Source organism: Nocardioides panacisoli (genome assembly GCF_019448235.1).
GTDB classification, from domain to species: domain Bacteria; phylum Actinomycetota; class Actinomycetes; order Propionibacteriales; family Nocardioidaceae; genus Nocardioides; species Nocardioides panacisoli_A.
This window is the reverse complement of record NZ_CP080409.1, coordinates 3383785-3496291: the sequence shown is the minus strand read 5'-3', so window position 1 is coordinate 3496291 and position 112507 is coordinate 3383785. Positions and strand designations below refer to the sequence as shown.

Annotated in this window: 113 protein-coding genes, 1 tRNA gene and 1 pseudogene (2 of these 115 running past the window's edge); 52 read left to right on the top strand and 63 right to left on the bottom strand. The window is 72.2% G+C overall.

Annotated elements, in window-relative coordinates; genetic code table 11:
• Positions 1-1134 carry the 3' portion of a pyridoxal phosphate-dependent decarboxylase family protein gene (locus KUV85_RS17095; RefSeq protein ID WP_219961089.1) on the top strand. Its footprint begins 309 nt before the window's first position, so 1134 of the gene's 1443 nt are visible here — the last part of the coding sequence; the start codon falls outside the window, past its left edge; it ends in the stop codon at positions 1132-1134.
• Positions 1135-1303: 169 nt separating this feature from the next.
• On the opposite strand, the gene KUV85_RS17090 is transcribed toward KUV85_RS17095, so the two are convergent.
• Together KUV85_RS17090 and KUV85_RS17085 are read right to left on the bottom strand one after the other, a co-directional pair.
• Entirely contained in the window at positions 1304-1585 is a 282-nt protein-coding gene (locus KUV85_RS17090; protein ID WP_219961088.1) for a GNAT family N-acetyltransferase, read from the bottom strand.
• 45 nt (positions 1586-1630) lie between these two features.
• Entirely contained in the window at positions 1631-2044 is a 414-nt protein-coding gene (locus KUV85_RS17085; protein ID WP_219961087.1) for a hypothetical protein, read from the bottom strand.
• A gap of 38 nt (positions 2045-2082) precedes the next feature.
• On the opposite strand from KUV85_RS17085, the gene KUV85_RS17080 reads away from it, so the two are divergent.
• Together KUV85_RS17080 and KUV85_RS17075 are read left to right on the top strand one after the other, a co-directional pair.
• Positions 2083-2784 (top strand): uracil-DNA glycosylase, encoded by a 702-nt coding sequence (locus KUV85_RS17080; RefSeq protein WP_237690167.1) that lies wholly within the window; start codon positions 2083-2085, stop codon positions 2782-2784.
• A 46-nt stretch (positions 2785-2830) separates the two neighbouring features.
• On the top strand, positions 2831-3619 hold the full coding sequence (locus KUV85_RS17075; RefSeq protein WP_219961086.1) for a dioxygenase family protein: 789 nt from the start codon (positions 2831-2833) through the stop codon (positions 3617-3619).
• Positions 3620-3749: 130 nt separating this feature from the next.
• Here KUV85_RS17075 and KUV85_RS17070 read toward each other — a convergent pair whose 3' ends face one another.
• Positions 3750-4385 carry a hypothetical protein gene (locus tag KUV85_RS17070; protein ID WP_219961085.1) on the bottom strand — a complete coding sequence of 212 codons (636 nt, stop codon included), beginning with the start codon at positions 4383-4385 and terminating at the stop codon, positions 3750-3752.
• A gap of 48 nt (positions 4386-4433) precedes the next feature.
• Positions 4434-4703 (bottom strand): MerR family transcriptional regulator, encoded by a 270-nt coding sequence (locus KUV85_RS17065; RefSeq protein WP_219961084.1) that lies wholly within the window; start codon positions 4701-4703, stop codon positions 4434-4436.
• Between the two features lie 129 nt (positions 4704-4832).
• Between KUV85_RS17065 and KUV85_RS17060 the strand changes: the two genes are divergently transcribed.
• The gene (locus KUV85_RS17060) at positions 4833-5261 is read left to right on the top strand and encodes an Hsp20/alpha crystallin family protein (RefSeq protein ID WP_219961083.1); all 429 of its coding nucleotides are present in this window, start codon (positions 4833-4835) and stop codon (positions 5259-5261) included.
• A 119-nt stretch (positions 5262-5380) separates the two neighbouring features.
• Here KUV85_RS17060 and KUV85_RS17055 read toward each other — a convergent pair whose 3' ends face one another.
• Positions 5381-6943, bottom strand: a complete 1563-nt coding sequence (locus tag KUV85_RS17055) for a succinic semialdehyde dehydrogenase (protein WP_219961082.1) — start codon at positions 6941-6943, stop codon at positions 5381-5383.
• An 11-nt stretch (positions 6944-6954) separates the two neighbouring features.
• A complete protein-coding gene (locus tag KUV85_RS17050) occupies positions 6955-8613 on the bottom strand; it encodes a GMC family oxidoreductase (protein WP_219961081.1) in 1659 nt (552 codons plus the stop codon).
• A gap of 150 nt (positions 8614-8763) precedes the next feature.
• On the opposite strand from KUV85_RS17050, the gene pdxY reads away from it, so the two are divergent.
• From pdxY to KUV85_RS17030, 4 genes are all read left to right on the top strand, one after another.
• Positions 8764-9627: a pyridoxal kinase PdxY gene (gene pdxY / locus KUV85_RS17045; RefSeq protein ID WP_219961080.1), complete on the top strand. Its 864-nt coding sequence runs from the start codon at positions 8764-8766 to the stop codon at positions 9625-9627.
• A 32-nt stretch (positions 9628-9659) separates the two neighbouring features.
• Positions 9660-9735 (top strand) — tRNA-Thr (locus KUV85_RS17040).
• A 28-nt stretch (positions 9736-9763) separates the two neighbouring features.
• The gene (locus tag KUV85_RS17035) at positions 9764-10867 is read left to right on the top strand and encodes an ATP-dependent DNA ligase (protein ID WP_219961079.1); all 1104 of its coding nucleotides are present in this window, start codon (positions 9764-9766) and stop codon (positions 10865-10867) included.
• A 9-nt stretch (positions 10868-10876) separates the two neighbouring features.
• Positions 10877-11389 (top strand): hypothetical protein, encoded by a 513-nt coding sequence (locus KUV85_RS17030; protein WP_219961078.1) that lies wholly within the window; start codon positions 10877-10879, stop codon positions 11387-11389.
• A gap of 5 nt (positions 11390-11394) precedes the next feature.
• On the opposite strand, the gene KUV85_RS17025 is transcribed toward KUV85_RS17030, so the two are convergent.
• The 8 genes from KUV85_RS17025 to KUV85_RS16990 form a co-directional block, all read right to left on the bottom strand.
• The gene (locus tag KUV85_RS17025; protein ID WP_219961077.1) at positions 11395-11955 is read right to left on the bottom strand and encodes a DUF664 domain-containing protein; all 561 of its coding nucleotides are present in this window, start codon (positions 11953-11955) and stop codon (positions 11395-11397) included.
• Positions 11952-12446 carry a GNAT family N-acetyltransferase gene (locus tag KUV85_RS17020; RefSeq protein ID WP_219961076.1) on the bottom strand — a complete coding sequence of 165 codons (495 nt, stop codon included), beginning with the start codon at positions 12444-12446 and terminating at the stop codon, positions 11952-11954. The genes KUV85_RS17025 and KUV85_RS17020 overlap by 4 nt, the downstream gene beginning before the upstream one ends.
• 10 nt (positions 12447-12456) lie before the next feature.
• On the bottom strand, positions 12457-13536 hold the full coding sequence (locus tag KUV85_RS17015; RefSeq protein ID WP_219961075.1) for a DNA polymerase domain-containing protein: 1080 nt from the start codon (positions 13534-13536) through the stop codon (positions 12457-12459).
• Positions 13537-13558: 22 nt separating this feature from the next.
• On the bottom strand, positions 13559-13960 hold the full coding sequence (msrB, locus tag KUV85_RS17010) for a peptide-methionine (R)-S-oxide reductase MsrB (protein ID WP_219961074.1): 402 nt from the start codon (positions 13958-13960) through the stop codon (positions 13559-13561).
• 23 nt (positions 13961-13983) lie between these two features.
• On the bottom strand, positions 13984-14637 hold the full coding sequence (locus KUV85_RS17005) for a hypothetical protein (RefSeq protein ID WP_219961073.1): 654 nt from the start codon (positions 14635-14637) through the stop codon (positions 13984-13986).
• A gap of 88 nt (positions 14638-14725) precedes the next feature.
• The gene (locus KUV85_RS17000) at positions 14726-15487 is read right to left on the bottom strand and encodes a hypothetical protein (RefSeq protein ID WP_219961072.1); all 762 of its coding nucleotides are present in this window, start codon (positions 15485-15487) and stop codon (positions 14726-14728) included.
• Positions 15488-15521: 34 nt separating this feature from the next.
• Positions 15522-16265, bottom strand: coding sequence for a hydrogen peroxide-dependent heme synthase (gene hemQ / locus KUV85_RS16995; protein ID WP_219961071.1), 744 nt, complete (start codon positions 16263-16265; stop codon positions 15522-15524).
• Positions 16262-17617, bottom strand: coding sequence for a protoporphyrinogen/coproporphyrinogen oxidase (locus KUV85_RS16990; protein ID WP_219961070.1), 1356 nt, complete (start codon positions 17615-17617; stop codon positions 16262-16264). Before KUV85_RS16990 ends, hemQ begins: the two co-directional genes overlap by 4 nt.
• A gap of 15 nt (positions 17618-17632) precedes the next feature.
• Between KUV85_RS16990 and KUV85_RS16985 the strand changes: the two genes are divergently transcribed.
• Positions 17633-18616, top strand: a complete 984-nt coding sequence (locus tag KUV85_RS16985) for a DUF4349 domain-containing protein (RefSeq protein ID WP_219961069.1) — start codon at positions 17633-17635, stop codon at positions 18614-18616.
• 10 nt (positions 18617-18626) lie between these two features.
• Here the strand turns inward: KUV85_RS16985 and KUV85_RS16980 are convergent, their stop codons facing one another.
• On the bottom strand, positions 18627-19928 hold the full coding sequence (locus tag KUV85_RS16980) for an ABC transporter substrate-binding protein (protein ID WP_219961068.1): 1302 nt from the start codon (positions 19926-19928) through the stop codon (positions 18627-18629).
• 55 nt (positions 19929-19983) lie between these two features.
• On the opposite strand from KUV85_RS16980, the gene KUV85_RS16975 reads away from it, so the two are divergent.
• A complete protein-coding gene (locus KUV85_RS16975; RefSeq protein ID WP_219961067.1) occupies positions 19984-20790 on the top strand; it encodes an NYN domain-containing protein in 807 nt (268 codons plus the stop codon).
• A 117-nt stretch (positions 20791-20907) separates the two neighbouring features.
• On the opposite strand, the gene hemE is transcribed toward KUV85_RS16975, so the two are convergent.
• Positions 20908-21948 carry a uroporphyrinogen decarboxylase gene (gene hemE, locus KUV85_RS16970; RefSeq protein ID WP_425299372.1) on the bottom strand — a complete coding sequence of 347 codons (1041 nt, stop codon included), beginning with the start codon at positions 21946-21948 and terminating at the stop codon, positions 20908-20910.
• A 62-nt stretch (positions 21949-22010) separates the two neighbouring features.
• Here hemE and KUV85_RS16965 point away from each other — a divergent pair, with 62 nt between their 5' ends.
• Both KUV85_RS16965 and KUV85_RS16960 read left to right on the top strand, forming a co-directional pair.
• On the top strand, positions 22011-22625 hold the full coding sequence (locus tag KUV85_RS16965; RefSeq protein ID WP_219961065.1) for a DUF3000 domain-containing protein: 615 nt from the start codon (positions 22011-22013) through the stop codon (positions 22623-22625).
• Positions 22618-23955, top strand: a complete 1338-nt coding sequence (locus KUV85_RS16960; RefSeq protein ID WP_219961064.1) for a ribonuclease D — start codon at positions 22618-22620, stop codon at positions 23953-23955. The genes KUV85_RS16965 and KUV85_RS16960 overlap by 8 nt, the downstream gene beginning before the upstream one ends.
• Here the strand turns inward: KUV85_RS16960 and KUV85_RS16955 are convergent.
• From KUV85_RS16955 to hrpA, 3 genes are all read right to left on the bottom strand, one after another.
• Entirely contained in the window at positions 23874-25313 is a 1440-nt protein-coding gene (locus KUV85_RS16955; RefSeq protein WP_219961063.1) for an extracellular solute-binding protein, read from the bottom strand. The genes KUV85_RS16960 and KUV85_RS16955 overlap by 82 nt on opposite strands.
• Positions 25314-25620: 307 nt before the next feature.
• Positions 25621-26214 (bottom strand): hypothetical protein, encoded by a 594-nt coding sequence (locus KUV85_RS16950; RefSeq protein ID WP_219961062.1) that lies wholly within the window; start codon positions 26212-26214, stop codon positions 25621-25623.
• A 27-nt stretch (positions 26215-26241) separates the two neighbouring features.
• A complete protein-coding gene (gene hrpA, locus KUV85_RS16945; RefSeq protein WP_219961061.1) occupies positions 26242-30129 on the bottom strand; it encodes an ATP-dependent RNA helicase HrpA in 3888 nt (1295 codons plus the stop codon).
• A gap of 131 nt (positions 30130-30260) precedes the next feature.
• On the opposite strand from hrpA, the gene rocD reads away from it, so the two are divergent.
• Entirely contained in the window at positions 30261-31457 is a 1197-nt protein-coding gene (rocD, locus tag KUV85_RS16940) for an ornithine--oxo-acid transaminase (protein ID WP_219961060.1), read from the top strand.
• Here the strand turns inward: rocD and KUV85_RS16935 are convergent.
• Positions 31447-32037: a TetR/AcrR family transcriptional regulator gene (locus tag KUV85_RS16935; RefSeq protein ID WP_219961059.1), complete on the bottom strand. Its 591-nt coding sequence runs from the start codon at positions 32035-32037 to the stop codon at positions 31447-31449. The genes rocD and KUV85_RS16935 overlap by 11 nt on opposite strands.
• A 49-nt stretch (positions 32038-32086) precedes the next feature.
• Between KUV85_RS16935 and KUV85_RS16930 the strand changes: the two genes are divergently transcribed.
• Together KUV85_RS16930 and KUV85_RS16925 are read left to right on the top strand one after the other, a co-directional pair.
• On the top strand, positions 32087-33610 hold the full coding sequence (locus KUV85_RS16930) for a flavin-containing monooxygenase (protein ID WP_219961058.1): 1524 nt from the start codon (positions 32087-32089) through the stop codon (positions 33608-33610).
• A complete protein-coding gene (locus KUV85_RS16925; RefSeq protein WP_219961057.1) occupies positions 33607-34446 on the top strand; it encodes an SDR family NAD(P)-dependent oxidoreductase in 840 nt (279 codons plus the stop codon). Before KUV85_RS16930 ends, KUV85_RS16925 begins: the two co-directional genes overlap by 4 nt.
• 197 nt (positions 34447-34643) lie before the next feature.
• On the opposite strand, the gene KUV85_RS16920 is transcribed toward KUV85_RS16925, so the two are convergent.
• Together KUV85_RS16920 and KUV85_RS16915 are read right to left on the bottom strand one after the other, a co-directional pair.
• Positions 34644-36002, bottom strand: coding sequence for a threonine/serine ThrE exporter family protein (locus KUV85_RS16920; protein WP_237690312.1), 1359 nt, complete (start codon positions 36000-36002; stop codon positions 34644-34646).
• A gap of 46 nt (positions 36003-36048) precedes the next feature.
• Positions 36049-37143, bottom strand: coding sequence for an FUSC family protein (locus tag KUV85_RS16915; RefSeq protein WP_219961055.1), 1095 nt, complete (start codon positions 37141-37143; stop codon positions 36049-36051).
• Between the two features lie 139 nt (positions 37144-37282).
• On the opposite strand from KUV85_RS16915, the gene KUV85_RS16910 reads away from it, so the two are divergent.
• The 3 genes from KUV85_RS16910 (at position 37283) to KUV85_RS16900 (ending at position 39918) form a co-directional block, all read left to right on the top strand.
• Complete coding sequence (locus KUV85_RS16910) at positions 37283-38689, top strand: WS/DGAT/MGAT family O-acyltransferase (RefSeq protein WP_219961054.1); 1407 nt, start codon at positions 37283-37285, stop codon at positions 38687-38689.
• A gap of 58 nt (positions 38690-38747) precedes the next feature.
• A complete protein-coding gene (locus KUV85_RS16905; RefSeq protein ID WP_219961053.1) occupies positions 38748-39335 on the top strand; it encodes a mismatch-specific DNA-glycosylase in 588 nt (195 codons plus the stop codon).
• A gap of 145 nt (positions 39336-39480) precedes the next feature.
• On the top strand, positions 39481-39918 hold the full coding sequence (locus tag KUV85_RS16900) for a hypothetical protein (RefSeq protein ID WP_219961052.1): 438 nt from the start codon (positions 39481-39483) through the stop codon (positions 39916-39918).
• Here the strand turns inward: KUV85_RS16900 and KUV85_RS16895 are convergent.
• The 9 genes from KUV85_RS16895 to KUV85_RS16855 form a co-directional block, all read right to left on the bottom strand.
• On the bottom strand, positions 39895-40578 hold the full coding sequence (locus KUV85_RS16895; RefSeq protein WP_219961051.1) for a YitT family protein: 684 nt from the start codon (positions 40576-40578) through the stop codon (positions 39895-39897). The two genes, KUV85_RS16900 and KUV85_RS16895, sit on opposite strands and share 24 nt — an antisense overlap.
• A 145-nt stretch (positions 40579-40723) precedes the next feature.
• A complete protein-coding gene (locus KUV85_RS16890) occupies positions 40724-41668 on the bottom strand; it encodes a type IV toxin-antitoxin system AbiEi family antitoxin domain-containing protein (protein WP_219961050.1) in 945 nt (314 codons plus the stop codon).
• A gap of 212 nt (positions 41669-41880) precedes the next feature.
• Positions 41881-42714, bottom strand: a complete 834-nt coding sequence (locus KUV85_RS16885) for an enoyl-CoA hydratase-related protein (protein WP_219961049.1) — start codon at positions 42712-42714, stop codon at positions 41881-41883.
• 2 nt (positions 42715-42716) lie between these two features.
• Positions 42717-43325, bottom strand: coding sequence for a rhomboid family intramembrane serine protease (locus tag KUV85_RS16880; protein ID WP_219961048.1), 609 nt, complete (start codon positions 43323-43325; stop codon positions 42717-42719).
• Positions 43326-43422: 97 nt separating this feature from the next.
• Positions 43423-44427 carry a UDP-glucose 4-epimerase GalE gene (gene galE / locus KUV85_RS16875; RefSeq protein WP_219961047.1) on the bottom strand — a complete coding sequence of 335 codons (1005 nt, stop codon included), beginning with the start codon at positions 44425-44427 and terminating at the stop codon, positions 43423-43425.
• Positions 44428-44458: 31 nt separating this feature from the next.
• Positions 44459-44821 (bottom strand): phosphomannose isomerase type II C-terminal cupin domain, encoded by a 363-nt coding sequence (locus tag KUV85_RS16870; RefSeq protein ID WP_219961046.1) that lies wholly within the window; start codon positions 44819-44821, stop codon positions 44459-44461.
• Positions 44822-44946: 125 nt separating this feature from the next.
• Entirely contained in the window at positions 44947-45228 is a 282-nt protein-coding gene (locus KUV85_RS16865; protein ID WP_219961045.1) for a DUF2516 family protein, read from the bottom strand.
• A gap of 83 nt (positions 45229-45311) precedes the next feature.
• Positions 45312-45929: a hypothetical protein gene (locus tag KUV85_RS16860; RefSeq protein ID WP_219961044.1), complete on the bottom strand. Its 618-nt coding sequence runs from the start codon at positions 45927-45929 to the stop codon at positions 45312-45314.
• Between the two features lie 5 nt (positions 45930-45934).
• Positions 45935-46417, bottom strand: a complete 483-nt coding sequence (locus tag KUV85_RS16855; RefSeq protein ID WP_219961043.1) for a helix-turn-helix domain-containing protein — start codon at positions 46415-46417, stop codon at positions 45935-45937.
• A 303-nt stretch (positions 46418-46720) separates the two neighbouring features.
• Between KUV85_RS16855 and cysC the strand changes: the two genes are divergently transcribed.
• Positions 46721-48604 (top strand): adenylyl-sulfate kinase, encoded by a 1884-nt coding sequence (gene cysC / locus KUV85_RS16850; protein ID WP_219961042.1) that lies wholly within the window; start codon positions 46721-46723, stop codon positions 48602-48604.
• Positions 48604-49656 carry a sulfite exporter TauE/SafE family protein gene (locus KUV85_RS16845; RefSeq protein ID WP_219961041.1) on the top strand — a complete coding sequence of 351 codons (1053 nt, stop codon included), beginning with the start codon at positions 48604-48606 and terminating at the stop codon, positions 49654-49656. The genes cysC and KUV85_RS16845 overlap by 1 nt, the downstream gene beginning before the upstream one ends.
• Before the next feature lie 23 nt (positions 49657-49679).
• Here KUV85_RS16845 and KUV85_RS16840 read toward each other — a convergent pair whose 3' ends face one another.
• From KUV85_RS16840 to KUV85_RS16830, 3 genes are all read right to left on the bottom strand, one after another.
• On the bottom strand, positions 49680-50252 hold the full coding sequence (locus KUV85_RS16840; RefSeq protein WP_219961040.1) for a hypothetical protein: 573 nt from the start codon (positions 50250-50252) through the stop codon (positions 49680-49682).
• Positions 50253-50296: 44 nt separating this feature from the next.
• Positions 50297-51463 (bottom strand): nucleotide sugar dehydrogenase, encoded by a 1167-nt coding sequence (locus KUV85_RS16835; RefSeq protein ID WP_219961039.1) that lies wholly within the window; start codon positions 51461-51463, stop codon positions 50297-50299.
• Positions 51464-51526: 63 nt separating this feature from the next.
• A complete protein-coding gene (locus tag KUV85_RS16830) occupies positions 51527-52327 on the bottom strand; it encodes a DUF4143 domain-containing protein (RefSeq protein ID WP_219961038.1) in 801 nt (266 codons plus the stop codon).
• 142 nt (positions 52328-52469) lie between these two features.
• On the opposite strand from KUV85_RS16830, the gene cysD reads away from it, so the two are divergent.
• The gene (cysD, locus tag KUV85_RS16825) at positions 52470-53384 is read left to right on the top strand and encodes a sulfate adenylyltransferase subunit CysD (RefSeq protein WP_219961037.1); all 915 of its coding nucleotides are present in this window, start codon (positions 52470-52472) and stop codon (positions 53382-53384) included.
• A complete protein-coding gene (locus tag KUV85_RS16820) occupies positions 53384-54646 on the top strand; it encodes a sulfate adenylyltransferase subunit 1 (protein ID WP_219961036.1) in 1263 nt (420 codons plus the stop codon). The genes cysD and KUV85_RS16820 overlap by 1 nt, the downstream gene beginning before the upstream one ends.
• Before the next feature lie 86 nt (positions 54647-54732).
• On the opposite strand, the gene rfbB is transcribed toward KUV85_RS16820, so the two are convergent.
• A complete protein-coding gene (rfbB, locus tag KUV85_RS16815) occupies positions 54733-55731 on the bottom strand; it encodes a dTDP-glucose 4,6-dehydratase (RefSeq protein ID WP_219961035.1) in 999 nt (332 codons plus the stop codon).
• Between the two features lie 149 nt (positions 55732-55880).
• Here rfbB and KUV85_RS16810 point away from each other — a divergent pair, with 149 nt between their 5' ends.
• Positions 55881-56936, top strand: coding sequence for an LCP family protein (locus KUV85_RS16810; protein ID WP_219961034.1), 1056 nt, complete (start codon positions 55881-55883; stop codon positions 56934-56936).
• A gap of 9 nt (positions 56937-56945) precedes the next feature.
• On the opposite strand, the gene KUV85_RS16805 is transcribed toward KUV85_RS16810, so the two are convergent.
• From KUV85_RS16805 to KUV85_RS16795, 3 genes are read right to left on the bottom strand one after another with little or no spacing between them, the layout of a single operon-like run.
• A complete protein-coding gene (locus tag KUV85_RS16805; protein WP_219961033.1) occupies positions 56946-58013 on the bottom strand; it encodes a YgfZ/GcvT domain-containing protein in 1068 nt (355 codons plus the stop codon).
• On the bottom strand, positions 58010-58426 hold the full coding sequence (locus KUV85_RS16800) for a Fur family transcriptional regulator (protein WP_219961032.1): 417 nt from the start codon (positions 58424-58426) through the stop codon (positions 58010-58012). Before KUV85_RS16800 ends, KUV85_RS16805 begins: the two co-directional genes overlap by 4 nt.
• Entirely contained in the window at positions 58419-58913 is a 495-nt protein-coding gene (locus KUV85_RS16795; protein ID WP_219961031.1) for an FABP family protein, read from the bottom strand. The genes KUV85_RS16800 and KUV85_RS16795 overlap by 8 nt, the downstream gene beginning before the upstream one ends.
• 25 nt (positions 58914-58938) lie before the next feature.
• On the opposite strand from KUV85_RS16795, the gene KUV85_RS16790 reads away from it, so the two are divergent.
• The 3 genes from KUV85_RS16790 to KUV85_RS16780 all read left to right on the top strand — a co-directional run bounded on the left by KUV85_RS16790 (position 58939) and on the right by KUV85_RS16780 (position 60665).
• Positions 58939-59298 carry a DsrE family protein gene (locus KUV85_RS16790; RefSeq protein ID WP_219961030.1) on the top strand — a complete coding sequence of 120 codons (360 nt, stop codon included), beginning with the start codon at positions 58939-58941 and terminating at the stop codon, positions 59296-59298.
• 126 nt (positions 59299-59424) lie between these two features.
• A complete protein-coding gene (locus KUV85_RS16785) occupies positions 59425-59856 on the top strand; it encodes a DUF6069 family protein (RefSeq protein ID WP_219961029.1) in 432 nt (143 codons plus the stop codon).
• A gap of 86 nt (positions 59857-59942) precedes the next feature.
• Positions 59943-60665 (top strand): CPBP family intramembrane glutamic endopeptidase, encoded by a 723-nt coding sequence (locus KUV85_RS16780; RefSeq protein WP_219961028.1) that lies wholly within the window; start codon positions 59943-59945, stop codon positions 60663-60665.
• 219 nt (positions 60666-60884) lie between these two features.
• On the opposite strand, the gene KUV85_RS16775 is transcribed toward KUV85_RS16780, so the two are convergent.
• On the bottom strand, positions 60885-61799 hold the full coding sequence (locus KUV85_RS16775; protein WP_219961027.1) for an NAD(P)H-binding protein: 915 nt from the start codon (positions 61797-61799) through the stop codon (positions 60885-60887).
• A 47-nt stretch (positions 61800-61846) separates the two neighbouring features.
• Here KUV85_RS16775 and dtd point away from each other — a divergent pair, with 47 nt between their 5' ends.
• Positions 61847-62272 carry a D-aminoacyl-tRNA deacylase gene (gene dtd, locus KUV85_RS16770; RefSeq protein ID WP_219961026.1) on the top strand — a complete coding sequence of 142 codons (426 nt, stop codon included), beginning with the start codon at positions 61847-61849 and terminating at the stop codon, positions 62270-62272.
• A gap of 4 nt (positions 62273-62276) precedes the next feature.
• A complete protein-coding gene (locus KUV85_RS16765; protein WP_219961025.1) occupies positions 62277-63200 on the top strand; it encodes an SGNH/GDSL hydrolase family protein in 924 nt (307 codons plus the stop codon).
• 12 nt (positions 63201-63212) lie between these two features.
• Here KUV85_RS16765 and KUV85_RS16760 read toward each other — a convergent pair whose 3' ends face one another.
• The 6 genes from KUV85_RS16760 to KUV85_RS16740 all read right to left on the bottom strand — a co-directional run bounded on the left by KUV85_RS16760 (position 63213) and on the right by KUV85_RS16740 (position 67556).
• Complete coding sequence (locus KUV85_RS16760) at positions 63213-63647, bottom strand: DUF4395 domain-containing protein (RefSeq protein WP_219961024.1); 435 nt, start codon at positions 63645-63647, stop codon at positions 63213-63215.
• A 27-nt stretch (positions 63648-63674) separates the two neighbouring features.
• Positions 63675-64130 (bottom strand): TlpA family protein disulfide reductase, encoded by a 456-nt coding sequence (locus KUV85_RS16755; RefSeq protein WP_219961023.1) that lies wholly within the window; start codon positions 64128-64130, stop codon positions 63675-63677.
• A 142-nt stretch (positions 64131-64272) separates the two neighbouring features.
• Positions 64273-64569, bottom strand: coding sequence for a DUF1416 domain-containing protein (locus KUV85_RS16750; RefSeq protein WP_219961022.1), 297 nt, complete (start codon positions 64567-64569; stop codon positions 64273-64275).
• On the bottom strand, positions 64569-65417 hold the full coding sequence (locus KUV85_RS16745; protein WP_219961021.1) for a sulfurtransferase: 849 nt from the start codon (positions 65415-65417) through the stop codon (positions 64569-64571). The genes KUV85_RS16750 and KUV85_RS16745 overlap by 1 nt, the downstream gene beginning before the upstream one ends.
• 168 nt (positions 65418-65585) lie before the next feature.
• Positions 65586-65648 (bottom strand): putative leader peptide, encoded by a 63-nt coding sequence (locus KUV85_RS17705; RefSeq protein WP_425299408.1) that lies wholly within the window; start codon positions 65646-65648, stop codon positions 65586-65588.
• A 90-nt stretch (positions 65649-65738) separates the two neighbouring features.
• Positions 65739-67556: a DUF4012 domain-containing protein gene (locus tag KUV85_RS16740; protein WP_219961020.1), complete on the bottom strand. Its 1818-nt coding sequence runs from the start codon at positions 67554-67556 to the stop codon at positions 65739-65741.
• A 130-nt stretch (positions 67557-67686) separates the two neighbouring features.
• Between KUV85_RS16740 and KUV85_RS16735 the strand changes: the two genes are divergently transcribed.
• Entirely contained in the window at positions 67687-69150 is a 1464-nt protein-coding gene (locus KUV85_RS16735) for a polysaccharide biosynthesis tyrosine autokinase (protein WP_219961019.1), read from the top strand.
• Here the strand turns inward: KUV85_RS16735 and KUV85_RS16730 are convergent.
• Genes KUV85_RS16730 through KUV85_RS16715 form a run of 4 tightly spaced genes read right to left on the bottom strand, consistent with a single transcriptional unit; the run spans position 69142 to position 73214 of the window.
• The gene (locus KUV85_RS16730; RefSeq protein WP_219961018.1) at positions 69142-69900 is read right to left on the bottom strand and encodes a class I SAM-dependent methyltransferase; all 759 of its coding nucleotides are present in this window, start codon (positions 69898-69900) and stop codon (positions 69142-69144) included. The genes KUV85_RS16735 and KUV85_RS16730 overlap by 9 nt on opposite strands.
• A 41-nt stretch (positions 69901-69941) precedes the next feature.
• Positions 69942-71147, bottom strand: a complete 1206-nt coding sequence (locus KUV85_RS16725) for a glycosyltransferase family 61 protein (protein ID WP_219961017.1) — start codon at positions 71145-71147, stop codon at positions 69942-69944.
• Entirely contained in the window at positions 71144-72184 is a 1041-nt protein-coding gene (locus tag KUV85_RS16720) for a hypothetical protein (RefSeq protein ID WP_219961016.1), read from the bottom strand. Before KUV85_RS16720 ends, KUV85_RS16725 begins: the two co-directional genes overlap by 4 nt.
• On the bottom strand, positions 72177-73214 hold the full coding sequence (locus KUV85_RS16715; protein ID WP_219961015.1) for a glycosyltransferase family 2 protein: 1038 nt from the start codon (positions 73212-73214) through the stop codon (positions 72177-72179). The genes KUV85_RS16720 and KUV85_RS16715 overlap by 8 nt, the downstream gene beginning before the upstream one ends.
• A 109-nt stretch (positions 73215-73323) precedes the next feature.
• Here KUV85_RS16715 and KUV85_RS16710 point away from each other — a divergent pair, with 109 nt between their 5' ends.
• From KUV85_RS16710 to KUV85_RS16700, 3 genes are all read left to right on the top strand, one after another.
• Positions 73324-74400, top strand: a complete 1077-nt coding sequence (locus KUV85_RS16710) for a putative sugar O-methyltransferase (RefSeq protein WP_219961014.1) — start codon at positions 73324-73326, stop codon at positions 74398-74400.
• Complete coding sequence (locus tag KUV85_RS16705; RefSeq protein ID WP_219961013.1) at positions 74397-75251, top strand: sulfotransferase domain-containing protein; 855 nt, start codon at positions 74397-74399, stop codon at positions 75249-75251. Before KUV85_RS16710 ends, KUV85_RS16705 begins: the two co-directional genes overlap by 4 nt.
• 231 nt (positions 75252-75482) lie before the next feature.
• Positions 75483-77435: a sensor domain-containing diguanylate cyclase gene (locus KUV85_RS16700; RefSeq protein ID WP_219961012.1), complete on the top strand. Its 1953-nt coding sequence runs from the start codon at positions 75483-75485 to the stop codon at positions 77433-77435.
• Position 77436: 1 nt separating this feature from the next.
• Here KUV85_RS16700 and KUV85_RS17655 read toward each other — a convergent pair whose 3' ends face one another.
• Together KUV85_RS17655 and KUV85_RS16690 are read right to left on the bottom strand one after the other, a co-directional pair.
• On the bottom strand, positions 77437-78066 hold the full coding sequence (locus tag KUV85_RS17655; protein ID WP_273543993.1) for a DapH/DapD/GlmU-related protein: 630 nt from the start codon (positions 78064-78066) through the stop codon (positions 77437-77439).
• A 4-nt stretch (positions 78067-78070) separates the two neighbouring features.
• The gene (locus KUV85_RS16690) at positions 78071-79366 is read right to left on the bottom strand and encodes a hypothetical protein (protein ID WP_219961011.1); all 1296 of its coding nucleotides are present in this window, start codon (positions 79364-79366) and stop codon (positions 78071-78073) included.
• Positions 79367-79461: 95 nt separating this feature from the next.
• Between KUV85_RS16690 and KUV85_RS16685 the strand changes: the two genes are divergently transcribed.
• The 7 genes from KUV85_RS16685 to KUV85_RS16655 are packed head-to-tail and all read left to right on the top strand — an operon-like array spanning position 79462 to position 85586.
• Positions 79462-80436: a hypothetical protein gene (locus KUV85_RS16685; protein WP_219961010.1), complete on the top strand. Its 975-nt coding sequence runs from the start codon at positions 79462-79464 to the stop codon at positions 80434-80436.
• On the top strand, positions 80433-81209 hold the full coding sequence (locus KUV85_RS16680) for a hypothetical protein (RefSeq protein ID WP_219961009.1): 777 nt from the start codon (positions 80433-80435) through the stop codon (positions 81207-81209). The genes KUV85_RS16685 and KUV85_RS16680 overlap by 4 nt, the downstream gene beginning before the upstream one ends.
• A 26-nt stretch (positions 81210-81235) precedes the next feature.
• On the top strand, positions 81236-81898 hold the full coding sequence (locus KUV85_RS16675; protein ID WP_219961008.1) for an acyltransferase: 663 nt from the start codon (positions 81236-81238) through the stop codon (positions 81896-81898).
• Positions 81899-81957: 59 nt separating this feature from the next.
• Positions 81958-82224, top strand: coding sequence for a phosphopantetheine-binding protein (locus tag KUV85_RS16670; protein ID WP_219961007.1), 267 nt, complete (start codon positions 81958-81960; stop codon positions 82222-82224).
• Positions 82221-82964 carry an SDR family NAD(P)-dependent oxidoreductase gene (locus tag KUV85_RS16665; RefSeq protein WP_219961006.1) on the top strand — a complete coding sequence of 248 codons (744 nt, stop codon included), beginning with the start codon at positions 82221-82223 and terminating at the stop codon, positions 82962-82964. The genes KUV85_RS16670 and KUV85_RS16665 overlap by 4 nt, the downstream gene beginning before the upstream one ends.
• 7 nt (positions 82965-82971) lie before the next feature.
• On the top strand, positions 82972-84237 hold the full coding sequence (locus KUV85_RS16660; protein ID WP_219961005.1) for a phthiocerol/phthiodiolone dimycocerosyl transferase family protein: 1266 nt from the start codon (positions 82972-82974) through the stop codon (positions 84235-84237).
• Positions 84234-85586, top strand: a complete 1353-nt coding sequence (locus tag KUV85_RS16655) for a class I adenylate-forming enzyme family protein (protein ID WP_219961004.1) — start codon at positions 84234-84236, stop codon at positions 85584-85586. The genes KUV85_RS16660 and KUV85_RS16655 overlap by 4 nt, the downstream gene beginning before the upstream one ends.
• Before the next feature lie 233 nt (positions 85587-85819).
• Here KUV85_RS16655 and KUV85_RS16650 read toward each other — a convergent pair whose 3' ends face one another.
• Positions 85820-86587, bottom strand: a complete 768-nt coding sequence (locus tag KUV85_RS16650) for an alpha/beta fold hydrolase (RefSeq protein ID WP_219961003.1) — start codon at positions 86585-86587, stop codon at positions 85820-85822.
• 111 nt (positions 86588-86698) lie between these two features.
• Here KUV85_RS16650 and KUV85_RS17700 point away from each other — a divergent pair.
• Positions 86699-86911, top strand: a pseudogene (locus KUV85_RS17700) (putative quinol monooxygenase); the annotation flags it as partial.
• Positions 86912-87113: 202 nt separating this feature from the next.
• On the opposite strand, the gene KUV85_RS17610 reads toward KUV85_RS17700, so the two are convergent.
• The 3 genes from KUV85_RS17610 to gmd are packed head-to-tail and all read right to left on the bottom strand — an operon-like array spanning position 87114 to position 90112.
• Positions 87114-88013: a hypothetical protein gene (locus KUV85_RS17610; protein WP_237690165.1), complete on the bottom strand. Its 900-nt coding sequence runs from the start codon at positions 88011-88013 to the stop codon at positions 87114-87116.
• Positions 88014-88058: 45 nt separating this feature from the next.
• Positions 88059-89132 carry a sulfotransferase family protein gene (locus tag KUV85_RS16640; RefSeq protein ID WP_219961002.1) on the bottom strand — a complete coding sequence of 358 codons (1074 nt, stop codon included), beginning with the start codon at positions 89130-89132 and terminating at the stop codon, positions 88059-88061.
• The gene (gene gmd, locus KUV85_RS16635) at positions 89129-90112 is read right to left on the bottom strand and encodes a GDP-mannose 4,6-dehydratase (RefSeq protein ID WP_219961001.1); all 984 of its coding nucleotides are present in this window, start codon (positions 90110-90112) and stop codon (positions 89129-89131) included. The genes KUV85_RS16640 and gmd overlap by 4 nt, the downstream gene beginning before the upstream one ends.
• 116 nt (positions 90113-90228) lie before the next feature.
• Here gmd and KUV85_RS16630 point away from each other — a divergent pair, with 116 nt between their 5' ends.
• Complete coding sequence (locus KUV85_RS16630; RefSeq protein ID WP_219961000.1) at positions 90229-91296, top strand: glycosyltransferase family 4 protein; 1068 nt, start codon at positions 90229-90231, stop codon at positions 91294-91296.
• A 28-nt stretch (positions 91297-91324) separates the two neighbouring features.
• Complete coding sequence (locus KUV85_RS16625; RefSeq protein ID WP_219960999.1) at positions 91325-92245, top strand: class I SAM-dependent methyltransferase; 921 nt, start codon at positions 91325-91327, stop codon at positions 92243-92245.
• Here the strand turns inward: KUV85_RS16625 and KUV85_RS16620 are convergent.
• Positions 92218-93204, bottom strand: coding sequence for a GDP-mannose 4,6-dehydratase (locus tag KUV85_RS16620; protein ID WP_219960998.1), 987 nt, complete (start codon positions 93202-93204; stop codon positions 92218-92220). The two genes, KUV85_RS16625 and KUV85_RS16620, sit on opposite strands and share 28 nt — an antisense overlap.
• Before the next feature lie 195 nt (positions 93205-93399).
• On the opposite strand from KUV85_RS16620, the gene KUV85_RS16615 reads away from it, so the two are divergent.
• The 3 genes from KUV85_RS16615 to KUV85_RS16605 all read left to right on the top strand — a co-directional run bounded on the left by KUV85_RS16615 (position 93400) and on the right by KUV85_RS16605 (position 96421).
• Positions 93400-94377: an NAD-dependent epimerase/dehydratase family protein gene (locus KUV85_RS16615; protein ID WP_219960997.1), complete on the top strand. Its 978-nt coding sequence runs from the start codon at positions 93400-93402 to the stop codon at positions 94375-94377.
• A 5-nt stretch (positions 94378-94382) separates the two neighbouring features.
• Positions 94383-95630 carry a glycosyltransferase family 4 protein gene (locus tag KUV85_RS16610; RefSeq protein ID WP_219960996.1) on the top strand — a complete coding sequence of 416 codons (1248 nt, stop codon included), beginning with the start codon at positions 94383-94385 and terminating at the stop codon, positions 95628-95630.
• 80 nt (positions 95631-95710) lie between these two features.
• Positions 95711-96421: a sugar transferase gene (locus KUV85_RS16605; protein ID WP_219960995.1), complete on the top strand. Its 711-nt coding sequence runs from the start codon at positions 95711-95713 to the stop codon at positions 96419-96421.
• A gap of 4 nt (positions 96422-96425) precedes the next feature.
• Here the strand turns inward: KUV85_RS16605 and KUV85_RS16600 are convergent, their stop codons facing one another.
• Together KUV85_RS16600 and KUV85_RS16595 are read right to left on the bottom strand one after the other, a co-directional pair.
• Positions 96426-97748, bottom strand: a complete 1323-nt coding sequence (locus KUV85_RS16600) for an O-antigen ligase family protein (RefSeq protein WP_219960994.1) — start codon at positions 97746-97748, stop codon at positions 96426-96428.
• Between the two features lie 53 nt (positions 97749-97801).
• Positions 97802-98068: a MoaD/ThiS family protein gene (locus KUV85_RS16595; protein WP_219960993.1), complete on the bottom strand. Its 267-nt coding sequence runs from the start codon at positions 98066-98068 to the stop codon at positions 97802-97804.
• A gap of 133 nt (positions 98069-98201) precedes the next feature.
• Between KUV85_RS16595 and KUV85_RS16590 the strand changes: the two genes are divergently transcribed.
• From KUV85_RS16590 to KUV85_RS16560, 7 genes are all read left to right on the top strand, one after another.
• Positions 98202-98954: a response regulator transcription factor gene (locus tag KUV85_RS16590; RefSeq protein WP_219960992.1), complete on the top strand. Its 753-nt coding sequence runs from the start codon at positions 98202-98204 to the stop codon at positions 98952-98954.
• 35 nt (positions 98955-98989) lie between these two features.
• Positions 98990-99841: a mycothiol synthase gene (mshD, locus tag KUV85_RS16585; protein ID WP_219960991.1), complete on the top strand. Its 852-nt coding sequence runs from the start codon at positions 98990-98992 to the stop codon at positions 99839-99841.
• 56 nt (positions 99842-99897) lie between these two features.
• Positions 99898-103083 (top strand): hypothetical protein, encoded by a 3186-nt coding sequence (locus tag KUV85_RS16580; RefSeq protein WP_219960990.1) that lies wholly within the window; start codon positions 99898-99900, stop codon positions 103081-103083.
• Complete coding sequence (locus KUV85_RS16575; RefSeq protein WP_219960989.1) at positions 103065-103700, top strand: hypothetical protein; 636 nt, start codon at positions 103065-103067, stop codon at positions 103698-103700. The genes KUV85_RS16580 and KUV85_RS16575 overlap by 19 nt, the downstream gene beginning before the upstream one ends.
• Positions 103701-103785: 85 nt before the next feature.
• Positions 103786-105930 carry an RNA degradosome polyphosphate kinase gene (locus KUV85_RS16570; protein WP_219960988.1) on the top strand — a complete coding sequence of 715 codons (2145 nt, stop codon included), beginning with the start codon at positions 103786-103788 and terminating at the stop codon, positions 105928-105930.
• A 102-nt stretch (positions 105931-106032) separates the two neighbouring features.
• Entirely contained in the window at positions 106033-106650 is a 618-nt protein-coding gene (locus KUV85_RS16565; protein ID WP_219960987.1) for a DUF47 domain-containing protein, read from the top strand.
• A gap of 9 nt (positions 106651-106659) precedes the next feature.
• Entirely contained in the window at positions 106660-107664 is a 1005-nt protein-coding gene (locus tag KUV85_RS16560) for an inorganic phosphate transporter (RefSeq protein WP_237690311.1), read from the top strand.
• Positions 107665-107806: 142 nt separating this feature from the next.
• Here the strand turns inward: KUV85_RS16560 and KUV85_RS16555 are convergent, their stop codons facing one another.
• The 5 genes from KUV85_RS16555 to KUV85_RS16535 form a co-directional block, all read right to left on the bottom strand.
• Positions 107807-108553, bottom strand: a complete 747-nt coding sequence (locus KUV85_RS16555; protein WP_219960985.1) for a response regulator transcription factor — start codon at positions 108551-108553, stop codon at positions 107807-107809.
• 59 nt (positions 108554-108612) lie between these two features.
• A complete protein-coding gene (pstB, locus tag KUV85_RS16550) occupies positions 108613-109392 on the bottom strand; it encodes a phosphate ABC transporter ATP-binding protein PstB (protein WP_219960984.1) in 780 nt (259 codons plus the stop codon).
• 36 nt (positions 109393-109428) lie between these two features.
• Positions 109429-110550: a phosphate ABC transporter permease PstA gene (pstA, locus tag KUV85_RS16545; RefSeq protein ID WP_219960983.1), complete on the bottom strand. Its 1122-nt coding sequence runs from the start codon at positions 110548-110550 to the stop codon at positions 109429-109431.
• Between the two features lie 4 nt (positions 110551-110554).
• Positions 110555-111499: a phosphate ABC transporter permease subunit PstC gene (gene pstC / locus KUV85_RS16540; protein WP_219960982.1), complete on the bottom strand. Its 945-nt coding sequence runs from the start codon at positions 111497-111499 to the stop codon at positions 110555-110557.
• An 89-nt stretch (positions 111500-111588) separates the two neighbouring features.
• Positions 111589-112507, bottom strand: the 3' portion of a protein-coding gene (locus tag KUV85_RS16535) for a phosphate ABC transporter substrate-binding protein PstS (protein ID WP_219960981.1). 179 nt of this gene lie beyond the right edge of the window; the window shows 919 of its 1098 coding nt (coding positions 180-1098); the start codon falls outside the window, past its right edge; it ends in the stop codon at positions 111589-111591.

Genomic DNA, 112507 nt, shown 5'->3' with positions numbered 1-112507 from the left:
CAGGCGGCGCGCGACGCGCGGCCCGACGTCGCCCGCCCCTCCCTGGTGGTGCCCGACACCGTGCACGCTGCCTTCCACAAGGCCGCCCACTACTTCGGGCTGCGCATCGTGGTGGTGCCCACCGGCGCCGACCACCGCGCCGACGTCGCGGCCACGGCGGCCGCGATCGACGACAGCACCGTGCTCGTGGTCGGCTCCGCACCGTCGTACGCGCACGGCGTGGTCGACCCGGTCACCGAGCTCGCGGGGCTCGCGGCCGAACGCGGCATCCGGTGCCACGTCGACGCCTGCATCGGCGGCTGGGTGCTCCCCTACGCCGCGCGGCTCGGCCGCCCGGTGCCGCCGTGGACCTTCGCCGTCGACGGCGTCACCTCGATCTCGCTGGACCTGCACAAGTACGGCTATGCCCCCAAGGGCACCTCGGTGCTGCTGCACCGCACGGCGGCGCTGCGGCGTCCGCAGTTCTTCGCCCACGCCGACTGGCCCGGCTACACGATGCTGAACTCGACGATGCAGTCGACGCGCTCGGGCGGACCGGTCGCCGGTGCGTGGGCGACGGTGCGGGCGCTCGGCGACGACGGGTACGCCGACCTGGCGGCCGCGGCGTTCTCGGTCACCGACGCGATCGCGGCGGGCGTGGCCGACGTGCCCGGCGTCGAGCTGGCGGCGAGGCCGGACTCGACGCTGGTCGCGCTGCACACCGATGCCACGTGCGACGCGTTCACGGTGTGTGACGAGATGGCTGCGCGGGGGTGGTACGTCCAGCCGCAGCTCTCCTACGGCGACCAGCCGCCGACGATCCACCTGTCGGTCAGCGCGGCGACTCCGGCCGCGGAGTTCCTCGCCGCCCTGTCGGAGTCGGTCGCGGCGGCGGTCACCGCCGGCCCGGTGGGCGTGGACCCGGACGTGGCCGACCTCATCCGCTCCCTGGATCCTGCCGGCCTGTCCGAGGAGGAGTTCGACGGCCTGCTGGCCGCGGCCGGCCTCGTCGGCGGCGGGGGCGGGCTCGACCTGCCCGACCGCATGGCCCCGGTCAACGTGCTGCTCGACGTCGCCGCCCCGGCGGTGCGCGAGGCGGTGCTGGTGGCGTTCCTGGACCGCCTGATGCGGCCGGTCCGCGGTGCCGCGGACTAGTCCGAACGGGTCACCGAGCTCGCGCCGATTTCCCGATGGCAGGCGGCGCCGCAGCGCCTAGGTTCGGGTGCAGCGCAGCTGGTGCGGCGCCCCTGGGAGGGAGAGGGGCGCCGCCGCTGCTTTTTCGCCAGGCGCTCGGGCCGACACGTGCCTCAGGCCGACACGTGCCTCAGGCCAGCAGGTCTTGGTGGTCGGGGTGCTTCTCGATCCAGGCCCGGACGAACGGGCAGGTCGGCCGGACCCGGAGCCCGTCGGCGCGGGTGTGGTCCAGCGCCTCCCGGATCAGCGTGCTGCCGACCCCCTGCCCCTCGAAGGCGTCGTCGACCTCGGTGTGGACGAAGTCGCGGACCCCGTCGCGGTCGACGTAGTCGGCGAGCCCGGCCCGGCGACCCTCGACGTGGACCTCGAATCGGCTCTGCTCCGCGTGCTGGCTCACCCGTGCATCAGTCATGTCCCCAACCTACGGCCACCGTCGTCGTGCCGGTCGCCGTCGTCGCTACTCGGCCAACCCGTGCTCGGCGAGCCACCTGGCCCGCGCGCGCTTGCCTGCGCGGGCCAGCCAGGCGTCGTACACGACCTCGGCGAGCTCGTCGCGGTCGAGCTCACCGACCCGGGAGCCGCGGAGCAGGACCGAGCAGTGGCCGTCGAAGTGGGCCGTGGTGAAGAACGGGGTCGTGGGGTCCTCGACCAACGCGTGCTTGTCCTCCTCGGTCTCGACCCAGAACACGATGACGTCGTCGTAGCGCTCCCCCGTGTCGGGGTCCACCGCATCGGGGCGGGGCGTGCGGAAGAAGACGAAGCTGCGGCGACTGACCTGGTAGATCGCGTTCTCGCTGTCGGGCCACCGGGTCGCACCGGGCATCCCGGCGGCGATCTCGTGGACGTCCTCGACGGTGGCGCGACGAGCCATGCCGAGAGCCTAGTGGCGAGGCGGCACAATCGGGCGCCATGAGCGTGTTGCAGGGAATGGTCGACAAGGGCCTGATGGCAGCGGACTGGGCCGAGGCGATGGCGCCGGTCGAGGACCGGATCGCGGCGATGGGTGAGTTCCTCCGCGCGGAGGTCGCGGCCGGGCGGTCCTACCTCCCGGGCGGCGACCACGTCTTCCGCGCGTTCCGTGCGCCGCTCGCCCAGGTGAAGGTGCTCGTCGTCGGTCAGGACCCCTACCCGACACCGGGGCACCCCATCGGCCTCTCCTTCGCCGTCGAGCGCGACGTGTGGCCACTGCCCAAGAGCCTGATCAACATCTACACCGAGTACCGCGACGACCTCGGCGTCGTGCCGCCGCGGCACGGCGACCTGCGGGCCTGGAACGACCAGGGCGTCATGCTGCTCAACCGGTCACTCACGGTGCGGCCCGGCACCCCCGCCTCCCACCGCGGCAAGGGCTGGGAGGAGGTCACCGGCCATGCGATCGACGTGCTCGTCGAGCGGGCGCGCGGCGGGGCGGCGTACGCCGCGGTGCTGTGGGGGCGCGATGCGCAGGGGTTGGCGCCGCGGCTCGACCCGATCCCCGTGCTGACCGCGCCCCACCCCTCGCCGCTGTCGGCCTACCGGGGCTTCTTCGGGTCGCGGCCCTTCTCGCGGGTCAACCAACTGCTCGCCGACCAGGGCCGGGAGCCGGTGGACTGGAGCCTGCCGGAGGGATGATCGCGGAGCCGGGAACAAAGTTGAACACTCAATCAGTTCCCTCACCATGGACACCTCCACGGCCGAGCGCATGCCCGCGCTCTACATCGGCCACGGCGCACCGCCCCTGCTCGACGACCCGCGGTGGTCCGCCCAGCTCGCGGCGTGGGCCCGCGACCTCCCCCGACCGCGCGCGATCCTGATCGTCAGCGCCCACTGGGAGTCCGCGCCGATCGCGCTCTCGGCCAGCGGCGTGGAGCTGGTCTACGACTTCGGCGGCTTCGACCCGAAGTACTACCTCGAGCGCTACGACACCCCCGACGCCTCCGACCTCGCCGCACGGGTGGCCGCCCTGATGCCCGCGACCGAGCCGGTGCACCAGCACTCCTCACGCGGCCTGGACCACGGGGCGTGGGTGCCACTGAAGCTGATGTACCCCGAGGCCGACATCCCCGTGCTGCAGATGTCGCTGCCCAACCACGACCCCGAGCGGCTGCTCGCCATCGGACGGCGGCTGCAGGCACTGCGCGACGAAGGAGTGCTCATCGTGGGGTCGGGGTTCCTCACCCACGGCCTGCCGTTCCTGCGGGACTTCCGCATCGACGCACCGCCGCCGGGCTGGTCCACCGACTTCGACGCCTGGGCCGCCGAGGCGCTGTCCCGCGGCGACGTGGACGAGCTCGCGGCGTACCGCGACCGCGCGCCGGGCATGCCCTATGCCCACCCGAGCGTGGAGCACTACAGCCCCCTGTTCGTCACCCTCGGCGCCGCGACCGACCCCGGCCGGCCGGGCACCCAAGTCATCGCCGACGAGTTCTGGATGGGCCTGTCCAAGCGGAGCCTCCAGGTCTCCTGACCGCGAGTCGGCGCCAACTCGGCTCGGAGAGGTGCCGAGTCGGCGCCAACTCGGCTGACAGCACGCTCGCGCCGGCCCGCATTCGCCGAGTTCGCGCCGACTCGGCAGCGGCGTACGCCGTCCGGCAGCGTCAGCCACCCGGGCATTCGGTCGCGCAGGGGTCGACGGGCGCGCCGTCGCCGGTCGAGGGCAGGTCGCCGCGCTCGACGGGGGTCGACGGGGCCGGCACGGGCTGGTTGCCAGCCCGGTCGCGCGCGCCGACCAGGGCCGAGCGCATGGTCGCGCGATCGATCGCCCCGGTCGGCGCACTGAGGCGCAGGTGGTGGCCGCGCGCCTCGAGGACGTACTCGTGCCGGTCGCCGCCGACGCGGTACCACCCGTCGTCGCCGTCGGGTCGGCACTCGGCGACGTCGAGCGGGGCGGTCGACGGGGTGACCAGCGGCTGCGTCCGGCAGCGTTGTCCGCCGAACCCTCCTGCCGCGACCTCGAACCAGACCGGATCGGTGGGCGGCTCAGCTGCGTAGAAGGCGCCGTAGTCGGCATCGCCGACGACGCCCGCCGAGTGCTCCACGAGGGTGAAGCCGGGGAGGTCGATCGTGTGGACGAGCGCCGGGTCCACGCCCTGGGCGAGCACGCGCTCGACCGTGGCGTCGGAGAGTGGCGCCGGACCGTCCTCGGTGCTCGCGGCGCTCGGTCGCTCACCGCACGAGGTCAGCACGAACAGGCAGAGGGCCGCGACGGCAGTGGCGGATCGGAGTCGGAGCACGACACGAACCTAGGCCCGTCGCCCCCAGCGACGCATGAGCACGCGGGCTCATGTCCTCCGCGCACGTCGCAGGCGCCGGTTGTCCTCCTGCAGCCGCGCCACCTCGGCCTCCAGTCGGAGGACCCGGCCGATCCCTGCGAGGTTGAGCCCCTCGGCGAGGAGCTCGCCGATGCGCACCAGTCGGTCGACGTCGGCGGCGCTGTAGAGGCGCGAGCCGCCGGCCGTGCGGTCGGGCTCGATCAGGCCCCGCCGCTCGTAGACCCGCAGGTTCTGCACCTGCATCGCGGCCATGTCGGCGGCGACGGAGATGGCATACACGCCCCGGTGTCGTGACGGCTCCACGGTGCCTCCCGGAGACGTTGACAGGTTTATTGCCTTCTCCGGAACATATCACCTATATTGTCTGTTACAGATTACGTAGTACCCGAGATCCACTGAGGAGGAACCATGTTGATCCGCACCACCGACCCCTTCCGCGACTTCGACCGCCTGGCCAACCAGCTCCTCGGCGGAGCGACCGGGACCACCAACCGTCCGAGCGTGATGCCGATGGACGCTTGGCGCGAGGGCGAGGACTTCGTGCTCGAGTTCGACCTCCCCGGCGTCAGCGCCGAGAGCATCGACATCGACGTCGAGCGCAACGTGCTGACGGTCCGCGCCGAGCGCGTGGCCGGCAACGGCGACTGGGAGCGACTCGCCTCCGAGCGGCCGCACGGCCAGTTCAGCCGGCAGCTCGTGCTCGGCGACAACCTCGACCTGGACCGCATCGACGCGTCGTACGACGCGGGCGTGCTGCGCCTGGTCGTGCCGGTCGCGGAGAAGGCCAAGCCGCGCAAGATCGAGGTCAGCGGGGGCGCTAAGGAACTCACCGCCTGACCCGGGCCGTCGAGTCGGCGTGAGCTCGTCGAGTTCACGCCGACTCGGCACGTTCATGAGCCGAGTTCACGCCGACTCGGCACGTTCATGAGCCGAGTTCGCGCCGACTCGGCACCCGGTCAGCGGACGCGGAGGCGTTTCATGACCTTCAACGAGGTCAGCATCTGCTTGACGTAGGCGTCGTAGTCCTGGCCGGGCTGGGGCCCGAGGACGGGCTTCTTGACCGTGGCGACGTTCTTGACGTCGGTGTACTTCAGCAGGCCCTGGTCGCCGTGACGGGCACCGACGCCGGAGTTCTTGACCCCGCCCGACGGCGTCCCCTTGGCGGCGTACGCCGCGGCGAGGCCGTCGTTGATGTTGACGTTGCCCGACTCGATCCGGTGGGCGACCGCCTCGGCGCGCTCCAGGTCGGTGCCCCAGACCGAGGCGTTGAGGCCGTAGTCGGTGTCGTTGGCGAGCACGACGGCCTCGTCGATGCTGCGGTAGGGGTAGAGCGACACGACGGGGCCGAAGGTCTCGGTGCAGCCGGCGTCCATGTCGCGGGTGACGCCCTCGAGGACGGTGGGCTCGTAGAACGCGGGCCCGATGTCGGGGCGCTCACGGCCACCGGTGACGACGGTCGCGCCCTTGGCCACGGCGTCCTCGACGTGGCCCGCGACCCGCTCGCGCTGCTCGACGCTGACCAGCGAGCCGATCTCGGGCCCGAAGTCGTAGGTCGCGCCGATCACCAGCGCCTCGGTCGCCCGCACGAAGGCGGCCTTGAGCTCCTCGTAGCGCGAGGCGGGGAGGTACATCCGCTCCATCGCCATGCAGATCTGGCCGGTGTTGCCGAAGACCGCGAACAGGGCCTGTTGTGCCCATTCGTCGGCGTCGACGTCGTCGAGCACCACCATCGGGTTCTTGCCGCCGAGCTCGAGGCAGCAGCCGATGAGGTTGCGTCCGGCGCGCTCCCCGATGACCCGTCCCGTTGCGGTGGAACCGGTGAACATCACGTAGTCGGCGTGGTCGATCAGTGTCGGTCCCACGTCGGGCCCCTCGCCGCACACGACCTGGAACAGTCCCCTGGGCAGGCCGGCCCGCTCGAGCAGCTCGATCCCGTAGAGGGGGGACAGCGCGGTCTTGTTGTCGGGCTTGACCACGACGGCGTTGCCCGCCATCAGCGCAGGGATCGCGTCGGAGAGTCCGGTGGCGAAGGGGAAGTTCCACGGCGCGATCACGCCGACGACGCCCTTGGGGACACGGACCTCCTTCGACGTGGTCACGACCGGCACCGGTCCGCCACGCGTGACCGGCTTGAGCAGCTTCGGCGCGCGCTTGAGGTAGTGACTGATCACCATCGGCGGGTCGCAGCTCTCCTCCACGGCCATGCGGCGGTTCTTCCCGCTCTCGACCTGGATCAGGTCGGCGATGGTGTGCGCGTTGTCGACCAGCAGCGCGTGTGCACGGTGGAAGACCTCCAGGCGCCGCTTGAGGGGCCACTGGGCCCACAGCCGCTGCGCCGCCCGCGCCTCGGCGTACGCCGTCTCGATGTCCTCCGGTGTCGACTGCGGCAGCTCGACGAGCACCTCGCCGGTGTAGACCTCGGTGAGCTTCCAGGTGTTGCCGGTGCTGCCCGGCACCCGGGCGACGAGCCGGGTGAGGAACTCGTCGGTGATGCTGGCGGGACGCTGCACGTCGCTCACGGTGGTGCCTCTCAGACGCGGTCGAGGATGAAGTCGGTGGCGCGCTCGCCGATCATGTAGCAGGGCGCGTTGGTGTTGCCGCCGGTGATCGAGGGCATGATCGAGGCATCGGCGACCCGTAGCCCCTCGATGCCGCGCACCGTCAGGTCGGGCCCGACCACGGCGCGCTCGTCCACGCCCATGCGGCAGCTCCCGACGCCGTGGTAGACCGACGTGGCGCGGTTCTTCAGCGCGACCCGCAGTTCGGGGCCGTTGGGGACCTCGGGGCCCGGGTGGATCTCGGCGCGGACGCCGCCACCGAAGGCGGCGCCGGCCATGATCTCCCGGATCATCTCGGTGCCCTCGGCGAGGACCTCGACGTCGTCGGGGTGGGTGAAGTACCCGTAGTCGATGAGCGGCGCGGCGGTCGGGTCCGCCGACGCCAACCGGATGGTGCCCCGGCTCTTGGGGTAGATCAGCGTGGAGAAGATCGTGACGCCGGGACGCGGGTCGGGCATGTGCCGGATCGGGGCGTCCTGGTTGGGGCTGGGATAGGTCCACGGCAGCAGGTGCAGCTGCAGGTCGGGCACGTCGGTGGCCCTGCTGGTGCGCACGAACCCGACGGACTCGAACACGGAGTTGTCCAGGAACGAGCCGCCGCGGACGACGTCCTTGACCACGCCCTTGAAGAAGGTCTTCGGGTTGCCCTGGTACTCCACGCTCGGCACGTGGAACGAGAGCGGGTGGAAGAGGTGGTCGTGCATGTTGTCGCCGACGGGCAGGTCGGCGATGGTCTCGATGCCCAGGCTCGCCAGGTGCTCGGCAGGGCCGATGCCCGAGAGCATCAGCAGCTGCGGGGAGTTGATGAAGCCGGCCGAGACGATGACCTCCCGGCCCGCGCGGACGAGGCGTCGGGTGCCCCCGCCCCGGCCGGTGTCGAGCACCTCGACACCGGTGGCGCGGTTGCCCTCGATCACGATGCGGGTGGCGTGCGCCTCGCACTGGACCTCGAGCCCGGCGGGGTCGAGGTCGTGGAGGTAGCCACGCGAGGCCGAGTAGCGGACGCCGCCGGCGGCGTTCTGCTGCATCCGGCCGATGCCCTCCTGCTCGGCGCCGTTGTAGTCCTCGAGCACCTTGACCCCGAGGGTGTCGGAGGTGGCCTGGATGAACTGGAGCGTGGCCTCCTGCGGCCGCTCGTTGAGGGTGATCTTGATGGGCCCGCCGGCGCCGCGGTAGGCGTCCTCGCCGCCCTGGTAGTCCTCGTAGCGCTTGAAGGCCTCGTTGACCTCGTCGGCGGACCACCCGGTGTTGCCCTCGGCGGCCCAGGAGTCGTAGTTGGCCCGGTTGCCGCGCACGTAGACCATGCCGTTGACCGAGCTGGACCCACCGGCGACCTTGCCGCGCGTCGCGGGCAGCTGCCGGTCGAGCATCGCGGACTGCGGCACCGAGCGGTAGCCCCAGTCGAAGTGCTTCTCCAGCGAGGGCTCGGAGTGCATCGGCCCGATCATCCCGGGCTTCTTGGTGAAGTAGGCGTGCATGCCGCGGCGGTCGGCCTTGCCGGCCTCGAGGAGGATGACCGAGTGGCCGGCCTCGGCGAGTCGGCCCGCGACCACCGCGCCGGAGCTGCCGGATCCCACGACGACGTAGTCGGCCTCGTCACTGCGCTGCTTCCTCGATGCCCACGTCGTCATGCTCGGGTCTCCCTGCTAGGCGTCACTGCCGCGATCGGTCCGGCCAACTGTAACGCGTTCTAGTGACGGCGTACAGGTGTCACCAGAACGCGAAAGCGTTTCATTCACACTGTGTGGGCTCCCGCCGTCCGGGCTTGTCACAATGGCCGGATGCAGTTCCTCTCCATCCAGTCCGCCGTCGCGTACGGCCACGTGGGCAACTCCGCCGCGGTCTTCCCGCTGCAGCGACTGGGCCACGAGGTGTGGCCGGTCCACACGGTCAACTTCTCCAACCACACCGGGTACGGCGCCTGGCGCGGTCCGGTGCTCGCCGCGGCCGACGTCCGGGAGGTCATCGCCGGCATCGCCGACCGCGACGCACTCCCCCACTGCGACGCGGTGCTCTCGGGCTACCAGGGCTCGCCGCAGATCGCCGAGGTGATCGTGGAGGCCGTGCGCCGGGTCAAGGACGCCAACCCCGCGGCGACCTACACCTGTGACCCGGTGATGGGCAATGCCCGGTCGGGCTGCTTCGTCGACCCCGCCATCCCGCCGCTGATCCGCGAGCACGTCGTGCCGGTGGCCGACATCATCACGCCCAACCAGTTCGAGCTCGGCTTCCTCACCGGCCACGACGAGCTGGAGGAGCCCGCATCGGTCGAGGCGATCCTCACCGCCGCCGACCGCGCCCGCGCGATGGGTCCCAGCACGGTGCTGGTCACCTCGGTCGACCGCAGCGACGCCGAGCCCGACACCATCGAGATGATCGTGGTGACCGCGGACGAGGCCTGGCTGGTCACCACGCCGCGCCTGCCGCTGAAGGCCAACGGCTCCGGCGACCTCACCGCGGCCCTCTTCACCGCCCACCTGCGCACCACCGACTCCCCCGCACTCGCCCTGTCGCGCACGGTGTCCTCGGTGCTGGCGGTGCTGCAGGAGACGCTCGACTCGGGCCACCGGGAGCTACGGCTCATCGCCGCACAGGACGCGATCGCCGCCCCGCCGGAGCGATTCGGGGCCACGCGACTGCGCTGACTACGATGGCGCGGTGCCGCTGGGCGGCACGCGCCGCGTTAACTCAGTTGGCAGAGTGTCGACCTTGTAAGTCGAATGTCGTCGGTTCGATTCCGACACGCGGCTCCACGACCACCACGGTCTAGGGTCGGGACTCGTGGACCTCCCCGTGATGCCGCCGGTCAAGCCGATGCTCGCCAAGGCCGTCAAGGGCGTGCCGGACCCCGCGAAGTACGACGGCCTCTCCTTCGAGCCGAAGTGGGACGGCTTCCGCTGCCTGGTGTTCAAGGACGGCGACGAGGTCGAGCTCGCGAGCCGCAACACCAAGCCGCTGACGCGCTACTTCCCCGAGCTGGTCGCCGCGATGCGCGAGCAGCTCCCCGACCGCTGCGTGCTGGACGGGGAGGTGTTCGTCGCGATCGGCCCGCGGCTGCAGTTCGAGGTGCTCCAGGAGCGCATCCACCCCGCCGAGAGCCGTATCAACAAGCTCGCCGAGGAGACCCCGGCGGGCTTCGTGGCCTTCGACGCGCTGGCGCTGGGCGAGGACTCACTGCTCGACCGGCCCTTCGCCGAGCGGCGCGCGGCGTTGGCCGACGCGCTCGCGGACCTGCCCGCCGGGGGACCCTGCCACCTCACCCGGGTCAGCACCGACCCGGAGACCGCGCAGCGGTGGTTCCACGAGTTCGAGGGGGCAGGACTGGACGGCGTGATCGCCAAGCCGCTCGGGGCGGCGTACGAACCGAACAAGCGGACGATGCTCAAGATCAAGCACGAGCGGACCGCGGACGTGGTGGTGGCGGGCATGCGCGAGCACAAGACCAGCACGCCCGAGCGGCCGCTGCTGGGCAGTCTGCTACTGGGGCTCTACGCCGACGGGCAGCTGCAGCACGTGGGCGTCGCGGCGAGCTTCACCGAGCAGCGCCGTGCGGAGCTGTGGGAGGAGATGCAGGCGCTGGCCTGCCCCATCGAGGAGCACCCGTGGGGCCAGTGGCAGGAGTTCCTCATCGCCAACCCGGGCCGGCAGCCCGGCACCGGCAGCCGCTGGAGCCAGGGCAAGGACCTCAGCTTCACGCCGCTGCGCCCCGAGCGCGTGCTGGAGGTGAAGTACGACGCGATGGAGGGCAGCCGCTTCCGCCACACCGCGCACTTCAAGCGGTGGCGGCCCGACCGCGACCCGGAGTCGTGCGGCTACGACCAGCTCGAGCAGCCGGTGCGCTACGACCTCGCCGAGGTCCTCGGCGGGGAGGCGCCTCGGGCCTAGACTGGAGCTATGAAGTACGACGTCGTCCTCCTGGTCGAACAGGCACTGGTCGCCAACGACGCGCAGCTCGTCGCGTCCCTGCACGAGGACCTCGACGACGAGGTCGTCTACCACGTGCTGATGCCGATGACCGACGCCGCGGCGTCGGTCGAGGCCTCGCTCGGCGCGCTCGGCGGCGCCGACCTGCTGGCCACCCCGGTCACGCCCTCCCCGGACGAGCTCGCCGAGCTGCGCCGGGAGTACCAGGAGGCCGCCGACCACGACCTCGCCGCGACGGTGACGGCCCTCGAGGGGGCCGGCGGGTCGGTGGCGAGCAAGGCCGTCATCACCGAGCACCCGGTCGACGCCCTGGTCGACAAGGTCCAGGAGGCCGACTGCCGGGAGGTCATCATCCTGACCCGGCCCCACCTGGTGGCGGAGTTCTTCCACGTCGACTGGTCCTCCCGAGCCCGCCGCAAGCTCGACGTACCCGTGCTGCACCTGCTCGAGCACGAGCAGGACGAGGTGCCCGACGAGGGGTGATCCGGTCAGTCGGTCGCGGCGAGCTCGACCACGATGTCGAGGTGCCCGGCATGGCGTGCGTACTCGGCGACCACGTGGAAGCAGATCCACTCCAGCGTCGGCGGCTCGTCGCCGAACCGGCCGCCGGGTGAGGCGGTCGCCGACAGCGGGTGGTCGCGCAGCACCCCGCGGGTGCGGGTGCCGACCGAGCGCAGCCGCGCCGCGAGGTCCTCGGCGGTGACCGACGGTGCGACGACCCACCGCGCCGCGGGCCGGGTCTCGTCGGAGTTATCGCCCAGCCAGGGCTCGTCGACGTTCCAGTCGCCCCACGGGTCGGGCACGTCCTCGCCGAGGAAGCCCCACACGAACCACCGCTGCTCCATGTGGAGCACGTGGCTGAGCAGCTCCAGCGGCGTCCACCCCGACGGCACCCGGCTGGTACGCCGCTGCTCGTCGGTGAGGGCGAGGACACCGACGACCATCGACTCCCGTAGCCAGTCGAGGTAGTCGGCCCAGCGCTCGGCACCCGCGGCCCGGCCCTTGGCCGGCTCGGTCGGTTCCGTCGCCCTGCGCTGGTCCTCGCTCACGGGGTGATCCAGAACCGCAGCTCACCCTCGTGGTTGAGCCCGTCGGGGACGCCGTCGTGGTGGCCGACGACGGCCATCGACGCGGCGTTGTCGGGCGCGACGGTCAGCAGCACCGGGTCGATGCCGAGGTCGCGGCACCGTGGCAGCGCCTGGCCGAGCATCGCGGTGGCATGTCCCTGGCCCTGCCAGGGCTGCACGACGTGGTAGCCGACGTGGCCGCCACCCTCGTCCTCGGTGAGCCGGTGGCGGATGACCAGCGAGCCGAGGTAGTACTCGCCCGAGGTGAACCAGAACAGCTCCGACGGCACGCCCCACCGCTCCTGCACGCCGACGCGGGTGGCGACGTACGCCGCGAAGTCGCGGCTGGCCTCGCGCAGCCAGGTGGCGTCAGCGCCCCGGTGGCGCATGTCGGCCTGCTCGCCGACCAGGTAGGAGGTCTGGACGCGCACCGTGGGCTCGGTGAGCACGGGTGGCTCGGGCAGCTCGATCACGGGCGCGGCCTCATTCGATCCGGTTGCCCTGCTCGTCCCAGTGCTCCGCGACCTTCTTGCTGGGCTGCACCCGGGGCGGCTCACCGGGCATCTTGGGGTGGTCGGGCGGGAACGGCATCTCCCCGCCGGGCAGCTCCTCGTAGAGGTCGAGCAGCGGCTGGATCGAGGACGCCTCGTCGTCGATGCCGGCCCACGGGTCGCCGTCGGCGATGCGATCGGGCACCGTGAACAGGTTGAACTCACGCGGGTCGCGTACGTCGGCCAGCTCGGCCCACGTCAGCGGTGTCGAGACGGGCGCCCCCGGCAGCGGCCGCAGCGAGTACGCCGAGGCGATGGTCCGGTCGCGGCAGTTCTGGTTGTAGTCCACGAAGATCCGCTCACCGCGCTCCTCCTTCCACCAGTCGACGGTCACCTGGCCGTCGCGGCGGGCGAGCTCGCGGCCGAAACCGATGGCGGCGTGCCGCACGTCGAGGAACTCCCACTCGGGCCGGATCCGCACGTAGACGTGGATGCCGCGGTTGCCCGAGGTCTTCACCCACGGGCGCAGGCCGAGTTCCTCGAGCAGCTCGCGGGCGACGTCGGCCACGCGGGCGGCGTCGGTGAAGTGCGTGCCGGGCTGGGGGTCGAGGTCGAGCCGCAGCTCGTCGGGCCGGTCGACGTCACCGCGACGCACCGGCCAGGGGTGGAAGGTCAGCGTCCCCATGTGGGCGCACCACACGGGCACCGCGATCTCGGTCGGGCAGATCTCCTCGGCCCTGCGCCCCGAGGGGAAGGTGACCTGCACCTGCTTCAGGTAGTCCGGAGCGCCCTTGGGCACCCGCTTCTGGTAGAACGCGTCGGCCTTCGAGTCCTGCGGCCCCGTGGCGAGCCGGAACCCCTCGCGCACGCCGGAGGGCCACCGCTCGAGGGCGGTGGGCCGGTCCCGCAGGGCGCGCATCAGCCCGTCGTCGACGGCGGCGACGTACTCGGCCACCATCAGCTTGGTGACCTCGGGCGTGGCGTCGGTCGCCTCGTAGATCACGCGGTCCGGGCTGGAGACCCGGACCTCACGCTCCCCCGCTGTCACGTACGCCGGCGCACTCGTGGCCATGCGTCGACACTAGGGCATGGCCTCAGCCGTCGGCGGGCTCCAGCGTCATGCTGATGGAGTTGATGCAGTAGCGGTCACCGGTCGGGGTGCCGTAGCCGTCGGGGAAGACGTGGCCGAGGTGGGAGCCGCAGTTGGCGCAGCGGACCTCGGTGCGCTGCATGCCGGCCGAGTTGTCCTCGAGGTACTCCACTGTGTCGCTGATGGGCTGGTAGAAGCTGGGCCAGCCGCAGCCGGAGTGGAACTTGGTGTCGGACTCGAACAGCTTGGCCTGACAGGCCTTGCAGCGGTAGACACCGGTGGTCTCGGTGTCGGTGTACTCGCCGGTGAAGGCACGTTCGGTGCCCGCCTGCCGGAGCACGGCGTACTCCTCGGCACTGAGCTGCGAGCGCCACTCCTCGTCGGTCTTCTCGACGTCGTAAGCCATGCCCCCACGATACCGGGGCGCTGTCAGCCCAGGGGCGGACCCGAGCCCGGGCTCGCATCGGAGGGCACCAGCAGGGAGACGACGCGGACCGCACCCTCGCCGTACTCCGCGTCGGCCCACTCCTGCAGGCTCCCGTCGTCGTGGACGACCGTGACCGTCACCGGCGCGCGATTGCCTTCCACCGTCTGCATCCCGGGCAGGTCGCCGAGACGCTGCCGGATCTCCCGCAGCTCGTCGTCGGTCAGCGAGGGACACGGCTCGCTCCCGCACTCGGGGTCCTCCCCGGGTCCGGGGGCCATGGGGTCGTACAACGCGGCCGGCACCGCATCGGTCACCGTGACGGACTCGCCGTCGAAGGTGCCGGTGACCGCGAAGGAGCCCCAGCGCACGCCACGCGACTGCTGGTGGACGGTGTGCTCGGACCAGTCCCAGTCGACGATCGCCGGGCCGCCACAGCGCGGCGGGTGCGAGGCCGCCACTGCGCCGAGACACAGCTCCGGGCCCTCACCCTCGTCGATCACCGTGGCCAGGCCCCTGGTGCGGACCGGCCCGTCGGCCGCGGGGATGCCGGAGGGCATCACGTTCGCCGGCTCCGCCGGATCGACACCGGACCGACCGGATCCACCCGACCCGCAGGCCGTCGTACCGAGCAACAGGGCGATGAGGACGAATCGCATGCTCCTGCGACGTGCGAGTTCATCGGACGGTTCCGTCGGCACTCTGGCGACGCCTCGAGTTCTCGGGCACGCCACGTTCCCGGACGCCTCAGGATGCGGCGACGTACGGCGCAGTGGGCTGGTGGCGCACCGGTTGGCCGTTGTCGGGACCCACGACGTCGCGGACCTTCTCGGCCGGCGGGGCCTTGATCGCCACGGGCTCGCCCCAGCCGTGGTAGTCGATCTCGAGGAGCTGCTGACTCTCCACCTCGGCAGTCATCTTGTGCATCAGGTCGGAGCGGTCGAGCCAGTACCAGTAGGTCAGGTCGGGGACCTCATCGACGCGGAGCCCGGAGCGATCCGCGATCACCTCGCGGGCGACCTCAACCCGGTAGCGGTGCAGCACGCGCCCGTTGGTGTGCTCCCAACCGAGGTGGTCGACCTGCTCGGCTCCGTCTTCCAGGACGGAGGTCATGGCCGTGGGGGTGAGGCCACCCACGGAGCCGAGGACCTGGTCGAAGACGTGCGGCGAGTAGCGCGACCACGCGGTCTCCCGGAAGTCGCGGCTGTAGAGCGTCCGATCGACCACGATCATCTCGAACGGCTCCTCGCCGCTGATCGACATGCGTATCGCCCCGGTCTCTGCGTCGCCGAACCGGTATGCCCCGTGCATGGTGTCACCGGCAAGGTGGCCCGAGACGCGGACCGAGCCCTCCGGCGCCATCGCATCGGCCAACGCGGAGGCGAACGAATCGGCGTCGAGCGTCTCGTACGTCGAATTGGCAGCACGCTGCGATGACACGGCACCGCATCCGGACAGTGCCAATACGGCGATGAGCAGGGGCAGGGTCAGCCGGGTCCGGTGGAGCACGGGCGCCACCGTACGCGTCAACGCCGTTGTCTGCTCAGGGAAGGCGGGAGACGAGCTCGGCGACCTCGAGGCGGGTGCCGGTGTAGAAGGGCACCTCCTCGCGGACGTGGCGGCGGGTCTCCGAGCCACGCAGGTGGCGCATCAGGTCCACGATCCGGGTGAGGTCGTCGCACTCGAAGGCCAGCATCCACTCGTAGTCGCCGAGCGCGAAGCTGGGCACGGTGTTGGCCCGCACGTCGGGGTAGTCGCGCGCCATCTGGCCGTGCTCGGCGAGCAGCCGCCGGCGCTCGCCGTCCTCGAGGAGGTACCACTCGTAGGAGCGCACGAACGGGTAGACGGCGACGTACTTCTTCGCCTGCTCGTCGGCCAGGAACGCCGGCAGGTGGCTGCGGTTGAACTCCGCCGGGCGGTGCAACGCCATCTGCGACCACACCGGCGCGAGGCGGGCGCCGAACACCGTCTGTCGGAAGCGGTGGTACGCCGCCTGCAGGGCGTCCGAGGTCTCTGCGTGCCACCAGATCATCACGTCGGCGTCGGCGCGGAGGCCGGCGACGTCGTACACGCCACGGACGACGACGTCCTCCTGGGCCAGGGCGGCGAAGAGCTTCTCGACCTCCTTGGCCTCCTTCTTGCGGTTGCCCGGGCTGCGGATCGCGTGGACGGCCTCGCCGAGCGGCACCTCGAGCCGGAACACCGACCACATCGTGAAGCGCTGCGTCGCGTTGAGCTCGTTGATCTTCGCGGCGTTGGACTTGATGTCGGCCTGGGGGTCGCTCATGCGCCCATTGTGCCGAGGGCGCCGAGCTCGCCGACGGCCCGGTGCGCCGAGCCGATGCAGGCCGGGACGCCGACGCCGTCGTACGCCGCTCCGCACACCGCGAGCCCCGGCACGGCCGCGACGGCCTCCCGGATGCGCGCGACACGGTCCAGGTGGCCGACGGCGTACTGCGGCAGACCGCCACCCCAGCGCTGGACCACCGCGTCGACCGGCACCGCGTCGAGACCGGTCGCCGCACGCAGGTCGGCCAGCGAGGCGGCGACGAGGTCCGCGTCGGGCACCTGCAGGGACTGCTCCTCACCGATGCGGCCCAGCGAGGTGCGGAGCACGACGAGGTCCCCTGCGGCCTCCCGCACCCAGTCCCACTTGGCGAAGGAGTAGGTCGCGGCCTTGATGCGGCGGCCGTCGACCGCGGGCACGAGGAAGCCGGACGCCGTGGGGTCCAGTGCGGCGGCGTCGGCGGTGCGGAAGGCGAGCGTGACCAGGGCGCTGGAGGCGTGGTCGATGCCGCCGAGCTCGCCCGCCGCTGCCGGGGCCACCTCGCCGAGCAGCCGGGCGGCCGCTACGGCCGGGGTCGCCACGACCACGGCGTCGGCGCGCTCGCCGCCCACGTCGAAGCCGGTCGTCGTACGCCGCAGCTCCCGCACCGTCGCGCCGGTGCGGACCTCCCCGCCCCCGGCGGTCACCGCGGCCGCGAGGACCTCGGCGAGGCGCCACATCCCCCCGGGGAGGCCGGCGAAGACCGGCGCACCGGGAGCGGGCGCGGGGCCGTGCTCGACGATCGAGCCGCGCGCTGCCAGGTCGGCGAGTGCGGGGATCGCGGCGCGGACGGAGATGGCGCGGGCGCGGCCGGCGTACACGCCGCCCAGGAGGGGTTCGACGAGTCGGTCGGTGACTTCCTCGCCGAAGCGTCGGTCGACCAGTTCGCCGACCGAGACGTCGCCGTCGACGTCGGTGGCGGGCAGCGTGGGTTCCTCGCGGGCGCGGGCGAGGCCGGCCTCGGACAGCACGCCGCTGTCGGCGAGCTGGGCCAGGTCGAGCGGCGCCCCCATCAGCGACCGGGGCAGCGGCCGCAGTGCGTCGCGGGTCCACAGCCGTGAGGTCGCGTCCGTGGGGTGCACCACCGTGAGGCCCAGGGACTGCGCGAGGTCGACGCCCTCGGGGCGGCGGTTGAGCATCGCCTCGGCGCCGACGTCGACGGTGACGCCGGCGACCTCGGCGCGGCGCAGCTTGCCGCCGACGCGGTCGGTGGCCTCGAGCAGCAGCACCTCGGCTCCGGCGGCCACGAGGTCGTGCGCGGCGGTGAGGCCGGCGATGCCGCCCCCGACCACGATGACCCGCTGTCCACGCACCGTCCCAGCGTAGGGGTGCCGCACCTGGGGGAACCGATCGACGTCCTGCCGCGTCCCACCGGCATGCAGACCCACCACCGTCCCCGTCACCTCCTCCTCGTCACCCTCGCGGCCGGCGTACTCCTCACCGCCGGGTGCGGCGGCGCGGACTCGGCCGATCAAGCGGCCGCGCCCGCGGTCGAACGCGCCGAGGCTCCCGCCGAGGACGGCGACGCCCGTGCGCTGCAGGACGGCGCCGTCGAGGACGCGGCCGGCAGCGCCGACCAGTCCGCGGCCAGCGGCAAGGCCGCCGAGCCCAGCGACCCGCAGCAGCGGTCGGTCATCGCGACGGGCACGGTCTCACTCGAGAGCGACGACGTCGCGGCGGCGCGGTTCGAGGTGCAGAAGGTGCTCGACACCCACGGCGGCACCGTCAGCCAGGAGGAGACCACCACCGGCGAGGACGGCGCCCTGGCGACCGCGCGGATGGTGCTGCGGATCCCCAGCGAGGAGTTCGCCGACGCGACGGCCGCGCTGGAGGAGGTGGCGACCCTGACGTCGTCGACCTACGGCGAGGAGGACGTCACCACCCAGGTGATCGACGTCGCCGCCCGCATCCGAGCGCAGGACAAGAGCGTCCGGCGCATCGAGGCCCTGCTGGCCGAGGCCGAGGACCTGCGCACCGTGATGTCGATCGAGCAGGAGCTCTCCCGCCGCCAGGGCGAGCTGGACTCGCTGAAGTCCCAGCAGGAGTGGCTGGCCGACCAGACCGACCTGGCGACCCTCACCGTCCACCTGGAGCGCAGCGAGGAGCCGGAGGAGGACGAGACCGAGCGAGCCGGCTTCCTCGGCGGGCTGACCAACGGCTGGGACAGCTTCGTCGCCGCGGCGAGTGGTACGGCGGCCGTGCTGGGCTTCCTGCTGCCCTGGCTGGCGCTGGGCGCCCTGCTCGCCGGCGCCGGCTGGTGGGTCCGTGGCCGGCGCCGGCCGGCGGCGGTGACCGCGGATGCGGCCGACTGAGTCGGCTGGGTCAAGGCGTGGCCATGGCCTGCTCGGCCTCGGCGAGGGCCGTCTGCACGTCGGTCGGGGCCAGCGGTCCCTCAGCCGCCCGCTCCCACAGGGTGCCGATGGTCTGGCCGAGGACCGCCTCCATGCGGCCCTCGTCCGGATGGGCCGGCATCGGCGCCGACGCGTCGCGGTAGACCGAGAGGAAGGTCTGCAGCCGCTCGTCCTCGAAGGCGGGGTCGCCGTCGAGCTCTGGCACCACCGGCAGGGTGCCGAACGCCTGGTTGAGCTCGCGCTGGGTGTCGGTGGTGGTGAGGTGCTCCACCAGCTGCAGCGCCTCGTCGCGCTGGTCGGTCTGCGACCACAGCGCCAGGTTGGTGCCGCCGACGATGCTGCGCACCGGGCGGTCCTCCTCGTTGGCGGGGACGCTGGTCGGGAGCGGCGCGACGCCGTAGTCGTCGTACTCGAGGTCGGCGAGGTTGCTGCGCATGCCGGAGGTGGCGATGATCATCGCCACCTCGCCGTCGACCAGCGACGCCGCGAGGTCGCGGACCCGGTCGGCGCCGGCGAGCTCGGGGTCGAGGATCCCGTCACTGCCCATCCACGCCACCATCGAGCCGACCGCACGGCGCACCGGATCGGTGTCGAAGCTCGGCGCGCCCTTCTTGTCGAAGAGGGCGCCACCGTTCTGGGCGCTGAGCAGGAACGCGAGGTGGGCGTTGGAGGTCCACTCGGCGCCGGCGAGCGCGACGCCCCAGCGCTGCCGGTCGGTCAGCTGCCGCGCGACGCCGACGAACTCCTCCCACGTGGTGGGCGGACCGGCGACGCCGGCCTCCTCGAACGCCTCACGGTCGTAGTAGAGCCCGTAGGACTGGCCCAGGTAGGGCACCGAGGTGGGCGGGCCGCCCTCGGGGCCGCTGGCGTCCAGCGCGGTGGGACGGAACCGCTCGGGCCCGCCGATGGCCGACAGCGCCTCGTCGTCCCAGGGCATCAACGCCCCGGCGGCCGAGAGGGGGACCGACCAGGTGTTGCCGATCGTGAGCACGTCCGGGCCCTCGCCGGAGGACAGCGCCACCTCGATGCGGGGATAGAGGTCGAGCCAGTCGATGACCTCCACCTCGACCTCGACGCCGGTCGCCTCGGTGAACTCGCTCAGCGTGCGGTCGAGGATGCGCTCGTCGTCGACCGGGTGCGGCGCCATCGTCACCGACCAGAAGGTCAGCGGGTCCGGTGCCTCCTCGTCGCTGCTGCAGGCCGCGAGGCCCGCGGCCAGCACGAGGGCCACCAACGCCGCGCCGAGCCGGGCAGCTGGGGAGGTTCGGGTCACGCGCCGAAGTGTCCCACGTCGCCCACCGCGGTGATCGATGGAGGATCATGGGGCCATGTCTCCCGAGACCACCCGCCTGGCCGTGCTCATCGACGCCGACAACACCTCCGCCAAGCACGTGAGTGCCCTGCTCGACGAGCTGGCGGCGTACGGCGTCACCACCGTCAAGCGCGCGTACGGCGACTGGACGACCCCGCAGCTGGGCGGCTGGAAGCCGGAGCTGAGCAACCACGCCATCGAGCCGATCCAGCAGTTCTCCTACACGACGGGCAAGAACGCGACCGACTCCGCGCTCATCATCGACGCGATGGACCTGCTCTACTCCGACAACCTCGACGCCTTCGCGCTGGTCTCCAGCGACAGCGACTTCACCGGGCTCGCGATCCGGCTGCGCCGCTCCGGCAAGACCGTCTACGGGCTGGGGCTGCGCAAGACGCCGCAGTCGCTGGTGGCGGCGTGCGACAAGTTCATCTACCTCGAGGTGCTCGGTGAGGGCGAGGAGGAGGGCTCCTCCGACGAGGCGCCGGCACTGCCGGACCTGCGGCGGCTGCTCACCCGCGCCGTCAACAGCCGCGCGGGCGACGACCACTGGGCGCACCTGGGGTCGGTCGGGCAGTACCTCAACTCGGCGAGCGCCAACTTCGACTCGCGCAATTACGGCTACCCCAAGCTGATCTCGCTGGTGCAGGACCAGGACTTCCTCGACGTGGAGCACGAGGACGGCAAGCCCGCGCGGGTCCGGCTGCGCTCCCAGCGCCCCGCGAAGAAGGCCAGCAAGAAGGCCGCGGCCAAGGGCGCCGCCAAGGCGACGAAGAAGGCGACGAAGTCCGCCGCGAAGGACGGCGCCCGGTCCCGCCAGTAGGTCGAGTCGGCGCCAACTCGGCTCACGACCGCGCCGAGTCGGCGTGAACTCGGCCCCCTCCGGCCGCGCGCCGCACATCGGGCGCCGAGTTCACGCCGACTCGGCACCGATCGGAGCTCAGTCCCAGCGGTAGGACTGGACGAACTCGGTCAGCCGCGCCAGCTGGTCGGGGTCGGTGGCGGGGATGACCCCGTGGCCGAGGTTGAACACGTGGCCGCGAGCCTCGCGGCCGGCCTCGAGGATCTCGGCGGCCCGCTGCGTCATCACCTCGGTCGGCGCGAAGACCAGCGTCGGGTCCAGGTTGCCCTGCACCGCGCGGTCGCCGACGGACGCGATCGCGCGGGAGAGCGGCGTACGCCAGTCGACGCCGACCACGTCGGCACCGGCCTCACCCATCAGGTCCAGCAGGTTGGCGGTGCCCACGCCGAAGTGGATGCGGGGTACGCCGAGGTGCCCCACCTCCGCGAGCACCCGCGCCGAGTGCGGCATCACGTGCGTGGCGTAGTCGGCGGGCGTGAGCGCGCCGGCCCAGGAGTCGAAGAGCTGGACGGCGCTGGCGCCGGCGGCCACCTGCACCTGCAGGAACGCCGAGGCGATGCCGGCGATCTTGCGCATCAGCGCGTCCCAGACGTCGGGGGCGCCGAACATCATCGCCTTGGTGCGTGCGTGGTCCTTCGACGGACCGCCCTCGACCAGGTAGGAGGCGACGGTGAACGGGGCGCCGGCGAAGCCGATCAGCGGGGTGCCGCCCAGCTCGGCGGTCAGCGACCGCACCGCCTCGGTGATGAAGGGGACGTGGTCGGCGGTGAGGTCCGGGATCGCCGCCACGTCGGCCAGCGTCCGCACCGGCTCGGCGACGACCGGGCCCACGCCCGGCTTGATGTCGAGGTCGACACCGACCGCCTTCAGCGGGAGGACGATGTCGGAGAAGAAGATCGCGGCGTCGACGCCGTAGCGACGCACCGGCTGCAGGGTGATCTCGGTGATCAGTTCCGCGTCCTGGCAGGCGTCGAGCATCGCGACGCCCTCCCGCAGCCGGAGGTACTCCGGCAGCGACCGGCCGGCCTGGCGCATGAACCAGACCGGGGTGTGGGACACGGCCTCGCCGCGGGCCGCCTTGACGAAGACGCTCTGACGGGGGTCGCTCACGCCCCGCATCGTCGCAGGTCAGCGGCGTGTGCGCACATCGGTCCCGACGATTTCGGCCTAGGGTGGGGTCCATGGTGGCCAGACGGGAGACGCACCAGGGAGCCGGCGCGGCCGCCGGTCCCCCGGTGTTCGCTGCGGCAGTCGCCGAGATGCGTGCCGCGACCCTGCGGCCGGAGGTCTTCTGCGAGCAGATGCCGGCGCCGCAGCGCATTGCGCCGTACGCCAGCGCGCTGTCGGCCGACGTGACCGTCGACGGCGACGAGGTCGCGACCGGCCGCATCGTGCTGCTGCACGACCCGAGCGGCCCCGACGCGTGGTCCGGCGACTTCCGCTGCGTGGCCTACTGCCGCGCCGAGATCGACCACGACCTGGCCGCCGACCCGATGCTGTCCGACGTGGGCTGGAGCTGGCTGATGGAGGCACTCACCGCCCACGGCGCGTCGTACACCGCCGCCTCGGGCACGGTGACCCGGGTGACGACGGAGACCTTCGGGTCGATGGCCGAGGACGAGGGGTCGGCGCAGCTGGAGATCCGCGCCTCGTGGACCCCGACCGATCCCCCGGCGCTCGGCGCCCACGTCGAGGCGTGGGGCGAGCTGCTGTGCACCGCGGGCGGCCTCCAGCCCGTGCCCGACGGCGTCGCCGTCATGCCCTCCCAGCGTGGCCAACGGGACACCGATGGGTGAGGAGACCACCGACCCGCCCCTGCTGACACTGCGCGACGGCCTGCCGCCGGTGATCGACACCGAGGCGGCACTGGCGGAGTACTGCGCGCTGCTGGCGGCCGGGACCGGCCCGGTGGCGATCGACGCGGAGCGGGCCTCGGGCTACCGCTACTCCAACCGGGCCTACCTGATCCAGGTACGCCGCGACGGCGCCGGCACCGCCCTGATCGACCCGATCCCGTTCGCCTCCATGGCCCCGCTGCAGGAGGCGATCGGCGAGGCCGAGTGGATCCTGCACGCCGCGACCCAGGACCTCCCCTGCCTCGCCGAGGTCGGGCTCTTTCCCCACGCCCTGTTCGACACCGAGCTGGCCGGCCGGCTGCTGGACTACCCGCGCGTGGGCCTCGCGACCCTGGTCGAGACGCTGCTGGGCCGCCGGCTGAAGAAGGAGCACTCGGCGGTCGACTGGTCGACGCGACCGCTGCCCGAGCCGTGGCTGGAGTACGCCGCACTCGACGTGGAGGTGCTCGTCGAGCTGCGTGCGGTGCTGGTCGAGCAGCTCGCCGAGGCCGGCAAGAGCGACTGGGCGCGCCAGGAGTTCGACCACCTGCGCGGCTTCACGCCCCCGGAACGGTCCGAGGGGTGGCGGCGTACGTCGGGCATGCACAAGGTGCGCGGCCGGCGCGCGTTGGCCGCGGTGCGCGAGCTGTGGGTGGCCCGCGACGAGATCGCCCAGGAGCAGGACGTCACGCCGGGCCGGCTGATCCCGGACTCGGCGATCAGCGCCGTGGCGACCGCGATGCCGACGAGCCGCCGCACGCTGCTGGACACCAAGGGGTTCCACGGCCGCGGCGCGCGACGGTACGCCGCCACGTGGGTGGCCGCCCTGCAGCGGGCGAGCGAGATGACCGACGAGGAACTGCCGACCCGCGCGCCCCGGGGCGACGGCCCGCCGGCACCGCGGGCGTGGGCGGACAAGGACCCGGTGGCGGCGCGGCGCCTGGAGCTGGCGCGTGCGGCGGTGAAGAAGCTCTCCGAGGAGCACCAGGTGCCGCCGGAGAACCTGCTGACGCCGGACCACCTCCGCCGCGTGATGTGGGCGCCGCCGCGCACCCGCGAGCCGGTGTCGCTGCTGGAGGAGGTCATCGACCGCCTGGGCCAGCTGGGATCGCGGGGCTGGCAGGTCGGGCTGACCGGCCAGGCGCTGGCGCACGCGGTCCTGCAGGCCGACGCGGAGGCAGCGGCGCGTGCCACCACCGCCGAGACGGCTCAGGAGCCGGAGTCCTCCGAGGAGCCGTCCTCGTCCGACTCGTCCTCGGAGCCCTCCGACTCCTCCTCGGACGGCTCGTAGTCCGGGTCCAGGATCGGGCGTGAGGTCTCGTCGAGGTCGCTGAGCAGGTCCTCGATCTGCTGGCGGTCCAGCACCGGCGAGTTCACCAGCGCGTCCAGCGGCTCGGCGGCGGCGTCGTCGAGCTCGGTCCACGACTCGATGAGCGGCAGCAGCGCGATGTTGCGCTGGTTGAGGGTGAAGACCGATGACCGGGGCGGCTGGCGGTTGGGCTGCAGGAAGGCGTCGGAGAACGCGACCTGGAGGTGGGAGGGCGCGAGCGAACCGGTCCTGACCACTTGGGCGACCGACTCGGAGTCGATCAGGTGGACCAGGAAGTCGGCCGCGTGCTCGGTCTCCTCGGTGGTGCCGTCGGCGATGCACAGCCCGTGCAGCTTGCCCACGGTGGCGGCGCTGCCCAGGCGGGGCATCGGCAGCACGTCGAAGCGCAGTCCCTCGACGTCGCGGAACTCCGGCACCAGGTCGCGGTAGCCGGCCATCATGCCGAGCCGGCCGGCGGCGAACCACTCCTCCGGCGTACGCCGCTCGAGTTGGCGGTCGGTCAGCGTGAGCGTGGAGTCGCGCAGCAGGTCCAGCGTCTGGGTGACGGCCTCGACGGAACCCTCCTCGCCGAGTGCGAGGGAGGTGGGGTCCTCGTTGCTGTCGAAGAGGGAGCCGCCGCCGGAGAGGATGAACGGGGCGAGGCCCTCCAGCGTGGGGTCGATGTGGAAGCCGCGGGAGCGCACGCGGGGGCGGGTGCCGGACTCGGCGGCAGCCCGGAAGGCGTCCAGGGTCCACTGGCCGTCGGTGGGGCGCGGCACCGGCAGGCCGCGGTCTTCGAGGCGCTGGAAGTCGACCAGGGCGGTGTTGACGTACATCACCATCGGCGAGCTGGTGTAGGGCATGCACTGCAGCGCGTCGTTGGTCGTGAAGGCGTTCAGCGCCGTGCGGGAGTAGTCGTCGCCCGTGCTGACGCCGCGGGCGGCGACGAGGTCCAGCAGCGGCTGGTTGCGTCGGTTGGCGACGGTGGACGCGAGGTCCTCGCGCGGCAGCAGGAACACGTCGGGGTCGGCGGACCCGGCGTCGATGTCGGCCAGCATCGCCGCGGCGTCGGGCCAGCGGCGTACCTCCGCCTCCCGGTCGTCGACGGTCTGGTTGTACTGCTCCACCACGTCGCGGTACGCCGCCACCTCGGCGTCGCTGCCCCACACGCCGAGGACGAGCTCGTCGTCGGCCTCCGGCGTGCTGGCGGTCGGGGCCGGTTCCGGGTCGGGCACGACGTTGCGTGGCCCGGAGATCGCGAAGGTCACGCCCGCGACGACGATGGCCACCACTGCGGCCAGCGCCAGCGTCGGTCGACCGACCGTAGTCCCGTTCTCCATGGCCGGGCCAGCCTACCGAGCACGCCATGGCCGTACGTCGGCGCCACGGTGCGTCGTGGTGGTGAGGTGGAGCACGCCGGACCGGGAGCGCCTCACGGCGCGTGGCCGCTCGTAGCGGCTGATGTTGGGACCCGGGGCTGCCGCGGCCCGGCGTGCTCGGGCACCACTGTAGGACGCGGATCAACCCGGCGCAGGGATCGGGAGCGATCCCCGGCCGACCGGGGATCGCCCACCTTGTCGGGCACTGCAACGCCGGACAAGGTGGGTGAACGCAGGACAACCCCCACGATCCGAGGCCGCCCGCGGTTCAGGCGAGGCGCCCCTCGAGCTCCAGGTGGCCGGCGGCCTCGAGCTGCTCGGCGAGGGCGAGCATGCGGCGTACCGACTCCTCGCTGGTGTCGGCCTGGGCGGCACGGCCGGTGGCGACGACGCGGCCGAACGCCGCGGCGCGGAAGAGTACGTCGGCGAAGTCGCCGTCGGCGATGCCGCGCAGCACCGCGTCGATCATGCGACGGAGCCCGTCCGGGTCGGGCGGATCGGGTACGCCGGCCACCACGCGGGCGACCTCGGCACTGTCACGACCGGCCTCGAACTGGTGGGCCACGCCCTGCGGGTCGGCGTGCACCCAGGAGCGGAGCAGGTAGAGCCGCCACAGGCAGCCGGCCAGCGAGTCGGCGGCGGCGTGGGCCCACACCTCGGCGATCGCCTCGATGCCCTCCTCGTCGGCCAGGTGCACCAGCCGCTCGGCGACCGCGGCGTCCTCGCTCTCCCGCGCTCCCCGCACCAGCAGCTGCGCGGCACGGTCGGCGGCCTCGCTGAGCAGCGCGGGGTCGTCCATCCCCGCGAAGGCGTCGAAGAACTCACCGCTGCGCGGCGCGGGACGGTGGTGGCTCCGAGTCACCCGACCAGCCTACGGCCGCACCGCGCCTCAGGCGTCGTCCAGCGCGCGGCGCAGGCGCACGTCGCTGACCTTCTCCGCCGTCCCGAGCTCGGGCGCCCACAGCGAGACGCGGTACTCCTCCAGCAGCCACCGGACCCGCCGCAGGCCGATACCGGGCGGCCTGCCGTCTGGCAGCGCGGCGACGCGGTGGAGGTAGGCCTCCTGCACCGGCTGCAGCTGGTCGAGCAGCTCCTGGTCGCGGCGTACGGCGCCGCCGCCCTGGTCGAGCTTGGCGCGGCGCTTCTCGATCGCGGCGAGGTGGGTCGGGACGCGCCGCAGCCGCGCCAGCCCCGCCTCGCCGATGAAGCCGTCGTGGACGAGCCGCCCGAGCTGGGCCTGCATGTCCGACAGGGCCGGCAGCAGCGCCATCTCGGCCCGCCCGGAGAGCAGCTTGTCGGTCTCGCGCCACCGCTCCAGGACGCGCAGCACCTCCGCGAGCACGACCTGCAGCTCGTCGGCGGCGGTGGCGGCGAGCGCATCACGCAGGGCGGCGTACTGCGCCTCGGTGCGGACCGGCGGCCGCGCGTCGACCGCGTCGAGGACGACGGCGCGTCGGCAGTCGGTGAGCAGCGCGGCGACCGAGGGGTACGGCGTCCCGGCCAGCGCCAGCTTCGCCGCCGGTGCGAGCGCGCCCACGATCGCGTCGTCGCTGCCCGCGCCGAACCCCGTCGTCGACGCGAGGTCCAGCAGCAACAGCCGAGCCACGCCGAGGCGGTGGCGGGCGTCGCGCTCGTCGGCGGATCCGAAGACCTCCAGCCCGACGGTGGCGCCCTCGTCGACCAGGCCGGGGTGGGCGGCGACCTCGTGCCCGGCGCGGGTCCAGGTGGCCTCGTCGTCGATCTCGCCGAAGGCCCACGTGGTCTCGCCGGTGCGGGCGACGCCGCTGTCACTGGCGACCTCGGCCATGGCCTGGGCGAACTCGCCCCGCAGCGGCGCCTTGAGCGCGTCGAGATCCTTGCCGCGGGCCTGCTCCTCGCCGCGCTCGTCGACGACGCGGTAGGTGGGACGCAGGTGCGCCGGCAGCGCGGCGACGTCCCACTCCTCACGCGGCACCACGACGCCGGTCGTGGCGCGCAGGTAGCGCTCGAGCGCGGTGAGCAGCGGCTCCTCCCCCGGCGGCGTCGCCGCGAGGAACTCCCGCGAGGTGTTGGGGGCGGGCACGAAGTTGACCCGCAGCTGCTTGGGCAGTCCCCGCAGCAGCTGGGTGACGAGCTCCTCGCGCAGTCCGGGCACGTGCCAGGAGAAGTCCTCGTCGCCGATGCGGTTGAGGGTGCCGACGGGGACGTCGACGGTGACGCCGTCCTCGGCCGCCCCGGGCTCGAAGTGGTAGCGAAGGTCGAAAGTGAGGCCCTCGCTGACCCACTGGTCGGGATAGTCGGCGTCGGCGACCTCCTCGGCCGTGTCGTGGGTGAGCATCGCCGGGTCGAAGGTCAGCAGGTCGGGCCGCTCGCGGCGTACCTGCTTCCACCACTGGTCGAAGTGCGCACCGCTGACGACCTCGGCGCCGATGCGGGCATCGTAGAAGTCGAACAGGGTGTGCTCGTCGACGACGAGGTCGCGCCGCCGGGCACGGTGCTCGAGCTCCTCGGCCTCGGCGAGCAGGCGCCGGTTGTCGTGGAAGAACTGGTGCCGGGTGCGCCACTCGCCGTAGACGAGCGCGTGGCGGATGAAGAGCTCACGCGACAGCTCCCGGTCGATGCGGCCGTAGGTGACCATCCGGTCGGTGACCAGTGGTACGCCGTACAGCGTCACCCGCTCGCGGGCGGTGACCGAGGCGCGCTTCTGGGACCAGGCCGGCTCGGAGTAGGTGCGCTTGACCAGGTGGGCGCCGAGCCGTTCGGCCCACTCGGGGCGGATCTCGGCGTTCTGCCGGGCCCACAGCCGGCTGGTCTCGACCAGCTCGGCGGCCATCACGAACGGCGGGTTCTGCCGGGCGAGGCCGCTGCCGGGGAAGAGGGCGAACTTCGCACCGCGGGCACCGAGGTACTCCCGCGGCCCGGGCCGCTTGCGCCCCTTCGCCCGAGCGCCCGGCGGCGGCTTCTCCCGCTCCTCACGCATCCCGACGTGGGACAACAGCCCGGCGAGCAGCGCCTGATGGATGCCGTCCGCATCCACCGCCGTGCCGCTCGAGCCGTCCTTGTCGAGACCGGTCGGGGGCCCGAGCCGGATCCCCATCTCCTTGCAGACCTGCCGCAGCTGCGCCTCGAGCTCCTGCCACTCGCGCACGCGCAGGTAGTTCAGGTGCTCGGCACGACACATCCGCCGGAAGGCACTGCCGGAGCGCTCGCGCTGCTGCTCGCGCAGGTGGCGCCACAGGTTGAGCAGGGTCAGGAAGTCCGAGCCGTCGGCCTTGAACCGGGCGTGGAGCTGGTCGGCCTGCGCCCGCTGCTCCTCGGGCCGCTCGCGGGGGTCCTGCAGCGAGAGCGCGGCGACGATGACCACGACCTCGCGCACGCAGCCGAGCCGCTCGGCCTCGACGAGCATCCGGCCCAGTCGCGGGTCGACCGGCAGTCGTGCGAGCCGCTTGCCGACCTTGGACAGCCGGCGGGCCCCGCCACCATCTCGGCCCGAGCGCAGCGCGCCCAGCTCCTCGAGCAGCTGGTCGCCGGCCTTGACGTTGCGCCGGTCCGGGGGCTCGACGAACGGGAACCGCTCCATCGAGCCGAGCCCGAGGTTGGCCATCTGCAGCATCACCGAGGCGAGGTTGGTGCGCAGGATCTCGGGGTCGGTGAACTCGGGCCGCCCCGCGAAGTCCTCCTCGGAGTAGAGCCGGATCGCGATGCCGGCGGCGACGCGTCCGCACCGGCCCGAACGCTGGTTGGCGCTGGCCTGGCTGATCGGCTCGATCGGCAGGCGCTGCACCTTGGTGCGCGCGGAGTAGCGGGAGATGCGGGCGACGCCGGTGTCGACGACGTACCGGATGCCAGGGACGGTCAGCGAGGTCTCGGCGACGTTGGTGGCGAGCACGACGCGGCGCCGGCCGCCCGGGGACGGCTTGAAGACGCGGTGCTGCTCGGTGGCGGAGAGCCGGCTGAAGAGCGGGAGTACGTCGATGCCGCCCCGGTCGATGCCCTCGAGGCCCTCCAACGCCTCGGCGGTGTCACGGATCTCCCGCTCGCCGGGCAGGAAGACCAGGACGTCCCCGGGGCCCTCGGCGGCGAGCTCCTTGACCGCGTCGCCGATCGCCTCGGTCTGGTCGCGGACGTAGGTCTCGCCCTCCCCGTCGACGCCGTCCACACCGCCTCCGCCGTCGATGCCGTCGGCGTACTCCACGAGCGGTCGGTAGCGGACCTCGACGGGGTAGGTGCGGCCGGAGACCTCGATGATCGGGGCCGGCGTGCCGTCCGCCGCCGCGAAGTGCTCGGCGAACCGCTCGGGGTCGATGGTGGCCGAGGTGATGACGAGCTTGAGGTCGGGCCGCCGGGGCAGCAGCTGGCGCAGGTAGCCCAGCAGGAAGTCGATGTTGAGGCTGCGCTCGTGGGCCTCGTCGATGATGATCGTGTCGTACTTCGCCAGCGACCGGTCGTGCTGCAGCTCGGCCAGCAGGATGCCGTCGGTCATCAGCTTGATGCGGCTGCGCGGGGAGGTCTTGTCGGTGAAGCGGACCTGGTAGCCGACGGCGTCGCCCAGGTCGGTGCCGAGCTCGCTGGCGATGCGTTCGGCGACCGAGCGGGCGGCAATGCGACGCGGCTGGGTGTGGCCGATGCGGCGGCCCTCGAGACCGCGCTCGAGCTCGAGGCAGATCTTGGGCAGCTGCGTGGTCTTGCCCGACCCGGTCTCCCCCGCGACGATCACCACCTGGTGATCGCGGATCGCCGCCGCGATGTCCTCGCGGCGGTCACTGACGGGCAGCTCGGGCGGATAGGTGATCTTCACGGCGCGCCCATTGTCGGGGGCCGACGTGGCGAGGCGGAAATCGTTTGTGCCGTCGGCGTGGGCAGTGCGGCGATATGCCCTAGGTTGGCGGGATCCACCGAGTGAGACGACGAGCCGACCGGGAGGCCAGCATGACCGCCGAGGAAGTGATCCGCGCCGGGGCGCGCAGCGCCCACAACTACAACCCGCTGCCGGTGGTGCTCGGCCACGGCGACGGGGCGTGGGTCACCGACATCGACGGCACGCGTCACCTCGACATGCTCGCGGGCTACTCCGCGCTCAACTTCGGGCACGGCCACCCGGCGCTGGTCGCGGCCGCCCAGTCCCAGCTCTCGGCCCTCACGCTGACCAGCCGCGCCTTCATCCACGACCGCTTCGCCGACTTCTGCGCCTCGCTGGGCGACCTGTGCGGCAAGGAGCAGGTGCTGCCGATGAACACCGGTGCCGAGGCGGTCGAGACCGCGATCAAGGTCAGCCGCAAGTGGGGCTACGAGGTCAAGGGCATCCCCGCGGACTCCGCCGAGATCGTCGTCGCCCGCGGCAACTTCCACGGCCGCACCACCACCATCGTCGGCTTCTCCGACGACGACGGCGCCCGGGAGGGTTTCGGCCCGTTCTCCCCCGGCTTCACCGCCGTGCCGTACGGCGACCTGGCGGCCCTGGAGGCCGCGATCACCCCGCGCACGGCGGCGGTGCTGATCGAGCCGATCCAGGGCGAGGGCGGCGTGATCATCCCGCCCGAGGGCTACCTGCGCGGCGTACGCGAGGCGTGCACGCGGGAGAACGTGCTCTTCGTGGCCGACGAGATCCAGTCGGGCCTGGGCCGCACCGGACGCACCTTCGCCTGCGAGCACGAGGACGTCGTGCCGGACCTCTACGTGCTCGGCAAGGCGCTGGGTGGCGGCATCGTGCCGGTCTCGGCGGTGGTGGGCAACGAGGACGTGCTCGGCGTGATCAAGCCCGGGCAGCACGGCTCCACCTTCGGCGGCAACCCGCTCGCCTGCGCGGTCGCGACCGAGGTGGTGCGCCTCCTCGCCACCGGCGAGTTCCAGCAGCGTGCCCGTGAGCTCGGCGCGGTGCTCGACCAGCAGCTGACGTCGCTGGTGGGCGACGGCGTACTGGCCCACCGCACGCGCGGCCTGTGGGCCGGCGTCGACATCGACCCCTCGATCGGGTCGGGGCGCGAGATCTGCGAGAGCCTGCTCGACCACCGCGTGCTGGCCAAGGACACCCACGGGTCGACGATCCGGCTCGCGCCGCCGATCGTCATCTCCGAGGAGGACCTGGTCTGGGGCCTGGACCAGCTGGGGGCCGTCCTCAGGCGGTGACCTCGACCAGCGCCGGCAGCGCGGCGGCGATGGTCTGCACCAGTTGCTCGCGGCTGAGGCCGGCGCGGTTCTCGCACCAGGCGAGCACGATCTCCTCGGCCAGCCGCTGCCAGCCGCGGACCATGAGCCGGTTGGCCGGGGAGTCGGACATCATCGCCGGGCCGGCGGTGGTGAAGAACCGGTCGCCGAGCAGCTCGAAGGTCTCGTCGTAGATCTCGCGCAGCACCTCGCTGCCGCCGGCCGCCGCGCGCACCAGCGAGCGGTAGCCGGCCTGGTTGGCGATCACGTAGTCCACGTAGGCGGTGAGCGAGGCGAGCAGCTGCTCGAGCGGCTCCCCCTTCTCCGGCGGTGCCGTCTGCCGCACGAGGTCGGCGGCGGCGTACCGCACGACCGCCTCGTGGAAGCCCTGCTTGCCGCCGAAGTAGTGGTAGAGCAGCCCGCGCGAGACGCCGCCGGTCTCGGCGAGGACGTCGATGGTCAGCTCGTCCAGCGAGCGGGTCGCGAGGAGGTCGACGCCGAGGGCGAGCAGCTGCTCGCGGCGTTCGCCCGGGGCGAGGCGGGTACGGGTGCCGGTCGTCACACGGACAGTCTATTGACAGATGTTCAATAACGCCAATAGCGTCACCGCCATGACCCAGCACACCCAGATCGACCACGTGATCGTCGGCGCCGGATTCGCCGGCCTGTGCGCCGCGATCAAGCTCGACGAGGACGGCGAGCGCGACTTCGTCGTCCTGGAGAAGGGCGAGGACGTGGGCGGCACGTGGCGCGACAACACCTACCCCGGTGCCGCCTGCGACGTGCCGAGCCAGCTCTACTCCTTCTCCTTCGCCCCCAACCGGGAGTGGTCGCGCTCGTTCTCCGCGCAGCCGGAGATCCAGGACTACCTGCAGCGCGTGGCGCGTGACTCCGGGACGCTGGACCGCTTCCGCTTCGACACCGCGATGCGCGACGCGACCTGGGACGACGCGAGCCAGCGCTGGATCGTCACCACCGACGACACGACGTACGCCGCCCGGACGCTGATCAGCGGCACCGGCGCGCTCTCCGAGCCGCGGCTGCCCGACATCGACGGCATCGACTCCTTCGCCGGCGAGGTCTTCCACTCCGCACGCTGGGACCACGACTCCGACCTGCGCGGCAAGCGCATCGCCGTCATCGGCACCGGCGCCTCGGCGATCCAGATCGTGCCCGAGCTGCAGCGGGTGGCCGGCGAGCTGCACGTCTACCAGCGCACGGCGCCGTGGGTGATCCCCCGCCACGACCGCACCTACTCCGGGCTGGAGCGGTTCGCGCTGCGGCGCGTGCCGGGGCTGCAGCAGCTCTACCGCACCGCGATCTACTGGGGCCGTGAGACCTACGTGCCGGTCTTCACCCGCTGGCCGCGGCTGGCGGCGCCGGTCGAGCAGGTGGCGAAGGCCAACATCCGCAAGGGCATCTCCGATCCCGAGCTGCAGCGGAAGGTGACGCCGGACTTCCAGCTCGGCTGCAAGCGAGTGCTGATCTCCAACGCCTACTACCCCGCACTCGACGCCGACAACACCGAGCTGGTGACCGACCCGATCAGCAAGGTCACCCCGACCGGCATCGTGACCGCGGACGGCACCGAGCGCGAGATCGACGTGCTCGTCGTCGCGACCGGCTTCCACACCACCGACATGCCGATCGCCGAGCACATCACCGGGCGCTCGGGACGGACGCTCGCCGCGGTGTGGGCCGAGCACGGCCAGTCGGCGTACAAGGGCACGACCGTGTCGGGCTTCCCCAACCTGTTCTTCATCGTCGGCCCCAACACAGGGCTGGGCCACTCGAGCATGGTGTTCATGATCGAGTCGCAGGTGACCTACATCCGCAAGGCGCTGCGCGCGATGCGGCGCAACGACTTCGCCGAGCTCGACGTGCGGGCCGACGCCGAGCGGGCGTGGAGCGAGGAGATGCAGCGGCGGATGGAGCCGACCGTGTGGCACACCGGTGGCTGCTCGAGCTGGTACCTCGACGAGCACGGCAACAACACCACGCTGTGGCCGCGGACGACGTTCGCCTTCCGGGGCGAGCTCGCCAGCTTCGACATCGACAAGTACGACGTGGCCGCGCCCGCGACCACGCACGAGCCGGCCACCCTGGCCGGCAGCTCCGCAGGAGGACAGCGATGAAGACCCTTGCCGACCAGGTCGTGGTGATCACCGGCGCCGGCTCGGGCATCGGCCGCGCACTGGCGCTGGACTGCGCGCGACGCGGCTCGCTGCTGGCGCTGTCCGACGTCGATGTCGAGGGCCTGGCCGAGACGGTGCGCCTGGCCGAGGCCGCCGGTGCAGTGAAGGTGCACAGCGCGCCGTTGGACGTGGCCGACCGGGCGGCGTTCGAGGCCTACGCCACGCAGGTGGCGGCCGAGTTCGGCCGGGTCAACGTCGTGATCAACAACGCCGGTGTCGCCCTGTCGGGCGACTTCACCGACCTGGACTGGGCCGACATGGACTGGATCATGGGCATCAACTTCTGGGGCGTGACGCACGGCACGAAGTTCTTCCTGCCGCACCTGATCGAGTCCGGCGACGGCCACCTGGTCAACATCTCCTCCCTCTTCGGCCTGGTCTCGATGCCCGGGCAGTCGATGTACAACGCCGCCAAGTACGCCGTCCGCGGCATGAGCGAGGCGATCCGCCAGGAGATGCTCATCAACAAGCACCCCGTCGGCGTGACCGTGGTGCACCCCGGCGGCATCAAGACCGCCATCGCCCGCTCGGCACGGGTCTCGGCCCGCGAGGACGCCGGCGCGACCGCCGAGTTCTTCGACAAGAAGCTCGCCAAGACCACGCCGGAGAAGGCCGCCGAGGTCATCATCGCCGGCGTGCTCAAGGACCGCGCGCGAGTGCTCGTCGGTGCCGACGCCCACGTGGTGCACAACTTCGGCAAGTGGACCGGCTCGCGCTACCAGGACCTCATCTCGCTCGGCGCCAAGCGGATGCTGCCGCCGAAGAAGGGCGCCTGACCCGCGGCGTACGACTCGGCTCGCGCGGCGGGTGCCCCGCGGGTGGCACCGGTGGAGGCGTCGTACGCCCGGGTGTGGCGGCGTCGTACGCCGGGGGTTGTCCTGCGTTCGCCCACCTTGTCGGGCACTGCAGTGCCGGACAAGGTAGGCGATTCCCGGCCGACCGGGGATCGCTCCCACCCCCAGCGCGAGGCCCGCTACTCCCCCGGCCGGGAGTGCCAGCGCTTGGCGGAGCGGCGACGACGGACGCGGGTGACGCCGACGAGGCGGGGGCCGGCGAGGCGGGTCTCGACCTTGCGGGCCTCGCGCTTGACCGGCTGGGCGATGGTCTCGCCGAGGATGACACCGGCGGCGATCGCGATGGCGACCGAGACGGCGGTGAAGAGGGCGAGCAGCCCGGCGCCGACGCGTTGGCCGCCCTCGTCGCCGAGCAGGAAGAGGCCCTGGTAGATCGAGAGGCCGGGCAGCAGCGGGACGACGGCCGAGACGACCGTGACCAGCGGCGGGACCTTGAACCGGCCCGACACCGAGTAGCCCAGCAGACCCACGGCGAACGCCGCCAGCGCGACCGACCACGGGCGGCCGAAGCCGGAGGCCTGCAGCGTCTGGGCGATCGCGGCGGAGGCGGCCCCGAGGCCGGCGACCGGCGCGAGGATGCGCTTGGGGGCGTAGGAGGACCAGGCGAAGGTCGCCGCGGCCACGGCCGCACCCAGCGAGAGGGTCAGCAGGCTGACGAGGCTGAAGTTGGGGATGTTGATCGCGGGCAGCCCGAAGCCGATCATCTTGGCCAGGCTGAGGCCGCCGGTGACGCCGGCGATGATGCCGGCGGTGGCGATCAGGGCCTCGAGCAGGCGCGCGTTGCCCGTGACGTAGAAGCCCGACAGGGCGTCCTGGATGGCACCGACGAAGCCGATGCCCGCGAGCATCAGGATGATCGACGCGGCCACCACGAGGGAGGCGTTCATGGTGAACCAGTTGCCCAGCACCTGGGTCGCCACGGCGGCCAGCACGGTCGCGAAGGCGCCGCCGGCGACCTGCTGGTAGAAGTACGGCACCCGGCGCCGCATCATCGTGTACTGCAGCCGGTCGATGCCGCACGCCGCCGCGAACGCGACGAGCATCACCACCGGACCCCCGCCGAGCATGACGGTGACCGCACTGGCCAGGGCGCCGTACCCCAGCGTCACCGACCACCGCGGCCGCGAGTGCCCCGAGGACACGATCCGCGCGAGCTGGCGGCGGGCGTCGGTCAGCTCGACCTTGGCCGAGACCACGTCGCGCACCAGCCGGTCGACCTTGGTGAGGTCCTCGTAGTCGATCTCGCGGTGGGTGACCTGTCGCATCTGCACGACCTGGCCGCCCTCGTCGTCGATGTCGGCGACGTTCATCGCCAGGGAGGTGAAGGTGAGGTCGATCTGCGCGCGGGGTACGCCGACCGCGGACGCGACCGCTCCCATGGTCGCGTGGACGTCGGCCGCGCCGGCGCCGTTGGACAGGAGCACTTCACCGACGCGGAGGCAGAAATCCAGTCGTTGAGCGATCTCACGGGCCTCCATCACGGCGCGATCTTTTCATGCGCAGTGGGGGATACCGACATCTGGATCAGGGTGGCGGTGGTAACACGTCGGTGGCCTCGAATTGGCCGTCGCCGGTGACCATCAGCAGGTCCACGATGATGGAGCGCAGCAGCGCCAGGATGGCGTGCGCGGCGAGCTCGTCGGCCCGCTCCACGTCGCCGGTCTGCTCCCCCACCGCCAGCAGCACGTCGCGGGCGGCGCGGGGCTGCCGGTTGGCGGCGAGCTCGGCGGCCACGTCGTCGACGGCGGTGGCCAGGTCCAGCGCCAGCTGCGCGTAGGAGGCCGGCACGGTGCGGCCGTGGTAGGTCGCCACGGCGACCTGGCGCACCAGCACGCGGGTGTTGCGCAGCGCCCGGTCCAGCGGTTGCACGAGCTCGGCCATGCGGCGTACGGGCTCGCGGTGACGCACCCGGAACGGCGAGGACGACACCACCGAGATGCCCTCGTCGGCGGCGGCCTGGAGCTCGCGGATCATCCGGTCGGTGGAGCGGGCGTCGGCGAGCAGGTCCAGGGCGGGCTGCGGTTCGCCGAAGGTGAGGACGCCGCCGGTGGCCCGCAGCAGCTCGGAGATCTTGGCCGCCACTGCCGCCGCCTGCTCCCGGGGACGCCGCAGCGGCGCGGACGGGACGACGGTCGCGGCCACGAGGGCCACCCCGACCCCGATGAGGCCGTCGGTCCAGCGCACGAACGCCTCACCGGGTGCCGGCACGAGCGTGGCGACCACGATGGACTGCACCGCGGCCTGAGTCACGAAGACCACGCCCGCATCCATCAGCAGGGCCGCGGAGAGGGCGAGCGCGACGATGAGCCCCAGCTGCCACGCCCCCGACCCGAGCAGCACCACGAGCAGGTCGGCGATGAACACGCCCACGGCCACGCCGACCCCGACCTCGACGACCCGCCGCAGCCGCTGGCCGTAGGAGGTGCCCAACGACACCACGGCGGCGATGGGGGCGAAGAACGGCGTCTCGTGGTCGAGCAGGTCCGCGGCGATCCACCACGCGAGCGCCGCGGCGATCGCGCACTGCCCGATCACCCACCACTTGGAGCGCCACCGCGCGATCCGCGCGCGCATCGAGAGGCGACCGCGTCGCCACATCCCGTCGAAGTCTGCGTCCACACCTGTCCTGCTGTCGTTCCGCCGTCGTCGTACGCCGTGCCGCATTCTGCCGCACCACGGCGACGCGCCGGTCCACGGAACCAGTTGTGCCGGTCGTCACATCAAGGCAGGATCACTGCCCCTGACGAAAGGTGTCCCGTTGGCCGCGATCGACCCGAGTTCCGCCGCGTTCCTCCTCGCCGAGAACCGCAGCATGCCGATGCACGTCGGGGCGCTGCAGCTCTACGAGAAGCCCGAGGGCGCGGGGCCGGACTTCGTCCGCGGGATGGTCGAGCAGATGCGCGACGTACCGGAGATCGCGCCGCTGTTCCGCAAGCACCCGTTCCGGTCGCCGCGCACCGGCGGGGCGCTGGTGTGGCGCGACGACACCCAGTTCGACATCGAGCACCACATGCGGCACGCCGCACTGCCGGCGCCGGGGCGGATCCGGGAGCTGCTGGAGCTGTGCGGCCGGCTGCACCAGACGCGGCTGGACTGGTCGCGGCCGCTGTGGGAGGCGACGATCATCGAGGGCCTCGAGGACGGCCGGGTCGCGATGTACGCCAAGATGCACCACGGCCTGGTCGACGGCATCTCCGCGATGCGGCTGCTGCAGAAGACGCTGAGCACCGACCCGGACCAGCGCGACATGCCGGCGCCGTGGTCGGCGGAGTTCGCACGGTCCCGCCGCGGTGGCAAGGCCGTCGAGGCACCGGACCGAGGCCTGTCGGAGCTGCCGGGCGAAGTGGTGCGCTCGGCGCTGGGCATCACCGCGGAGGCGGCGGGCATGCCGTCGGCGCTGGTGCGGACGCTGACGCGCGGCGTACGCAACCAGACCTCGACGCTGTCGCTGCACGCACCGCGGACGATGTTCAACCAGGAGATCACCGGGGCGCGGCGGTTCGCCGCCGACGACTGGCCCATCGAGCGGCTCAAGGCGATCGGGAAGGCGACCGGGACCAGCCTGAACGACGTGGTGCTGGCGATGTGTGCCGGCGCGATCCGGGAGTACCTCATCGAGCACGACGCGCTGCCCGAGGAGCCGCTGATCGCGATGGTGCCGATCGGGCTCAAGGCCCGCGACGTCGGGTCCGCCTCGGCCGAGGGCGGCAACGCGGTCGGGTCGGTCATGGCCCGGCTCGCCACGAACGTGGCCGACCCCGGGGAGCGGCTGGCCGCGATCCACGCCTCGATGGCCGACGGCAAGCAGGCGTTGGCGTCGATGACGCCGGCGCAGATCATCGCGATGAGCGCGATCGGGCAGGTGCCGGCGGTGCTGCCGCCGCTGCTGAAGATGCAGGGCATCGTCAAGGCGCCCTACAACCTGATCATCTCCAACGTGCCCGGCCCGCAGCAGCCGCACTACTGGAACGGCGCCAAGCTGGTCGGCAACTACCCGGCGTCGATCCCGATCAACGGCATGGCGCTCAACATCACCTGCACCTCCTATGACGGCATGCTCTGCTTCGGACTCACCGGCTGCCGCCGCACCGTCCCGCAGCTGCAGCGGCTGCTGACCCACCTCGAGGACGCCGTCGTGGGGCTGGAGGAAGCCGCCGGGGTGTGACGCCCCTCGCTGGGGCCCCGAGTGGCGGGGCGCCGGCACGGTCGGGCAGTCTCACCGCATGGCTGGTGCGAAGCGCTCCTTCACCCGCGAGGAGCTCGAGTCCTTCCGCGACGCGGTCGTCCCCGACCTGCTGCCGGCGGCCGGTGAGCCGCTGCGGCTGTTGTTCGTCGGCATCAACCCCGGTCTGTGGACCGCCGCCACCAGCACCCACTTCGCCCACCCGGGCAACCGCTTCTACCCCGCCCTGCTCGCCGGCGGCGTGATCGAGGCGCCCATCGACCCCGCCGCGGGCATGACCGACGCCGACCGCGACGTGCTGCGCTCGCGCGGCATCGGCATCACCAACATCGTCCACCGCGCCACCGCCCGCGCCTCCGAGCTCTCCCGCGAGGAGCTGCGCGCCGGCGGCGAGCAGCTCACCACCCTGGTCGCCGACCGCCGGCCCGCCGTCGTCGCGATCGCCGGGATCACGGCGTACCGCACCGCCTTCGGGCGCCCCAAGGCGGTCCCCGGCCGCCAGCCCGAACCCCTCGCCGCCGCCGACCTGTGGGTCGTCCCCAACCCCAGCGGCCTCAACGCCCACGAGACCGTCGACACCCTCGCCGCGGCGTACGCCGAGGTGGGGCGGGCCGCGGGGGTGGTGTGAGGGCGGGGAGCGATCCCCGGTCGGCCGGGGATCGCCTACCTTGTCCGGCACTGCACTGCCCGACAAGGTAGGCGAACGCAGGACAACCCTCGGCGCCTGTGGAGAGCCGCTCGCGCGTCCGGCGTACGCCGTCCACGGTGGCGGGATGGATGATCCACTCCCGCCCTACACCCCACCGATCCGCGACCAGATCGACCTGGAGGACCTCTGGCACGAGCTCATGGGTCGGCTCGGGTTCTCCTCCCCCAGCCTGTGGCTGCTGCTGATCGGGCCCGACGACCGCCCGGTGCCCTCGCTCACCGAGGTGGCCGACGCCCACGAGCTCCCCACCGCCGCGCAACGCAGCGGCCTCGTGCAGGTGCTGCGCGAGGGGGCGCGGGTGGTGCCGCCGGGCAGCCGGTTCGCGTTCCTGCGCACCCGCCCCGGTCGTGACCGCATCGGCATCGCCGACCGCCGTTGGGCGGCGATGCTCTACGCCGCGGCGCGGGAGGCCGAGGTGCCGTGCGAGACCGTGCACGCGGCCAACGACGTGCACCTGGTCCCGGTGCCGTGGGAGGACCTACCGGCCGAGCGGCCGGCGTGAGGGCGTCTCGCCCAGGTAGCGCCCCGGGCGGTGGTTGAGCGCGAGCACGAGGTTGAGCACGGCCGCCCCGAGCGCGGACCACAGCACCAGCGGCGCGGACACGATCGCCACGCTCGCCAGGATGACGGTGACGTCCATCGCCATCTGCACGTAGCCGGCCCGCAGGCCGAGCTTCTGCTGCGCCAGCAGCGCGGTGACGTTGAACCCGCCCAGGCTGGCGTGGTGGCGGAACAGCACCAGCATGCCCACGCCGATGATCAGGTTGCCGCCGACGACGGCGTACGGCGTCGCGATGCTGGCGATGTCGAACCACTGGGCATGCACCAGCGAGAACCCCGACACCGCCGCCACGGCCGCGAGCGTGCGCACCGTGAACCCGACGCCCAACTGGTGCAACGCGAGCGCGACGAAGGGCAGGTTGATGCCCAGGTAGAGGACGGCGAAGGACGCGTCGACGCCGTACGACGCCAGCAGCGACAGCCCCGCCGTGCCGCCGGTCACCGCGTTGACGCCGGCGAGCAGGTGCAGCCCCAGCGAGACCAGGAACGTACCGGTCAGGAACGCGAACAGGTCCTCCGCCCGCGTGTGCGGCGGCCCCATCGGCGCCAGCGGTGCGAGGTCGTCGTCGCGCTCCTCGATGCTGGGCCCCTGCTCGGTCACGCGCACATGGTGCCGCAGTGGTCGGTCGGTGCGGCAATCGCGGGCCGGGAGTGATCCCCGGTCGGCCGGGGATCACCTACCTTGTCCGGCACTGCACTGCCCGACAAGGTAGGTGAACGCAGGACAACCCTCGACGTACGACGTCTCAGGCGGCGGCCGTCATCAGGCCGCGGATCCGGCGGGCCAGTCGCTCGGGGTCCCGCAGGTCGCGCCAGGTGACGCGGATGCAGCGCCAGCCGGTGATCTCGCGGACCCGGTCCTCGCGTTGCTTCTCCCGCACGATGAAGTCCTCCAGCGACTCCCCCGGACGACGGAAGCGCCGGTACTTCTCCCGGCCGTCGAACTCGGCGAAGACCCCGAGCTCGGGCCAGGCGAAATCGACCCGCGCGACGAGCACTCCGTCCGCGTCGTGGATCTCCACCTGCGGGACGGGCGCGGGCAGGTGGTGGCGCCAGCAGAGATGGAAGAGCCTCGTCTCGCCCACCGACTCCCGCAGCGGGGAGGCCAGCCGCAGCACGATCGGCGTATGGAGCGTGCACGGCCACTCGGCCATGGCGTCGTAGCGCTGCTGCAGCGCGGTCAGGGTCGTGAGCCCGCGGCGCAGGAAGTCGTCGACGACGCACAACGCGGCCTCGACGTCGCTGACGGTGCTCACCTCGAGCGCAGTGCGGGTGGCCGACATGACCGCACGCTGGTCGACCTCGACCACGTCGCCGTCCTCGAGCCGGCCGCGGTGCTGCTCGACGCCGGCCTCCTTGCGCCCGGTGCGGGCGTCGCGGCGCGTCAGGTGAGCGTGGCGCAGGTCCAGTCCCCACAGTGGTCCGCCGTGCAGCGCGACCGCCGAGACGTGGGACGCCACCACCGGCGTACGCGACTGCCGCATCGCGGCGAGGACGTGGAGCCGGTACCGCTCGTCCCGGGCGGCGGTGCGCCAGGTCTCGCCATCGACGTAGGCGCCGCGGCGCACCCGGCACCACGCGCCGTCGCGCACATGGCGGTCGATGGCCTTGTCGCTGTAGCCGATCGCCAGCGCCTCCCGACGCAGGAAGACGCCGTGGCGGAGGCAGAGGTCCTCGAGTCGTGGGTCCATGGCGGGACCCTGCCTCCTGGGCGCCCTTCCTCGCAGCGCGGACGGCTGAGCCTGTGGACAGGAGCGTGAACCGGGTGCGTTCTCGTGTCGCTGCCGCTCGGATCGGCGTACGCCGCGGCGCAGGTTGTCCGGCGTTCACTCACCTTGTCGGGCACTGCAGTGCCCGACAAGGTGGGCGATCCCCGGCCGGCCGGGGATCGCTCCCGCCCCGCTCAGCCCTGGCCGAACTCCGGCGTCTCCTTGGCGAGGAAGGCACGGACGCCCTCGGCGAAGTCGGGGCCCTCGTAGACCTCGCGGAGGAGGGCCTCCTCGTCGTCGGGAGCGGTCTCGATGACGCGGGCGCGGGTGAGGAGCTGCTCCTTGGTGACGCGCAGGGTGACCTTGGAGGCCTGGGTGATGCCGGCGACGAGGGAGTCGATCTCCTCCTGCAGGCCGTCGTCGTCCTCGACGGTGGTGACGAGGGCGCCGGCGGCGTGGGCGCGGGGTGCGGCGACCAGGCGGGAGGCGAGCAGCATCTCGCGGGTGAGGGACTCCCCGAAGACGGTGGCGCAGCGGTAGACGATCGGCGCGGAGAGGGCGTTGCCCAGGGTGCGCGCGATCGGGTAGCCGAAGCGGGAGGAGTCGGTGGCGACGCGCAGGTCGCAGTGGGTGGCGACGGCGAGGCCGCCGCCGACGCAGACGCCGTTGATGGCGGCGATGGTGACCTGCGGCAGCTCGAAGAGCTTGTTGAGCAGCTCGCGGATCCACTGCTCGTACTCGACGACGTCGCCGCTGAGGAAGTCGGAGATCTCGTTGCCGGCGGCGAACGCGGCCCCACCGGCGCCGCGGAGCACGAGCACGCCGACGGAGGTGTCGGTGGCGAGCTCGTCGCACAGGTCACGCAGCCGCTTGTACATGTCGGTGGTGAAGGCGTTGCGCCGCTCGGGCCGGTTGAACGTGACGGTGACGACGCCGTCGCCGCGTTCGATCAGCAGGTCGTCGTCGGTGCGGACGTCGGTCTCGTCGGAGGCCCGGGGGCCGTCGGTGTCTGCGGTGTCGTAGCTCACGCTCACCGAGGGTACGTCGCACCCCTACGGGTCTGTCGACCCGCCCGGTCGCGCAGCGCGTACGCCGCCACGAGGCCACCGACGAGGCCGAACAGGTGGCCCTCCCACGACACGCCGGGCTGACCGGGCAGGACACCGACGAGCACGCTGCCGTAGAGGAAGAGCACGAGGATGCCCAGGAAGATCTCGTTGGCGCGCCGGTTGAGGAAGCCGCGCAGCGCGAGGTGGGAGATCCAGCCGAACACCAGCCCCGACGCGCCGAGGTGGACGGTGCCGGGGTCGCCGACGAGCCACACGCCGAGCCCGGCGACGACCCAGATGATGGCGGTGGCGGCGAGGCCGCGGCGTACGCCGGTGATGAGGGTGAGGAAGCCGAGGATCACCACGGGGATGGTGTTGGCCCACAGGTGGGTCCAGCCGCCGTGCAGCAGGGGCGCGAAGAGGATGCCGAGGAGGCCCTCGTCGGTGCGGGGGCGGACGCCGTACTCGTCCAGCGCGTTGCCGAGGAAGACGTCGACGATCTCGGAGAACCACAGCAGCGCGGCGAAGCCGAGGACGAGCAGCGTGGTCTGCTGCCATTCGTCCATCCTGCTGCGCGGTCGCCGGGCCATGGCTCCCAGTCTGGCAAACCGGCCACAACTCCGCGGGGGCTCCTCGGCTCAGTCGCACTGGTCTGCGACCGAGCCTGCGGTGCCTCGGCTCCTCGGCTCAGTCGTACCCGAGGACCTCGCGGCGCTTCTCGCCCCACGCCAGCGCGGAGGCGATGCCCTCGTCGAGGCTCATCTCGGTGCGCCAGCCGAGCAGCCGGGCGGCCTTGTCCGCATTGGCGTAGGCACCGACGGCGTCGCCGGGGCGCGGCGGGGCCTCGGTGGTGGGGACGGGCTTGCCGACGACCCGTTCGACGGCGCCGAGCAGCTCGCGGACGGTGACGCCGTCGCCGGCGCCGAGGTTGATGTAGCTGCAGGTGGTCCCGTCGGCGGCGAGCACGTCGTCGAACCGTTCCACCGCGAGCACGTGCGCCCGCGCGAGGTCCCAGGCATGGATGTAGTCGCGGATGCCGGTGCCGTCACGGGTGGGGTGATCGGTGCCGGTGATGGTGAAGGAGTCGCGCTGACCGAGCGCGGTCTGCGCCATCAGCGGTACGACGTGGGTCGCGTCGCGCAGGTGGTAGCCGGTCTCGAGGTCGGGGTCGGTGCCGATGGGGTTGAAGTAGCGCAGGATGATCGCGCGCAGGTCGGTGGCGGCCGACATGTCCTCCAGGACCTGCTCCATCATCCGCTTGGTGCGCGCGTAGGGCGAGTTCGGCTCGAGCGCGTCGCCCTCGCGGACCTCGAACTCGGGCTGCAGCGCGTAGAGGGAGGCGGTGGAGGAGAACAGGATGCGCGGCTTGCCGAGCGCGACGAGCTCGTCGAAGAGCTCGAGGGACTTGGCGACGTTGTCGCGGTAGTACTCATACGGCAGCTCGACGGACTCCGGCACCACGATGCGGGCGGCCATGTGGACGGTGGCCTCGATGTCGGGGTGCTCGGCGAGGACGCGGCGTACGAGCTCGCGATCGGCGATGTCGCCCTCGTAGAAGATCCGGTCGCCGACGAAGCTCCGCGGTCCGCTGATGAGCGAGTCGAGGACGACCGGCGTGTGGCCGGCCTGCTCGAGTGCCTTGGCGGTGATGGAACCGAGGTAGCCGGCGCCGCCGGTGAGGAGAACCTTCATGGGCGCCACCCTAGCGAGCAGCGCGGGGAGCTCAGTGGATCTCGGTCTCGCAGCGGCCGTAGTCGTCGGAGAGGCGGACGATGTCGTCCTCGCCGGTGTAGGAGCCGTGCTGCACCTCGATGATGATCAGCGGCTCGTCGTGCATGTTGGTGATGCGGTGGGCCTGCCCGACGGCGACGTTGACCGAGTCGGCGATCTGGAGGACCTTCTCCTCATCGTCGATCACGCACGTGGCGACGCCGGCGACCACGGTCCAGTGCTCGGCGCGGTGCTCGTGGGTCTGGTAGGACAGCCGGCAGCCCGGCTCGACCACGATGCGCTTGACCTTGAAGCCGTCGCCCTCGTCGAGCACCTGCCAGGAGCCCCAGGGCCGAACTGCGCTGTCACCGATCATCGCGATCACTCTCTGCTCGGTCCGGCCCGCACGGCGGCGAACCCCTCACGTCGTGTCAGTCAACCACAGAAACATGTTCCAGGTTACGGCTGATCGGGGGCTGTCAGGGAGTGGTCGCCGAGTGTTCAGCGGCGGTACAACCCGGCCAGCGCGGGGCGGACGTCGGCGAGGTAGACGAGCGCGGCGATGGTGGCGGCGAGGTTGATGATCAGCAGGCCGCCGAGCAGGAACTGGGCGACGACGGCGATGCCGAGGATCGCGCACCAGGTGGTCTTGGTCAGCTTGCCGGCGGCCTCGTAGGACTCCGCGGAGTACATCAGGGCACTGCTGAAGGCGAAGATCTTGACGACCAGCAGGACGAAGAAGACGACCAGGTCGATGTAGCCCTCGACGGCGAGAATTTCCATGGTGCCTCGATCCTACCGGCGTACGACGACGTGCGGCCCCCGCGGGATCGCGGGGGCCGCACGTGTCAGCGAGCGAGAGGCCGTCAGGCCTTCTTGGCGGTGCTGCTCTGCTGCGTCGTGGTCTTCTTGGCGGTGCTCTTCTTCGCGGTCGACTTCTTCGCCGTGGTCTTCTTGGCGGTCGACTTCTTGGCCGGGGCCTTCTTGGCGGTGGACTGCTGCGCGGTCTTCTGCGCGGTGGTCTGCGTGCCGGCCTTGGCGCGCTCGGCCTCGACCTGCGCACCGCGGATGCGGCCGACGACGCCCTGGCCACGCTTGGCGAGGTCGGTGTAGAAGCCGTTGACGGTGGCGACGTTGGAGTCGACGCGGTTCTTCACGTCGGCCTGGACCTTCGCCGGGAGCTCCTTGGCGTCGCTCTGCAGGGCGGTGAAGCGCTGCTCGACCTCGGAGCGGCGGGCCTTGGCGGTGTCGACGGCCTTGGACTGCAGGCTCTTGGCCTCGAAGCCCTGGACGGCCTTCTGGACGCCGGTGACGCGCTCGGTGACGTCGTTGCGGAGCTCGGTCACGGTGGCGGTCACCTTGGTCTGGGCGTCGGTGACGGCCTCGCGGACCTTCTCCACGGCCAGGTCGGTGGCGCCGACGCCGGCGTAGACGGGCTTGGCGGCGTACTCGGGGAGCTCGATGTTGTTCACGAACTTCGGCATGCTGATCATCCTTCTTTCGCGGTGGGGGTTGTGGACGGGGCGTGGTCGGCTGAGTCAGCGGCGTCGTTGCCGTGCCCGCCGTCGCTCTCGGTCTCCTCGGCCTGGTAGTCGCCCTTGTCGCTCTCGGCGTGGGCGGCGTTGGAGGCGATGAACGAGGCGTAGACGTCGAGCAGGGACTGCTTCTGCCGCTCGGTGAGTCCGGTGTCGTTGAGGACGGCCAGCTCGACCGATCCCCCGACACCGTCGTCCGGGTCGAGGATCCCGGCCCGGACGTAGAGCTGCTCGGCCGAGATGCGCAGCGCCTTGGCGATCTGCTGCAGCACGTCGGCCGAGGGCTTGCGCAGTCCGCGCTCGATCTGACTCAGGTAGGGGTTGGACACGCCGGCCTGGTCGGCGAGCTGCCGCAGGGAGAGACTGGACGCGGTCCGCTGCTCCTTGAGGTAGTCGCCGAGCGACTCGACGGTCTTGCCAACCTTGCCCTTTGCCATGCCCCCAGTCTGCTAGCAATAGTTAGCACCTTGCAAGCAGAGCGCGGGTGAGTTGGCCCACAGGGCGGCGTACGCCATCGCACGCGCCCGTGGTCGCCGCGCTACGTCGCACGGCGTCGCGCGGCCGGGCAGGGGACGTCGTACGCCGTCGCGAAGCGGGGGTTGTCCGGCGTTCACCCACCTTGTCGGGCACTGCAGTGCCCGACAAGGTGAGCGATCCCCGGCCGACCGGGGATCGCTCCCATCGCCACGCCCAAAGTGTAGTGACTTTGCTGGGTTTCGGAGGTTTGGCAGGATGTGCGCATGCCGCACCCGGATGCGCCCGCGCCGCAGCACTGCCCGACCGCGCGAGAGCTGGACGACCTCGAGCTCCTGACGACCGGGGCGGCCGCGCCGATCACCGGGTTCAACGCCGCCGGCAGCCCGATCACGCTGGACCTGCCCGAGGACCTGGCCGCCCAGGTGGCGCAGGGCGGACGGGTGGAGCTGGTCGACCCCGAGGGGCTGCCGCTGGCGACCGTCTCGGAGGCCGCCGACGGATGGGCCGTGGAGCCGCTGACGCACGCGGAGTTCGGGCCGTTCCGCGACCACTACCTCTCCCCCGCGACGACGCGGGAGCGTCACGCCGGGCGCACGTTCGTGGCGGTGACCGATGCGCTCACGGTCGCCGAGCACCGCGAGCTCGCCGACCTGGGGCCGGTCGTGGTGCTCGCCCTGGTCGGCCACGGCACGCCGGCCCTGTCGAAGGTCGGGCTGCTGCGCGCGACGCTGCGGGCGACGGCCGACCTGGACGCCGTGGTCGTGGCGGTGCCGCTGGCGGGCCACGGCGACGCGGAGGCCGACGCCGACCTGCAGCGGCAGGTCCTGGCCACCTACGCCGGCCCGGACCGCATCGCCGAACTCCGGCCCGGCGGCGACGTGGTCGACTCGGTCGCCGACATCGTCCGCGCCGAGCGCCCGCCGCGCGAGGAGCAGGGCTTGGTGCTGTTCTTCACCGGCCTGTCCGGCAGCGGCAAGTCGACGCTCGCCCAGGCCCTGATGGACCGGCTGCTCGAGCACGGTGGCCGCTCGCTGACCAGCCTCGACGGTGATGTCGTACGCCGCAACCTCTCTGCCGGGCTGACCTTCTCCAAGGCCGACCGGGAGACCAACATCCGCCGCATCGGGTGGGTCGCCGCCGAGATCGCCCGCCATGGCGGCGTCGCCGTGTGCAGCCCGATCGCGCCCTTCGACGAGACCCGCCAGCAGGTGCGGGAGTACGTCGCCGACGCGGGTGGCGCGTTCTTCCTCGTCCACGTGGCCACACCGCTGGAGGAGTGCGAGCGTCGCGACCGCAAGGGCCTCTACGCCAAGGCGCGGCGGGGTGAGATCCCGGAGTTCACCGGCATCTCCTCCCCGTACGAGGAGCCGCAGGACGCCGACGTCCGGGTCGACACCACCGGCCGCACCATCGAGGACGCGCTCGACGACGTGCTGGACGCGCTGCGGGAGGCGGGCTACCTGGACCTGGGGTCTCGACAGGCTCGACCAACGGAGGCCCCGGCCCGACCAACGGGCGTGACGGCGAGCGAGCCCGCGGGCGCGCACACCGCGCACACCGCGCACACCGCGCACACCGCGCACACCGCGAGCGGCCCGCTGCGGGTGCTCTACGTGTGCACCGCCAACATCTGCCGCTCGCCCTACCTGGAGCTGCGGTCGCGCCAGCTGCAGCAGGAGGACCCGGCGACCGCTGGTCGGGTGGTCTTCTCCAGCGCGGGCACGCACGGGTTCCGCGACCACGGCGTGGACGAGGAGATGGCCGAGCTGCTCGCCGAGCGCGGCGTGGACCCCGACGACCTCGCCGGGTTCACCAGTCGCCACATCACCCCGGAGATGGTGACCGAGGCCGACCTGGTGCTCACGGCGGAGGCCGAGCACCGCAATCTGCTACTGCGGGAGATGCCGGCGGCGTTCCGCAAGGTCTTCACCGTGGGCCAGTTCGCCGAGACCGCGGGCCGCATGGCCGACGACGTGATTGGCCACGACCTGATCGCGGCGGCCAACCACCGCCGCGCCGCGGCGCACGCCGCCACCGACATCGGCGACCCGTTCCGCCAGGGCCGTGAGGCCGCGGAGCGGTGCGCCACCCAGATCGACGACCTGCTGGCCGTCGTGCTCCCCCGCCTCGCACCCCAGGAGCGTTGATGGTCGAGATCTTCACCCTCACGGCGCTGGCCGTCGTGGTCGCCGGCTTCGTGGTCGGCATCGTCGTCGGCCTGACCGGCATGGGCGGCGGCGCGCTGATGACGCCGGCGCTGATCTTCCTCGGCGTGGGCGGCGGCCAGGCGGCCACCATCATCACCGCCGACCTGACCGCGGCGGCGGTCTACAAGACCGGCGGCGCGGCGGTGCACTGGCGCAACGGCTCACCGCACATGAAGCTCGCGCTGTGGCTGATCGTCGGGTCGGTGCCGATGGCCTTCCTCGGCCCCTACCTGGTCAAGCTGGTCTCGGCCGACCCCGACGACCTCGACCACATGCTCAAGGTGGCGATCGGCTTCGCGCTGCTCTTCGCAGCCGCCACCTACGCCTTCCGGCTCTACGTCAACCTGCGGCGCGTACGCCGCGGCGGCCACGAGGACGACCCGAACCCGACGGTGCGGATCGTCCCGACCCTGCTGGTCGGCGCCCTGGGCGGCCTGCTGGTGGGCATCACCAGCGTCGGCGCCGGCTCGGTGATCATGGTCTCGCTGCTGATGCTCTACCCCGGCCTGGCCGCGGTGAAGCTGGTCGGCACCGACCTGGTGCAGGCAGTGCCGCTGGTGCTGGCCGCCTCGATCGCCAACATCGCCATCCACGGCCTTGACTGGGAGATCGTCATCCCGCTGATCATCGGTTCGGTGCCGGGCACGATCCTGGGCAGCCGCATCGCGCCGCGGGTGCCGCAGTCGATCATCCGCCGCGGCATCGTGGTGGTGCTGACCATGTCGGGTGTCGCGCTGCTGGACAAGGCGGGCTGGGGTCCGCTCAGCTCCGAGGAGACCAACGTGTGGCTGATCACCGGCACGGGCATCGCGACGCTGGTGCTGGTGCCGCTGGTGTGGGGCGTGCTGCGCCGCACCGAGGGGCTGCCGATGATGGGCATCCCGACCGTCGCCGAGTTGGAGCGGATGCCGATGGACGCGCACTACAAGCAGCGGCTCGAGCAGCGCCTGGCCCGGCGTCGCGAGTCGGCCTCGGAGTCGCCGCCGGAGTGAGGCCGCCGGGGTGAGGGGCGGCCTCAGCCCTGGCAGAAGACCTGGGCCCAGGGGCCGGAGGCCTGCTGGCGGTCGACGACCCGACCGTTGACGGTGATGGTGCACTCGACCCGGCCGGACTCGGGGCCGGCGACCACGTTGACCTGGCCGAAGGCGGCGGGTTCGGTGACGGTGGCGGCGCCGCGCGTGGAGCGCACGTTGCGGCGTACCTCGCCGTGGTCGGTGCGCACGATGCGCCACACCACGCCGGCCATGGGGGCGTCGGAGCTGGTGGTGAGCACGTAGTCGCGGGTGGGCGCCTTGGCGCTGAAGCCGCCGGGCGGCTGGGCGGTGCCGAACTGGGCGTCCAGGGCCGGGTCGAAGGGGTCCTCCACGCCGGCGAGGTCGTCGGCGGCGTCGGCGCCCTCGGACTCGTCGAGCTCGAGCTCGGTGTTGCCGTCGGTGCCGGCGGAGTACGGCGTACGCCGCTCGAGCGCCTCGTCGTCGGCGCCATCGTTGCCCGAGCCCCACACCGCGAGGAGGGCGATGAGCACGACGACCAGCACCGCGACCACCACGAAGATGATCGTCGACCGGTCCTCTCGCCAGCTCAGCACCCGCGCACCTTATCCCGCGGCACGGGCGGTGGCGGGCGGTTCGCTCAGTCGCGGCCGTAGATGTCGCGGGTGTAGACCTTCTCGGCCACGTCGGCGAGGGCGTCGGTGCGGCGGTTGGCGATGATGACGTCGGAGCGGGACTTGAACTCGTCGAGGTCGTGGACGACCTCGGAGTTGAAGAAGGTGTCCTCGGCCAGCTCGGGCTCGTGGACGATGACGGTGACGCCCTTGGCCTTGATGCGCTTCATGACGCCCTGGATGGAGGACATCCGGAAGTTGTCGGAGCCGGACTTCATCACCAGCCGGTGGATGCCGACGACCTTTGGGTCGCGGGCGAGGATGTCGGCGGCGATGAAGTCCTTGCGGGTGGTGTTGGCGTCCACGATGGCGCCGATGAGGTTCTGCGGCACGTCGGCGTAGTTGGCGCGCAGCTGGCGGGTGTCCTTGGGCAGGCAGTAGCCGCCGTACCCGAAGGACGGGTTGTTGTAGTGGGTGCCGATCCGCGGGTCGAGGCCGACGCCCTCGATGATCTGCGCCGGGTCGAGGCCACGGCTGATCGCGTAGGTGTCGAGCTCGTTGAAGTAGGCCACCCGCAGCGCCAGGTAGGTGTTGGCGAAGAGCTTGATCGCCTCGGCCTCGGTGGCGCCGGTGAAGAGGACCGGCACGTCGTCCTCGAGCGCGCCCTGCAGCATCAGCTTGGCGAACTGGCGGCCGGGCTCGGTGTCGGAGCCGACGACGATGCGGCTGGGGTGGAGGTTGTCGCGCAACGCCCGTCCCTCGCGGAGGAACTCCGGGGAGAACACGATCGAGGCGCCGGGGTGCTCCTCGCGCAGCCGGTTGGTGAACCCGACCGGCACCGTGGACTTGATGACGACGGTGGCCCACGGCGTGGCGGCCAGCGCCTGCGCGGCGACCGCCTCGACGGTGCTGGTGTCGAAGCAGTTGGTGACGGGGTCGTAGTTGGTGGGGGTGGCGATGACCACGAAGGCGGCGTCGGCGTAGGCGAGGTCGGCGTCGAGCGTGGCGCGCAGGTCGAGGTCGGCGGTGGCGAGGTGGTCGCTGAGCTCGGCATCGACGATCGGCGACTCGCGGCGGTTGACGGCCGCGACGCGCTCGGGATCCACGTCCAGGGCCCAGACGTGGTTGTGCTGGGCGAGGACCACGGCGTTGGAGAGTCCGACGTAACCGGTGCCGACCACGACGATCTTCATGCTCAGCAGCGTGGGAGCCGCCGCTGAACGGTCCCGGACGTCGACATGACCGGTGGATGTCGATCAGCGGTACGACGCCCCCGCGGTGTCGGACTCCCACAGCGTCGCCAGCGGTAGCCCCCACAGGTCGGGGCGGTAGCGGTGGCCGACGGGGGCGGTGTTGAGGACGATGCCGCCGCGCATGCGCCAGCCGGCGCGGGCGGCGAGCGCGGTGAGGCCGCGGAACTGGTGCGGCCGCAGCGACTGGGCGGTGCGGACCTCGAGGCCCAGGACGGTGTCGTCGGGCAGCTCGATGACCAGGTCGACCTGGAGGCCGTTGCGCTCGCGGAGGTGGCCGAGGCGGTGCTCGACCGCGCTGTGGGGCTGCTGGCGCAACAGCTCGGCGTACGCCATGCCGCGCAGGTACGGCGCCAGCCGGCTCCGGGCGTCGACCTCGGTGAGGCAGGTCGGGTCGACGCCGGCCAGGTGGGAGGCGAGCGCCGGGTCGGCGAGGACGGCGCGGGGCCGGCCGATGGCGCGTTTGGTGACTGTCGCGCGCGAGCCGGGGAGGAGCAGGACGAGCCCGAGGTCGACGGCGGCCTCGACGTAGGGCGGCACGGTGGTGGCGGGGATGCCGGCGGTCGCGGCGACCTGGGCTTGGTTGAGCTCGGCGGCGGGGCGCTGGGCGATCGCGCGCAGCACGCGGCGCAGCCGGTCGGGGTCGAGGCGGCCGAGTTGCGCCTCCCCCAGGTGCCGGTCCAGGTCGGCGGCCGCGCGGTCGCCTCCGGTCAGCGGGGCGGCGTACGCCGTGAGGTCCCACGCGGAGTGCACCTCCCCCGGCGCGAAGGCCCGCGAACCGAGGCGAGCGACGAAGTCGGCGACCACCCGGCGAGGATAGGGCGACCAGGTCCGAACTCGTAGATTTGTCTACGCGCGGGGCGCAGATGCCCCATCGTGTGGGACGTCGTGGCACGATGGGCGCGCTTGTCCCGGAGACGCCTCACGAAAGGACCGCGCTGTTTCCGTCATGACGAAGACACACAGCGACTACCGGCTGAGCCAGCTGGACCAGTTGGAGGCCGAGTCGATCCACATCTTCCGTGAGGTCGCGGCCGAGTTCGAGAAGCCCGTGCTGATGTTCTCGGGCGGCAAGGACTCGATCGTGATGATGCGCTTGGCCGAGAAGGCCTTCTACCCGGCGCGCATCCCCTTCCCGGTGCTCCAGGTCGACACCGGCTACGACTTCCCCGAGGTGCTGGCCACCCGCGACAACTGGGTGGACCGCCTCGGCGTGCGCCTGATCGTCGCCTCGGTCGAGCAGGCCATCAAGGACGGCATCGTCGTCGACGACGGCAAGACGCCGCGCAACCGCCTCCAGATCGGCACGCTGCTGCACGTGCTGGAGGAGGAGGGCTTCACCGCCGCGTTCGGCGGTGGTCGCCGCGACGAGGAGAAGGCCCGCGCGAAGGAGCGGGTGTTCTCCCACCGCGACGAGTTCGGCCAGTGGGACCCGAAGAACCAGCGCCCCGAGCTGTGGAACCTCTACAACGGTCGGCTCCACGAGGGCGAGCACATGCGGATCTTCCCGATCTCGAACTGGACCGAGCTCGACATCTGGGACTACATCGGCCGCGAGGGGATCGAGATCCCCTCGATCTACTACTCCCACCAGCGCCGCGTCTTCGAGCGCGACGGGATGCTGCTCTCCGAGAGCGAGTACAACCCGTGCCGTGAGGGCGAGACCGTGCAGGAGCGCACGGTGCGCTTCCGCACCGTCGGCGACCTGACGCTGACCGGCTGCGTGGAGTCCGAGGCCGACACCATCGACAAGATCGTCGAGGAGGTCGCCGCCTCGCGCATCACCGAGCGCGGCGCGACCCGCGGCGATGACCGGTTCTCCGAGGCCGCCATGGAGGACCGCAAGAAGGAGGGCTACTTCTGATGAGCAACGAAACTGGGATGGACCTCCTGCGCTTCGCCACGGCGGGGTCGGTGGACGACGGCAAGTCGACCCTGATCGGCCGCCTGCTGATGGACTCGAAGTCGATCTTCGAGGACCAGATGGAGTCGGTGCAGAAGACGAGCCAGGACAAGGGCTACGACTACACCGACCTGGCACTGCTGACCGACGGCCTGCGTTCGGAGCGGGAGCAGGGCATCACCATCGATGTCGCCTACCGCTACTTCGCGACGCCGAACCGCAAGTTCATCATCGCCGACACCCCGGGCCACGTGCAGTACACCCGCAACATGGTCACCGGCGCCTCGACCGCCGACCTGGGCCTGGTGCTGGTGGACGCCCGCAACGGCCTGACCGAGCAGTCGCACCGTCACGCGGTGATCCTGTCGCTGCTGCGGGTGCCGCACCTGGTGCTGGCGGTGAACAAGATGGACCTCGTGGACTACTCCGAGGACGTCTACAACGAGATCCACCAGCAGTTCACCCAGTTCGCGACGAAGCTCAACATCCCGGACCTGACGGTGATCCCGATCTCTGCGCTCCAGGGCGACAACGTCGTGGACCGCTCGGAGAACATGGACTGGTACTCCGGCCCGACGCTGCTGCACCACCTCGAGCACGTCCACGTCGCCTCCGACCGCGACCTGATCGACGCCCGCCTGCCCGTGCAGTACGTCGTGCGCCCCAAGTCCGATGAGCACCACGACTACCGCGGGTACGCCGGCCAGATCGCCGGCGGGGTCATGAAGCCCGGCGACGAGGTGATCGTGCTGCCCTCGGGCATGACGAGCAAGATCCAGGCGATCGACCTCTTCGACAAGGAGATCGACGAGGCCTTCCCGCCGATGAGCGTCACGGTGCGCCTCGAGGACGACGTCGACGTCTCCCGCGGCGACATGATCGCCCGCGTCAACAACGCTCCCGAACCCAGCCAGGACATCGACGCGATGGTCTGCTGGATGGCCCCGGGCAAGCTGCAGCCGCGGCAGAAGCTCGCGATCAAGCACACCACCCGCACGGGTCGTGCCCTGGTCAAGGACATCCAGTACAAGATGGACATCAACACCTTGCACCGGGACCAGGACGCAGATGAGCTCGCGCTCAACGAGATCGGCCGCATCAAGCTCCGCACCACCGTTCCGCTGCTGTGCGACCCCTACTCGCGCAACCGCGACACCGGCTCCTTCATCCTCATCGACGAGGCCACTGGCGTCACCGTGGCGGCCGGCATGATCAACGACTGAGGCATCCTCAGCACCGCACTGAACGGGGCGTCGCCGGAGACCGGCGACGCCCCGTTCAGTGCGACCGACAGGAGCGTCGGCGCGAGTCATTGACCTCGCGCCCGGTACCCGGTCTCCACCCGCAATCGGTCGGATCGCCACCACTCGGCGTGGCACCGGTACCACTCGATCGTGCGTTCCAGGCCCACCGCGAGGTCGGCATGCTCGGGCGACCATCCCAGCTCGCCGCGGACCCTCGACGCGTCGATGGCATACCTCAGGTCGTGGCCCGGGCGATCGTCGACGAAGTCGATGTCGTCCTCGGATCGGCCCACGAGGCGCAGGAGCGTGCGGACCACGTCGCGGTTGCTTCGTTCGCAGTCCGCGCCGACGAGGTAGGTCTCGCCCGGCTGTCCTGCCTCCAGGATCCTCAGCAGCGCACTGACATGGTCCGCGACATGGATCCAGTCCCGGACGTTGTCCCCCGAGCCGAACACCCGGGGGCGCTCGCCCTCCAGAAGCGCAGTGATTTGTCGGGGGATGAACTTCTCCACGTGCTGCCACGGACCGTAGTTATTCGAGGAGTTGGAGATGGTGGCTGCGACCCCGAAGCTTCGTACCCATGCCCGCACCAGGTGGTCAGCACTGGCCTTCGAAGCGGAGTACGGGCTGCTCGGAGCGTACGGCGTGCTCTCGTCGAACCGGTCGGTGCTCTCGAGCGGGAGGTCGCCGTGCACCTCGTCGGTGGAGATGTGGTGCATCCGGACGTCGTGGCGTCGTACTGCCTCCAGCACCGTGAGGGTTCCGAGCACGTTGGTGTGCACGAAGCGAGTGGGATCACGCAGGGAGTTGTCATTGTGCGACTCCGCCGCCGCGTGCACGACCGTGTCGTGGCCAGCGACGAGGTGATTCACGAGCGCACCATCGGTCACGTCTCCCACGACGACCTCGACGCGGTCCGAGGGCATCCCGGCCAACGCCTCGGGGGAGGCCGCGTAGGTGATCCGGTCCAACACTGTGACAGTCAGATCGGTTTGCTCGAGCAGGTGGTGCACGAGGTTCACCCCGATGAAGCCGGCGCCGCCGGTCACCAAGATCTTGCGCACGCCAGGCATTCTAGGGCTGGTCACCCGGCGTCGCCCCCACGCGACGTCCGGGACGGGAATCGACCCGTGGCGCGGCCACCGGTCGCCCGTTTCGGGTACGTATCCCGCGTGACGACACCGCCGCCCGGTGCCGCGCCTACGCTCCCCACATGTCCGTTGATCTGGTGAGCGACGGCGGCATGCTCGACGAACCGGGGCGTCAGACCCACTCCGCGAGCTTCCTGCGGCGCCACCGGGCCCTGCTGATCCTCGTCGCGCTGCCCGTCGTCCTGGCCCTGGTCGTCGGTGGCTGGCTCTGGCGCATCAACGGCGACATCGCCGGCATCCAGCGTTTCGAGGCCCACCTCGATCGCCCGGACCGGCCGGAGTCGGTCGAGGTCAAGGACGGCTCCCCCATCAACGTCGTCATCGCCGGCGTCGACGACGGCAAGGGCACCGACCTCGAGGACGCGCTCGGCGCCGACACCTGGCCCGCCGGCGCGTTCCGCAGCGACACCATCATGGTCCTGCACCTCAATGCCAACCGCACCGAGGGACAGCTCGTCTCCATCCCGCGCGACTCCTACGTCGACGTGCCCGGCCACGGCACGGACAAGATCAACGCCTCCTTCTCCTACGGCGGCCCCGCCCTGCTCGCGCGCACCCTCGAGGACCTCACCGGCGTACGCATGGACCACTCGGTGGTGCTCGACTGGAACGGGTTCGACGGCATCACCGACGCCGTCGGGGGCGTCGACGTCGCCGACGAGGACGGCCAGGACATCCACCTCGAGGGCGAAGCTGCCCTCGAGTACGTGCGCGAACGCAAGAGCCTCCCCCGCGGCGACTTCGACCGCATCGAACGCCAGCAGAACTTCGTGCGGGCGATCTTCAAGAAGCTCTCCTCCGCCGGCGTGCTGCGCAACCCCCTCGAGATCACCAGCCTCGCGGGCACCCTCGACGAGTTCCTCGCCGTCGACAGCAGCCTCGACAACGGCCGCATCCGCTCCCTCGCCCTCCAGCACCGCGGCCTGCGACCCGGCGACCTGAGCTTCGTGACCGTCCCGACGCTCGGCACCGACACCGTCGACGGCGCCAGCATCGTGCGCCTCGACCGCCCGGCGACGCGGGACCTCTTCGACGCCGTCGCCCACGACGAGTACCTGGCCTGGCAGGAGGCCAACGACGCGGTCGACGAACTGCCCGAGGAGCAGGACGTCGACTGACCGACCGCCTCAGCGGTGGCGGAAGTGCAGCCCGACCTCGGGGTCGACCACGACCTCCTGCGCCGCGGGCAGGTCGTCGACCATCAGTGCGGCGTCGGTCGGCACGTTGCGCTTGAGGATCGCCAGCGCGATCGGGCCGAGCTCGTGGTGACGCGCCGAGGAGCCGACCACGCCGACCTGCTTCGGTGGGCGCTTGGTGGCCGTGGAGGTTTCCGAGGTCTCGACAGGCTCGACCACCGAAGACGGCTCGACCACCGGGGACGACGGCTCGGCCTCCGAGGACGGGGCGGGGGCGTCGTCGGCCTTGTAGATCGGGGTGCCGGGCGCCGGGAGCCGGTTCTCGGAGCCGTCCAGGTGGAGCATCGCCAGGCGGCGGGGCGGCTTTCCGAGGTTGTGGACCCGCGCCACCGTCTCCTGGCCGCGGTAGCAGCCCTTGTCCAGGTGGACGTGGCTGTGCAGCCAGCCGACCTCGTTGGGGATCGTCCGGTCGTCGGTGTCCACGCCGAACCGTGGCTCACCCCGCTCGATGCGCAGGGCGTCATACGCCCACAGGCCCGCCGCCGGACCGGCGGCCGCGGCGTACTGCTCGAGCTGGTCCCGCGGCACCAGGTCGAACCTCGCCGGCCGCGACGAGTCGGGCGTCTCGGGGCGCCAGGCGACCGCCACCTCGTCGGTCACGTCGGCGATCTCGACACGGGTCATGAACTTCATCGACTCCAGGAAGTCGATCAGCGCCGCAGCGCGCCCCGGCTCGGTGTGGGCGGTGAAGGACTCGCCGTCGTCCACACCGGTGAACGCGTGCTCCACCTTGCCCTGCGGGCTCAGGATCAGCGCATCGGTCCACTGCGCCTCGGGCAGCCCCTCGAAGGACTGCGTCGTCAGCGAGTGCAGCCAGGTGAGCCGGTCCGGTCCGCTGATGCGCACCACGTCGCGGTGCGAGAGGTCCACGAAGCCGTCGCCGGCAGCGAGCGTCGTCTGCTCGCCGTAGAGCGATCCGTAGTGGGCGGCCACCGGGGCGTCGATCCCCTCGCTGGCCACCGCGCCGGGCAGGCCCAGCAGCGGGCTCGCGGCAGTCATGATGTCTCCTCACAATCGTGGCAGCGCCCGAAGACGGTCAGGTGACCCACGTCGGGCGTGAAGGCGTGCTGTCGGGACAACGCCGAGAGGAAGGCGTTTGCTTCCTCCGCCGGCACCGAGACCACCTTGCGGCAGGACCGGCACACCAGGTGGAAGTGCTCCTCACCCCGCGTCGAGTGGTACGTCGGCGCCCGGTCGCTCAGGTGCGCGTGCCGCACCAGCCCCAGCTCCTCCAGGACCTCCAGCGTCCGGTAGACCGTGGAGGAGTTCACCGTCGAGGCGTGCTGTTGCACGTGCGCCAGCACCTCGTCCGGCGTCGCGTGACCCAGCTCGTCGACCGCGCCGAGGATCAGCTCACGCTGCGGCGTGAGCCGGTAGCCCTTGGCGCGGAGCGCCTCGCGCCAGTCAGCCACGCTTGAGCCTCGCCCACAGGTGGGGTTGCAGCTCCTGTCCCATCGCCGCCATGTCGTAGGCGTAGAGCAGGTCGCCCTCCACGTTGCCGTAGAGACGCTTGCCGCCGGCGTACTCCTTGGCGCTCTCGGTGCGCGCCACAGCGTCGGTCACCAGCTCCACCTTGCCGTCCGCGGCATCGCCGTACCAGATCTCCACGAAGCCGGTCATGTGCGTCAACGTCATCTCGACCTTGCCACCGGGGCGGCAGCGCAGGAACCCGGTCTCCTGGGCGGCGTCACGCACCTTCTCGCCGTTCTCGTCCACGATCCACGACCGCGCCATGTAGTGGAAGAACGGACGGCCGTCCTGCTGGAAGATCAGCTCCTGGCCGTACTCGAACTTGTCGATCGTCGGGTAGTCACCGTGACCGTTGCCGCGCCAGGTGCCCAGCATCCACGCGATCGGTCCGCAGTCTGCGTGCAGGTTCTCAGGGATGTGAAACGCCACGAGCGACAAGTCTAGGCTGCTGAGCATGGCACGCGAACTGGTCGTGAAGGTCACCTGCGGCATCGAGGCCCCCGAGCGGGCCAACCAGGGCTTCACCGTGGCCGCCACCGCCGCCGCCTCCGGCGTGCCCGTCAGCCTCTGGCTCACCGGCGAGGCCGCCTGGCTCGCCGTGCCCGGGCGCGGACACCTCGACCTGCCCATGGCCACTCCCCTGCCCGAGCTGCTGCAGACCATCCTCGAACACGGCCACCTCACCGTCTGCGGGCAGTGCGCCGCCCGCCGCGAGCTCACCGAGGACGAGCTGCTCCCCGGCGCCCGTATCGCCGGCGCCAGCGCCTTCGTCGAGGAGTCGCTGCGCGAAGGCGTGCAGGCCCTCGTCTACTGACGGTGTACACGCGCCCGACATGACAGGTGTCCCGCCCGATCCGGGACCGAAAACCATGGCCGGCCCCGGCGAGGCCGCCTAGCGTCGAGGACGACCGTCCGCCCCGGGCGGCGAAGGGAGCACACCATGGCCGCCACGCCCACCCCGCGCACCGTCCGCGCCCGCATCCCCTGGTCCGTCGTCGGCGTCGTCACCGCCGCCGCGGCCCTGTGCGCCGCCGTCGCCTGGACCGCCTTCGTGCCCTTCGGCGGCGTCGAGCTCGCCGTCGAGCAGGGCGGCACCCGGCAGGAGGTCGGCCTCCCCGCCGTGCTCGCGACGAGTGTCATCGCCGCGGCCGCCGGCGGCGCACTGCTGCGCTGGTGGCAGGGCCGCAGTCCCCGCGCCACCCGGCACTGGACCGTGCTCGCCCTCCTCGTCACCCTCCTCTCCCTGCTCGGCCCCAGCGGAGCGGTCACCGCCGCCGCGGCCTCGTCGCTGCTCGCACTGCACGGCGTCGTCGCCGCCGTGGTCATCGTCGGCCTGCGGCGCGCCTCCGCGCTGCACGCCCCCGTTGCGTAGGCTCGCAGTGGCCGCCGGACCTCGCCGGCGAGCCTGACCGAGCAGCGACCACGCGTCCGGGAGCGGCGCGCGAGCGGGAGGCCTCCTTGTCCACGCGCGCGACCGCCGGGCTGCGAGGGTGGCTCACCGAGGTCCTCGGCCCCGGTCCCGAGCCGCCCGTGCCCTCCGCCGCCGCCCTGCGGCGCCGCCGGCTCGTCGCCATCGGCTGCCTGCTCGTCGGCTCCGGGCTCCTCGCCGCCCTGCTGCGCACCGAGACCGGCAGCCCGTGGTTCTACCCGCTCACCCTCGCGCTGGCCGTGCTGTGGACCACCGGCGCGTTCGCTTCCGGGCCGCTGCGCCTGGGCCGCGTCGCCGGTACGCCGGAACGCACCGGCCGCCGCCCCGTCGTCTCCGGGCTCACCTTCGGCGTCGCCCTCGTCGCCGTCTTCACCGCCGGCGGGCTCATCGTGCGGGAGATCCCCTGGCTCGAGCGGCAGGTCGGCTCCATCGCCGAACTCGCCCTCGCCGCCCGCGGCCCCGAACTCGTGCTGCTCGTCGCCGTCACCGCCATCAACGGCGTCGCCGAGGAACTCTTCTTCCGCGGTGCCCTCTTCGCCGCCCTCGGCCGCGACCCCATCATCTGGACCACGCTCGCCTACACCGCCGCCACGCTCGCCACCGGCAACGTGATGCTCGGCTTCGCCGCCGCCTTCCTCGGCGTCGTCACCGGCCTGCAGCGGCGCGCCTCCGGCGGAGTCCTCGCCCCGATCCTCACCCACTGCACGTGGTCGCTGGCGATGCTGTTCGTGCTGCCGTTGTTGTTCGGGTAGGTACGGCGGTTCGGGGGGTCTCGACAGGCTCGACCAGCGGGGGTCGGGTCCGGAGATCGGTTGCGGGGGTCTCGACACGGGACTCGCTGGCGCTCGCCCCGGCTCGACCAGCAAGGGCCGTGCAGGGGCCACGGGTCTCGACAGGCTCGACCAACGGCGCGCGGCTCGACCAACGGGGCGCGGCTCGACCAACGGGGCGCGGCTCGACCAACGGGTGGGTCAGACGGACTCGCCCTCGGCGAGGCGCTCGCCCAGGGCGCGGCGTACGGCCTCGGCGTAGGGCAGGGGGTCGCCGGGGACCACGTCGCGGATGGAGGTGTCGGAGACGATCACCTCGGTGCTCATCGAGTCGATGAGGTTGCGGCCGGTGGTGACGTCGACGTCGGTCACCAGCGCCAGCCAGTACGACGAGAGCCGCGGCGTCAGCACCGGCACCTTGATCATCGGCACCCGGCGGCCGCCGGTGGCGACCTCACTGGCGACGTTGAGCATCTCGAGGTAGGTCAGCACCTCCGGGCCGCCGATCTCGAAGACGCGGCCGCGCGCCTCCTCCTTGTCCGCCACGCCCACCAGGTACCGGACGGCGTCGTCGACCGCGACGGGCTGCGTGCGGGTGTCGACCCACCGCGGCACCACCATCGCCGGCAGGTTCTTCACCAGCTGGCGGGTCAACTCCCAGGAGATGCCGCCGTGTCCCACCACGATGCCGGCGCGCAGCACCGTCACCGGGACACCACCCTCACCGAGCAGGCCCTCCACCTCCCGGCGCGAGCGCAGGTGCGGCGAGAGCTCCTCGCCCTCCTCGCCCAGGCCACCGAGGTAGACGATCTGCTCGACGCCGACGTCGGCCGCCACCTTGCCGAAGGTGCGCGCGTTCTCGGCGTCGCGGTCCTCGAAGTCCTCCTGGTCCAGCGCGTGCACCAGGTAGTAGGCCACCCGCACGCCCTCCAGCGCACCGCGCAGCGAGTCGGCGTCGGAGACGTCGCCGAAGACGGGATCGCCGGACCCGGCGTAGTCGTCGGGCCGCCGGGTCATCGCCCGCACCTCGTGACCCGCCTCGATCAGGGACGGCACCAGGCGGCGCCCGATGAAGCCGGTCGCTCCGGTGACCAACACACGCGATCGTTCACTCACACCATCACCCTAGGCGGACGGCGAAGCGGCACTGCGAGAATCCCGCCATGCGCGCCGTCGTCCAACGAGTCAGCTCCGCCGCCGTCGACGTCGACGGCGAGACCGTCGGCGCCCTCGACGAGCCGGGCCTGCTGGTCTACCTCGGCATCACCCACACCGACGGCGCGGACGAGGTGGCCTGGCTCGCCCGCAAGGTCCACGGCCTGCGGATCCTGCGCGAGGAGCAGTCCGTCGCCGACACCGGCGCCCCCGTGCTGGTCGTCAGCCAGTTCACCCTCTACGGCGACGCCCGCAAGGGCCGACGCCCCTCCTGGGGCGCCGCAGCGCCGGGCGAGGCCAGCGAGCCCCTCTACGACGCCTTCTGCGCCGAGCTCGAGGCCCTCGGCACCCACGTCGAGCGGGGCGTCTTCGGCGCCATGATGGCCGTCTCCTCCACCAACGACGGCCCCTTCACCGTCTGGCTGGAACGCTAGAGCCGTGACCCGCACCCCGACCGTCCTCCTCGCCGCACTGCTGCTGGCGCTCACCGCCTGCTCCACGGCCGCCGAGAGCGAGCAGGCCGCCCAGGGCTCGTCGGCCGAGACCGCATCGGCCGACCCCGACCCGTCCGCCGCCGAGACCACCGCCGGCGACCCCGGATCCGGCGAGGAGTACGTCGCCCTCGGCGACTCCTACACCGCCGCCTTCCAGACCGGCCCCAGCGACGCCACCGACGGCTGCTACCGCTCCCGGGCCAACTACCCGCACCTCATCGCGGCCGAGACCGGCGCCACCCTCACCGACGTCAGCTGCGGCGGCGCCACCAGCCGCGCGCTCGCCAACCCGCAGCGCACCCTGGACGGCAACCAGGCGCCACCACAGTTCGACGCCCTGTCCGAGGACACCGACCTGGTCACGCTGCGCATCGGCGGCAACGACTTCGACCTCTTCACCACGCTGGCGCTGCAGTGCGTGCGCCTCGCCCAGCAGCAGCCCGAGGGCTCGCCGTGCCGCGAGGCCAACGCGCAGCTGCTGCAGCGTGTCGACGAGATCGAGCAGCGCCTGGCGAAGGCCATCGCGCAGATCAGTCGCCGCGCCCCCGGCGCGCAGGTGCTCGCCGTCGGCTACCCCGAGATCGTGCCGGCCAGCGGCCGGTGTGACCTGCTGCCGCTCGCCGAGGGCGACTACCCCTTCGCGCGCGAGCTCAACCTCGGCTTCAACGAGGCCCTGCGCGGTGCCGCCGAGGCGACCGGCGCGACGTACGTCGACGTGTTCGAGGCGACCAGCGGTCACCACATCTGCGCCGACGAGCCGTGGGTCGCCGGCGTCGAGGTGCCGCGCGGCAACGCGATCCCCTACCACCCCTACCCGGAGGAGCAGGAGGCCGCGGCCGAGGCCGTGCTCGCCGCGCTCGCGGAGTGAGTCCCGGCCGCGTCAGGCGCTGGCGCCGCGACCCGAGAGCCGCAGGCCGAGCAGGTACATCTCACAGCCCAGGCAGAAGCCGACCACCGCGTTGAGCAGCGCCGCCACCAGGGCGAAGCCGACCGCGACCTGGGCGAGCACCACGGCGCCGGCCAGGTAGCCGACCAGCGCCACGACGGTGAAGGCCAGGCCGACGGCCTGGGCGAACCGGGGCGGGCGGGCGTCCTCGGTCTCGGTCGGCGGCGAGAGCCGCGGCCGGATCACGGAGCGGAACACCAGGCCGGTCGGGGTCTGCTGCACGCCCGCTCCGACCCCGATGGCGAAGAACGCGGCCTGGAGGGCGATGAGCACGGTCGCGACGCCGGTGGGGCTCACCAGGGCCGCCGCGAGCAGGACAGCCGTGACGCCGGCGCTGAAGCGGGCGCCGCGGGGGTCGATCCGGGTCATCGTCGTACTCCGTGGGTCGGGGTGGGCTCAGGTGGCGGCCGGGATGGCGGCGAGCACCTGGTGGCGCTGCGGGGCGCCGGCGGCGCGGGTGAGCTCGGCGCCGGCGGCGTCGAGGACCAGCGTGGTCGGGGTGCGTTGCACCCCGAGGGCGCGCACCAGCTCGAGGTGGTGCTCGGCGTCGACCTCGACGTGGGCCACGCCGTCCTCGTTGGTGGCGACGTCGTCGAGCAGCACGCGGGTCGCGCGGCACGGCGCGCAGAACGCCGAGGAGAACTGGACGAACGTCGCCCGCTCACCCAGCTCGGCGCCGGGGACCGCGTCGGCGACGCGGTCGAAGACGGTCTCGACGGGCTCGGCCACCGGGGAGCGCGGCTCACGGGTCGCGGCGTGGACGGTGAAGCGACCGTCAGTGCGGGCGCGGTACGCCGCGAACCCGGCCGCGCCCAGCACGGCCAGTCCCAGGATCAGCAGTCCCGTGGTCACGTCGTCCTACTCCCCTTCCGTGGTCTCGAGGTCTCTCACCTCGACCACCGTGTGGTGGTTCCGTCCTCGGCCACCGTGTGGTGGCGCTGGGGGCAGAACCACCGGTGGTGGCGCCGGATTCCCGGCACCACCACCGGATGGGTCACACCTCGATGGTGACCTCGGCGACGTTGCCGGTGCCGGCCGTGACGGCACGGTCCACCGGGTCGGCCTTGGGGGCCAGCGTGCGCAGCGTCCAGTCGCCGTCGCCGGCGAAGAACCGGAAGTGGCCCGTCGCCGAGGTCGGGACCTCGGCGGTGAACTCGCCGGTCCGGTCCAGCAGCCGCACGTAGGCGCCCGGCAGCGGCTCACCGCCGCGGGTCACCTGGCCCTGGATGATGGCTTCCTTCTTGACGTCGATCCCGTCCAGCGACAGGCCGCCCTCGGTGGCGCCGCACATCAGGCGTCACCGGGCTCGTCGCCGAGCGCGACCGGCACGCCGACCAGCGAGCCGTACTCGGTCCAGGAGCCGTCGTAGTTCTTGACGTTGTCCTGGCCCAGCAGCTCCTTGAGCACGAACCAGGTGTGGCTGGAGCGCTCGCCGATGCGGCAGTAGGCGATGGTGTCCTTGCTCCAGTCGACGCCGGCCTCGGTGTAGATGTCCTTGAGCTCGTCGTCGGACTTGAAGGTGCCGTCGTCGTTGGCCGCCTTGCTCCACGGCACGCTGGCCGCGGTCGGGATGTGGCCCGCACGCTGCGCCTGCTCCTGCGGCAGGTGGGCGGGCGCCAGCAGCCGGCCGGCGAACTCGTCGGGCGAGCGCACGTCGACGAGGTTCTGCGTGCCGATGGCGGCGACGACCTCGTCGCGGTAGGCGCGGATCGAGCTGTCCTGCTCCTGCGCGGTGTAGGAGGTCTTCGCGCGGTCGGGCAGCTCGTCGGTCAGCTCGCGGGAGTCCAGCTCCCACTTCTTGCGGCCGCCGTCGAGCAGCTTCACGTCCTGGTGGCCGTAGAGCTTGAAGTACCAGTAGGCGTAGGCGGCGAACCAGTTGTTGTTGCCGCCGTAGAGCACGACCGTGTCGTCATTGCCGATGCCACGGTCGGAGAGCAGCTGCTCGAACTGCTCCTTGCTGACGAAGTCGCGGCGGACCTGGTCCTGGAGGTCGGTGGTCCAGTCGAGCTTGATGGCGCCCTTGATGTGGCCCTTGTCGTAGGCGCTGGTGTCCTCGTCGACCTCGACGAGGACGATCTTGTCGTTGTCGAGGTTGTCCTCCACCCACTGGGCGGAGACGAGCGTGTTCTCGCGGCTCATGGAGATTCCTTCGTGAGAGTTGCAGGGTGAACTGGCATGGCGTGCGCGGGCGCAGCGGTGGCAGGCGTCCGCGCGGGGAGCGGTCGCGACCGCGGATCACTCCGGAGGCCTCGAGGCGCGCACGCGGCGGCCCCTCGTACCTCGACCACCGGGGGTGGGGTCGCTGGCTCAGCGACGACAGAGAGCCGAGCTCACGCGGCAGTGGTCCACTGCGCGGCGCTTGGTGAGCATGATCGTCGGCATGCGGTCCACACTAGGACGGCGTACGCCGGAATCCCAGCCGGCTTCTCGCATTGCGAGACGCGTGTCCGCATTGTGGGATCAGCAGGCCGAGCGCACCGTGCGCGACGCCGACCCGGGCGTCGCTCCCGGGGTCACGAAGAGCTCGGGGGCACCGACCTGCCCCCGCGCCCCGCGCATCCGGAAGCTGATCTCCCGGCTCTCCTGCGGGTCCAGCAGCACGCTCACCGTCGCGACCTCGCGTCCCCGGTAGGTCTGCACCGCGGGAGCTCCCGACCGTCCGGCCCCCAGGCCCAGCTCGACCACCTCTCCCCCGACCGGGGACATCAGGTAGGCCACGACCAGCTGCTGCCCGTCCTCGACGCGGCGGCGCTCCTTCGGGTAGCCGACCACCGCCGGCGGCAGCGCCGCCACCTCGGGCGGACTGTCGTTGACCAGGGTCGCGGCGCCGGACAGCTCCTGCACCCCACCCACGCACGAGGACGCCGCCAGGCTCGCGTCGTAGCGCAGGTAGTAGGACATCTTCGTCTCGCCCGCGTCGTTGAGGTAGAGCCCGGCACGCGGCCGGTCCTCCTCGGTCGCCGCGAGCTCCCCGGCGATCTGCGTGCCCGTGATCACCCGCTGGTCCCGCGCGACGAAGCTGTGCATCCGCACGCGTCCCTCCGCCACCGCCGTCGCGAGGCCACGGATGACGGCGGCCGGTCGGCCCCGACCGTCGGTGAACGCCTCGAAGACCGCCTCGGCGACGGCGTTCTGGTAGTCGGAGTGGACGTCGCGGCTCGGGTTCTGGACGTAGACCTGGTGCTCGACCTGCGCCACCACCGTGGCCGCCGCGACACCGCCGTACCCGGGCACCGCCACCGGCCCGGTCGCGCCGAGCAGGTAGGACACGGTCACCGGGTCCACGAGGAAGACCCCGTCGATCGACCCGCCGACCTCCTGCTCCCACCGGGCGCGGATCAGGTCCGCACTGCGCGGCACGTCCGGAGTCAGGGTCGCGTTGACCCCGACGGTGCCGAGCACGGACCCGAAGATCGACCGCTCCTCCGCGGCCAGCGGCAGCACCGGCGTCGGATTGCCCTGGATGTCGGCCATGTCGACCTGCTCCACGATCTCCACGCGACCGTCCTCGGCGTGGATGCGCGAGATCGAGCCCGGCAGGCCACCGGAGCTGCGCAGCTCGGCGTTGTTCTGCATCACCAGCAGGTAGTCCCGCGGACCGTCGGCGCCCAGCAGGGACGGCATGAGCCGCGCGGCGCGGTGCGCGGCGTCCAGCGTGGCGGCGGCGTCGTCGACCAACTGCCGCAGCGCGTCGACGCGGCGCCACACCGGTCCGACCAACCCGTCGGACTCCACCTGCTCCAGCCGTACGCCGGCCGCGGCGAAGGCGTCCTCGCTGCGGCCCGCGGGCTCGCGCAGCGCGGCGATCCGCTCCAGCGGGAAGACACCGTCGCTGGGGTGGAAGCTGCGGGCGCGGAGGTCGTTCGCGGCCACCGCGAGCGGCTCCAGCCCGTCCCCGCCGATGTCGGCCAGCACCTCCGCGACCACGGCCACCGCCGCCGCGTCGTCCCCGACGACCGGGAGCGCCTCGGCGGTGTGCCACACCGGGCCGTCGGTGCCGTCCGCGGCGCCCTGCGCGGCCTCCTGGTAGCGGTCCAGTGCCTCCCGCGCGCCCTCGGTGTCGCCGCGCACCAGCGCGGCACGCATGATCTGCGCGCTCCGCTCGACCTCGCCCAGGTCCTGCGCGACGCTGACGACACGCCACAGCGACCAGGCGCCGGCGAGCAGCACCAGCACCGCGACGGCGCCCAGCACGGGGAGCAGCGGGCGCTCCCGCGCGAGCCGCTTGAGCCGACGCAGTCCCCGCGTGCGGCGGCGACGGCGTACCTCGGGCGACATCAACCCTCCATGAGTCCGGATCGGATCGGCCGCATTCCGGCATGCTGGAGCACCGCGGGCCGCGCGTGGCCTAGTATCCAGCAGGCACGGCCCCGCTGTCGACGACCACCGCGAATGCAAGGGCAGAGTTTTGGACCTCAAGCAGTTCCTCCAGGTACTGCGCCGCCGCTGGCGCAGCATCGTCGCCATGGTGCTCCTGGCCCTGACCGTCAGCGCCGTCATCACCTTCGTGGTGATGAAGACCGAGTACGAGTCCAAGTCGCGGATCTTCATCAGCGTCGACGTCAGCAACGCGACCGAGTCCTTCTCGGCCCTCTACTTCGCCAACAACCGCGCCGCGTCCTACGCCGACCTGGCCAAGAGCTCCGAGCTCTCCCAGCGGGTCATCGACTCCCTGGACCTGCAGATGACCGCCGAGGAGCTCTCGGACAACATCTCCGCCACCGTCATCGAGAACACCTCGCTGATCGAGGTCACCGTCCGTGACAGCGAGCCGCGGCGCGCCCAGACCATCGCCGACGTCGCCACCGACGCCTTCACCGACTACATCGCCGAGCTGGAGTCCCCCGGCGGCGACGGCGCCGACTCCCAGGTCACCGCCCAGGTGACCGACCGGCCCAGCTACAACCCCGACCAGGTGAGCCCGATGACGGTCATCAACCTGGTCGCGGCGAGCCTGATCGGTCTCGTCGCCGGCGTCGGCCTCGCGATCGCCCGCGAACTGCTCGACCGCACCGTCCGCACCGCCGACCACGTCGCCGAGGTCACCGACAGCCCGGTGCTGGCGAGCATCGGGTACGACGGGGACCTCCGCAAGTCGCCCGTCCTCACCGACCTCGGCGGCTTCGCCGCCCGCACCGAGGCCTTCCGCCTGCTGCGCACCAACCTGCGCTTCATCGACCTCGACCACCAGCCGCGCTGCATCGTCATCAGCTCCGCCGTGCCCGGCGAGGGCAAGACCGTGACGTCGACCAACCTCGCCGTGGCGCTCGCCCAGACCGGCCGGCGTACGCTCATCATCGACGCGGACCTGCGCCGCCCGCGGGTCGCGAGCACGCTCGGGCTCGACCCGGCCGTCGGCATGACGACCGCGCTGGTCGGCAAGACCGAGATCGACGACGCGATCCAGATCCACGAGCCCAGCGGCCTGCACGTGCTGGCCAGCGGCGCGAAGCCGCCGAACCCGACCGAGATCCTGCAGTCGAAGATCACCCAGGACCTCATCCGCCGCCTGCGCGGCTCCTACGACATCGTCATCATCGACGCGCCGCCGCTGCTGCCGGTCGCCGACGCCTCGGTGCTCGCCACGCTGGCCGACGGCCTGATCATGGTCATCCGCCACGGCAAGACCACGCGGGACCAGGTCGAGGAGGCCGCGCACCGCATCGAGCGGGTCGCCGGCAAGCTCTACGGCGTCGTGGTCAACATGGTCGCCAAGCGCGCGGTCGGTTCCTACTATTACTACTACTACGAGGAGACGGCACCGAGCCGCGACCTCAAGCGCAAGCCGAAGGACAAGGCCGCCTCCGCCGAGGGCGGCGAGGAGCCGACCGGCCGCCGGGCCAAGAAGGCCGGCAAGCGGGTCTCAACCTGACTTCTGCACGAACACCATCAGCGTCGACGCCCACCGCGGCGGCGTGAGGCGGTCCACCAGCTGCGCCGCACGCCACGCCGGCACCGAGGAGCCGAAGTAGCGCGGCTCGGAGTTGTGGCCGTAGACCAGCAGCCGGTGCGGCTCGGGGAAGAGCCGCGCCAGGTCGCCGCGGGTGTTCATGGCGTAGCGCACCGGGAAGACGTCCTCGGCCAGCCGCTCGGGCTGGAGGCGCCGCAGCACGCGGGTGTGCAGCGTGTTGGGCACCGCCCGGGCCCCCACCCCGATGACGCCCCACTTGTTGGGCGTGCGGGCGGCCAGCCAGCCGCCCGGCTTGAGCACCCGCAGCAGCTCCGCCGACACCGACGGCGCGTCCTCGGCCGAGACGTGCTCGAGCACGTAGTCGGCCACGGCCAGGTCGAAGGTGGCGTCGTCGTACGGGATCGGCGCGCCGGGCTCGATCAGCCGCGCCTCGGCCAGCGAGGGGTTGTCCTCCACCACCGGGTCGACGTCGACACCGACGACGCGCCCGACCCGCTCGTGGATGGCGCGCAGGTGACGGTGGAAGCCGGCCATCTCGTACTGCCAGGCGCCGCGACCGGCGCCGAAGTCGAGCACCACGCTGTCCTCGGCGAGCAGCGCGTTGACCCGGTTGTAGAACTCGACGAAGCCGTCGTAGCGGGTGAACCCGCCCGCGGCGACCTCCGGGTAGAGCCGCGCCAGTACGTCGTCGCGGTCGGCGCCGTTCGCCATGGGCTCCTCCTCGGGCCGCTGCGGGCCACTCCTCGATCCGGTCACCGGTCCTCCATCAGGTCGTCCAGGGCCGCCTCGACCCGCTCCGGCGGGATCGAGACGTCGTCCAGTACGCCGACCATCGGCCGCCCCTCGCGGCTGGGGCCGTCCGCCACCAGGTAGCGGTAGTCGAGCCCGACGGCGTCGGCGATGGTCCACAGCCCCAGGTGCACGTACGTCGCCGCGAACAGCTCCAGGACCTTGGTGCCGGGGCGGCAGAAGGTCAGGTTGGTCAGCCCCGCGCCGTGCGGGGCGAGGATGACCTCGGCACCGGCGAAGGTGTCGATCTGCTCCTGCACGCTGAGCGACCCCGGGTCGAGCGAGACGAAGCCGCGGCGCTCCAGGCGCGGCCACAGCGCGGCCTCCTCGACGTAGCGCCGACTGGCGGGCTGCTGGCCGCGGGAGAGGTAGAGCCGCCGCGGGGTGTCGGTGCGCCCGGAGGGCGGCAGCCGCTCCCGCAGCCAGTTCGTGACCCAGTGCGGGGCCGCAAGGTCCTGGTTGGGCGTGCTCGGCACCAGCAGCCGGTCCGCGCGGTAGGTCCGGTCCGCACGCGGCTGCAGGTGGGGGCCGGGCACGCCGGCGAGCTCGAGCAGCTGCCGCTGGTAGCCGGCCGCGTGCGGCACGACGACGGCGTCGACCGACACGTCGGGCAGGCACTCGCGGAAGATGCCGTAGCGGGCCAGCGCGTCGTAGAGGAAGTGGTAGTAGTTGCCGGTCGTGCCGCGCGTGGTCAGGCTCAGCACGGTGCCCGGGACGTGCTCGACCGGTGGCAGCCGGGGCGCGAGGAAGACCGGGTGCTCCCGCCAGCCGGAGAGGCCGAAGTAGCCACTGGACTGGTAGTCCAGCACGCCGCCGGGCGTCACCGTCGCGCCCCACTCCCCGACCAGCCGGCCGTCGGTGACCTCCAGCGTGTAGCGCGCCGGCACCGTGTCGCGCTCACCGGCGACGAAGACCCAGTGCTGCGGCGGCGACCCCACGGCCGGCCCGCGGCGCAGCTCCTCCGCCGGACCACCCGCGTGCAGCGTCACCGCGTCGGGCTCACCCGCCACCGTCGCGGTCGACTCCTCGGTCGCGGTCCGCGGCACCGCGCGCTCGCCCGCCACCGGACCGAGGCGACGGAACAGGACGCCGCCGAGGTGGGCCAGCAGCCGGTGCAGGCGCTTGAGCAGCGGCCACAGCGGCTGCAGGCGCGGCGGGATGCGGCTCATCGGCCCACCAGCCGACGCACCAGCCGCCACGCCACCGGGTGCGACACCACACGACGTACGAGCGCCCGCAGCCACAGCGGACGGATCAACCGCCGCGCCAGCCGCGACAGCCGGCCGTCGGTGCGCAGCAGCACCAGCTCCAGCTCCTGCTCCACCGCCCGGTTGAGCCGCACCTCGGGCGGGTGCCGCAGCGGGAACGCCAGCGAACGAGCAGGGTCGGGATCCTTGTCGGCCCGGGTGTGGGTCGCCCCCTCGCCGTAGCCGTCGTGCTCGACCAGGTTGACCTCCGGCATCACCGAGAGGCCGCTGCGCGACATGATCGTCACCCACCAGTGGTGGTCCCAGCCGTGCCGGTCGCCGTCCTGCTCCCCCGCCACGAAGGTGAAGTGGCGCCGCGCCGCCTCGGTCACCAGCGCGTCGGGAGCCGGCACCGCCGGGGTCGTACGCCGCGCATCGGCCGTGCGCGGGACCTGGGCGACGCGCTGCTCGGCGCCGGCGTGGTCCCGGTCGAACTCCGCGCGGTGGGCGTGCCACCGGTCGGCCCAGGTGGCCCAGCCCCACACGCTCGCCCAGGTGCTGAAGGCGTAGCTGTGTCCCTCGTACATCTCGGTCGGGACGTGGTGGGTGTCGCCGCCGATCTGCCACACCCGCGGCTCGTCGGCGTAGCGGTCCAGCAGCTCCGCGCAGTAGCGGAAGAAGGACGGGTCGGGGATGCAGTCGTCCTCGAGCACGATCGCCCGGTCGACCCGGGAGAACACCCAGTCCAGCCCCAGCTCGACGTTCGCCTCCAGGCCCAGGTTGGCGTCGGCGTACCTCCGCTCGACCTCGCAGGGCCAGTCGACCTGCTCCAGCACGTCCCGCACCTCGGCGCACCGCTGCGCCTCCTCGGGACGGTCCGGGCGGGGGCCGTCGGCGACGAGGAAGAGCCGCGTGGGCCGGGCGGCACGGATCGCGGCGAGGTTGCGGCGCGTCACGTCTGGGCGCCGGAAGGCGATGAGCACGACCGGCGTGTGCAGCGCGTCGGCGTGCTCAGCCACGGTCGGCACTCCTTCGGGTGAGCCGCGCCGAGAGCCGGGCGGCGCTGAGGGCGGGGCCGCTGTTGACCGCCGCGCGGGCGACCCGGCGCAGTCTAGGCGAGCGGATGACCCGCCGGGCCAGCTGCGCGGCCGGGCCACCGATGCGGTTCAGGTGCAGCTCGAGCTCGCGCTCCACGCCCTCGTCGAGCGCGACCGCGGCGGGGTGGCGCAGCGGGAAGCCCATCGGCGTGGCCGGGTCGTCGCGGCGACCCGCCGAGCTGGTGTGGGTGGCGTCCTCGCCGAACCCGCGGTTCTCCACGAGGTTGGCCGCAGGTGTGACCGAGAGGCCGCCGGCGGCCATGATCGTGAGCCACCAGTGCTTGTCCCAGCCGTGCGTGACGACATCGTCGGAGCGGGCCGCCTCCGCGAAGTGGCGCCGGCCGCCCCGGGTCACCAGCGTCCCCGGTTGCGGCTCGGCCGGCTCGCGCCGCACCGGGGCGTCACCGGCGTCGGTGGCCGAGCGGCGCACGTGGTCGCGCGGGAAGACCGCACGGTGGCGCTGCCACCGGTCGGCCCACGTGGCCCAGCCCCACACGCTCGCCCAGGTACTGAAGGCGTAGCTGTCGCCGTGGAACATTCCGGGCGGCACGCCGTGGCGGTTGCCCGCGACCTGCCACACCCGGGCGTCGTCGCGGTAGCGCTCCAGCAGCTCCTCGGCGAACCGGAAGAACGTGGGGTCCGGCGTGCAGTCGTCCTCGAGCACGATCGCCCGGTCGACCCGGGAGAACACCCAGTCCAGCCCCAGCTCGACGTTCGCCTCCAGGCCGAGGTTCGCTGCGGCGTACCTCCGCTCGACCTCGCAGGGCCAGTCGACCCGCTCCAGCACCGCCCGCGTCTCCGCGCACAACGCGTCCTCGCCGGGGCGGTCCGGACGCGGGCCGTCGGCGACGACGAGGAGCCGCTGCGGCGCGGCGGCGCGGACCGCGGCCAGGGTGCGCTCGGCCAGCCGGGGTCGGTTGAACGCGATCACCACGACAGGGGTCTGGAGCACGCAGGGATCCTCTCGCAGGGGTCGTGTCCGTGCCAGCGTCGTCTCGGCGCACGGGTCGTGTCTCTCAACTCGGACGCGGCGGACAGGTGATGGCCTAGAGTGCCGCCTTGTGCGCGCTCCCACTGAGAACCGCCTGCTGGCCCGTGCGCGACGGGCCACCCCGTCGCTCGTGGGCGGATGGGCGAAGCGGCAGGCCAAGACCGTCGCGGCCCGCAGCGGCTACCTGGTCACCCGGCTCGACGACGAGGCCAAGCGGTACGCCGCCGTCAGCCACAACGACGAGGTCCCGCTCCCGCCGGGCGCGGAGGAGACGCTGCGCGCGGACAACCCACGCCTGGTCGAGCTCGAGCGCGCCTACGAGGCACTGCAGGTGCCGGCCACCGCGCACACCCAGTGGCGCTCCTCGTTCCTGCGCCGCAACCTGTCCATGGCCTGGTTCCGCGGCGACAACGCCTACGTGTGGCAGTTCCGCCAGCTCGGCAGCGCCGCCGGCATCCGGATGTACCTCGCACTGCTGGACGTGGAGTCCCGCGACCGTCTCGGGCTGCTGGACCGGCTCGCCGAGGACGGCCGCTTCGGTGCGTGGACCTTCCGGTACGGCGACCGCTCCCCCGTGAGCCGCGACCTGCTCGACAGCGTCAACGAGATCAACTACCTCGACGCGCAGATGGGGCTGGGCGCCATCGACGGCCTGCGGGTGCTCGACATCGGCGCCGGCTACGGGCGGCTCGCGCACCGCATGTCGACCGCGTTCCCCGGGTTGGCGGCGTACGACTGCATCGACGGGGTGGCGACCTCGACGTTCCTGTGCGAGTACTACCTGCGGTACCGCGAGGTGCCCGACACGGTGCGGGCGGTGCCGCTGCCCGACCACGCCTCGCTGGGTGAGCGCTACGACGTCGCGGTCAACGTGCACAGCTTCTCCGAGTGCTCGCTGGAGGCGATCCGCTGGTGGCTGGGCCGCATCGCCGAGCGCGAGGTCGAGTACCTCCTCATCGTGCCGAACACGCCCGGTGAGCTGCTGAGCACCGAGCTGGACGGCTCCTCGCTCGACTTCGAGCCCGACGTGCTGGCGGCCGGCTACGAGCTGGTCGACACCCGCCCGATCCACGACTCCGACGAGCTGCGCGAGCTCATCGACCTGCACGACACCTTCCACCTGTATCGGCGCACGGGGACCTCGTGACCGAGATCGTCGGCGACGACGACCGGTCCCCGGCCACCCTGTGGGCCGAGGAGAAGCTGCGCCGGTTCTCGGCGGCGGCCACGCACCGGATCCTGCTGCGCCGCGGCACCGAGCTCGGCATGTGGGTGGGCTGCGGCTTCCCCAAGTCCGGCACCAACTGGCTGTGCGAGCTGGTCGGCACCTCGCTCGGCCTGCCGGTGCCGGTGGACTACCAGTTGCCGCTGATGTTCCGCGCGGTCGTGCACTCCCACCACCTCTACGACGAGCGCACCCCGCCGACGGTCTACATCCGCCGCGACGGCCGGGACGTGATGACCTCGTTCTACTTCTACTGGACCCGCGCCGCCCGGATGAACAAGAACCCCCGCTTCGCGCAGGGCCTGCGCGACATCTTCGAGGACCTCTACGGGCCCGGCTTCGACCCCGACGACGTCCGCGGCAACATGCCGCGGTTCATCGAGTACCAGATGACCGTCGCCCCCACGACGCACGGCGTGACGTGGCAGCAGCACGTGCGCGACTGGTGGGACCGTCCCGGCGTCGGCCACGTGTCCTTCGAGGGGCTGCACGCGGACCCGGTGGAAGAGGTCACCCGCGCGATCGGGGCGGCGTGCGGCACCGAGCCCGACCGCGACCTGGTGCAACTGGCCGTCGACCGTCACGACTTCGCCCGCGCAGCGGGCCGCCGGTCCGGCGAGGAGGACCGCCGCGCCTTCCGCCGGCAGGGCGCGGCCGGTGACTGGCGGCGCCACTTCACCCGCGAGGCGGGCGAGGTCTTCGACTCCTTTGCCGGCGCCGACCTGGTCGACTTCGGCTACGCCGACGACCGCCACTGGTACGCCGACCTCTGAGGTCCACCGAGACCTGTCACGGCGACCCGCGGACACGAGCATTTCGTCCGCGTTACCGACAGCACGTGACATCCGTGCAATGATGGTCGCGTTGCGCGGTTCCTGGGGGGGAGCCAACTCGGGGCGCCACCACGTCAGGAGGGGACGTTGGCGACCATCGCACAGCCGCGCACGGGGAGCGCGCCATTGAGGTCACTGTTGGCCGGGGCTTGGCACCGGCATCGTGAGGACGTGTTCGCGCCCGAGAGCGCGACGACCGTCGACACCGTCACCGTCGGGTCACTGGCCCTGGCGGTGCTCTACGCGGCACTCGCGCCGTTGCACCTGTTGCTGCTCGAGGGCGTACCACGCGTCACCATGACGCTGCTCGCCACGACCAGCGGCGTCCTGTGTGCGGCGCTGTGGTGGCAGGTACGGCGCCTGGACCGCGCCCGGCAGGCGGGCACGGTCAACGCCTTCCTGCTGGCGATGTGTGCCGTGCCGCTGGTCAACAGCCTGACCCACATGGGCCTGACGGGCCAACTGGAGCAGACGACGGTGCTGATGCTCTCCGTCGTCGGTGTCGCCGCGGTCAACCCGCACCGCGCGCAGGTCGTCCCGTTGCTGACCGCCGCGACCGCCACCTGGGGTGTCCTGGTCTGGGCGACCAGCCCGGAGCCGGCTTCCCAGACGATGCACTACGCGATCCAGCTGGGCCTGGCGCTCGGCCTCGGCGTGGGCATCGCGCTCATCCGTGACCGGGTCGCGGCCCGGCTCGCCGGCGCGCGGGGCGCCCTGTCGACCCAGCTGGCCGACGCCGTCCGCCTCAGCGAGGCGGTCGAGCGCAGCGAGCACCGCTTCCGCAGCGTGTTCGAGGACTCGCCGGTCGGCATCGGCCTCTCGGACGAGCACGGCCACTTCGTCGAGGTGAACGACGCGCTCTGCGCCCTGCTCGGCCGTCCGGCCGGCGACTTGCTCGGCCGCTCCGCGGCGAACTTCACCCATCCCGAGGACCTGGCCATCCAGGCCGGGGCGGGCGCGATGATCGAGGCCGCCACCGACGGGGTGGCGCGGCTGGAGAAGCGCTACATCCGCCCCGACGGCGAGGTGCGGTGGGTGTGGCTGACGCTGCGCCACGTGCCCGGGCCCCAGCAGGAGACCTACACGCTGGCGCACGTGCAGGACGTGACCGCCCGCAAGGCCGACGAGGTGCAGCTGCGCCAGTCGCGGGAGGCGATGGCGGCCACCGCCGCCATCGCGTCGGCCAGCCAGCACAACGCGGACGCGCGCCCCGTGGCCCTCGACGCGCTGCGTTCGTTGAGCCGGTCCCGCTCGACGATGCTCTTCGAGCCCGTCGGTGACGGCACGCTCGCCATCACCGCGACCTGCGGCGACGAGAGCATGCTCGGCACGACTGTCGACCTGAACGAGCCCGCGGTGACCACCCGCGTCTTCGCCAACGCCCGGGGCACGTTCATCCCCGGCGCCCAGAGCGACCCGTCGGTCAACCAACGACTGCTGCACCTGACCTCCGCCGGGAGCGTCATGTGGGAGCCGGTCGTCGCCGAGGGCGAGGTCCTCGCCGTCATGGTGGTGATCTGGGACGAGTCCGAGACCCTGGTGACCGAGGTCGAGCGGCAGGCGGTCACGATGGTCGCCGCCGAGCTCGCCTCCGCACTGATGGCCGAGGACATGCGCACCCAGCTGGAGGAGGCGACCGTCACCGACCCGTTGACGGGGCTGCTCAACCGGCGCGGCTGGGAGCAGCAGGTGGCGGTGCTGCGGGCGCACTCGCAGCGCTCGCGCCAGCCCTTCACCGTGGCACTGGTCGACCTGGACCACTTCAAGCGGTTCAACGACACCCACGGGCACAACCGGGGCGACGACGCGTTGGCGCACTTCGCGGCACGGGCGCAGGAGTCACTGCGCGGCGTCGACGCGATCGCACGGTGGGGCGGCGAGGAGTTCGCGATCGCCCTGCGCGACACCGACGCCGACCAGGCCGCTGCCGTGCTGGACCGGCTCCGGGTCACCGCCCCCGGCGAGCTCACCTGTTCGATCGGCTACTGCGAGGTGCCGGCCGGCGGATCCGCGGACGACGGCCTGGTGGCCGCCGACCGTGCGCTGTACGCCGCCAAGGGCGACGGCCGTGACCGGATCCACCGCGCCGACGCCCCGGCACGGCGCGCGGCCGGCGCGTCCTGACTCAGCCCAGGCGGTCGATGCGCCGGCGCAGGTCGGCGGGATCGACCGTGGTCAGGTCGAGCTCGAAGAGGTCGGCGTTGGCGCGCAGCTGCTCGTCGCTCCACGTCCACCAGTCCAGTGAGGACAGCAGGTCCACGACCTCGTCCGGGTAGCGGCTGCGCACCACCCGGGCGGGGTTGCCGACGGCGACGGCGTACGCCGGCACCGACCGGGTGACGACCGAGCCGGCGCCGATGACGGCACCGTCGCCGACCTGGACGCCGTCGAGGATCGTGACGTTGTCGCCGATCCAGCAGGCGGCGCCGATCCGCACGCCGCGGGTCGGCGGCGCCAGCACGGAGCGGGCGCCGATGACGCGCCGCTGCACGCCCTCCTGCAGGTTGAGGAACTCGGTGTGATGATTCGCGCAGCGCACCACGAACGCGCCGGTGACGGTGTAGGGACCGATCTCGCACGGGTCGACGAACGAGGGCCGGTTGATGCGCACCCGGTGCCCGAGGACCGCGCCTCGGGCGACGAAGCTGCCCGGCGCCACCTCCACCTCGTCGCGGGCCCAACGCAGCCGTTGGCGCACGACGAGCGGCCAGCGCCCGAGGACGTGGAGGAAGGGACGGAGCAGGCGCAGCAGCACGGCGTCAGGATAGGCGCTGCGGATCCGCCTCGGGATCGCTCTCGTCGGCGTCGAGGACGTCGGTGGGATAGGTGTCGCCCTCGCGGAGGTGGCGGACCAGGGCGGCCCACCACCCGACGACGGTCAGCGACAGGCCGACCAGCGCGCCCCACAGCGCGCCCTCGCCGTCGCCGAGTGCCGCACCGACGACGAGGCCGACGATGGACAGCGCGGTCCCCACGATGTCGAGCACCATGACCACGCCGATCTGCCGGCGCCCCATCAGCGCGGCGCGTACGCCGCTCTGGGCCGCCATCGCGAGCACGCGCAGGCTGACCACCAGCAGCAGTGGCTCGACCAGGTCCCACACGTTGCCCAGCACGAGGCGGCCCACGGCGTCGGGCAGCACCATCAGCACCGCGAAGTTCACCGCGGCGACCGCCAGCGCCACCAGCAGCGCCCGACGCTGGTGTGCCAGCAGGCCGGCGTTGTCGGAGCGTTCGCGGGCGATGTCGGCACCGGCCGAGGTCGCGACGGCGGTCTGCACGGTCGTGCTCGGTCGTTCCAGGAGCAGCGCGGCGCGCACGGCGGCGACCGCCAGCGGGCCACTGATCAGGGCGACCAGCAGCGCGCCGACCAACGCGACGGTGGCCGAGGAGCTGGCCGCGACCAGCGAGCGCCACGAGAAGTGCCAGCGCCCGCGCAGCCAGGTCAGCGTCACCTCGCGTCGGCGGGGTACGCCGTGCTGCACGAACACCCACAGGCCAGCGACGGCCCCCGCGACGCCCCAGGCGAGGACGATCCCGGTCAGCGAGACGGTGCCGGACCACGCCAGGGCGCCGAAGGCGGCCACGACGAGCAGCAGCCAGAGCGTGTCGAGCACGATCGCCCGGCTGGGACGTCCCTGGGCGAAGGCGAGGTAGCGGCCGACGTCCTGGACCGAGAGCAGCGGCAGCACCGCACCCACGACGAGCAGCGGCACCGCGACCGGGTTGTCCAGGGGCACCAGTGCGGCGCCGGCGGCGAGGCAGAGGAGGCCGGCGGCGAGCGAGAGCACGACCGCCGTACCGAGCACCGCCCGGGGACGCTGTCGGGCGTCCTCGGGGTGCGCCATCACCGTCCACGACACCAGTGAGCGCACCACGGCGCCCTGGGCGAAGGAGTAGATCAGGAAGACCAGGCTGAAGCGACCGAAGTCGATCGGCGCCAGCGCGTGGGCGGTCCAGAGCAGCACCAGGAGGTTCGAGGCACTGGAGAGGACCTGGTCGACGGTGACGAGTCCCATGCGGCCACGGGCCGCGCGACGACTCGTCTCCGCCATCTCAGACCTCGTTCCGCTGCGCGCAGCCGCGCCTCCCCATCGACCTCGATAGGCTAACGTCTGCGCGTCGCCCCGTTCCCCGTGGAGGTCGTTTCGTGCCGTCACCCCTCGCGTACCGCTCCCTGCGCCGGGTGGCCTCGGCCCCCATCGCCCGTCAGGTCCTGCAACGCCTGCGGGCCCAGCACGACGAGCTGCGACTGGCGATCGGGCGCCTCGAGACCCACGTGCTCGCCGGCACCGTCCCCGGACGCCCCGACCGGCTCGACGACATCGAGTTCCGCGTGTTCTCCCAGTTCGGCGAGGACGGCATCCTGCAGCACCTGGTGCGCAACATCGGGCCGCACACCGACACCTTCGTGGAGATCGGCACCGGCGACTACCGCGAGTCCAACACCCGCTTCCTGCTGCAGAACGACAACTGGCGCGGCGTCGTGATCGACGGCGGCACCGCCCATGTCGACTTCGTCATGAGCACCGGGCTGAGCTGGCGCCACGACGTGGAGCCGGTGAGCGCGTTCGTCACCTGCGACAACGTCGACGACCTGCTGCGCGACAACGGCGCGGAGGGCCCGGTCGGGGTCCTCTCCATCGACGTCGACGGCAACGACTACTGGCTGTGGGAGGCCGTCACGGCGGTCGAGCCGGCCATCGTGGTCGTGGAGTACAACGCGCTCTTCGGCCCCGATGCCGCGATCACGGTCCCCTACGACCCGTCGTTCGTGAACAGCGAGGCGCACTGGTCCCAGCAGTACTTCGGTGCCTCCCTCGCGGCGTTGGTCCACCTCGCCCACGAGCGGGGCCACCGGTTCGTCGGCTGCTCCAGCAACGGCGCCAACGCCTTCTTCGTCCGCGACGACCTCGCCGGCGACCTGCCCGACCTCAGCGCCGCCGAGGGCTACCGGGAGAGCCGCTTCCTCACCTCCCGCAACCCCGACGGCACGATCTCGCGGATGCGCAGCGTCCCTGCCCGCCTCGAGCTGATCGGCCACCTGCCCGTCGTCGACGTCCGCACCGGCGAGACCACGACCGTCGCCGAGGCCTGCGTCGACCGCATCCGGGGGCAGCAGTGAGCACCACCGGACCGGCCGAGCGGCTCCGGTTCCACGAGCTGCGGCGCATCCTCCGGCTGCGCCGCGCCCAGCTGACCTTCACCCTCGCCGCCGTCCGGCTGCTGTGGTGCGCACGGCAGGGACAGGTCAAGGAGATCTGGGTGGGCGACTCCCACGCCGCGCTCGTGCCCGCCACGACGGTCGGCGCTCCCCTGCGCCACGTCGGCGACGGCCACTGGTCCTGCCACCTCGGCCCGCGGTTGATGTTCTCCATCGCCCGTGACGGGCTGCCGTCGTCCCTGGTCCGCATCAGCCGGCTGATCGCCCGCACCCGCAACGCCGGGGCGATCCGCTGGATCTACACCTTCGGCGAGATCGACACCCGCTGCCACCTCGCGCCCCGACTGGAGCGGCCCGGTGCGTTCGACTTCGTCGCGACCTACCTGGACCGGATCCACGACGGTGCCCGGCAGACCGGCGCCGACCGGGTCCTGGTGCTGGTGCCGTTCCCCGCCAGCGACCGCTACCCCGACCAGACCGGCTTTCCCAAGGTCGGCACGCCCGCCGAGCGGATCCGCGCCTGCGCGATCGTGCGCGAGGAGCTGCACCGGGCCGCCTCGACGCTGCCCGCGGGGCGCCCCCGGGTCCTGCTCCTGGACCGCACCGAGGACCTCGTCGACGACACCGGCGCCGCGAGCGAGTGGGCGACCTCCGACGGCGTCCACACCAACGACAACGGACGCGCGGTCCTGCGCGAGGAGATCAACCGCCTGCTGGCCACGTCCGGATCCTGACGCCGCGGCTTCGGTACCCTCCTCGGGTGCGCCACCACCTCACGATGCTCGTGTGCCTGCTGCCCGCCTGCGGGCTGAAGAACCGGCTGCTCAACCGGCTCGGGCACCGGGTGCATCCGACGGTGAGGTTCGGCATCTGCTTCGTGCAGCGCGTCGACCGCCTCGACCTCGCCGAGGGCGTGCGGATCGGCAACTTCAACGCCTTCCGCTTCATGGCCCTCGTCGAGGTCGGCCGCGGCTCGCGGATCGTGATGTTCAACTGGATCCTCGGTGGCTCGGGCTTCGAGCCCGGCGCCGAGGACCACGGCTCGCTGCGCACGCTCCGCATGGGCGAGAACGCCCACGTCATCAGCATGCACTACCTCGACTGCGGCGGCGGCCTGCTGATGGCCGACCACTCCTGGATCACCGGCATCCGCTGCACCGTGCTCACCCACGCCTTCGACCCCGAGAACGGCGGCGTGATCCTGGAGCCGGTCACCCTGGAGGAGGCCGCGGCCGTCGCCACCAACTGCACCGTGCTGCCCGGCGTCACCATCGGCGAGGGCGCCCTGCTCGCTGCCGGCTCCACCGCATGGACCCGGCAGCAGGTCACGCCGCGCAACCTGCACGGCGGCGTACCCGCCCGGCGGCTCGCGCCGCTCACCATCGCGCCGTCGCTGTACGACCGGCAGCGCTACGAGCCGTGACGAACCCCCGCCCGCTGCGTTGTGTGCTGTGAAGCGTCCCGCTGAGAAGAAGGATGACCATGTCCGACGTGCAAGGTTCGATCATCTCGATCATCCAGTCGCTCCTCGAGCAGTCCGAGAAGGGTGACCTCGCGGTGGCCATGGACACCGTGCTCCACGGGGAGGGCCTCGGCCTGGACTCGCTGGAGACCGCCGAGCTCTCCGCCCGCCTCGAGGACGAGTTCGGCACCGACCCGTTCGGGGCCGGACTGATGCCCGAGACCGTCGCCGAGATCGTGGGCTTCTACGCCGCCGGGGACGAGTCGGAGGCACCGGTCCCCGCATGAACACCCCCGCACCCCGCACCGTCGTCGTCACCGGCGGCAGCCGCGGACTGGGCGCCGGCATCGTCCAGTCCTTCCTCGACGCCGGCGATCGGGTCGCGACCTGCTCCCGGTCCGCCACCGACCTGGTCGAGCAGTGGCAGTCCGACGAGGCGCTCGCCGACCGGTTCCTCTTCCTCAAGGCCGACGTCTCCGACCGCGACCAGGCCACCGGGTTCGTCACGGCCGTCGTCGAGGAGTGGGGCTCCATCGACGTGCTGGTCAACAACGCCGGCGTCGCCCGCGACGGCGTCCTCGCGCTCTTCTCCGACGACGACGCCGACACCGTCATCGACCTCAACCTCAAGGCCACGATCAGCCTGACCCGGCGCGTGGTGCGCAACATGCTCGCCCACGGCGGCGGCCGCATCGTCAACATCTCCTCCATCGTCGGCCTGACCGGCTACCGCGGCCTGAGCGTGTACGGCGCCACGAAGGCCGCGCTCGACGGCTTCACCCGCGCCCTGGCGCGCGAGCTGGGCTCGAAGTCGATCACCGTCAACGGCATCGCGCCGGGCTACCTGCGCACCGAGATGAGCCACGGCCTGGACGAGGGGCAGCTCCAGCAGATCGTGCGGCGTACGCCGGCCGGACGGTTGGGCGAGCCGGACGACATCGCGCGCGCCGTGCAGTTCCTCGTCGACCCGCGCAACGACTGGATCACCGGCCAGGTGCTCGTGGTCGACGGTGGCCTCACCAGCTGAGCCGCCCGTGACCGCCCGCCCGCTGGACCCGAGCGAGATCTACTACGAGGTCGTCGACCGGTCCTGGCCGATGAACGCGTTCGGCTGGCTCGAGGTGGACGGCGTCCACGACGCCGAGACGCTGGACCGGGCGTGGCGCGACCTCACCGCGCAGGTCCCGGTGATGCGCACGCGGCTGGAGCGCACCGGCCCCCGCGAGGCGCACTTCGTCCTCGACGACGACCTCCCGCCGGCACCGGTGCGGTGCTACGACTCGCTGCCCGAGGCGCTGGCCGACCAGACGCACCGGCGGTTCGACCCCGAGGACGCGCAGGTGCGCTGCTCGGCCGTCGTCGGCGCCGACGCCACCACGCTGCTGCTGACCGCGCAGCACGCCGCACTGGACGGTCGTCCGCTCGCCCAGCTGTCGCTGCTGCTCGCGGGGCTGCTCGCCGGGGAGGACGTCGGTGACCATCCGCTGACCCGGCCCACCGAGCCGCTCTCGGCGCACGTGCTGCCCGAACGCGACTGGAGCGCACGCCGCGGCGAGATGCTCGCCCTCGCCCGGGCGGTCCGCGACGAGGAGGAGTACGTCGCCCACGGCAAGCCGCCGGCGTGGCACGACCCGTCGCTGGACCGCGACCGCGACGTGCAGTACGCCGTCCTCGACCTGACCCCCGAGGAGTCGGCCGCACTGCTGGCGTGGTCCAAGGAGGCGGGCGCCACCGTGCAGGGGGCGCTCACGGTGGCGCTGCTGCACACCGTCGCGGAGCTGACGCCGGGACTGACGCGGATCCCGTTCTCGACCACGGTGGACCTGCGGGCGCGTGCCGCGCCCAGCGCCGCGGAGCGGGTGGGGCAGGCGGCCGCGGTCGTGATGGCCTCCTTCGACGTGACCGAGGAGCCGGCGGCGCTGGCCCGGCGCGCCAGTGCCGAGGTGCGGCGACGCGTCGACCGCGGCGAGGCGGAGCTCTTCGTCGCGCTCAGCGGGGTCGACAAGCTCCCCGTCGGGGAGGCCAGCGACCAGGTGGTGCGCCGCTGGATGGAGGCGGCGACACCGACGGTCAACCTCAGCAACGTCGGCCGCGTCACCGGTGAACCGGCCACGGTGCGGCGGCTGGGGATGGCGCTGGCCCCGACGCCCAACCAGGTCCTCTTCGCCGCCGCGACGACGTTCCGCGGGCGAGCGTCGTTCACGCTCGCCGTGGACCGCAACCGGGTCGAGATCGACCTCGACACCCTCACCCGCACGCTGCACGGCTGCCTGACCGGGCTGGGCGGGGAGGCGCCGTGATCGAGCTGCTGCGCCGCGCCGCCGACCGCGACCCCGCGACCGTGGGCGTCATCACCGAGGCCGCGACGTGGACCTACGCCGAGCTGGCCGCGGAGGCCGAGGCGCTGGCCCGCGGCCTGGCCGCGGAGGGCATCGACCGCTTCGCGATCGTCTCCAACGACCTGGCCGAGGTGGTGGCCCTGCTCGCCGCGGCGTCACTGACCGGCGTCGACGCCTGCGTCTACGCCCCCGACGTCGCCGCCGGGGAGGCGGCGCGGCAGGCGGCCGCGTTCGACCACGGTGTCGTCGTCTCGCCACGCGAGGACCTGGCCGAGGCGGGCGTGGCCGTGCGGACCTCGTCGTCGTTGCGTCGCGAGGGCCGCCTGATCGAGGGACCGCCGGCCGACCGGCCGCTGCTGGTGCTGACGACCGGCACGACCGGCACGCCGCGCGGCGTACGCCACGACTGGACGCGGCAGCTCGCCCGGCTGCGCGACACCCGCGACGGCACCGGCCAGGTGTGGCTGCTGGCCTACGGCCCGCAGCAGTACGCCGGCCTGCAGGTCCTCGTCCACGTCCTCGGCACCGGCGCCACGCTGGTCGCGCCGTCGGTGCGCCGCCCGCAGGCGGTGCTCGGGCTGGTCCACGACCACGGCGTCGACCACATCAGCGCGACGCCGACGTTCTGGCGCTTCCTGCTCGCCGAGCTGCGCGCCGACGACCGTCCGCTGCCGGCGCTGCGGCAGGTCACGCTCGGCGGCGAGGCAGCGCCCGGGGAGCTCCTGGACGACCTCCACGCGACCTTCGCCGACGCGCGCATCTCCCACATCTACGCAGGCTCGGAGTTCGGCTCGACCGGCTCGGTGCGCGACGGCGACAGCGGCCTGCCGGCGAGCCTGCTGGAGGAGGACGGCGACGGCACCGTGCAGCTGCGGGTCGTCGAGGGCGAGCTGTGGGTGCGCTCCCGCGCGAGCATGCTCGGCTACTACGGCGAGCCCGACCGTTCCGCCGAGGAGTGGTGGCCGACCGGCGACCTGGTCGAGGTCGCCGGCGACCGGATCGTCTTCCGTGGCCGCAGCTCGGAGGTGATCAACGTCGGCGGGGTGAAGGTGCACCCGCTGCCGGTCGAGGAGCGCGTGCTGGCGCTGCCCGAGGTACGGGCCGCCCGGGTCCACGGCCGCGCCAACCCGCTGGTGGGGGCCGTCGTGGCGGTCGACGTCGTCCCCGAGGACGGCACCGATCCCGACGCCCTGAAGTCCGCGGTCCGGGCCGCCTGCGCCGAGCTTCCCCGGCCCTGGCAGCCGCGCAGCATCACCCTCGTCGACGAGGTCACCACCAAGGGTGGCAAGGTCGTACGCCGCGACACCTGAGCCGGCGACAGCGCCCGGTTCGAAGCGGTGCGGTGGGGCCATGGCTCCCTCAGCCGTTCCTGACGTTTCGCCCGTGCCACGATCACGGCATGACTGGTGCTGTCGTCTTGCCCGGGGCTACGACCGAACGCGGGCTCCGGGCTTTGCTGACGTCTCGACGATCGACCAAACAGTTCGATCCGAACCGGCACCTCACCCTGGACGACGTCTCGGCGATGGCCCGGCAACAGACCTCAGTCGGTGTTGTCGAGAATCAGTCGGGTCGCCTCGTGCGGTGCGTCCCACTGGGGGAAGTGGCCGCACCGCTCGAACCAGTGCAGTTCCGCGTCGGGGAACAGGTCCGTCGCACGCGCCGCCTGTCGGGGCACGGTGACCAGGTCACGGCGACCCCAACCGATCGTGACCCGGCCCGGGACGGTGCCGGCCGGGGCGCCCTGTTGCTTGGGCCCCTTGGTCAGGGCATCCAGGGCAGCGCCCGTCGAGGGAGAGTCGGCCAACCCGCGCACGTCCGGCAACACGGTCTCTCGCGACAGCGCCCAGGGCCGTGCCGACAACTGCGCGAGCAGCAGGGTCCGACCCACGGAGCTGCCGAGGAGGGCCGGCAGAATGCCCCGCAGCGCTCGGACTGCAGCGATCGACGGTCGCAGCGTGGCGCCGAAGACGGTGAGCTCACGGTCGCTCCAGAAGCCGCCCGGGTCCAACGCCACGGTGTCGCCGCCGAGGCCCCGCCGCGCGAGCTCGAGGACCATCCGACCGCCCATCGACTGACCGACGGTCGAGACCCCCTCCAAGCACTGTTCGCGGATGAAGTCCGCGACGGAATCGGTCAGGGTGGCGATCGAGACCTCGCCGGTCAGCGACGGCGTCTCGCCGAACCCCGGTAAATCGACGGCGATCACCTCACGGCTCTCGGCCAGTTCGTCGAGGATCGGGGACCACGATCGCCACCCAGCGCCCAGGCCGTGCACCAGCAACAGCGGGCTGCCGCTCCCTCGCCTCACGTGGTTCAACGTCACATTGGGAACGCTAGCTCGCCGACGGGCACGACGGGATCCTCGCGCCGTTGAGTTGGTCGGTCCTACAGCGGTCTCCCGACCGAGAGGACCTGATCCATGAGCGAGATCCACGTCGTGGCCACCATCCCCGTCAAGCCCGAGGCCGTCGACGAGGCGCGCTCCGCGCTCGGCACCCTCATCGCGGCCACCCGCCACGAGGCGGGCGTCGTGTCCTACGACCTGTACGAGTCCGCCTCGGCGCCGGGCACCTTCCTCATGGCCGAGCGCTACCGGGACCAGGCGGCGCTGGACGCGCACATGTCCTCGCCGCACCTCGCCGCACCTCGCCGCACCTCGCCGAAGCGTTCGCCGCGGCCGAGCCCCTGCTCGCCGGCGAGGTGGCCATCCACCCCTGCGGCCGGTCGACGTCGGCTGACCGCGGAGCACGTCCGGTACGGGAACCCTCGCGGGGAGGGCCGAGCGTGCCATGGTCCCGATGGCCCCCTCGAGGCCTCGCCCCGGCGGGACGCGGTCAGAGTCGACGCGAGGGCGGCGCGAGCTCGTCCAGTGCGGCGCGTCCGGCGGCGTCCTCGGCGTGCACCACCGCAACGTCCCAGTAGGACACGGCGCGGACGCCGACTTTCTCCTCCAGCGCGCCGGTCGCGTCCGGGACGTCCGCGACGGTCGTCCGGCCGACGAGCGCGCCGCCGTTGTCCCACACCGCGACGTCGCGGTAGCCCAGCTCGGCCAGCCGCGGCCACACCTCGAGGGGGTCATTGCCGGCGAGGCGGGAGAGCCGGTGGTCGTACTCGAAGAACAGCACCGGACGTACGTCGCCCCACGCGGCCGCGATGGCGGGCACCAGCTCGACGTCGTAGCCGTCGGTGTCGGACTTGGCCAGCCGCAGCCGGTCGAACGCGGGGTACGCCGTGCGCAGCGCGGACGGCGTCAGCGACCCGACGGCGTCCTCGGCCGCGCCTTCGGTGAAGCGCGTGGTGCCGCCGGTGCGGACCGCGGTGCGGGCGGCCGCGGTCTCCTCCCCCGTCGCGAGCAGGGCGTGGACGATCTCGACACCGGGCTCGTCGCCGAGGTTCGCCGCCAGGTAGTCCATGTAGTACGGGTCGGCCTCGATGCACAGCGCCCGCGCGTCGGTCGCCCGGCAGATCTGCAGCGTGGAGTCGCCGACGTTGGCACCGACGTCGAGGAGCGACACCGGCTCGCCGTCGTGCTCGGCGAGCAGTCGCGCCAGCTGGACGAGGTTCTGCCCGTAGGGGCCGTTGCCGGCGTAGTCGGGCAGCCGGTGCGACCACGGCAGCACCATGCGGACCCCCTGGACGTCGCGGACCACCCGACGGTGCGGGAACCGGTCGCGGACGAACCACTCGGCGTGCTTGCGGGCGCTGACGGCGAGGTGGCGCAGGCGGGAGGGCACGGGAGGCAATCTAGGTCATCCTGCGGTGCCCGAGGGCCGGCGTCCTCAGACCGACCAGTCGGCGAATCGCTGCCCGGTGAGCTCGCGCAGCTCCGCGGCCTCGGGCGCGAGGACGGCCCGCAGCCGCGCCAGCGACTCCTCGCTGGGGCGGGGCCGTTCGACGGGCGTGGCGATGCGGCGCGAGACGAAGCCGCGCAGCCGCGCGACCTGACCGGTGGGGAGCCGGTGCACCGCGCGGACCAGCCACGGCCGGCGCAGGGCGGCGTACCACCGCGGATGGACGCCCTTGTCGCCCCACACGTTGCGGGCCGCCAGGTCGTCCTCGCCCAGCGCGGGGCGGGGCAGGTCGAGGAAGTCGAAGATCGTGCCCAGCGTCTCCGCGCGGCGCTCCCCCAGGTCGGCCAGGTCCACCACGAGGATCTGCTCAGGTGCGAACCGGCGCCGCAGCTCCCGCAGCTGCGTCGCGTAGCGGCTCGGCGCCACCAGCCGGTGGTACGCCGCCTCGGCGTCGGCGACCTCGGTGTCGAAGTCCTCGGTGATCACGCCCCAGGTGACCTCCTCGACGTACTCCGCGATCGCGCGCTCGACGGGGTCGCGCACCAGGTAGACCAGCCGCGCGTCGGGCACCAGGTCGGCCATCCGGTCCACCACGCCGGGGAACAGCGGCCACTTGGTGTACTGCGGTGTCGACTCGCCGCGGTAGCGGGTCGTGCCGGTGAAGTAGTCTTGGTAGCGACCGACCCAGCCGCGGCAGTCGGGGTCGGTGAAGAAGCGCATCTCCTTGTCCTGCGACATCTCGATGTCGGGGTGCAGGTCCAGGTAGGTGTGCAGGCTCGTCGTCCCCGCCTTCGCCGCACCGACCACGACCAGGTTGGGCAGCAGGTCCGGGTCCGGCACCACGGCCGCACTGCCGCTGCGCACCACGCGATCGCGCGGCGCCACGCTCAACCCGCACCACGGGCACGTGTCGTGCGGGTGGCCGTCCTCGGCGAGGGTCCAGCCCAGCCGACGCATCTCGGGGAGGGTGCTCGTGGAGAGCACCGGCGGCACGCACAGGTCGCACTGCGCCGCGACCAGGTCGTCCCGGCCCGGGCGGGCGAACCGCGCCAGCGTGGTCACGCCTGACGGCCCACCAGGCGGCCGAGCTGCTCGAGGTCGGCGTCGACCATCAGCCGGGCCAGCCCCTCGGCGTGTGTGGCGGCCTCCCAGCCCAGCACGTCGCGGGCCTTGGACGCGTCGCCGATCAGCGCGTCCACCTCGGTGGGGCGCTCGTAGGCCGCGTCGTGGCGGACGTGGTCGCGCCAGTCCAGCCCGGCGTGGGAGAAGGCGTACTCGCAGAACTCCCGCACCGTCGTGCCGACGCCGGTGGCGAGCACGTAGTCCTGCGGTTCGTCGTGCTGCAGCATCCGCCACATGCCCTCGACGTACTCCTTGGCATAGCCCCAGTCACGGACCGCGTCGAGGTTGCCCAGCGTGAGGTGGTCGGTGATGCCGAGCTTGATCGAGGCGACCCCGAGGGTGATCTTGCGCGTCACGAAGCTCTCGCCGCGGCGCGGGGACTCGTGGTTGAACAGGATCCCGGAGACACCGAAGAGGTCGTAGGCCTCGCGGTAGTTCACCGTCACCCAGTGGGCGTAGACCTTCGCCGCGCCGTACGGCGACCGCGGGTAGAAGGCGGTGTGCTCGTCCTGCGGGGGCGGGGTCGCGCCGAACATCTCCGAGGTCGAGGCCTGGTAGAAGCGGCAGTCCAGCTTGGCGGCCCGGATGGCCTCCAGCAGCCGCAGCGTGCCGGTCGCGTCGGTCGAGGCGGTGTACTCCGGCATCTCGAAGGACACCTTCACGTGGCTCTGCGCACCGAGGTTGTAGACCTCGTCGGGCGTGATCTCCCGGATCAGGTTCACCAGGCTCACGCCGTCGGTCAGGTCGCCGTAGTGCAGGTGCAGGTCGGGGTGCTGGTGCAGGTGGTCGATCCGACTCCGGTTGAGCGTGGAGGCCCGTCGCACGAGCCCGTGCACCTCGTAGCCCTTCTCCAGCAGGAGCTCGGCCAGGTACGAGCCGTCCTGGCCGGTGATGCCGGTGATCAACGCGCTCTTGGTCACGAGGGCTCCTCTGCCGGGTCGGGGGCGAGCCGGTGTATTGAAGCATGCTGACCGCAGTAGTGTCGGCGTCGCTGCCGAACCCCGGACAGCTGAGCTCGAGCCGAAGGACGCGACCGATGCACGTGTTGATCGACGCGGTCGCGGTGCGCACCGGCAGCTCCGCCATCGTCGTGGAGCACCTGTTGCGCGGCTGGCGCACCACCGCGCCCGAGGACCGGCTGACCGTGCTCGCCGCACCGGACGGGCCGTCCTTCGCGGTGCCCGAGGGCGTCGCGGTGACCCGGGCCCACCCGCCGGTGTCCGGGCCCGTCGGACAACTGTGGCTGCGGACGGTGGCCGTACGCCGCGCCGCCCGCGACGTCGGCGCGGACGCCGTGCTCTCGGGGGTGCCCGCCAGCGGCCTGCTCCCGACCGGACGGCCGCGTGGCGTCCTGCTCTACGACCTGCGCCACGAGCTGCGGCCCGCACAGTTCTCGCGCGGCCAGCGATTGGCGCGGCGGCTGTCGTGGGGGTGGAGCCTGCGGCGGGCCGACGGCATCTTCACCATCTCCGAGCGCACCCTCACCGACCTGCGCACCCGGCACCGCGCCGTGGCGGGTCGCGGCGTCGCCGCCGTGCTGGGGTCGGACCACGTCACCGCATGGCCGCCCACGCAGCGGGCGGACCCGCCGTACGCGCTGGCCTTCGGGCACTTCGCCAACAAGAACGCCCACGCCGTCATCGAGGGCTGGGCGCGCTTCTGCCGCGCCGAGGACACCTGGCGGCTGCGGCTGGTCGGCATGGGATCGGCGGACCGCGCCGCGGCCACCCGCCTGGTCGAGGACCTCGACCTGGGGGACCGCGTCGAGCTGATGCCGTGGCTGGACGACGACGCGTTCCGTGAGGTCTTCGCCGGCGCGGGGCTGGTGGTGTTCCCCTCCGACTTCGAGGGGTTCGGGCTGCCGGCCGCCGAGGCGCTGCGGCTGGGCATCCCGGTCGTGGTCTCGGCCGACCCCGCCCTCACCGAGGTGACCGGCGGGTTCGCCGCTGTCGCCGACTCGGCGGCACCCGACGCACTCGCGACGGCGATGCAGGACGCGCTGGCGCGGACACCGGAGCAGCTCGCCGCCGGGCAGGCGTTCGCCGAGTCCTTCACCTGGGCCCGCACCGCCGCGACCGTCCGCGCCGGGTTGCTCTCGCCCTGAGCCGGCCGATCACGGCTAGAGTCGCCCGGTGCTCTCGTCGTACGGCTCGGCCAGCACCCGCCCCACGTGTCCCGCCTGTGCGGGCAGCGCGATCCGGCTGGGTCCCCGCTCCCGCGCGACCGGGCGCGCCATCGCACGCTGCGGGAGCTGCGGTGCGTCGTACTGGGCCACCGCCGACGCCGCGAGCACCGAGGTGGTGTCCGAGGCCGACATGTCGGGTGAGGACCTCGCCGACTGGGTCGACATCAAGCGGCCCGAGAGCGGCCCCGAGGCCTGGCGGGCGACCACGGCCCGGCTGCGCTCGGCGTGTCCCGGCACCGAGGCGCCGCTGCTCTACGACGTCGGCGCCGGCGACGGCTCCTACCTGGCCGTGGCGCGCGACGAGTTCGGCTTCCGCGTCGGCGGCAACGAGATCGTGGCGGCCGCCATCGACGTCGCCCGGGAACGCCACGAGGTCACGCTCGACCTGGGCGACCTCGGCGCCCTCGGCCACGACGGCGACATCGACGCGATCACCATGTGGTGCGTGCTGGCCCACGTGCCCGACGCCGACCAGCTGTTGCACGACGTGCGCGCCGCGCTCCGCCCCGGCGGCGTGCTCTTCCTGCAGACGCCGCGGCGCACCGTCGCCGACCGCGCCGCACAGTGGGTGCAGCGCGCCAGCGGCGGGCGGCTGAGCCGCATCGCGGACCGCCGCATCGCCGAGCACCACAGCATCCTGCACACCGAGCGCAGCATCACCGCGCAGCTCGGGCGCGCCGGCTTCACCGACGTGCGCACCGAGCCGGTCGCACGCTACTCGCTGCAGTCGCGGGCCTACCTGGCCTCGATGAACCCGCCCGACTGGACCCTCGGGCCCGCCTCGTGGCTGATGGACCGCGCCGTCGCCAGCCCTGCCGCACCCCGCATCGTGCTCGACGCCTACGCGCGCAGGCCGCTGACCGGGTGAAGGTACTCGGCCCGGTCCGCGACGCCGCTGCGCAGCCGGGCCAGGTCGACCGCCACCATGTGGCCCACGACGTCGGCGAATCGCGTCGGGGCCCGCCAGCCCAGGACCTGCGCCGCCGGCTCCGGGTCGGCGACCAGCACCGGCGTGTCCACCGGCCGCACCAGCGCCGGGTCCTGCTCGACGTACGCCGCCGGGTCGCCCAGGCCGGCGGCCGCGAACGCCGTGGCGACGAACTCGTCCAGCCCGTGCGGCCGGCCGGTGCCGATCGGCAGGTCGGCCGGCTCCGGGAGGGCGACCATGCGCCGGATCGCGTCGACGTAGTCGTCGGCGAACCCCCAGTCGCGGACCACGTCGAGGTTGCCCAGCGTGAGCCGGTCGGCCAGGCCGCACGCGATCGCCGCGGCGGTCCGGGTGATCTTGCGGCTGACGAAGGCGTCGGCGCGCAGCGGGGACTCGTGGATGTGCAGCCGGCCGATGCTCGCGTGGAGGCCGTGCTCGTCCCGCGCGGCGCGCACGACCCGCTCCGCGGCGGCCTTGGAGCGGGCGTACGGGCTCGCCGCGGCGTGCTCGTCGACCTCGGCTGAGGAGGCCTGGAAGAGCCGCACCTCGGTCCCGCTGCGGTCGCGCCGCTCGAGCAGTGCCTCCACCAGCACCTCCACCGCGGTCGCGTTCACGGCGTGGGTCAGCTCGGGCTCGGCCCAGCTGCGCCCGACCGAGCTCACCGCGGCGAGGTTGTAGACCTCGTCGGGCGAGGTGCGGCGTACGACGTCGCGCAGCGCGGCCGCGTCACGCAGGTCCAGCGGCACGACCTCGACCTCGGGGGCGTAGGTGGCCACCCGGCGAGCGCCGTCGCCGCCCGGCGTGACGGTCCCGGTCACCGCGATCTTGTCGGCGCAGAGCCGCCGGGCGAGGTAGAGGCCGTCCTGCCCGGAGGCGCCGGTGACGAGGGCGGTCTTCACGCCGCTCAGCCTAGGCCGTGGCCCGCGCGCGGACATCACGGCCGATCACCGACATCACTGTCCGCGATTCGGACCCTGACGGCTCAGTAACTTGCCCGCACCGGGGTCGTTGACCACCTCGAGCCGGCCGGTCCGGCTCGCGGTGTCCCTCGGGGGAGGACCTGCCGCCTCGTGCCTGACGAGAGGGAGAATCACATGGGTTCGGTCGATGTCCTGGTCGCCGGCGGTGGCGGCTTCATCGGAGGTCACCTCGTCGCCGACCTGCTCCGGCAGGGCAAGAGCGTGCGATCGGTCGACATCAAGCCGCTCGACCAGTGGTACCAGGTGCATCCGGACGCCGAGAACGTCCGTGCCGACCTCTCCCGCCGCGAGGACGCGTTCGCGCAGACCGCGGGCGCCGGCGAGGTCTACATGCTCGCCGCCGACATGGGCGGGATGGGCTTCATCGAGGCCAACAAGGCTGCCTGCATGCTGACGGTGCTGACCTCGACGCACATGCTCGAGGCCGCCCGCGCCGCCGACGTCGAGCGCTACTTCTACTCCTCCTCGGCCTGCGTCTACGCCGCCGACAAGCAGACCGACCCCTCGGTGACCGCCCTGAAGGAGTCCGACGCCTACCCCGCCATGCCCGAGGACGGCTACGGCTGGGAGAAGCTCTTCACCGAGCGGATGTGCCGCCACTTCCTCGAGGACTTCGGCCTGGAGACCCGCGTCGCGCGCTACCACAACGTCTACGGCCCCGAGGGCACCTGGACCGGGGGCCGGGAGAAGGCGCCCGCCGCCGTGTGCCGCAAGATCGCCGAGGCCGAGGTCAGCGGCCGGCACGAGATCGAGATCTGGGGCGACGGGGAGCAGACCCGCTCCTTCATGTACGTCGACGACTGCGTGAAGGGGTCGCAGCTGGTGCTGGCCGGCAACTCCCCCGAGCCGGTCAACGTCGGCTCCTCGGAGCTGGTGACGATCAACCAGCTCTACTCCATCGTGGAGGACATCGCGGGCATCACCTGCGAGCGCCACTACCAGCTCGACGCGCCGCAGGGCGTGCGTGGCCGCAACTCCGACAACACGATGATCCAGCAGGTGTACGGCTGGGAGCCGTCGATCAGCCTGCGCGACGGCATGGAACGCACCTACCGGTGGATCCACGAACAGGTGAAGCGGGCGCAGGGCTGATCGGCATGCGCATCCTGGTCCACGACCACAGCGGGCACCCGTTCCAGGCCCAGCTCAGCCGTGAGCTCTCCCGACGCGGCCACGACGTCACGCACTCCTACGTCAGCGGCTACGTCTGCGGCAAGGGACAGCTCGAGGCCGGTCCCGGCGAGAACCTCACCTTCGAGGGCATCGGCGGCGACGAGCCGGTCGACAACATGCGCCTGTTCCGCCGCCTGTGGCGCGAGATCACCCGCGGCTTCGACCTGGTCGCCGAGGTGCGCCGGATCCGCCCCGAGATCACCCTGGTCTCCAACGTGCAGATCCCGACGCTGGTGATCTTCACCCTCGCCATGCTGGTGATGCGCCGTCCGTGGGTGCTGTGGCACCAGGACGTGTACGCCGTCGCGGTGCGTTCCTTCTCCGGCACCAAGCTGCCCAAGCGGTTCGCGGTCGTCGCCGCCCTCTTCGAGGTCGCCGAGAAGTGGTGCTCGCGGCGGGCCGCCGCGATCGTGGTGATCGCGTCCTCCTTCGTGCCGGTCCACGAGAAGTGGGGCACCGCGCACAAGGTGACCGTGATCCCCAACTGGGCGCCGCTGGACGAGATCGTCCCCACCGATCGCGCCAACTCCTGGTCCGCCGAGCACGACCTGTCCGAGACCCGCACGCTGCTCTACTCCGGCACGCTGGGGCTCAAGCACAACCCGGCGCTGCTGGTGCAGCTCGCCCGGGAGGTGGCCGACCGCGGCACCGACGTGCGGCTCGTGGTCGTCAACGAGGGCCCGGCCGGCGAGATCCTCGAGCGCGAGGCGGAGCGGCTCGACGTACCGCTCACGCTGCTGCCCTACCAGCCCTACGAGCGGCTGCCGGAGGTGCTGGGCGCCGGGGACGTGCTGGTGGTGCTGCTCGACCGCGAGGCGGGCGAGTTCTCCGTGCCGTCCAAGACGCTGTCCTACCTGTGCGCCGGTCGGCCGGTGCTGGGCCTGATGCCGCCGGAGAACCTCGCCTCGGAGCTGGTCACCCGCGCCGACGGTCGCGCCCTGCCGCCGGAGCGCTCCTCGGTGGGCGATGCGGCCGCGTGGGCGTGCGGCGTGCTCGCCGACCCCGGGGAGGCGGCACGGGTCGGACAGCGCTCGCGCGAGCTGGCCGAGGCGGAGTTCGCACTGTCGGCCTGCGTGGACCGGTTCGAGGACATCCTCGGGTGCCGTTCGGCGGCCCGTCGGCTGCAGCCGCAACCGGAGCGCCGGCGGCAGCCGGAGACCGTCGCGAGCTGACCCGTACCCCCGGGACCGACCCGTCGTTGTACCCCGTACTGAGGATGCCGAAACCGCTCGGGGGACGTGAGGGTGACGACATGGGGTTCAAGCGGACGTTCGACCTGGTGGTGGCCTCGCTCGCCGCGATCGTGTGGTTGCCGGTGGTGGCGGTCGCCGGGCTGATGGTGCTGGTCGCCTCGGGACGCCCGATCTTCTACCGCTCCGAGCGACTGGTCGGCGTACGCCGCCCGATCGAGATGGTGAAGTTCCGGGTGATGGTGCGCAACGCCCACCGCATCGACGCCAGCCGGGCCGGCGACCACTTCCTCAACCACCCCGCCGACTCCCCGCTCTACACGCGCGTCGGTCGCCTGCTCGAGCGCTGGGGCATCACCGAGATCCCGCAGCTCTTCCACGTCCTCAGCGGGAAGATGAGCATCGTCGGCGCCCGGCCGCTGACGGCCGCGGTCGACGCGGCGCTGCGCCAGCAGTACGGCCCCGTGGACCAGCGCTTCGGCACCCCCGCCGGGCTGACCGGCCCCCCACAGCTGGTGGGGCGCGACGAGCTCAGCGCCGACGAGCGCCTCCACCTCGAGGCGACCTACTGCCAGACCGCCCGCCACGGCTACCGCCTGCGGCTGGACTTCCTCATCCTGCTCTACACGGTGCTGATCGTGCTGCACGTCAAGAAGCCGCTCACCTATCAGGGCGCCCTCGACCTGGTGCAGCGTTGCGGTGCCACGAAGGCCACCGGCGTCGCGCTGCCGGCCCGTCCCGAGCTCAGCACCCGCTCCATCCCCGTCGACTGACCGTTCAGGGCTGGGCCGGCGTGGCGTCCTGACGGGACTCGTCGACCTCGGGGCGCACCGCGTCCGCGTCGGGGTCCCTCCCACCCCGGAACTGGCCGAGCGCGGGCAGGATCGCCAGCGAGATCGGCACCCACAGGGTGCGGTCGTAGAGGCTGGGCAGCGCCGCGGTGGAGCCGATGAACGCCCACACCAGGTAGCCCAGCCGCCGCAGCGGGTGGTCGAGGAAGAGCGGGCGGGCGAGGACGTAGAGCGCCACGAGGTACGCCGGCGCCCCGAACAGCCCGATCGCCACCACGACCGCGACGAAGCCGTTGTGGATGACCTCGACGTTGACCAGCCCGCTGCCGAACAGCGGTGACTCCGCGAAGCGCTCCAGGCCGTAGTCGAGCACCGTGCTGCGACGGCTGTCGGCCACCGCGGAGGTGCCGTCGCCGGCCAGGCGGGAGATGGCGCTGTCGTCGCCGCTGCTGCCCACGATCAGCGGCAGGGCGGCGATGGCGAGCCCGACGGCCGCGGCCACGAAGAAGCCCCACACCGCGGACTTCTCCACCACCGGCACCATCAGCACGAGCACGATCGCGACCAGCAGGGCAGCACGGCTGCCGCTCATCGAGATCGACAGCGCCGACGCGGCACCGATCGCCAGCAGTACCCCGCGCACCCGCAGGTCGCGGTGCTCGTGCAGCAGGAACAGCACGATCGCGATCGCCGCGACGCCGGCCAGGCCGAAGGCGTTCTCGTGGTGGGTCAGGCCGTTGAACCGCCCGTTGGAGATGCGGCCCTCGTAGAGCGCGTAGGCCACGCTGAGCATGTGGCCGGCGAGGTAGGACCACAGCAGGCGCACCACGATCGAACGATCGGGTCGCCACCACGCGATGACCAGCGGCAGGCCGCCGAGGAAGAACAGCCACTGCACCAGCTGGAAGATGCTCAGCACCGGTTCCCCGCCGGCGACCGACCCGATCAGGCCCCAGCAGCCGACCAGGCCCACGGCGACCACGTAGGTCGTCGGCACCCGGAGTCGCCGCTGCAGCAGCGTGGGCAGCAGGAGGGCGATGCCCGGGATCAGCAGCACGTCGGTCGGGGTCGCGACGCCGCCGCTGAGGTGCTCGATGCCGCGATACATCGGCGCGGTGGCGAACGCCCCCATCAGGAACCCGATGGCGACGGTCTCGGCGCCGCGCACCAGCAGCAGGACCAGCACGGCCGCCGCCGCGAGGGCGCCGGCACCGTAGAGCAGGCCCTGGGTGGCGACCGCCACGAGGGCGGCGGTGACCAGGACCGCGACACTCGCGAGGAGGACCTCGCGTCCAGACAGGCGAACCACGCTTCCTCCGGGTGTCGTCGGATCCGGCGGCCGATGCTACCCCGGCCGGCCCCTCAGCCCCCCGCGAACGGCGGCAGGAACTCGACGGTCTCCCCGGGGCCGACCTCGACCTCGTCCGGCACCCGCGTGGAGACCGGCTCCTCCCCGACCAGGACCGAGCACACGGCCAGCACGTCGGCCAACCGGGTGCCGGGGTGGCGGCGTACGGCCTCCGCGACGAGGGCGGCGAGCGTCCACGGGGCGTCGGCCTCGACGAGGTCCTCGGCCGTGCCGGCGGCGCTGCGGGCGGCCGCCCAGTACCGCAGTCGGATGGTCTGCATCACTTTTCCTGTCCGTTGCTCCCCGATGTCGTCACGATCTCGGTATCATCATCTGTCACCACACCGTGGCCGGAGCCCACCGACGTGTTTCGGTCTCTCGACGCGGCGCCCCGCGCCGGAGAGAGGACACCGAATGAGCACTCTGCTGCTTCTCACCAGCGCACTGCAACCCTCCGCCGAGGTGCTGCCCGGCCTCGCGCTGCTCGGCCACCAGGTCAAGGTGCTCCCCGCCGAGGGCAGTGCCCTGCTGGAGGCCCCCGACGCCGACCTGCTGCTGGTCGACGGCCGCCAGGACCTCGCCCAGACCCGCGACCTGTGCCGCCTGATCCGCACCACCGGCACCGAGGTGCCCTTCCTGCTGGTCACCACCGAGGGCGGCCTCGCCGTCGTCGCCCACGACTGGGGCATGGACGACGTGGTGCTCCACACCTGCGGCCCCGCCGAGCTCGAGGCCCGCATCAAGCTCGCCATCGGGCGTTCGGCCGCGGCCCGCGACGCCGACGACCCCGAGGCCCACCTGATCCGCTCCGGCGCGGTCACCGTGGACGAGGCGACCTACACCGCGAAGGTCGGTGGTCGCCCGCTCGACCTGACCTTCAAGGAGTTCGAGCTGCTGAAGTTCTTGGCGCAGCACCCCGGCCGCGTGTTCTCCCGCCAGCAGCTGCTCCAGGAGGTCTGGGGCTATGACTACTTCGGCGGCACCCGCACCGTCGACGTCCACGTGCGCCGGCTGCGCGCCAAGCTCGGCCCCGAGAACGAGACGCTGATCGGCACCGTCCGCAACGTCGGCTACCGCTTCGTGCTCCCGGCCAAGGAGCAGGAGAAGGTCGAGGGCGACGCCGCGACGACCGCGACGGCGCCCGCCACCGAGAGCGTCGAGGCCTGACCGACGGGCCCGCACTGCGGTCTATCCTCGCGGGGATGAGCACCCCCGACCCTGCTGACGTCGACCCCACCGCCGTCGTGGCGGCCGTACGCCGCGCCTGTCGCGACGCCGGCGAGCCCGACCCGCTCGACGAGGCCGCGGACCTGCGGCTGGTCCGCGACGGCCTCACCGCGTTGCCGCACTGGGTCGCGACGGACGGGTTCGCCGTCGTGCGCGACGAGGAGCTCGACCTCGCCGTCGCCCCGCACGCGCGCCGGCACGGCACCGGGGCGGACCTCGTCGGGCGTGCGGTGGCCGCGACGCCCGGTCGCCTCACGGCCTGGTCCCACGGCGACCACCCGGGCGCGGCCGCCCTCGCCGCGGCGTACGGGTTCGAGCGCGTGCGCGAGCTGTGGGTGATGCGCCGGCCCACCGCGGAGCCACTGCCCCAGGCCGGCGTGCCCGACGACGTCACCGTCCGGTCCTTCCGCCCGGGCGCCGACGAGGACGCGCTGCTGGCGGTCAACGCCGCCGCCTTCGCCGACCACCCCGAGCAGGGCGACCTCGACCGGGACGGCCTGGCCCAGCGCATGGCCGAGCCGTGGTTCGACCCGGACGACCTGCTGCTCGCGGTCGCGCCGGACGGCGAGCTGTTGGGCTTCCACTGGACCAAGCGGCACGACGCCGAGCACGGCGAGGTGTACGTCGTGGGCGTCGCGCCCAGCGCGCAGGGACGTGGCCTCGGTCGCGTCCTGACCGTGGCCGGGCTCGCCCACCTCGCCGAGCGCGGCATCGCCGAGGTCCACCTCTACGTCGAGGGCGACAACACGCCCGCCACCACGCTGTACGGCGACCTCGGGTTCACCCGGGCCCGATCCGACACCCACGTGCAGTACCTCCGGGGCTGACCGCTCGTTGAGCGTTTCGTGGTCCTCCAGCGCTCCCGACGGATAGCATCGACGCGATGAGCTCGGTCAGGGATTCCTCCCCGGATCCGGAAGAGGCTCCGGACGACGCGGCGCGCCGACGGCGCGGCCGCTTCGGGCTGTCCCGCAAGCGTCGGGACCCGAGCGCGGAGGGCACCGCCGAGGCCTCGGCGGAGGCCCAGCCCGAGGTCGGCGTACTCGGCGAGGACGACCTCGCCGCGATCATCCAGCGGGGCGCCCAGAGCAACTCCGTGGCCCCCGAGGACGACGTGGCCCGCCGCGTGCAGGAGCGCCACGACCGTCCCCGGACCGCCGTGACGGTCTCGGAGGAGGAGTTCGAGCAGGTCGACTGGAGCGCCGCAGCGCTCCCCGACGCGCCCGCCCGCCCGGAGGCACCGGCGGCGCGGACGACGCAGCCCCCGACTCCGGCTGCACCGCCCACTCCCCCCGCCACGCCACCGGCGACCGACGCCACCGACGCGACCGGTGACGACGAGGCCGACCGCAAGGTGATCGCCGCAGCCTTCGACCAGGGCTTCGCCGAGCCGCTGCCCGTCGAGGAGAAGCGCGGCGGCCTGGGACGCCTGCGGCGCCGCGGTGGGCCCGCCGACGACGCCGTCGCCGACGTCATCGAGCTCAAGCGCGACGCCGAGGAGGCCGCCGCCGAGAGGGAAGCCGGACAGCGCGCGGCCGACGCGGCCGTGGCCCGTGCCGATGCCGCCGAGCAGGAGGCCGCCGAACTCGCCGCCGCCGAACGCCGCGCCAGCGAGGACGCCGACCGTGCCGCTGCCGAGGCCGCCCGACTGGACGGCGTACGCCGCGACGAGGCGGAGGCACGCGCCGCCGAGCAGGCCGAGGCCGCCCGGGTCGCCCGGCAGGAGCGGGAGGAGGCCGAGGCGCGTGCGGCCGAGCAGGCCGAGGCCGCGCAGGCCGCCGCGAGCGAGCGGGAGGCCGCCGAGGCGCGAGCCGCCGAGACCGAGGCGAGCTACAAGCGGGCCCTCGCCGAGCAGGCCGAGGTGCACGCCGCGGAGCAGGACCGGCTGCGGGGGGAGGCCGCCGAGGCCCAGCGTGTCGCCGACGAGAAGGCGCAGGCCGCCGAGGAGGAGTACCGCCGCGCCCTGGCCGAGCAGGCGGCGGCCGCCGACACCGAGTCCGGTCGCCGCGAGGAGGCCGAGGCCCGCGCCGCCGAACAGGCCGAGCTCGCCCGCGCCGCCGCCGAGGAGCGCGAGGCCGCCCAGGCCCGCGTCACCGAGCTCACCGGGACCGCCGAGGAGGCTGCCGCAGCCCGCGACGCGGCCGAGGCGCGTGCCCAGCAGGCCGAGACCGAGCTGGAGCGTGCGCTGGCCGAGCAGGCCGAGCAGCACGCGGCGGAGAAGGCGCGCCTGGTCCAGGAGGCCGCCACCGAACGTGCGGCGGCCGAGGAGCGGGTCTCCGAACAGGTCCGGCTGGCCGAGGCCGCCGTCGCGGCCCGGGAGGCCGCCGAGGCGAGCGCCCGCAGCGCGCAGGAGGAGTACCAACGCGCCGAGGCCGAGAAGGCGCAGCTGGTCGACGCCGAGTCCGGTCGCCGCGAGGAGGCCGAGGCCCGCGCGGCCGAACAGGCCGAGCTCGCCCGCGCCGCCGCCGAGGAGCGCGAGGCCGCCCGGGCGCGCGTCACCGAGCTGACCAGCGCCGCCGAGGAGGCCACGGCCGCCCGTGACGCCGCCGAGCACCGCGCACGACAGGCCCTCACCGAGTACGAGAACGCCGCCTCCGAGCAGCAGGCCCGGTTGGCAGCGTTGCAGGCCTCGCTGATCCAGATCGAGGAGGAGGCCGCCCTCCAGGCGCGCGCTCGGATCGAGGCCGAGCAGGCCGCGACCGCCCACGCCCGGGCACGCGCTGCCGCCGAGCAGCTCGCCGCGGAGCAGGCCGTCGCCCGCGCCGAGGCCGAGGCACGCGCCACCGAGCTGGTGCAGCAGGCCGCCGAGGCCCGCGCCGCCGCCGAGCGGGCGGCGACGGCCACGACCGCCGCTGCCGCGTCGGCCGCGGCGCCGATGGCGGGGCCGCAGGTGACCGAGCCGGCAGTGGAGCCGGAGTCGACCGCGGACCCGCTGACCGATCCGCTCTCCTCCCTCGACGCCGACGAGCCGGTCCTGGCAGCCGAGCTCGCCACCGACGAGGTCGACCGGGCCGACGAGACCCAGCACGAGGCCGAGGACCGCCACGAGGCCGAGGAGGTCGAGGCGGCCGAGGAGGTCGAGGACGACGAGACCGACGGCTTCGACGACGTCGAGGACCTGGCCGGACTCGAGGACCTCGAGGCGATCATCGACGCCGAGGACGCGGAGGGTGTCGACCCCGAGCAACCGGAACCGGCCGAGGACATCGACGCTGAGCCCGCCGACGGGGCGAGCGAGCCCGAGACTGCGTCCGAGGAGCCCGAGACCGACGTCCCGGTCGTCGTGGCCGACGACCTCGAGCCCGAGGTCGAGGACCTCGACGCCGAGCCGACCCCCCTCCCCGCGGACGAGGAGTCGGCGCTGGTCGAGGACGAGGAAGCACTGGTCGACGACGACGCCGTGGAGGAGCCCACTCCCGAGGCGGAGCTCGACGCGGACCTCGACCCGGAGCCCGAACCCGCACCGGAGGACCGCCCGCTCACCGCCACCAGCGCGTTCGCACCGGCAACCACCCCGGCGGCGGAGCCGGAGGAGGTGGACGAGACCCTCACCGGGGACGACGAGGCCGCACCGGCGGACGACAGCAGCGAGCCGGCACCGGACGCCGCCGTCGCCGCGGTCGGGGCCGTCGACGCCACCCACCGCAGCTACCACGCCAAGCGCGGCTCCGACAGCCTCGCCCCCATCGCCCTGCTGGCCGCCCTCGCCTGCGCCGGCGTCCTGGGGCGCCAGGCCTACTTCGGCGAGCTCACCGCGGACCTCGGCCTCAGCGTCGGCCTGACCGTTGCCGCCGTGGCGCTGCTCATCTTCGCCGTGCGGATGACCAACTCCTCCCGCATCGTCCACCTCGACGACCGCGGCCGGCTCAAGCTCACGCTGGGCGAGAACCGGCACGAGTTCGACCTCGCCAGCCCCGGCACCGAGATCGAGCAGGTCGGCGAGCCCGGCCAGCGCGGGTGGAAGATCCTCGTCCTGCGCCGCAACATGGCCCCGATCACCATCGACGCGACGATGGTCGACCCGGGCTCCTTCACCCAGGCGGTGCGCCAGTGGCGACCCAACCTCTGAGCGGCCCTCCCGACGACTCCGAGACCGCGGCGCTGCGGGCCGAGCGGGACGCCCTTGCGCGACGTGCCGCGGCCGCCGAACGCCGCATCGCCGAACTCGAGACCGAGCTCGCCCGCGCCCGCGGTGAGTTGGCACAGCAGGCCGACCGGGAGCAGGACGACGGCCTGTCGCTCTTCGAGGGCGGCGAGAGCACCGGCAGCCCCATCGCCGGAGACGGCAGCGACCCCCGAGCCCTGCCGCTCATCCTCGGCGCCACCGCGATCGTCGCCGCCATGGTGACCCTGCTGGCCTTCCTCAACGGCAACCTCTTCACCTGGTTCGGCATCGGCATGGCCGCCATCACCGCGGGCCTGGCCTACGCCGCCGTCGCCACCCGCGTGGAGCCGGTCAGCGTCCACCTCGCCCGCGGCATCGTCCACATCGAGCAGGGCGACACGAAGTACCGCTTCGACCTCAGCCACGAGGCCACCCGTGTCGAGCAACACGGCCGCCCCGGTGACAGCGACTGGCGCATCACCTTCGCACGGCGCCACACCGGCCCCTTCAGCGTCGACGCCACCATGGTCGACGCCGCGGCGTTCAGCGCACAGGTCCAGCAGTACCGCCCCTCCCTCTGACCCGTCGACGACGCGCCACCGGGCCCCACCTCGGCGCTGCTCCGACTTCACCGCCCGTTCACCGGTCGATGGAAGAATCCGACCCATGACGCTGCACTCGCTGCCCGACTCCCCCGACGACGACGCGCCGGCCGGCGGCACCGTCGAGGAGACCGGTGCAGCGGAGACCGCGGCGCACCACATCGCCGAGACCGAGGGCCGGTTCCTGGACCGTGAGCTGTCCTGGCTCCGGTTCAACGAGCGCGTCCTCGAGCTCGCCGAGGACCCCGACCTCCCGCTGCTGGAGCGGGCACGGTTCCTGGCCATCTTCACCAGCAACCTGGACGAGTTCTTCATGGTGCGCGTCGCCGGCCTCAAGCGACGCATCGCCACCGGGCTGGCAGTGCGTGCCGCGTCGGGCAAGATGCCGCGCGACATCCTCGAGTCGATCTGGACCCTCAGCCGCGAGCTGATGCAGCGCCAGGCCCGCACCTTCCGCGAGCAGGTCGCTCCGCTGCTCTCGGAGGAGGGCATCGAGGTCGTGCGGTGGTCCGGGCTCACCAGCGAGGAGCAGGAGTCCAGCTCGCGGCTCTTCCGCGACCGCGTCTACCCCGTGCTGACGCCGCTGGCCGTCGACCCGGCCCACCCCTTCCCCTACATCTCGGGGCTGTCGCTCAACCTCGCCGTCACGCTGCGCAACCCGCTGACGGAGAAGGAGCACTTCGCCCGCGTGAAGGTGCCGCCGAACTTCGACCGCTTCGTGGCACTGGGCAACGACCGCTTCGTCCCCCTCGAGGACGTCATCGGCGCCCACATGGACCGGCTCTTCCCGGGCATGGAGGTGCTGGAGGCCCACACCTTCCGCGTCACCCGCAACGAGGACGTCGAGGTCGAGGAGGACGACGCCGAGAACCTCCTCGCCGCCCTGGAGAAGGAGCTGCTGCGCCGCAAGTTCGGCCCGCCGGTCCGCCTCGAGGTCGAGGAGTCGATGCCGGCCGAGATCCTCGAGCTGCTCGTCTCCGAGCTCGACGTGGCCCAGGAGGAGGTCTTCCAGCTCTCCGGCCCGCTGGACCTGCGCGGCCTGCACAGCATCGCCGACCTGGGCCGCGAGGAGCTGAAGTACCCCGCCTTCGTGCCCAGCACCCACACCCAGCTCGCCGAGGTGGAGTCCGCCGCCCCGGTCGACGTCTTCAAGGCCATCCGGCGCCACGACGTACTCCTCCAGCACCCCTACGACTCGTTCGCCACCTCGGTGCAGCGCTTCATCGAGCAGGCGGCCGCCGACCCGCACGTGCTGGCGATCAAGCAGACCCTCTACCGCACCTCGGGCGACTCCCCCATCATCGACGCCCTCATCGACGCCGCCGAGGCCGGCAAGCAGGTGCTGGTGCTGGTCGAGATCAAGGCACGCTTCGACGAGCAGGCCAACATCACCTGGGCCCGCAAGCTGGAGGAGGCCGGCTGCCACGTCGTCTACGGCCTGGTGGGCCTCAAGACCCACTGCAAGCTGTCACTGGTGGTGCGCGACGAGCCCGAGGGCATCCGTCTCTACACCCACATCGGCACCGGCAACTACAACCCCAAGACCTCGCGGCTGTACGAGGACCTGGGCCTGCTGACCACCAACCAGGACGTCGCCGAGGACGTGGCGCACCTGTTCAACAACCTCAGCGGCTGGTCGCGCGGGGCGACGTACGACGAGCTGCTGGTCGCGCCGGACACCGTCCGCAGCGGTCTCATCGAGCAGGTGCACCGCGAGATCGAGCACCAGCGCGCCGGGGGCGAGGGCCACGTGCGGATCAAGGCCAACTCCATCGTCGACGAGGAGATGATCGACGCGCTCTACCTCGCCTCCTGCGAGGGGGTGAAGGTCGACCTGTGGATCCGCGGCATCTGCGCGCTGCGGCCCGGCGTCCCCGGACTGTCGGAGAACATCACGGTCCGCTCGGTCCTCGGCCGCTTCCTCGAGCACAGCCGGGTCTTCTGGTTCGCCGGCGGCGGCGAGCCGGTCGCCTGGATCGGCTCGGCGGACATGATGCACCGCAACCTCGACCGCCGCGTCGAGGTCCTGGTGCGCCTCCCCGGTGCCTCCGCGACCAAGGAGGTCGGCCGGCTGCTCGACCTCGGCTTCGACCCCGAGACCGAGGCCTGGGACCTCAGTGCCGACGGCAACTGGCACCGCGTCCGCGGTACTCGGCACCTGCAGGAGACGCTGATCGCACGCCAGCGGAAGCGTCGCAAGACGGGCTGACCGAGACCGACTGGTCGACTCGACGAGCGGCCGAGTTCCTGGTTGTGCGCACCCCTCACCTAGCATGAGTTCCGTTCGTCTCCGCCTCACCAGGAGTTCATCTTGGGCCTGCGCCTGCGACCGGTCGACCAATCGTTCTACGAGCTGTTCTCCACAGCCGCCCAGCACCTCGTCCTCGGTGCGGACATCCTGGCGGAGATGCTGGCTGACGGAGCGGACCGTGAGGGCATCGCGCAGCGCATGCGCGAGGCCGAGCACGAGGCCGACGAGACCACCCACGAGCTGGTCCGCAAGGTCAACAAGACCTTCGTGACGCCGTTCGACCGCGAGGACATCTACGCCCTCGGCGGCGGGCTCGACGACGTCATGGACCTGATGGACGAGGCCGTCGACCTGATGCTGCTCTACGAGGTCCACGTGCTGCCGCCGGAGTGCTCCGAGCAGGTCCAGCTGCTCCAGCAGTGCGCGTCACTCACCGCGGAGGCCATGCCCCGCCTGCGGTCGACGAAGTCGCTGGAGGACTACTGGATCGAGATCAACCGTCTCGAGAACGCCGGCGACCGCAACCACCGGCGTGCCCTGGCCAAGTTGTTCTCCGGTGAGTACGACACGTTGACGGTGCTCAAGCTCAAGGACGTCATCGAGGCGCTCGAGAGCGCCATCGACGCCTTCGAGCAGGTGGCCAACACCGTCGAGCAGATCGCCGTCAAAGAAGGCTGATCGGTGACCCTGACCCTCGCGATCGTCATCGCGGTCGTCGTGATCGCGCTGGTGTTCGACTACACCAACGGCTTCCACGACGCAGCGAACGCCATCGCGACCTCGGTGTCCACCCGTGCGCTCACGCCGCGCGTCGCCCTGGCGTTGGCAGCGGTGATGAACTTCGTCGGCGCGTTCCTGGGCCAGAAGGTCGCCCAGACCGTCAGTGAGGTCATCAAGCCCGACCAGGACAACCACGGCCTGATCGTGGTCGCCGGCGGACTGCTCGGCGCCATCATCTGGAACATCATCACCTGGTACTTCGGCATGCCGTCCTCCTCCTCGCACGCCCTCATCGGCGGCCTGGTCGGTGCGGCGATCGGCGGCCTGGGCACCGACTTCGTCGAGTGGGACGCCGTGGTCGGCAAGGTGCTGATCCCGATGATCGTCTCGCCGATCGTGGCCATGGGTCTCGGTGCTGCGGTGATGTTCGCGATCATGTGGCTCTTCCGCAAGGCCAGCCCCGGCAAGGCCAACCAGGGCTTCCGCATCATGCAGACCATGTCAGCGGCGGCCATGGCGCTCGGCCACGGCCTGCAGGACGCGCAGAAGACGATGGGCGTCATCTTCCTCGCCCTGGTCACCGGCGGCTACGCCGGCGCCAGCGACGACCTGCCGCTGTGGGTGATCTTCTCCGCCGCGGCCGCGATCTCGCTCGGCACCTGGGCCGGCGGGTGGCGGATCATGCGCACGTTGGGCCGCCGCATCATCGACCTGGACCCGCCGCAGGGATTCGCCGCGGAGTCGGTCGCGGCCAGCGTGCTCTACACCACGGCGTACGCCGTCGAGGCGCCGATCTCCACCACGCACACGATCACCTCGGCCGTCATGGGCGTCGGCGCCACCAAGCGCCTCTCCGCGGTGCGGTGGGGCGTGGCCCGCTCGATCGTCACCGCGTGGGTGCTGACCTTCCCCATGGCCGCCCTCGCCGCCTGGGGCTGCTACGAGATCCTCCACCTGGTCTCCGGCGTCTAGGGGTCTCGACACGCTCGCCGGCGCTCGCGGCTCGACCACCAAGCGACCGCGCTCCCGCTGCCCCCCCAGATCGAAGCCTTGCTGGTCGAGCCGACGGCGCGAGGAACGAGCGCCGTCGCGTCGAGACCACCAGCACCGGTGCTCACAGGGTGAGCGAGTAGCCCCGTCCCCGGATGCGGCGGATGGCCGCGGTCCCCTCCAGCCGGTGCCGCAGCCGCGTCACGTGCATCGCGATGGTGTTGCCGCTCGGGCGCTTGCCGGCCGGGCCCCACAGGGCCGCCCGCAGGGCGTCGTCGGTGACCACCTCGGGGGCCGCCAGCAGCAACGCCCGGAGCAGCTCGAACTCCTTCAGCGGCAGGTCACCGATCCGGCTCTCCCCCACCCGGACGCTGTAGGAGCCCGCGTCCAGCTCGATGGGGCCGAACCGCACGCACGCGTGGTCGTCGAGCGCCCGCGGTGCGCGGTCGAGCACGTCGACCAGCTCCTCGGGCACGTACGGCCGTGACACGACCGCGTGCGCACCCAGCAGCATCAGCTCACCCGCCTCGGCCGCGGCATCGGAGCACACCCCGATGACGACGTACGCCGTCCCCCGCTCGGCCACCGTGGTGACGAACTCCAGCGTGGCGCCGCGCTCGCTGTCCGCGGCGACCACCACCACGTGCGGATCGAGGCGGCCGAACTCGATGAGCCCCTCCGTCGTGGTGCCCACCCAGGTCACGTGAACGCCACGGCCGGCCATCGCCGTCTCGAGCCCGTCGTGGTCCTCGCTCGGGTCGACCACGAGCACGTGGGCACCGGCGGCCTCCGCCCACCGGTGGAGGTAGGCACGGACCGACGTGGCACGGGGCGACGCCGTGGCGTCCACCCGGCTCGCCCGCCTGCTCATCGGGGTTCGGCCTGCGGGGCTCGCCTGCGCGGCACCGCGTTCCTCGGCGCCACTACGGCTCACCCAAAGCGACCGGAGATGTAGGCCTCCGTCGATTCCTGGTCCGGGTTGGCGAACATCTTCGTCGTCGGGTTGAACTCGACCAGCTGGCCGGGCTCCCCGGTCGCGCGCAGGTTGAAGAACCCGGTGTCGTCGGAGACACGGGCCGCCTGCTGCATGTTGTGGGTGACGATGACGACGGTGTAGCTGTCCTTGAGCTCGTGGATCAGGTCCTCGATCGCCGAGGTGGAGATCGGGTCCAGCGCCGAGCAGGGCTCGTCCATCAGCAGCACCTCCGGCTCGACCGCGATGGCGCGGGCGATGCAGAGCCGCTGCTGCTGGCCGCCGGACAGGCCGGCACCGGGCTTGTCGAGGCGGTCCTTGACCTCGGTCCAGAGGTTCGCGCCCTTGAGCGAGCGCTCGACCACCGAGTCCGCCTCGTCCTTCTTCATCCGCTTGGCGTTGAGGCGGTTGCCGGCCAGCACGTTCTCGTAGATCGACATCGTCGGGAACGGGTTGGGCCGCTGGAAGACCATGCCGATCTGGCGGCGTACGGCGACCGGGTCGATCGTGGGGTCGTAGAGGTCCACGCCGTCCACGACGACCTTGCCCTCCACGCGGGCGCCCGGGATCACCTCGTGCATTCGGTTCAGCGACCGCAGGAAGGTCGACTTGCCACACCCGGAGGGGCCGATGAACGCCGTCACCGAGCGTGCCTTGATGGACATGTTGACGCCCTCGACCGCGAGGAAGTCCCCGTAGTAGATGTTCAGGTCCGAGACGTCGATGCTCTTCGCCATGTCAGTTGATTCCTTGGACTCGTTGGTGTCGCCGGGTCACTTGCCGGTCTTGGGTGCGAAGACCTTGCCCACGACGCGGGCCAGGACATTCAGGGTCATCACGATGAAGATCAGGGTGAACGCCGCCCCCCAGACGCGGTCCTCCCAGATCTCGCCGTACTTGAAGTGCGAGGTCTGCGAGAGCGACTGGTAGATGAAGACCGGCAGCGTCTGCACCGCACCGTCGAACGGGTTCCAGTTGACGCTCCGCGCGGTGCCCAGGATCAGCAGCAGCGGCGCCGTCTCACCGGCGACGCGCGCGATCGAGAGCGTCACGCCGGTCACGATGCCCGCGACCGCGGTGGGGAGGACCACCTTCACGATGGTGCGCCACTTCGGCACGCCCAGCGCGTACGACGCCTCCCGCAGCTCGTCGGGGACCAGCTTGAGCATCTCCTCGACCGAGCGCACCACGGTCGGCACCATCAGCAGTGCGAGCGCGAGGCCGCCGCCGATGCCGATGCGGGGCAGCTCCTCGCCCAGCAGCACCTTGAACAGGGCCAGCGCGAAGAGGCCCGCCACGATCGAGGGGATGCCGGTCATGACGTCGACGAGGAAGGTGATGACCGAGGCCAGCTTGGTGCCGGGGCCGTACTCGACCAGCCAGATCGCGGTGAACAGGCCGATCGGGATCGCGATGATCGCGGCGCAGACCGTTACCAGGATGGTGCCCATGATGGCGTGGACGATGCCGCCGCCCTCGCCGAGCAGCGCACGGCCGGTCATGTCGGTGGAGAGGAACTCCGGGGTGATGACCGGGGCGCCCTTGACGACCACGGTGACGGTCAGGCTGACCAGCGGGATCATCGCCAGCACGAACGCCGTCCACATCAAGGTGCCGGCGAAGTGGTCGGTGGCGGCGCGCTTGCCCTCGACGGCGCGGGTCCACAGCGGGAACCCGACGACGAACAGGACCCAGGCGATGCCCACCGCGGTGGCGATGCCCTGGCCCAGGACCAGCGACACCAGGAAGCCGGCGGCCAGCGCGATGCCGGCCGCGAGCGGGACCGCCAGCCGCGGCAACCGGCCGTGACGGGCGTTGGGGTCGTGGAGGAGGGAGCTGGCGGGGTCGAGGGTGTCGACGCCGCCGCTGGACTCGGAGGGGAGGGTGTTGGTCATCAGATCAGGCCTTCGCGACGCCGCGGGTGGCCACCCAGCGACCGATGAAGTTGACGAGGAAGGTCAGGACGAAGAGCGCCAGACCGCAGAAGATCAGCACGTTGATCTTCAGGCCGGACGCCTCCTTGAAGGAGTTCGCGATGAACGCGGCGATGGTGTTGGAGTTCTCGCTGGAGACGATGTCGAAGCTCACGATGACACCGGTCGTCGAGAGCACCATGGCCACCGCCATGGTTTCGCCCAGCGCGCGACCGAGGCCGAGCAGCAGGGCGGCGACCATGCCGGAGCGGGCGTAGGGGAAGACCGCGAGCTTGATCATCTCCCAGCGGGTGGCGCCCAGCGCGAGGGCGGCCTCCTCGTGGGCGCTCGGGGTCTGCGCGAAGACCTCGCGCATGATGGCGGTGACGATCGGCAGCGCCATCAGGGCCAGCACGACGCCAGCGGTGAGGATCGTGCGGGCGGTCGCACTCGCCGGCCCGTCGAAGAGGGGGATCCAGCCGAAGTAGTCGACCAGGAACTGGTGCAGCGGCTGGAGGTAGGGCGCGAGGATGAAGGCGCCCCACAGGCCGAACACCACGCTGGGCACCGCGGCCAGCAGGTCGACGAGGAAGCCGACCGGCTTGGCCAGCCGGCGGGGCGCGTAGTGGGAGATCACCAGGCCCAGGCCCACGGCGAGCGGCGCGACGATCACCATGGCGATCATCGAGGCGAGCACCGTGCCGAACAACAGCGGACCGACCAGGCCCCACAGGTTGTCCTTGTCCCACACTTGCTCGTCCTCGGCGCCCAGCGCCGGCATGCCCTGGATCACCAGGAAGGCGCCGACACCGGCGAGGAAAACGATGACGAGCAGGGCGCCGATCAGGGCGGCCCTGCTGAAGACGGCATCGCCGACACGGCGGTTGCCGTCGGCGAGCTCTGCTGCTGGTGGATCCGCGATGGCGCTCACGCCAAGTCCTCCGTCGTCGGGTGGGGGTGGACCTGCGGGGTGGGTGCCGGGTTGCCCCGGCGCCCACCCCGGTCAGTGTGTCAGGTCGGTCAGCCGGCCGAGATCTGCTCGATGATGCCCTGGACTTCCTCCTGCAGCGCAGGGGCGAGCGGGGCCGAGCCGGCCTCGCTCTCGGCCATCGCCTGGCCGTCGTCGGAGACGATGTAGTCCATGTAGGCCTTCACCATGTCGGCCGTGTTCTGGTCCTCATACGTCGGGCAGGCCAACAGGTAGGAGGTCAGCACGATCGGGTAGGTGCCACCCTCGGTCGTGGTGTGGTCCAGGTCGAAGGCGAGGTCCATCTCGCCACGGTCCTCCACGCGCGGGGAGACCTCGAGGATCTTCGCCGCAGCCTCCGAGCTCGGGGCCACGAACTCGCCACCGACGCCCACGTTGGCCTGGCCGAGGCCGCCGGCCTGGCTGGCGTCGGCGTACCCGATGGTGTTGCTGGTCTCGGTCACGACCTGCACGACACCGCTGGTGCCCTGCCCGGCCTCACCGCCGGCCTTGGTCGGCCAGGTCTCGACGACACCGAAGTCCCACGCGTCCGCGGCGACCGCGTCCAGGTAGTCGGTGAAGTTCTCGGTGGTGCCCGAGTCGTCCGAGCGGTGGACCGGGGTGATCTTGGCGTTGGGCAGGTCTGCGTCGGGGTTGCTGTCCGCGATCGCCGGGTCGTTCCACTTGGTGATCTTGCCGGCGAAGATGCCCGCGACGGCCTCGGGGGTCAGGTTGAGCTCGTCGACGCCCTCGACGTTGAAGATGACCGCGATGGGCGAGACGTAGTTCGGGACCTCGATGACCTCGCCGCCGCACTGCTCCTGCGCACCGGAGAGCTCGCCCTCGTCGTCGGTCAGGTAGGCGTCGGAGCCGGCGATCGGGAAGCCGCCCGAGACGAAGTTCTCGCGACCCGTGCCGGAGCCGGTCGGGTCGTAGTTCACGGTGACGCCGGGAGCGGCCTCACCGAAGCCG

Excerpts from the sequence above, each read along its gene's own strand:
- KUV85_RS16750 (WP_219961022.1), bottom strand. The coding sequence starts at position 64,569 with ATGTGCGGCGCCACCGAGGGCGGCCTGTCGCTGGACGGGATCGACGTC.
- pdxY (WP_219961080.1), top strand. The coding sequence starts at position 8,764 with ATGCAGTTCCTCTCCATCCAGTCCGCCGTCGCGTACGGCCACGTGGGC.
- pstB (WP_219960984.1), bottom strand. The coding sequence starts at position 109,392 with ATGGCGAAGAGCATCGACGTCTCGGACCTGAACATCTACTACGGGGAC.
- KUV85_RS16805 (WP_219961033.1), bottom strand. The coding sequence starts at position 58,013 with ATGACTGCCGCGAGCCCGCTGCTGGGCCTGCCCGGCGCGGTGGCCAGC.
- KUV85_RS16820 (WP_219961036.1), top strand. The coding sequence starts at position 53,384 with ATGAGCAACGAAACTGGGATGGACCTCCTGCGCTTCGCCACGGCGGGG.
- KUV85_RS16880 (WP_219961048.1), bottom strand. The coding sequence starts at position 43,325 with ATGGCCCGGCGACCGCGCAGCAGGATGGACGAATGGCAGCAGACCACG.
- KUV85_RS16595 (WP_219960993.1), bottom strand. The coding sequence starts at position 98,068 with ATGCAGACCATCCGACTGCGGTACTGGGCGGCCGCCCGCAGCGCCGCC.
- KUV85_RS16865 (WP_219961045.1), bottom strand. The coding sequence starts at position 45,228 with ATGGAAATTCTCGCCGTCGAGGGCTACATCGACCTGGTCGTCTTCTTC.
- KUV85_RS16740 (WP_219961020.1), bottom strand. The coding sequence starts at position 67,556 with ATGTCGCCCGAGGTACGCCGTCGCCGCCGCACGCGGGGACTGCGTCGG.
- KUV85_RS16785 (WP_219961029.1), top strand. The coding sequence starts at position 59,425 with ATGGCCGCCACGCCCACCCCGCGCACCGTCCGCGCCCGCATCCCCTGG.
- KUV85_RS16730 (WP_219961018.1), bottom strand. The coding sequence starts at position 69,900 with ATGGCGAACGGCGCCGACCGCGACGACGTACTGGCGCGGCTCTACCCG.
- KUV85_RS16555 (WP_219960985.1), bottom strand. The coding sequence starts at position 108,553 with ATGAGCAGGCGGGCGAGCCGGGTGGACGCCACGGCGTCGCCCCGTGCC.
- KUV85_RS16845 (WP_219961041.1), top strand. The coding sequence starts at position 48,604 with ATGGTCGAGATCTTCACCCTCACGGCGCTGGCCGTCGTGGTCGCCGGC.
- KUV85_RS17060 (WP_219961083.1), top strand. The coding sequence starts at position 4,833 with ATGTTGATCCGCACCACCGACCCCTTCCGCGACTTCGACCGCCTGGCC.
- KUV85_RS16760 (WP_219961024.1), bottom strand. The coding sequence starts at position 63,647 with ATGACCCGGATCGACCCCCGCGGCGCCCGCTTCAGCGCCGGCGTCACG.
- rocD (WP_219961060.1), top strand. The coding sequence starts at position 30,261 with ATGACCGCCGAGGAAGTGATCCGCGCCGGGGCGCGCAGCGCCCACAAC.
- KUV85_RS16725 (WP_219961017.1), bottom strand. The coding sequence starts at position 71,147 with ATGAGCCGCATCCCGCCGCGCCTGCAGCCGCTGTGGCCGCTGCTCAAG.
- KUV85_RS16955 (WP_219961063.1), bottom strand. The coding sequence starts at position 25,313 with ATGGAGAACGGGACTACGGTCGGTCGACCGACGCTGGCGCTGGCCGCA.
- KUV85_RS16960 (WP_219961064.1), top strand. The coding sequence starts at position 22,618 with ATGGGTGAGGAGACCACCGACCCGCCCCTGCTGACACTGCGCGACGGC.
- dtd (WP_219961026.1), top strand. The coding sequence starts at position 61,847 with ATGCGCGCCGTCGTCCAACGAGTCAGCTCCGCCGCCGTCGACGTCGAC.
- KUV85_RS16890 (WP_219961050.1), bottom strand. The coding sequence starts at position 41,668 with ATGGACCCACGACTCGAGGACCTCTGCCTCCGCCACGGCGTCTTCCTG.
- KUV85_RS16920 (WP_237690312.1), bottom strand. The coding sequence starts at position 36,002 with ATGGAGGCCCGTGAGATCGCTCAACGACTGGATTTCTGCCTCCGCGTC.
- KUV85_RS16790 (WP_219961030.1), top strand. The coding sequence starts at position 58,939 with ATGGCACGCGAACTGGTCGTGAAGGTCACCTGCGGCATCGAGGCCCCC.
- KUV85_RS17085 (WP_219961087.1), bottom strand. The coding sequence starts at position 2,044 with ATGGCTCGTCGCGCCACCGTCGAGGACGTCCACGAGATCGCCGCCGGG.
- cysD (WP_219961037.1), top strand. The coding sequence starts at position 52,470 with ATGACGAAGACACACAGCGACTACCGGCTGAGCCAGCTGGACCAGTTG.
- KUV85_RS17050 (WP_219961081.1), bottom strand. The coding sequence starts at position 8,613 with ATGACGACGTGGGCATCGAGGAAGCAGCGCAGTGACGAGGCCGACTAC.
- KUV85_RS16590 (WP_219960992.1), top strand. The coding sequence starts at position 98,202 with ATGAGCACTCTGCTGCTTCTCACCAGCGCACTGCAACCCTCCGCCGAG.
- KUV85_RS16925 (WP_219961057.1), top strand. The coding sequence starts at position 33,607 with ATGAAGACCCTTGCCGACCAGGTCGTGGTGATCACCGGCGCCGGCTCG.
- KUV85_RS16615 (WP_219960997.1), top strand. The coding sequence starts at position 93,400 with ATGGGTTCGGTCGATGTCCTGGTCGCCGGCGGTGGCGGCTTCATCGGA.
- KUV85_RS16860 (WP_219961044.1), bottom strand. The coding sequence starts at position 45,929 with ATGCCGAAGTTCGTGAACAACATCGAGCTCCCCGAGTACGCCGCCAAG.
- hemE (WP_425299372.1), bottom strand. The coding sequence starts at position 21,948 with ATGCGGGGCGTGAGCGACCCCCGTCAGAGCGTCTTCGTCAAGGCGGCC.
- KUV85_RS16905 (WP_219961053.1), top strand. The coding sequence starts at position 38,748 with ATGGCTGGTGCGAAGCGCTCCTTCACCCGCGAGGAGCTCGAGTCCTTC.
- KUV85_RS17030 (WP_219961078.1), top strand. The coding sequence starts at position 10,877 with ATGAAGTACGACGTCGTCCTCCTGGTCGAACAGGCACTGGTCGCCAAC.
- KUV85_RS17075 (WP_219961086.1), top strand. The coding sequence starts at position 2,831 with ATGGACACCTCCACGGCCGAGCGCATGCCCGCGCTCTACATCGGCCAC.
- KUV85_RS16965 (WP_219961065.1), top strand. The coding sequence starts at position 22,011 with ATGGTGGCCAGACGGGAGACGCACCAGGGAGCCGGCGCGGCCGCCGGT.
- KUV85_RS17015 (WP_219961075.1), bottom strand. The coding sequence starts at position 13,536 with ATGGCCACGAGTGCGCCGGCGTACGTGACAGCGGGGGAGCGTGAGGTC.
- KUV85_RS16670 (WP_219961007.1), top strand. The coding sequence starts at position 81,958 with ATGTCCGACGTGCAAGGTTCGATCATCTCGATCATCCAGTCGCTCCTC.
- KUV85_RS16855 (WP_219961043.1), bottom strand. The coding sequence starts at position 46,417 with ATGGCAAAGGGCAAGGTTGGCAAGACCGTCGAGTCGCTCGGCGACTAC.
- KUV85_RS16690 (WP_219961011.1), bottom strand. The coding sequence starts at position 79,366 with ATGGCGGAGACGAGTCGTCGCGCGGCCCGTGGCCGCATGGGACTCGTC.
- KUV85_RS16610 (WP_219960996.1), top strand. The coding sequence starts at position 94,383 with ATGCGCATCCTGGTCCACGACCACAGCGGGCACCCGTTCCAGGCCCAG.
- msrB (WP_219961074.1), bottom strand. The coding sequence starts at position 13,960 with ATGGCTTACGACGTCGAGAAGACCGACGAGGAGTGGCGCTCGCAGCTC.
- KUV85_RS16570 (WP_219960988.1), top strand. The coding sequence starts at position 103,786 with ATGACGCTGCACTCGCTGCCCGACTCCCCCGACGACGACGCGCCGGCC.
- KUV85_RS16870 (WP_219961046.1), bottom strand. The coding sequence starts at position 44,821 with ATGATCGGTGACAGCGCAGTTCGGCCCTGGGGCTCCTGGCAGGTGCTC.
- KUV85_RS16605 (WP_219960995.1), top strand. The coding sequence starts at position 95,711 with ATGGGGTTCAAGCGGACGTTCGACCTGGTGGTGGCCTCGCTCGCCGCG.
- mshD (WP_219960991.1), top strand. The coding sequence starts at position 98,990 with ATGAGCACCCCCGACCCTGCTGACGTCGACCCCACCGCCGTCGTGGCG.
- galE (WP_219961047.1), bottom strand. The coding sequence starts at position 44,427 with ATGAAGGTTCTCCTCACCGGCGGCGCCGGCTACCTCGGTTCCATCACC.
- KUV85_RS17005 (WP_219961073.1), bottom strand. The coding sequence starts at position 14,637 with ATGCGATTCGTCCTCATCGCCCTGTTGCTCGGTACGACGGCCTGCGGG.
- KUV85_RS16630 (WP_219961000.1), top strand. The coding sequence starts at position 90,229 with ATGCACGTGTTGATCGACGCGGTCGCGGTGCGCACCGGCAGCTCCGCC.
- KUV85_RS16930 (WP_219961058.1), top strand. The coding sequence starts at position 32,087 with ATGACCCAGCACACCCAGATCGACCACGTGATCGTCGGCGCCGGATTC.
- KUV85_RS16665 (WP_219961006.1), top strand. The coding sequence starts at position 82,221 with ATGAACACCCCCGCACCCCGCACCGTCGTCGTCACCGGCGGCAGCCGC.
- hemQ (WP_219961071.1), bottom strand. The coding sequence starts at position 16,265 with ATGAGCGACCCCCAGGCCGACATCAAGTCCAACGCCGCGAAGATCAAC.
- KUV85_RS16835 (WP_219961039.1), bottom strand. The coding sequence starts at position 51,463 with ATGAAGATCGTCGTGGTCGGCACCGGTTACGTCGGACTCTCCAACGCC.
- KUV85_RS16580 (WP_219960990.1), top strand. The coding sequence starts at position 99,898 with ATGAGCTCGGTCAGGGATTCCTCCCCGGATCCGGAAGAGGCTCCGGAC.
- KUV85_RS16810 (WP_219961034.1), top strand. The coding sequence starts at position 55,881 with ATGTCCGTTGATCTGGTGAGCGACGGCGGCATGCTCGACGAACCGGGG.
- KUV85_RS16900 (WP_219961052.1), top strand. The coding sequence starts at position 39,481 with ATGGATGATCCACTCCCGCCCTACACCCCACCGATCCGCGACCAGATC.
- pstA (WP_219960983.1), bottom strand. The coding sequence starts at position 110,550 with ATGACCAACACCCTCCCCTCCGAGTCCAGCGGCGGCGTCGACACCCTC.
- KUV85_RS16745 (WP_219961021.1), bottom strand. The coding sequence starts at position 65,417 with ATGAGCCGCGAGAACACGCTCGTCTCCGCCCAGTGGGTGGAGGACAAC.
- KUV85_RS17090 (WP_219961088.1), bottom strand. The coding sequence starts at position 1,585 with ATGACTGATGCACGGGTGAGCCAGCACGCGGAGCAGAGCCGATTCGAG.
- KUV85_RS17080 (WP_237690167.1), top strand. The coding sequence starts at position 2,083 with ATGAGCGTGTTGCAGGGAATGGTCGACAAGGGCCTGATGGCAGCGGAC.
- cysC (WP_219961042.1), top strand. The coding sequence starts at position 46,721 with ATGCCGCACCCGGATGCGCCCGCGCCGCAGCACTGCCCGACCGCGCGA.
- KUV85_RS16975 (WP_219961067.1), top strand. The coding sequence starts at position 19,984 with ATGTCTCCCGAGACCACCCGCCTGGCCGTGCTCATCGACGCCGACAAC.